A 115,343-nucleotide genomic window follows, 5' to 3' on the forward strand; every position below is an offset into this window, starting at 1 on the left:
CGGGCCAGTCGGGTCACCGTGGCGGCGGCATCCATCCACGAGCGGCATTCCGCGCATTCGCCGAGATGCCGCTCCACGACGTGCCGCTCGGCCGGATCATCCTCGCCGTCCAGCCACGCCGAGAGCGCCTCCCGGTACTGTTCGCACCCCACACTCATATTGTCGGTCCCCGGCTCCGTCGAGTTCCCGTGAAGCGTCGAGTTTCCGCCGCGGACGCCGCTGCGCCGTCAAGACGCCGCTGCCAACACGGATGAGGACGCCCTTTCCATGGTGATGCCGCAACCCTAACCGGGGGCCCGGCAGGTTAACCTTCCCCTATGCCTGCGACCGGGTCCGAGGACGACGAGATCACCCGCTGGGCGTTGGCCGCGAAGGCCGGCGACCGGACCGCGGCTGGTGCTTTCATCCGGGCCACCCAGCGCGACGTGCACCGATTCGTCAGTCACCTGGCCGGGCCGCAGGAGGCGGAGGATCTGACCCAGGAGACCTATCTGCGGGCGATGCGGGCGCTGCCCCGGTTCGCGGCCCGGTCGTCCGCGCGGACGTGGCTGTTGGCGATCGCGCGACGGGTCGCGGCGGATCACATCCGCGCGCTGGTCCGTCGTCCACGCACCACCGAGCTTTCCGACTGGCAGGGCACCGTAGACGCGACCGGGGCCGGGTTCGAGGAGGGCGTCCTGCTCGACCAGTTGTTGCGTACGTTGCCCCGGGACCGGCGTGAGGCGTTTGTCGCCACCCAGGTGGCGGGGCTGAGTTACGCCGAGGCGGCGCTGGTCTGCGACTGTCCGGTGGGCACCATCCGGTCGCGGGTGGCGAGGGCGCGGGCGGACCTGGTCGTCGCGATGCGGGAGCAGGGCGGCCCGGAGGGCCGGCTCCGGGTGATCAGCTGACCCGACGGCCGTCGGCGTAGCCGGGGACGGGTGTGGTGTCGGCGCGGACCCGTACCGGCTCCCATCGAAGATCAACGAAATCGCTCCGCAACAACATTTCGCTTCGGCGGTAACACTCCGCGCAGAGACTCGGCGTCCCACGGTTCTTTCGACAGGGGGACGTATGAGCCACCACACGCAACCCGTGAACCATTCCGCGCGACCCGCCCTCGACCGGCGTGGGTTCCTGCGCGCCGTCGGCGCCAGCGGTGGTGCCGGCGCGATGCTCGCCACCATGGGCGCGCTCGGACTCGCGCCGACCGCCGCGTCCGCCGCACCCGCGTTCCGCGCACCGGCGCGATCCGACTTCACCCTGAGCGGCCGGTCCGGTGCCCGGGTGGTCATCCTCGGCGGCGGTGTCGCCGGCCTCGCCACCGCGTACGAACTGGGCAAGGCGGGATACGACTGCACGATCCTGGAGGCGCGCGCGGTCGCCGGCGGGCGGAACCTGACCATCCGGGGCGGCAGCGTCGAGACCGACCTGGACGGGCGGACGCAGAAGGCGAAGTTCTCCGACGGGACCTACTTCAACGCCGGCCCCGGCCGGTTGGCACAGTGGATGGTCACCCTGGACTACTGCCGCGAGCTGGGGGTGCCGATCGAGGTCTTCACCAACGCCAACGCCGACGCCCGGATCTACAACGAGTCCACCGGCATGACCTCCGCCCAGCGCTACCGCACCGCCAGGGCGGACGTGTACGGCTACGTCTCCGAACTGCTCGCCAAGGCGACCGACCAGGGCGCGTTGGATGCCCGGCTCACCGCCGAGGACAAACAGCGCCTGCTGTCGTTCCTGCAGAGCTTCGGGGCGATCGGTGGACGTACCAACGGTTGGGCGTACACCGGGACGAACCGGCGGGGGTACGCCGCCTACCCGGGGGCCGGCAACGACGCGGGCACCCCGCTCGGTGCCCCGCCGCCGCTGTCGGACGTCTTCGCCAGCAACGTCGGGCGCTACTTCTCCTTCGAGCTCGGCTATGACCAGGCGATGCTGATGTTCCAGCCGGTCGACGGGATGGACGCGATCCCGCGCGCCCTGACCCGGGCGGTCGGCGGCCATCGGGTGCGCCTCGGGGCGGAGGTCACCGGCGTGACCAACCTGGGCGGTGAGGTCGAGGTGACCTACCGGCAGGGCCGGCACGAGAGGTCGATCCGGGCCGACTACTGCGTGGCCACGCTGCCGCCGCAGCTGATGGCCCGGGTGCCGCACAATCTCGGTACCAACGTGACCGCCGCGTTGAGCGGCTTCCCGGCCACCGCCTCCGGGAAGATCGGACTGGAGTACCGCAGCCGTTGGTGGGAGACGGACGAGCGGATCTACGGCGGCATCACCGAGACCGATCTCGACCTCGCCCACATCTGGTACCCGTCGTACGGCTTCCACGGTAGGCGGGGTCTGATCGTCGGTTACTACAACACCGGCGCGAACGCCCGTACGTACAGCGCGCTCACGCCGGCCGGGCGGGAGGCGCGGGCGGTCGCCCAGGGGGTGAAGATCCACGGGGAGAAGTACCGGACCGAGTTGGCCACCTCCTTCTCCCATGCCTGGGACCGGACGCGTTACCTGGAGGGGGCCTGGACCTCGCCACCGCACGGCACGGCCGGGTACAACCTGCTGTTGCAGCCGGCGGGGCGGGTCTATTTCGCCGGTGACTGGCTGAGTCACGAGACCGCCTGGCAGCACGGTGCGTTTGTCTCCGCCCGGTCGGTGGTGACCGCGCTGCACCAGCGGGTGATGTCGAGCTGAGCGCGATCGCCACGGACGCTCCGGGACGGGGCGTCGGGGTGGTGCGGGGCCGGGCTCAGGAGAGCCGCTGCCGGGCCCGCTCCAGGTGGGCTCCCATCGCGGCGTACGCGGCATCGGGGTCACCGGCGACGACCGCGGCGGCGATGTCCCGGTGTTCGGCGACCGTCGCGCTCCCCAACGGGGTGCTGTAACGGCGCCGGAACAGGTGCAGGTGACAGTGCGTACGGGCGAAGGCGTTCAGCAGGTGCTGGTTGCCGGCGAGTTCGGCGATCAGCCGGTGGAACCGGTCGTCGTGTCCGGCGAGGTCCTGGTAGTCGGCGTAGCTGTCGCCGTCCGGTAGTTCACCGACCGAGTCGATCTCGGCCCGGAGCCGGACCACGCCGGCGTCGTCGCGGTGCCGCGCGGCGCGGGCGGCGGCCCAGGGCTCGATCAGGGTGCGGAACTCGAACAGGTCGTCGATCTCGGCGAGTGTGAGGATCGGGGTGACCGAATACCCGCGTAGCGGCTCCTTGCGTGCCAGGCCCTCGGACTCCAGCCGGACCAGGGTCTCGCGGATCGGGGTGGACGAGACCCGCAGGTCGCGGGCCAGCTGGTCGATGCTCAACCGGCCCTGCGGGGGAATCACGTGGTCCATGATGAGCCGCTTGATCGCCTGGTAGACGTCCTCGGTCAGGGTCTGTCGTGCGGGCAGCGGGGCGAGCGTGCCTGGTCCGGCCGGTTTTCCGGTGGCGCCGACCGGAGTGCTGACCATCGATGTCTCCCGCCTGGGCGATGAAACTCGTCGATGACGAGGATAGCCGAGCGGCGTCGTCACATCACGGACGGTCGATCAAATGTCCGGTAGTGCACGACGAGTTTGTCGAACGGTACGGTGCCTCGGTGGCCCGTACACAACTCACCGCCGAGTTGGTGGTTGACGGTCGTGTTCCGCGCGCGTTGGCGCTGTCGCCGGACGGCCGGTGGGTCGCCTACGTGGTCGCCCCGGTCGGCCGGGCTGGTGATCACCCCGTCAGCGAACTCTGGGTCGCCGCCACCGACGGGACCGGGTCGCCGCGTCGATTGACTTCGGGTGAGGCGCACGATTCGGCGCCGAGGTGGGCCGCGGATTCGCTGCTGGTCTACTTTCTCTCCGACCGGGTCGAGCGTGGCACGGCGCAGTTGCACCGGGTCGGCCTGGTCGACGGTGTCGTGGAGGCGGTCACGTCCTGGTCCGGCGGGGTGTCGGGGCACCTCCCGTTGGCCGATCCCAACCTGGTCGTCGTGATCGCGGCCGACGAACCGTCCGCCGAGGACGAACGTCGGGACAGGGAGCGCGACGACGCTCGGGTGTGGGGCGAACGCGTACGCCCGGACCGGTTGCGGCTGCTGGACGTACGGCGCCGGGAGGTCCGGACACCGGACGCGTTCGGCGATCGGCATGTCGTCGAGGTGACCCAGCGGCCCGACGGTGCAACGCTGGCGGTCCTCACCTGGTCGACCCCCGAGGTGGACCCGGGCCTGGTCGAGCCCGGTCTCCACCTGCTCGACCCGGACAGCGGCATGACGCGGGACCTCGGCCCGGCCGCGGCGGACGCGTTCTCGCTGGTCTGGTGGTCCGCCGACGACGGCTGGCACCTGGCGTATGTCGCGAAGACTCCGCCGGTTCTGGTGGGCGGACACGCGGTTCTCGATGTCGCCGTACCGGTGGGCGGGCCGGTGGGCGAGCACCGTAACCTGACCGCCGGCACGACCAGCTGCCCGAGCGACCTGGTCCAGGTCGACACCGGTCCGCCGCTGGCGCTGGTCGCCGACGGGCTCGATACCGCGATCCACCGGCTCGACCCGGTCGGGCCCAACTTCGTCGAGGTGTCCCGAGTCCATGGTCTCGCGACGTCGTTGACCGCGAACCGGCACGGTGACGTCGTCGCGGCGGTGGTCAGTACGTCCTACGAGCCGGGAAATGTACGGGCCGGTCCCGTCTGCGGGCCGCTGACGAGGCTGACCGACGTCAGGCCCGAACTCCGCGACATCCAATGGGGTGCCCAGGAACGCTTGTCGTACGAGGCGTCCGACGGGCTGGCCCTCGACGGCCTGCTGATCCTGCCGGCCGGCCGGTCCCGTGGGGACGGGCCCTTCCCACTGGTGACACTGGTGCACGGCGGCCCGTACGACCGGCATGCCGACCGGCTCGAACTGGGCTGGTTCCCGTCCGGTCAATGGCTGGCGACCGCGGGCTACGCGGTGTTCCTGCCGAACCCGCGCGGCGGCAAAGGGCACGGCCACGACTTCGCGGTGTCCGTCGCCGGTGCGGTCGGCCTCGGTGAGTGGACCGACATCTGCGCCGGCATCGAACTGCTCGTCGCCGACGGCGTCGCCGACCCCGACCGGCTCGGTATCGGCGGCTGGAGCCACGGCGGGTTCATGGCCGCATGGGCGGTCGGGCAGACCGACCGGTTCAGGGCCGCCGTGATGGGAGCCGGGATCAGCGACTGGGGAATGCTCGCCGCCACCGGGGAGGAGGGACCGTTCGAGTCCGCCCTCGGCGGCAGCAGCGGCTGGGAAGGAACAGGTCCACACCGCCACGACCGGCTCAGCCCGATCTCGTACGCCTCCAGGGTCCGTACGCCGGTGCTGATCCTGCACGGCGAGAACGACACGAACGTTCCGGTGTCACAGGCGGAGTTCTTCCACCGTGCGCTACGCAGGTTCGGAGTCGAGCACGGGTACGTCGTGTATCCCCGGGAGAACCACCGGATCCGCGAACGCAACCACCAACTCGACGTGCTCCGCCGCACCCGCGCCTGGTTCGACCGGTGGCTCGGATGACCCCGACGTCCGACCGCAGCCCCGCCTTGAACACGGCCTAGTTGTACTGATCGGGGACGTCGCCCGGTCCGTCTTGGCCGGCGAGCTCTTCGGGCGCGATGAGCGGTCGTGCACGGCCTCACCCGCGAGGTACCGGTCGACCCAGCGCTTCACGGTTGGCCAGGAGACCTGGAAACGGGCGGCGACCTCGCTGACCGGCGAGCCCTCGTCGACGACGGTGGCTTCGAGCTGCTGTGCGCGGTCGATCTCGGCGCCATGGCTGCTGCTGTCAGTGGGAACGAGGTCGAAGTGGGCGCGGTTCTTGACGGTCTTGAGGTCGGTGTTCTTGAGGAACAGCACGGTGGTGATGGGTTGTTTCGGCGTCACGGAGGGTTTGGGTAGTGACCCGGGAGGCGAGCAGGAACGCGGCGAGCACGAGTCCGAGGGCTGCGGCGATGAAGGGGGCGCGGATCCCCAGGCTGCGTCCGAGCAAGCCGCCGGTGAGGGCTCCGAGGGGGACGACACCCAGGACGACCAGGCGGTAGGCGGCGGTGACGCGGCCGAGGAGTTCGTCGGGTACTGCTGCTTGGCGCAGGGTGCTGACGACGATCTGGTTCAGCGAGGTGGCAATGGCAGCGCAGAACATGCCGGCAAGGGCGAGGGGTGTGTTGTGACCCAGGCCGAGGATGGCGTAGCTGGCGGCGGGGGCGAGGGCGGCGAGCCAGGTGATGGGGCCGCCGCCGATGCGGGGCACGAAGTGTTCGGCGAGCAGCGAGCCGGCGATCGCACCGGCGGCGGGAACGGCGATGAACAGGCCGTAATGCGCCACGGGCATTTGGTACGGGCCGGTAATCAGCAGAACGAGCAACCCGCCGGTGGCCGCGCCGAAGAAGTTGATCGCCGCCGAGATGAACGCGACTCGGCGCAGCAGATCGTGGCGCCAGAAGTGCGCCCATCCGGAGCGGATGTCCTGGGTGATGGTGGTCGGGGTCGAGCGGCGGCGCTCCTGTTCCTCGCTGGTGGGGCGCAGCGCGGGCAGCAGCAGAGCTGCCAGGCCGGCGAGGGCGAACGCGGCCGCGCCGGTGTAGAAGGCCGCTGATGCTGCCAGCGCGAACAACGCCGCGCCGGCAGGCGGACCGATGAAGGTGTTGATGACGGACTGGGTCGCGAACAACCGGCCGTTGGCGCGCTCGAGTTGCTTGCGTGGCAGGAGACGGGGCGGGATGGTCAGGGCGGCGTTGTCGACCATCGTCTCGGCGCAACCGGCTAGGAACACTGCGGCGTAGAGCAGTGCGACGTGGCGCCATCCGTTCGCCAAGGCCACGGCGAGCAGCGCGAACCCGGCCGCGCGCAGCCAGTTGCCAGCGGTAAGTAGCCGACGTCTGTCTACCCGGTCGGCCATCACGCCGGCCGGGAGGGTTGCGACCAGCCAGGGCAGGAACTGCACCACCGTCATGCCCGCCACCACGAGCGGGTCACGGGTCAGCGTCGCGACGAGCAACGGCGCCGCAGCCTGCAGCAGCCCGTCGGCGAGGTTTGAGGACGCTTGGGACGCCCACAGGGCAGTGAACGATCTGCGTGGGGCGGCGGCAGGCACGATCAGTCTCCTGGCGGTGTTCTCACGGGTGATTGGCTGATTGGGAATGAGCATGCCAGTAGCCCGTCTCACGTGCAACAATGCTTTTGACCATGAGAGGAGCTGATGGTGAGGTTCGGCCACGTCGCGGGCGACCGCATGCTCGACCTGGTGAACACTGTTGACTGGCGCCTCGGCGGGTGCGAACGCATTGAGAACCTGAAGACCTTCTCCGACGTCGTCGACTGGTGCATCGAGTCCGACCTGATCACCGGAGACGAGGCCGTGGCTCTGCGCGACCTCGCCGGCCAGGACGACGCCCGGGCCGAGCGGGAACGGCAACAAGTCATCGAAGCGCGCGAGAGGGCCTACGCAGCTCTCTTTGAGGACGACCCCGAAGCCGCCGCAGACCTCGCGGACATGTACCGGGCGGCCATCGCCGCAGCCGACCTGGTCCGCATCGGCGACCGCTGGCTCTGGCGAGACCGGGAAACCGACCTCCGCTTGCCCCGCAATCGCATCGTCCGCGGGCTCGTGGCTCTCACCCAGCGCGACGACCTCGACCGCCTCCACCAGTGCGAAGACGTCAAGTGCGGCTGGGTTTATCTCGACACATCACCGCGGCGGAACCGCCGCTGGTGCAACACGAAGGACTGTGGCGACCGCAACCGCGCCCGCGCCTACTACGCCCGACAGAAGGCGAAAAGCCGCCGGCCCTGATTTATTCACCGCCTGTGATCGTGGGCTCGCGACGCCCAGACTCAATCAACGTCCCCGGTCGGTACACCTAGTCGAAGGCGGGTAGGTGGCGTTCCCTGGCCCGGTCCAGGTGTTCCCGCATCGCCGCCTCCGCCTCGTCCGGCGCGTGCGCCACGATCGCGTCGGCGATCCGCTGGTGCTCCGTGCTGGTGGTGCCGGTCTGCGCGTACGGGAAGTAGCGGCGGTGCAGGTGCAGGTGGGCGTGGAGCCGGGCGATCCCGTCCGAGAGCAGCGGGTTGCCGGCGGCGCCCGCGATCAGGTCATGAAACCGGGCGTCGAGTGTGGTGAACGCGGCGTGCCAGCGCCAGCCCTCCGGGTCGCCCTCGTCGGTGCCGACCGTGGTGGCGGCCTCGGTGCTGATCTGGGTCCGGAGTTCGTCGCTGGCACGTTCGGCGGCCCAGCGGGCGGCGGCGGTCTCCAGCAGTGACCGCATCTCGAACATGTGGGTGAATTCGGCCCGGGTCAGCAGCGGGCTCACGGTGTAGCCGACCAGTGGGCGTTTGCGTACCAGCCCGTCGGCCTCCAGGCGGGCCAGTGCCTCACGGATCGGGGTGGGGCTGACCGCCAGGTCGCGGGCGAGCGCGTCGATGTTGATCCGGTCGCCGGGGCTGAGTGTGTGTTCGAGTACGAGCACCTTGAGCGTCTCGTACACGTCTTCGCCGAGGGTGGACCGGCGTAGCGGACGGACCGGCTGCTGGTTGACCATCCGTCTCCTTCTGAGGGTTGCCGCCGTGCTCCTCGAACACGCCTTGATAACGACGTCATGTTTCTTCGAGGTTAAGCCTTGACGCCGGCAAGAGTGATCGACTAAACATCCATGATACATCCTATAGGATCGACGATATGCGGGAAAGGTGCGGTCATGAATCGGAGCCCGTTGATTCGGCTCGGCGCCGCGGCTGCCATCCTGGCGCTGGGCACGCTGGCCACCGCCGGATGCACCAAGAAGAGTGACAACGAGGCGGCCGGCGCGACCACGCGGGCGGCCGACCAGGTGAAGATCGCCCTTGTGCCGGGCGGTGCGCACCCGTACTTCCAGCCGTGGAAGGACGCGGCCACGAAGGCCAAGGCCGACCTCGGCCTGGCCGACGTCACGTTCAACGAGACCTCCGGCTGGGACCAGACCAAGCAGAACGACGTTCTCAAGGCGCTGGCGGCGCAGGGCTACAACGCCTTCGGCATTTTCGGGGTCGCCCCGGAGAACATCAACTCCACCTTCGAGGACCTCAAGGGCCAGGGCTTCCCCGTCGCCTCCCTCGCCTCGTGCCCGGCCGGTGACGTCAACAAGGCGGACTTCTGCCTCTCCACCGACGTCGAACTCGCCGCGTACAAGGCCGGTCAGGCCGCCGTCGAGGCAATGGGCGGCCAGGGCAACCTGGTCCACCTCACCGGCAACAAGGTGGACTCCAACACCCAGCGCCGGATCGCCGGGGTGCAGAAGGCGGTGGACGAGACCGGCGGCAAGGTCAAGCTGCTGCAGACCGTGACCGACGTGGACAAGGACCTGCAGAGCGCGCAGAAGGCCGTCGCCGACCTGCTCGCCGCGAAGGGCACCCAGATCCAGGGGATCGTCAACACCGCGTACAACCCGGCAGTCGCCGCCGCCGAGGGGGTCAAGCAGGCCAAGCTCCCGATCAAGGTGATCGCGATCGACGACGACCAGACCATCCTCGCCGGCATCCGGGACGGCTCGGTCGCCGGCACCGTCCTGCAGAACCCGGTCGGGCAGGCGTCCGTCGGGTCGTACGCGCTGACCAAGCTCGCCGGTGGCTGCACGGTCACCAAGCCCGGCGTGGTCATCGACTCGGGCTCCTTCGTGGTCACCAAGGCCAACGTCGACAACTACGAGACCGACCGGCAGGCCAAGACCGACGAGCTCAAGAAGGCCTTCGACGGCCAGTACCTGAGCTGCCAGTAGTCGCGCCCGGCCGGTCAGCGGCTCCCCGCTGACCGGCCCACGGCCGACCGCACCCCCTCGTACCGCGCCATCCCGTCAAGGAGCCTCGTTGCCCGCGATCACCCACGCCGAGGCGTACCTCGTCGACCTGGAGGTCGAGACCGTACGCACCGACGCCGTCCAGTCGTTCCTGAAACAGGAGACCGTCTTCGTCGAGATCCGGACGGACGACGGCGGGACCGGCACCGGTTACGCGTACACGATCGGCACCGGTGGGACCGCGGTGCTCGCGCTGCTGCGCGACTACCTCGTGCCCCGACTGGTCGGCGCCGATCCCCGCCGGGTCGAGGCGGTCTGGCGCGACCTCTTCGCCGCCACCCGGGCCACCACCGTCGGCGCGATCACCTCGCTCGCCCTGGCCGCGGTCGACACCGCGCTCTGGGACTGGCGGTGCCGCGACGCCGACCAGCCACTCTGGGTGCTCGCCGGTGGCGCCAAGCAACGCATCCCGCTCTACGACACCGAGGGCGGCTGGCTGCACCTGAGCACCGACGAACTGATCGCCGGTGCCAAGGCCAGCCAGGCCGCCGGCTGGCCCGGGGCGAAGCTGAAGATCGGCCGCTCCCCGGTCCAGGACGCCGAACGGCTCGCCGCGGTACGCGCCGAGGTCGGACCCGACTTCGACCTGATGCTCGACGCCAACCAGTCCCTCACCTCGGCCGAGGCGATCAGGCGGGCCCGGCTGCTCGAACCCTCCGACCCATACTGGTTCGAGGAACCGATGCCCGCCGACGACGTGTCCGGGCACGTGGCACTGGCCTCGGCCACGTCGATCCCGGTCGCGGTGGGCGAGTCGATGTACTCGATCGCCCAGTTCCGCGACTACCTGCACCGGGGAGCGGCCGGCATCGTCCAGGTCGACGTGGCCCGCATCGGCGGCATCACCCCGTGGCTGAAGGTCGCCCACCTCGCCGAGGCGTACAACGTGACGGTCTGCCCGCACTTCCTGATGGAACTGCACGTCAGCCTCTGCTGCGCCGTACCGAACAGCGGCTACCTGGAACACATCCCGCAACTACGCGCGATCACCAGGAACGAGATCGAGGTGGTCGACGGGCACGCGCTGCCACCGACCGCCGCCGGCCTCGGCATCGACTGGGACCGCGACGCGATCGACAACCGGAGAGTCCAGTGAGTGATCAGACCACCACGGTCACACCGGAGGCGCCACCGGCGGCCGAGCCTCCGGCGCCCCGTAAGCCGCCGGGCATCCCACTCTGGGCCAACCCCCGCCTCGGGCTGGTGGTCCTGCTGATCGGGCTGGTCGTGCTCTTCAGCACGCTGCGGCCGGCGTTCCTCAACACCGCGCTGACCCTGGTGCCGCTCCAGGCCGACATCAGCGTGTACGCGGTGGTCGGCCTGGCCCAGCTCATGGTCCTCTCGCTCGGGCACATGAACATGGCGGTCGGGCGGATGGCGGCGATGAGCGCCTTCGCGATGGGACTGGCGTACGACCGGCTCGACGTACCACTGCCGGTCGGGCTGGTGATCGGGCTCGCCGTCGGCACCCTGCTCGGCGCGCTGGCCGGACTGATCATCTCGCGTACCGGGGTGAACTCCTTCGTGGTCACCCTCGCCCTGGACTTCGCCATGATCGGCCTGATCACGATCCTCTACACCCGGTTCACCGACGGGGTCGCCTTCAGCGGCCAACCGACGAGCATGACCGCGCTGCGCAACGACACCTTCGCCGACTACTGCATCGGCAACGTGTGCGGGCCGAACGTGCCACTGGTCGTACCGTTCGCGCTGGTCGCGGCGCTCGCGGTCGGGCTGCTGTTCCGCTACGCCCGGCTCGGTCGGGAAATCCTGATGACCGGCGACAACGCCCGCGCGGCCGAACTCTCCGGCATCCCCACCGGCACCCGGGTGGTGCAGGCGCACGCGCTCTCCGGCCTGCTCGCCGGTCTGGCCGGCTTCCTGCTCGCCGCGAACAACGGCGCCTTCTCCGCGAGCATCGGCGAGCAGTTCCTGCTCCCGTCGTTCCTCGGTCCGGTACTTGGCGGCACACTGCTCGCCGGCGGCGCGGTCAGCATCCTGGGCACGGTCCTCGGCGCCACCCTCACCCAGGTCATCTACAAGGGACTGAACCTGCTGCAGTTCCAACTCGACCAGCTCAAGCTCTACATCGGGCTGGTGCTGCTGGTCGCACTCTCGCTGGACCGGGTGCGTCACGTACTCGCCGAACGCAGGGGGGCGCAGGCATGACCAAGCTGCTGACCGCACGGGTCGAGCCGGCCGGACGGCTCCGGTCGTTGACCCGGCGCCCCGAGTTCACCCTCGTCCTGGTCGCGCTCGCCGGGTTCGTCGCGCTCGCCATCGCCACCAACGGCAACCTGCTCTCCGCCGGCACCCTCGGCGCGTTCTTCCGGTTCCTCGCCGTACCGATCGTCATCGGCCTGGCCCAGATGGTGGTCCTCGCGATCGGCCAGATGAACCTGTCCGTCGGCGCGCTCACCGGCTTCTGCGCCATGGTCGCCGCCTGGGCGATGCTGGAAGCCGGACTACCGGCCCCGCTCGCCATCGGGGTCGCGCTCCTGGTCGGCCTGGTCGCCGGGGTGACCAACGGCCTGCTGGTGGTCTTCACCCGGATCAACGGCTTCATCGTCACCCTGGCGACCATGACCATCATCGAAGGGCTCCGGTACGGGGTGAACGGCCCCGACACCTTCCAGGGCTACTCCCCGGGGCTGCGCGAGTTCGGCCGCGCCTCGCTGCTCGGCCTACCGGTGGTGTTCCTGGTCGCGCTCGCGGTGGCCGCCCTGGTCGCCTTCTTCTTCGCCCGTACGGTCACCGGTCGGCAACTGCTCGCCAGCGGCGGCAGCCCGTTCGCCGCCCGCCTCTCCGGCATCTCCAACGACCGGTCGATCGTGATCGCGCACGCCCTCTCCGGGCTGCTCGCCGGGGTCGCCGCGGTGATCACCGTGGCCTCCTCCGGATCGGTCAACTCCAGCATCGGCGACGACCTGCTGCTGCCCAGCTTCGCCGCGCCGATCATCGGCGGGGTGGCGCTCACCGGCGGTGCGGTCAGCGTCGCCGGCACCTGCCTGGCAGCGTTCATCGTCCGGCTGGTGGACGTGCTCCAGGCCCAGTTCGACATCAACCGGCGCTGGATCGACCTGATCGTCGGCGCGGTCGTCCTCGGTGCGGTGCTGCTCGGCACCGCCCGGCAGAAGCTGTTGCGGAGGTCGTCGTGATACTCACGGCCGAGGGCCTGGTCAAGACGTTCCCGGGGGTACGCGCGCTGGACGGCGCCACCCTGCGGCTGGCGGCGGGGAGCGTACACGCGCTGCTCGGCGAGAACGGTGCCGGCAAGAGCACCATGGTCAAGCTGCTGACCGGGGTGTACCGCCCGGACGGCGGGCGGATCGTGCTCGACGGGAAGGAACTGCACCTGACCGGGCCGCTGGACGCCCAGCGGGCCGGAATCGGGGTGGTGCACCAGGAACGGAACCTGATCCCCGCCTTCTCCATCGCGGAGAACATCGTGCTGCACCACCTGCCCCGTCGCCTCGGCGTGGTGGACCGCAACCGGATGCGGGCCGAGGCACGCCGCTGCCTGGACCTGCTCGACCTGGACCTGGACCCGGACACCCCGGTCGCCGACCTCTCCGTCGCCCATGGCCAACTGGTCGAGATCGCCAAGGCGCTCAGCCTGGACAGCAAGGTGCTGCTGCTCGACGAGCCGACCGCCTCACTCACCGGCGACGAAGCGGACCGGCTCTACGCCATCGTCCGCAAACTGACGACCGACGGTGGGCGCGCCGTGGTGCTGGTCAGCCACAAGTTGGAGGAAGTGTTCGCGATCGCCGACACGGTGACCGTGTTGCGCGACGGGCACAGTGTGGCCGAGGCGGAACCGCTGGAGTCGTACAGCCAGGGCCAGGTGGTGGACCTGATGGTCGGCCGGGCGTACGCGTCGGTGACGCTCGCCGCCCGCGAGGTCGACCCGCAGACCCGGCCGGCGTTGCGGCTGGACCGGGTCAGCACCGCCGGTGGGCACCGGGACGTGTCCCTCACCGTCCGCCCCGGCGAGATCCTCGGCCTGTACGGGCTGGTCGGCGCGGGCCGCAGCGAACTGGCGAAGGCGCTGCTCGGACTGGACCGGATCACCGGCGGCACGGTCGAGGTGCAGGGCCAGCCGGTGCGGATCCGTACCGTCGGGGAGGCCCTGCGCCGCTACAAGATCGGGTACGTCACGGAGAACCGCAAGGAGGAAGGGGTCTTCCTCGACCAGCCGATCACCCGCAACATCGGGGTGACCATCTGGCGGCGGATCGCCCGCGCCGGGCTCGTCACCGAACGGGCCGAGCGGACCGTGGTGGCCGACTACACCGAGCGGCTCGGCATCCGGGCCGCGTCCCCGCGACAGCTCGCCGGCCAGCTCTCCGGCGGCAACCAGCAGAAGGTCAGTCTCGCCAAGTGGCTCGCCGCGCAGTGCGAGATCCTGATCGTGGACGAACCCACGGTCGGCATCGACGTACGGACCAAGGCCGCGTTCCACGAGCTGATCGCCGAACTCGCCGGTGCCGGAATGGCCCTGCTGCTGATCTCCTCCGACCTTCCCGAGATCGTGACACTGGCGGACCGGGTAGCGGTGATGAACGATTTCACCGTTCGTGGTGAACTCGCCAACGACCACGACTACGGCCGGATGAGTCAGGCGATCATCCGGATGATCCACGCTGGACCGGACCCGGAGCAGACGGGCGCCGGCCCGGACCGGCCCGATGCAGCAGGGGAGCCAGCCGCGTGAACCCAATCGAACGGAACCGACTCGGTACGACCGACGTCGAGGTGACCCGACTCGGTCTCGGCCTCGCCCCGCTCGGTGGCCTCTACCGGGCGGTCGGCGCCGCGCAGGCGTCCGCCACCCTGGAACGGGCCTGGGAGCTGGGGTTCCGCTACTTCGACACGGCACCGCTCTACGGCGCCGGGCTCTCCGAACGGCGGGCCGGATCGGTGCTCGCCGGCAAGCCCCGGGACGAGTTCACCCTCTCCACCAAGGTCGGGCGGCTGCTCGTACCGGGGCGGGAGGCGCCGCGCGGTGGCCGGCACCGCGAACCCGACCCGGAGCCGGTCGACCACAACGACGAGATCTGGGCCGAGCCGGTCGACCTCACCCCCGCCTGGGACTTCAGTGCCGACGGCACCCGCCGGTCGTACGCGGAGAGCCTGGACCGGCTCGGCCTGGACCGGGCCGACGTGCTGCACGTCCACGACCCCGACGACCACTACGCCGACGCGCTCGCCGGCGCCCTGCCGGCCCTGGTCGAACTGCGTGGGCAGGGCCGGATCGGCGCGGTCTCGGTCGGCATGAACCAGGCCGAGATGCTCGCCGACTTCGTCCGTACGGGCGACGTCGACGCGGTGCTGCTCGCCGGCCGGTACACCCTGCTGGACCAGTCCGGCCTGGCCGAGCTGCTGCCGCTCTGCGCCAGGGAACGCGTCTCGGTGATCGCCGGTGGGGTCTACAACTCGGGCCTGCTCGCCGATCCGAAGCCCGGCGCCACGTACGACTACCTGCCGGCGCCGGCCGAACTGCTGGACCGGGCCCGCGCCATCCAGGATGTCTGCGCCAAGCACGGGGTGCCGCTGCGGGCCGCCGCGATCCAGTTCCCGCTCGGCCACCCGGCGGTGGCCAGCGTCGTGGTCGGTGCCCGCTCGGCGGACGAGGTGACCGACGCCGCCGAGATGTTCGCCCATCCGATCCCGGGTCAGCTCTGGCGGGACCTGAAGGACGCGGGACTGCTGCCCGAGGAGGTGCCGACCCCGTGATCGTCGACTCCCACCAGCACCTCTGGACCGCCGACTACGCCTGGCTCGCCGACCCGGCGCTGACCCGGATCCGCCGCGACTACGGCGTCGACGACCTGCGGCGCAACCTGCGCGATGCCGGTGTGGACCGGACCGTGCTGGTCGAGGCGGCCCGGGGCGAGGCCGCCGAGACGACCGAGTTCCTGGCCACCGCCGCCGGCACCGAGGAGATCGCCGGGGTGGTCGGCTGGGCCTCCCTCACCGACCCGGCGCTCGCCGACACCCTGGCTGGGCACCGGGCCGGCACCGGCGGGCACCTGCTCGTCGGCATCCGCGACCAGGTGCAGGGCCAGCCCGACGACGACTACCTGGACCGGCCCGAGGTGCGGGCCGGACTCCGTACGATCGCCGCCGCCGGCCTGGTCAACGAGCTGGTGGTACGGGTCGAGCAGCTACCGGCGGTGGCGCGGGCCGCCGCTGCCCTGCCGGCGGGCCGGTTCGTCCTCGACCACCTCGGCAAGCCACGGATCGCGGCCGGCACCGCCGGCCTGGAACAGTGGCGGACCCTGGTGGCGCCGGTCGCCGCCCAACCGAACGTGGTGTCGAAGCTCTCCGGCCTGGTAACCGAGGCCGACCCGGGCGGTTGGACGGTCGAGGACCTGCGCCCGTTCGTGACGAGCGCGGTCGAACTGTTCGGCCCGGACCGGCTCATGTTCGGCTCGGACTGGCCGGTCTGCGAACTCGCCGCCACCTACCGGCAGGTACGGGACGCGTTGGAGCAGATCCTCGGCGGCGTTCCGGAGGCCATCTTCGCCACCACGGCGATCAGCACCTACAAGTTGGAGATCGAATGAAGTACATGCGGGTGGGTCCGGTCGGCGCGGAGCGCCCGGTGGCCCACACGGACGGTCGCCACTTCGACCTGTCCGGCATCACGGGGGACATCGACGGGGCGTTCCTGGCGGCGGGCGGGGTGTCCGACGTCGCCGGGCTGCCGGAGATCGACATCACCGGACTGCGGATCGGCGCCCCGATCGCCCGTCCGGGTGTGGTGCTCTGTGTGGGACTGAACTACGCCGCGCACGCCGCCGAGTCCGGGGCCGCGAAGCCGGAGTGGCCGGTCGTCTTCTACAAGGCGCCGAACACCGTCGTCGGCCCGTACGACGACGTGCTGGTGCCGCGCGGGTCGACCAGGACCGACTGGGAGGTGGAGCTGGCCGTGGTGATCGGCCGTACCGCCCGTTACCTGGCCTCGCCGCAGGAGGCACTGGCGCACATCGCCGGGTACGCCCTCGCCAACGACGTCTCCGAGCGCGACTTCCAGCTCGCCGTCTCCGGTGGACAGTGGTCCAAGGGCAAGTCCTGCGAGACGTTCAACCCGCTCGGCCCGTACCTGGTCACCCCGGACGAGCTGGGCGACCCGGGGCGGCTCGGCCTGCGCTCGTGGGTCAACGGCGAGGTACGGCAGGACTCGAACACCGCCGACATGATCTTCGACGTGGCGTACCTGGTCTGGCACCTGTCCCAGTACACCGTGCTGGACCCGGGCGACCTGATCAGCACCGGCACTCCCGAGGGCGTGGCGCTCTCCGGGCGGTTCCCGTACCTGTCCGCCGGTGACGTGGTCGAGGTCGAGATCGACGGCCTCGGACGGCAGCGCTCGGTCGTCAAGGACGCGGCATGATCATCACCGGGGTTGAGACGTACGACATCCGCTTCCCGACCTCCCGCGAGCTCGACGGCTCGGACGCGATGAACCCCGATCCCGACTACTCCGCCGCGTACGTGGTGCTGCGTACCGACAGCGGGATCGACGGCCACGGTTTCACCTTCACCATCGGCCGGGGCAACGAGGTGTGCCGAGCCGCCATCGACGCGCTCGCGCCGTTCATCGTCGGCCAACCCGTGGACGACCTCGGCGAGTTCGCCAAGCGGCTCACCCACGACTCGCAACTGCGCTGGCTCGGCCCGGAGAAGGGCGTGATCCACCTCGCCACGGCCGCGGTGATCAACGCCGCCTGGGACCTCGCCGGCAAGGTGGCCGGCAAACCGGTCTGGCGGCTGCTCGCCGAGATGAGCCCGGAACAGCTCGTCGACCTGGTCGACTGGCGGTACCTCACCGACGCGCTCACCCCGGACGAGGCGCTGGAGATCCTCCGGGCCGCGCTGCCCGGGCGGGCCGACCGGATCGCCGAACTCGAACGGCGCGGCTACCCCGCATACACCACCTCGCCCGGCTGGCTCGGCTACGACGACGCGAAGCTCACCCGGCTCGCCAAGCAGGCGGTCGCCGACGGCTACCGGCAGATCAAGCTGAAGGTCGGTGGCGACCGCGCCGACGACCTGCGCCGGCTCGCCCTGGCCCGGCAGGTCGTCGGACCGGACATCCGGATCGCGGTCGACGCGAACCAGCGCTGGGGCGTCGCCGAGGCGATCGACTGGATGACCGCGCTCGCCCCGTACGCCCCGTGGTGGATCGAGGAGCCGACCAGCCCGGACGACGTGCTCGGGCACGCCGCGATCCGGCGCGGGCTGGCCCACGTCACACCGGACGGGGGACCGATCCGGGTCGCCACCGGCGAACACGTACAGAACCGGATCGTCTTCAAACAACTGCTCCAGGCCGACGCGGTCGACTTCGTCCAGATCGACTCGTGCCGGGTCGCCGGGGTCAACGAGAACATCGCGATCCTGCTGCTCGCCGCGAAGTTCGGCCGGCCGGTCTGCCCGCACGCCGGGGGAGTGGGCCTCTGCGAACTGGTCCAGCACCTGTCCATGTTCGACTACGTCGCGGTCTCCGGCTCGCTCGACGACCGGGTGATCGAGTACGTCGACCACCTGCACGAGCACTTCGTCGACCCGGTGGTGATCGTGGACGGGGCGTACCGCGCGCCGAGCCTGCCCGGCTTCTCCGCGCAGATGCACCCGGACACGTTGGCCCGGTACCGCTACCCGGACGGGCCCGCGTGGTCCTGATCCACGTCGAACTCGACACCGGCGAGAGCTTCCCGATCCCGGAAGCCGATGGCTTCGGTGGACCGATCGCCGTGCTGGAGGCGCTCCGGCGACTGCTCACCGGCCCCACCGAACCGGCCCGCGCACCGTTGGCCCTCGTCGCCGGTGCCGTCGCCGGGGTCGCCGGCCCCGGGCTGGCCCGGTGCGCCGCGATCGGGATCTCCCCGCTCTCCGGCGCGGTGGCCGAAACGCGGGCCGAAGGACCGTACGCGGCCGGACTCCGGGCCGCCGGGGTCACCGGGGTGATGCTGTACGGCCGGGCCGCCGAACCGGTATGTGTGGTCATCGAGGCGGGCCGGGCCCGGCTGGAGCCGGCCGGGGCGGTCTGGGGTCAGGAGACCGGCGCGGCGACCGATGCCCTGCTCGCCAGGTACGGCGACGGGGCGGCGGTGGCGGTGATCGGCCCGGCGGGCGAGCACGGCGTCCGGTACGCCTCGATCGTCACCTGCCGGGACCATCCGCTGCCCCGTCTCGGCCTCGGCGCGGTGCTCGGGGCAAAGAACGTCAAGGCGGTGGTCTGCGTACCCGGCCCGGAACCGGTGCCGGTCGCCGACCCGGGAACGCTGGACCGGCTCGCCCGGTGGTACGCGGGCGCCGTGCCCGGCAACTCGCACTGCGTCAAGGTGTACGCCGGAGCCGGGCTGCACCAGGAGGCGCTGGCGATGCTCGGGCCGAACCTCGGTATCGCCGACCCGTGGGCGCTGCACGCCCGCTGCCTCCAACTCGGACTGGACCCGGTGTCGCTCGGCGGCACACTGGCGGCGGCGGGGGTGCCGGCGGCGGACGTACCGGCGGTGGTCGAAAGGATCGCCGCCGGTGGCGACCCATTGGGCGAAGGAGCCGCCCGCGTCGCCCCGAAGACGGCGATGACCAGCAAGGGCGTCGAGTTGCCGCCGTTCGACCCACGGGTCCAACCGAACCTCGGCCTCGGCTACGCGGTCGCCCCGATCGGGCCGCGCTACGACATCGTCGAACACGACCTGGACTTCGACCCGGAGGAAGGGCTGCCGCACAGTTATCCCGAGCTGCGCCTGCTCGGCGCGACCGTGCCACGCCCCCGTAACGAGCTGGACGTCACCCGGACGGCGCAGCTACTGCGCCTCTGGAGCGGCCTGGACGCCCTCGGCGTCTGCGCGTTCGCCGCGACACCGACCCGGCCACTCACCCTCGGGCTGGTCGAGGAGCTGGTCGAGGCGGTCACCGGGGAACGGCCGGACGTGCTGGCGCTCGGCGCGCGACGGCTGCGACTGCAACGCGAGATCAACCATCGGCTCGGCATCGGGCTGGACGCGGACACCCTGCCCGACCGGTTCTTCACCGAACCGGTCGCCCTCGGCCGGTACGCCGGAGCCGTCCTCGACCGGGCCGCCTTCACCGAGGCGGTCGCCGAACTGCACCGGCAACTGGGATTCACCGAGTTCGCCTGACCGGGCTCGGCCGACGTACGGAAGAGAGGTAGTGGCAGTGGGCGAGTTCGACGGGCTGGTGGCGGTGGTGACCGGCGGTGGGTCGGGAATCGGCAAGGCGTGCGTGGAGGCGTTCGTGGCCGGCGGGGCGCGGGTCGGCGTACTCGACCTCAACCCCGGTGAGCAGGGCGGTGCGACCCTCGGCCAGGTCGCCGACGTCGCCGACGCCGGATCCCTGGACCGGGCGATGGCGGCGGTCGCCGACGCGTTCGGCGGCATCGACATCCTGGTCAACAACGCGGGAACCAGTGCGGTCGGCACGGTCGAGGCGAACGATGACGCCGAGTGGCAGCGGGTGCTCGACGTCAACGTGATCGGCATCGTACGGACCACCCGGGCCGGGCTGCCCTACCTGCGCCGCAGCGCGCACGGGGCGATCGTCAACACCTCCTCGATCGCGGCGACCGCCGGAATCGTCCAGCGGGCGCTCTACTCCGCGTCGAAGGGGGCGGTGCACGCGCTCACCCTGGCGATGGCCGCCGACCTGGTGACCGAGGGAATCCGGGTCAACTGTGTGGCGCCGGGCACGGTGGACACGCCGTGGGTCGGTCGGCTGCTGGCCAGGGCGGACGACCCGGCGGGGGAGAAGGAGCGGCTCGCCGCCCGGCAGCCCACCGGCCGACTGGTCCGCGCGGAGGAGGTGGCCGGGGCGGTCGCGTACCTGGCGAGCCCGCTCTCCGGTGCCACCACCGGCACCTCGCTCGCCGTCGACGGCGGCATGTCCGGTCTCCGCCTCCCCCGCTCCAAGTAGAAGGAAGGGCCCCTTGTTATCGCTTTCTGTATAGGAAGGGGCCCTTCCTAACGCCCACGGCGCAGGCGGCGGCAGGCGGCGGCGGCAGGCGGCGGCGGTGACGCGGGCGGGCGTGGGCGGCGGCGGGCGTGGGCGGCGGGCGGCGGGTGGGGCGCTGCGTGGGTAGCCTGTCGGCACAGCGAGCGGGGGTGGGCGTGGTGAGCCGACGAGGTCTGCAGGTCGTGTTGGCGATTCTGGCCACGGTGTCGGTCGTCTCGGGCCTGTGGGGCATGGTGGCCGGGCCCACCGGGTTGCCGGGCGTCGGAGCCGTCCACCCCACAGTGGACAGCGAGTACCGGTTTGCCAACGCGTTCTGGTTCGCGGCCGGAATCGCCGTCTGGTGGGCCGTACCCCGGGTGCAACGCGCCACGGGTCTCCTCCGTGCCGTACTCGGTGTGGTGATCGTCGGCGGGCTGGCCCGACTGCTCGGCATCGCCGTGTCCGGCTGGCCGCACCCGGTGTTTCTCGGCGCGCTCGGGATCGAGCTGGTGGTCGTACCCATGGTGCTGCTCTGGCAGGCCAGGGTGGCCGAGGTCGCGTCCTGACACGATGACCTGCGGTGGACGCCGGACCGCGGGCATCGGCGCTCGCCCCGATCATGAGGCTGTGGCCGGTGCTGCCGATCGAGGTCACCGGGGACGGCCGGGGTTGTCGAACGGGCGAGGACGGACGCCGACCGACGCCGACCGACGCCGGGGGCTAGCCGGCGGCGACCACGTACGGGAACTGGGCGCTGCGGGTGTCGGCGAACTGCTCCGGGGAGAGTCCCGAGGTGGTGGCCGTGTTCAGGGCGAGGGAGAACATCGTCTCGGGCGCGTTGTCGGCGAGCGTACGGCCGTTGAAACCGAGAAAGCCGAAGCTGGCGGTGGTGCCGAGGCGGTACGGCAGCAGGTCCGGCAGCAGCCGGTCGGCGACCGCCCGGCCGTACGCGGCGGGGTCGTCCGCGGTGCCGTTGGCGGCGACCACCCCTGCGACGAGTTGTGCGATCTGTTCGCCGTCGATGGTTATGTCGGTGTCGGGATGGCCCGTGTTCGCGTCGCTGGCCCACTCGCTGTCGACGGGCCGGAAGATCGGCCAGACCATCGGGTGCCCCTCCCGGTTGATCTGCCGCCAGCCGCCCGCGTCGGTGGCGAGCTTGGTGGCGATCCACGTGCAGATGTCGCGGTCGGTGCCGAGCAGGGGATCGTTGTCGGGGACCTCGATCACGATCGAGTGGATGGTGGTGCCGGCGAAGCTGTTCTTCGCCTTCTTCGCCTGCCATCCGGAAAAGTCGAGCTTGGCGCCGTTCCTGACCGCGGCGTCGATCGCCTCGAGTTGTTTCAGGTCGATGTAGAACGGGTCGTTCGCCTTGCCGGCCCAGACCCGCACCCCGTTCGCACCGGAGATCGGCTCGTGGGTGCGGCCTTCGGCGATCATGTCGCCGGTGGCCGAGTCGTCGCTGGCGTCCGGTCCGGTCAGGGCGTGCAGGGTGAGCGCCTGGTCGCCGTTGGCGTCCATCTCGGTGAAGGCGAGCCGGTAGGTCAGTTCCTCCACCGGCGAGCCGTCGAGATGGATCTTGATTTCGTACCGTCCCTCCGGGTGGAAGCCGGGCTTGCCGTCTCTGCCGTACGCGGAACTGTTCACGTTCATGACGAAGACGGTTCCGGTGTCGCCGCGGAAGACGAACTGGTCGGTCAGGTCCAGCCGGCTGTCCTCCCGGGCGAGTGGGGAGTCGAGGTGATGCGACACGGGGCGCCTCCTGCTGTGGCAACTGCCTGCGTCCCTATGTTTACTACCTGATTCACCCGGTTTCGGGAGTTTTGCCAGATCGTCGCCCGCAGCGGGCCGCGCGACGGAGGGGCGCGGCCCACCCAGACCGGCGGCCCGGCCGGGACCGGCGCCTCAGTCGCGGGCGGTGAAGGTCAGTTCGGTGTACTCCGCGACCGGACTGAAGCCGAGCCGGTGGTAGAGGCCGACCGCCGGGGCGTTCTCCGCCTTGACGTTCAGCGCGACCCGGTCGACGGTGGCCAGCAGACGTCGGCAGAGCGCCGAGACCACCATCGTGGCGAGCCCACCGCCCCGGGCCCGTGGGTGGGTGGCGACGTTGCCGAGCGCGGCGACCCGGTAGCTCGGCGACCAGACGTGCACCCCGGCGACCGCGAGCAGCTCACCGCCGCGCCGGAGACCGAGGTACGGCCCGTTCGCGACCATGCCCGGCGCGAACGAATGCGCCGGGTAGGCGAGTTCGTAGAAGGCGCCCAGTTCGGGCAGGTCGGCGGTGGTCAGCTCGACCGTCTCGAGCGCCCCGGCCGGGATGTCCGACCGGTCGGCGCGGACCAGCCGGGTTGGGTCGGTCAGCGCCATCTTCAGGTGTGGGCCGTTCGACTCGGCCTCGTACGCCGGCTCGAGCGCGTGCTCCAGGCCGGGGGAGAGGTGGGCGTAGAACCGCCGTGGCAGCAGCGGCAGCAGTTCGGTGAGCAGCCCGGCCAGCGGCTCCGACCGGTCCGGGGTGTCCAGGGCGAGCAGGATGGGCAGGCCGGCGCCGTGGTAGAGCAGCGCGAGCGCGTCGCCGCGCCGATACCAACTGGTGTACGGCCAGAACCGGTCGTCGAGGTCGCCCAGCTCGTACGCCCGCAGGTCCGGCGTACGACATAGCAGGTCGGCCAGTTCGGTGCGGTCGTGCACACTCTCCAACGGCATCCGAAGATGATCACACAGCCCTGGTCGGCGCTACCTCAGCAGCACCGGGCCGGCGTCGATCGGCACCCGGAACAGCAGGTACGGCCGTTGCCGACGATCCACCCCGCCCTGGTAGTCCGGCTGCCGGTGCAACTGGTTGGCGGTGAAGTAGAGGTGCCCGTCGGTGGCGACCGACATGGTGTCCGGCCAGAGCATGCGTGGATCGTGGGCGACCGTCTCCAGGTGCCCGTCCGGGTGCCGGCGCAGGATCGCGTTGTGCTCGTACGCGGTGAGGTAGATCCGTCCCGCGTCGTCGCTCTCCAGCCCGTCGCCGGCGCTGCCCCGGTCGCCCTCGTCGACCACCGTCGCGGCGACCTGGGCGTCGTCGAGGTTCCGGTCGACCAGGGCGTCGACCGAGACGCTGTGCAGCCGGCGGGAGGCGAGCGGGCAGTAGTAGAGCCGGCTGCCGTCGGCCGAGATGGCAATTCCGTCCGAGCCCATGTCGACCGGCGCCGGCGGACCGTCGGCCGGGCGTTTCATGAACTCACGCCCCTCCACCAGGGGACGGAAGTCGGAAAGGGGCTCGGCCTTGGTGGAGGGGTGGTTGCGCAGGCGGCGCCACGCCTCACCACTGGCCAGGTCGACCACGATGATGGCGTTCTCCCCGCTGGATGCGGCGGAGTCGGTGATGAAGGCGGTGCCGGCGGGGCCGCGCCGCAGGTCGAACCGGACGTCGTTGAGGTAGGTGGTGGGCAGCGCCACGTCGGCGGGGAAGACGATCCGCTGGGCGACCTTGTTCGTGTCCAGGTCGACCCGGACGAGTTTCGGACCTCCGGGCCGGGTGGGTTGGAGCATGGGGCTGCCGGTGTCGAGCACCCAGAGGCGGTCCGCCGGGTCGACCACGATGCTCTGCACCGAGACGAACGCCTCCGGATCGTCGTCCCCGGAGGGGCTGTTCCACGCCTGGTCCGGGTAGGGGTGGGTCTCCCCGTTCCGGACCTCCGCGACGGTGGCGGTGACCTGGTCGCCCCACTTGGGGAAGTTGACGAAGATCCGGCCGGTGTGCGAGACGCTCACTCCGGTCGGCATCGGGCCGGTGAAGGTCGCCACCACCTCCAGGTCGCCCATGGGCTCGTCGCTGGCCAACCGGTCGCTCATCTCCCGTACCCCCTTGCCGTGACCACCGTGGTCCGGGCCGATACTTCCCATATCTGTCCGGAAGTAACCGTTCGGGCGGCAAACGGGGTGCGCGGGGGTCAGCTCTTCGTGGCCGCCTGGCGGTCGTCGCCGTGGCTGTCGCCGAGCACGACCGCGTTACGCAGCGCCTCGGTGAGTCGGCTGGGCGCGGCGTCGGCGTCCGGCTCCTGACCGGGTACGTCGGCGGCACCGGCCGCCCGGGTGAACCGGATCCAGTGACAGGAAGCTTGCCGTACGTCGTGCGCATACCCTCGGCGAGTGCCTCGTAGATCGCCGCGATGTCCGGTACGACGATCAGGCAGCTGCCGTACGACTGCTCGGGGTCGAAGCCGGGGATACCGAAGAAGTGCAGGTTGAGGTCTTCTCCCCGGCGCAGTGCCAGGTACGAATTCGGGCTCAGTTGCCGGTAGGTCTGTGCGAAGCCGAGGGCGCGGTAGAACGTGCTGATCTCGTCGATGTCCGCACAGGGCAGCAGGGGGATCGTCACTTAGTTGGCCATGCTCACATCCTGTCGGATGTTAGGAAGGGCCCCTTCCTCTACCGATAACGATAAGAAGGGGCCCTTCCTTACATCCGGGGGGGCCGCGGGCCGGCGGCGGGGCTGATGTGACCGCCGGCCCGCGGTCTTACCGGCGGGACGTCCAGGTGGAGGACGTCCCGGGGTTCCTGGTTAGAGTCCGGCGGCGTGCGCGGCGGCGGTGCCACCGACCACGGGCAGGACGATGTTGCTGCTCTTCAGGGCGACCTCGATGTTGGCCCGGGTCTGGTCGGCCTGGCTGGAGTACTGCGAGTAGCTGCCGACGATGATGACGCCGATCCGGTGGCCCGGCTCGAAGACGTAGTCCTCGGGCAGCAGGGGGAAGGAGTAGTTGTACGCCTCGCCCGGCACCAGCGGCACCGCAATCCGGATCGACTGCCGGTTCTGGGCGTCCATGATGCCCTTGGTGACCAGTTCGAGGTCGGAGGTCGCCACCCGCTTCTGGGTCTGCTTGTAGCAGCCGTCGTCGGTCGGGCTGGTCTCACCCCAGCAGTCAGAGGTCTCGAGGGTGATGATGCCCTCGCCGGAGGCCCGGTGGTTGACCCGCTCGGCGGTGCCGTAGTCGACCAGGATGGCACCGAGGTTGGTGTCGGTCTGGTCGGCCGTGGCCCGCAGCTGCACGACCGGCGTACCGGAGATGTGCAGCGGCGCGGTGAGCGGAGCGGAGAGGAACGCGAGCCGGTTCGGCTGCACGGTGTCCGGGTTGAGGATCATCGTGTTCTGGCTCTGGGTCGGGTTGTCCTGGAACGCGCCGTTGACCGGCTTCGCGGTCGGGACCAGACCAAGGCCACCGGCACCGGTCGTGCCGGGCTGGAGTAAGATCTCGGTCTCGGCCTTGCCCGGCACCGGCCAGTCGGCGTACGTCTCCCAGACGTCGGCGGAACGCTCCAGGTCGACCCGGGGCTCCTCCATGATGCCGTTCTGCACGCCCTGGAGCCAGAAGTCGAACCAGCGGTGCAGGGTGTTCACCCAGACGGCGCGGCGGGAGTCGAACGGGTCGACGTGTCCCTCCTGGGAGAGCCACAGCTTGCGCGGCACGTTGTTCTCGGCGAGCGCGTACCAGAACTTGCTGAAGTGGTCCGGCCGTACGTTGTCGTCGTTGAGGCCGTGGTACAGCAGCACGCTCGCGGTCATGTTCGGGACCTTCTTGACGTAGCTGCGCTCGTTCCAGAAGGAGGTGTAGTCGCCGGTCTCGTCACCGTCGGCGGCGGCCATCGCGTCCCGGGTCGGCTTGCAGTAGTCCCGCCGCTCCGGGTTGGTCACCGTGTTCGCCAGCGACGCCACGTAGCTGTTGCCCCGGGTGATGACCCCGTTGCTGCGCACGTAGTCGTAGTACTCGGTCGGGCCGCTGATCGGCACGATGGTGGTCAGGCCCTTGACCCCGGTCACGGCGGTCGACATGGCCAGCGAGCCGTCGTACGACTTGCCGATCATGCCGGTCTTGCCGTTGTGCCAGTCCGCCTTGACGACCTGACCGGCGGCGTTGCGGGCGGTGGCCCGGCCGTTGAGCCAGTTGATCGCCTGCTTGGCGCTGAGGTTGTCCTCGTTGGCGTTGGTGGTCGGGCAGCCGGTCGAGTTGTTGGTGCCGACCATGTCGAGCAGGATCACCGCGTAGCCGCGTGGCACGAAGTAGTTGTCGTAGAAGAGCGGCCACTTGTCGAGCAGGCCGTCGCCGTCCAGGTCAGCCTTGCACTCGGACTCGTTGCCACGGCAGACGGTCGAGTAATAGGGGCTGGCGTCCATGACGACCGGCACCTTGAGGCCATTCGCGGTGGCCTTGGGGCGCATCACGTCGAACGCGATGATGTCCCGGAGGCCGTCCTTGTCGCTGTCGAATGTGGAGTCGATGAAGAGGCGTTCCCGGATGGCGTCCGCGTAGCCGAAGACCGGCTGCGTCACACCGTCCTGTACGACGATCGCGGGAGTGTCGATGGCGAGTGCCTGTGGCGCCGCCCCGACGACGGCGAGCGCGGCCACGGGGAGCACGGCGATACCCGCGCGCCACAGCCTGCTGATGCGACCCATGCAGTTCTCCTTTTAGGTCAGAAGCGTGCGTAGGTTAGGCGGCGGCCCGCGCGGTTGGCCATCTTCACCTGTAGGAATTTGTTCGTGCACCGTTCGACCGGGGGACACCGTGGTTCGTCTCGGGGACACCCGGACGGCATTGCGACGGGTGATGAACGCCATAGGTGATCTTTTCCGACAGATGTTCAGCGGGCTGATCGGCTCGTTCGTGGCAGGGTGTTGATCTGCCCGGACAGAGGGCGCGCATCTAGTCACGCAGGGAGTCATCGTGGTCCATCCCGACCTGCAGGCCGAGGAATTAGACCACGATGCTGGAAATACTGCCATTCCCGGCCAATATGGCCCCGGTGCTCCGGTCCGGCGGGTCCTTCCCGCGCAGCCCGCCGGACCGGCCGCCGACTGGCGACCGCTGCGGATCGCGATGATCGGTCAGAAGGGCATGCCGGCCACCTACGGTGGGATCGAGCGGCACGTGGAGGAGCTGGCCAGCCGCCTGGCCGACTTCGGCCACGAGGTGACCGTCTACTGTCGGCAGAGTTACGGCAGCATGCCACTGGACCAGTACCGGGGCGTACGCCTGCGCCAGGTCCGTACGGTCGCGAGCAAGCACCTCGACGCCATCGTGCACGCCGCCACCTCAACCGCGGCGGCGATGACCGAGCGGCCGGACATCGTGCACTACCACGGACTCGGGCCGGGCCTGGTCGCCCCGCTGCCCCGCTGGCTGTCCCGTTCCCGGGTGGTGCTGACCGTGCACGGCCTGGACAACCAGCGGGACAAGTGGGGGGTCGGCGCGAGGGCCGTGCTCGGCAGCGCCCACTGGCTCAGCGGGTACGTCCCGCACCAGCGGGTCGCCGTGTCGCGGGGGCTCGCCGCCCACTACGAGACCCGGTTCGGTCGTCCGACGAGCTACATCCCGAACGGTGTGAACCCGGCCAAGCCGCTGCCGGCCCGACAGATCGAGGCCCGGTTCGGGCTGGCCCCCGGTGGCTACCTGTTGCTGGTCGGCCGGCTGGTCCCGGAGAAAGCCGCCGACCTGCTGATTCGTGCGTTCCGTCGGACCGACACCCGGATGCGCCTGGCGATCGTCGGCGGGTCGTCGTTCACCGACGACTTCGTGGCCCGGCTGCGCCGTGAGGCCGAGGGCGACGAGCGGATCGTCTTCACCGGCTTCGCCTACGGCGACCTGCTCGCCGAGTTGTACGCGAACGCCGCCGGGTTCGTGCAGCCCTCCCGGTTGGAAGGGCTGCCGTTGACCCTGTTGGAGGCGGCCGCGTACGGGCTGCCGGTGGTGGCGAGCGACATCGCGCCGCACGTCGAGGTGCTGGAGTCCGACGCACCGGGACGGCGACTGTTCCGCGATGGCGACGAGGAGGACCTGGTACGGGCCCTGGGTGTGCTGCTCGCTGAGCCGGCGGTCGAGCGGGCCGGCGCTGAGACGCTGCGTGAGCGGGTGACCGGGATGTACAGCTGGGACATCGCCGCCCGGGAACTGGAACGGCTCTACCTCGACCTGGTCCCGGCCCCCGGCCGGCGGGCCAGGGCACGACTCGCCGCCCGGGCCGCCGTCAACGGTTGACCGCACCTCGCCCGCGTCACCGTCACCGTCACCGTCACCGGTTGACCGTAGTTCGCGTGCGACCAGGAACGCCGCCGTCGGGCCAGGTTCTGTTTCGCGGATCATGAAGGTCGCTCCTCGGAGCCGTGCCCGCCGCGCGCCGGATCCGGGACGTTGTCGCGATTGACTACCGTGGCGCCGGGACGGTCAAGAGAGGTGTCGATCGTGGCGGAGCGGACAGGTGACGACGAACCCGCCGGGCCGGCGGAGCCGGAACCGAGGCGTGGCGGCGACGGTGGAGGTCGTACCCGATCGGTTGGCGCCATGCTCGGCGCCGCGCTCATCGCGCTCGCCTCGGTCGCGACCTGGTACATCGACGATCGGGCCGCGTCATTGGACGCGGAGCAGGAGGCGCGGGAGCGGGCCGCGTTCGCCGAGGTCTGCAACGATCCCGTCCAGGCCGCCGCGCTCGTCATCAACATCCCGTCGCTCGCCAGCACCTGTCCGACGGGCCTGCGTCACCTGCTGTCGATATCGGCGGACGAGGTCGAGCCGGGACCGGAACTCCTGGACGCCTATCTGGACCGGCTCTTCACACTGCTGGAGGCGCGGATTCCGAGTGACGTCACGCCGTACCTTCAAGCGCTGCACCGCGACGGCGTCTACAGCACCGCCCTCAACGAGCTGCACCGCAACGCCCGGCGGTGCGACGTGCTCCTGCCGACCGGCACTCCGCCACCGGCGGCACCCAGCCCGACCGGGAACTTCTGGGACGACTGGCAGCGGATCGAGGTCGCGCCGCAACCCCGGTCGATACGAGCGACCGAGGAGCCGGACGGGCACGTCGTCATCATGGCCCGGGTGGTCGACACGACGCCGGCCTGCCTGACCCAGCCCACCCTCGAGTCGGCCCCGCCGCCCAGGTACGTCGGCACCACGGCGCTGACCCTGTCGTTCAGTACCGGCACCGGTCCGAGCGGCGAACGGGTGTGGCTGCTCGACCGCCTCGACGCCTGCCCGGTCCGACCGGACCCGCTGGCCGCGGAACCAGTGGTCAGCACGTACTCACTGACCCGGCGCCGGTCGATCCGGGACGACGTCACCGACTCCCTCTTCCGCTACGCCGGCAGCACCTGTGCCGCGGCAACCCCCTCAACCGGCGACTGAGCGGGGTTCATGATTCGCAGGACAGAATCTAGCCCCGGTTCGGATAGCGGCAGGCCGAGCTGGCCGCCGCGCCACGCTGCTCCGGCGCCAGCGTCACCGCAACGGATTCGCCCGGGTACGCCGGGTGCACCCGGCGTGCCTCGACCACGCCGGTCGGGCTGTCGCCACCGAGGCACGCGGCGGCCACCAGGATCACCGGCTCGTGAGCGGCGCCCGGGGCGTCGAATCGGACTCTCGCCCCGTCTGCCGGGTGCCGTACGTCGGCCAGCGCCAGCTGTCGCCAGGCCCCCGGTTGTCGTGCGGCCGGACCAGCGTCGGCCGGACCAGTGTCGGTCGAGGCGGCGTCGGTCGGACCAGCGTCGGTCGGACCAGCGTCGGTCGAGGCGGCGCCGGTCGAGGCGGTGAAGCCGACGATGTCCAGGTCCGTGCCGCTGGCGTGCAGGTTGATCACGCCATCTGCCGCGGTGACCGCGAACCTCACGGCGGTGGGCGCCGGCCGTCCGTTCGGGCAGTCGGACGCCGACTGGGTACGGGGTGGGTTGCCGTGGATGACGGCGGACGAGACCACCCCACCGTCGGCGGTCTTGAACCACCGGACGTCCGGGGTACCGCCGGTGTTGTCGTACACCTTCTCGCCGACGCAGAAGCCGGTGAATCCGACCGTGCAGTGTGGCGGGATCGTGGTGACCAGTGCGTCGTCCCGGGACGCCCCGCGGCGTACGTGCGCGCCGCCGCCGTAGGTGACACCGGTGAAGGCGGCGTCGGGCGGCACACCGGGGCAGTTCGGCGCGGCGGAGGCCGGCGGGTGCGGCTTGATTTCGTCCGGGGGCGGCGAGGTGGCGGCCAAAACCGTCATCACCGCCGCGACCAGCGCTGTCACCGCCCCGACCGCGCCGACCGTGGTCCTGCGCCACCGCCACCGGGCGGCGCCCCTGCGGATCGCACCGGCCCGCCCGGTCGCCGCCGCGTCGGCGGTCGGCGGTGGTTCGGCGATGTGCGGTGGGCCGGTCGCCGGTGCGTCGACGATTGCCGCCGCGCCGGCATCCTGACGGGTGGCCGCCTCACCCGTCGGGGCTGTCCGGGCGGCCGTGTCGGACCAGCGTCGCTGCCACGCGGCGGGGTCGCCGTGGCACGCGCCGACGTACGCGAGCACCACCTCCAGGGTCGGCAACCTTGTCCCGCCGGCCGCCTCGGAGAGCGTCGTGGCGCTGTACCCGGCCGATCTGGCGAGCACCCGGTACGTCGGGTTGCCCGCCTCGGCGCGCAGCTTGCGGAGTTCGTACGCGAATTCCTGTAGTGGACCGGCGGTGGGATCGACCGGTCGCTCCTGACGGGCCACGTGGTTTCTCGCCCCCAAGGTGTTTCCTGGCAGCTCCTCGTCCCATGGTCGCCGATGTCGGTAGCCGTGCCCCCACCGGTGTCGGATTCTTGCCATACGCGTGGACTTGACCGGAATTGATTGACCGGAGCCGTCGATCTTTCCGGTCAACCGGACCAGCGCCTAGCAATGAGTACGAGGGCAGGTCCGACAGTTCGCCGAAGCGACCCGTGGACCCGCGGCCGTTCATCCGACCGGCGCCGTCGGCCCTCGAACGCGGTCGGTGGAGTGAGTGGAGGAACCATGATGAGGACACGGATGATCGCCATGGTCGGGGCACTGGCCGGCTCGATCGGACTGCTGGGGCTGACCGGGGCGCCCGCGCTGGCCACCGGGTCGGCCCGGGACTGTGTGGTCGATCTCGACCACGCGACGATGACCTGCGCCGCTACCGAGGCGCAGGCGCGACATCAGGGTGGTGTCACGCCCGCCGCGCTCACCATCGCCCGGGTCTACGACGGGACGAACTACTCCGGCGCCTCGCTCGCCTTCGTTCAGTCGAGGGCGTGCACCCCGGCGTACGACAGCGAGTGGCAGTGGGACAACCTCGGCGTGACCAGCGGTGGGAACTGGAGCAACCGGATCAGCTCGGTACGCACCTACAACAAGTGTGACGTGAGGTTCTTCGACGGTGTCAACTTCGGCGGCGCCTCGTCGACCTGGATCGACGCCTCGGCGAACCTGGGCGCCGTCGGCAGCGGTTGGAGCAACCGGGCCAGCTCGGTCAAGTTCTCCTGATCCCGGCGCTGCGCCGCCCGGCAGCGTGACCGCCGGCGGGAGGGTGGATGAGTGCCCGCTCGCCCGCCGCTCCCCGCTGAAGGAAGGGTCCCTTGTTAACGCTATGCGTTAACAAGGGACCCTTCCTTCGCTCCCGGCCCGGGGTGGACGGTCCGGTGGCCCGGGGGGAGGATGGCCCGGTCGGCACAACGGCCCCTTCTGTCGCCCGGGCGAGCAGGGCTAGATTGAACCGATCTTCGTGCCGGGAGGACATCGGTTGGCCGCGCCCGGCAGCGGCCGGGGCAGCGTCGATTCGGCTTCAGTGGGACCAGTGGAACAACACACGCAGCAGTTGGTCGGCGCGGTACCGCCCCCGGGCGGCACTCCGGCCGGGGGCAGGGCCCCCACCGGGGGACTCGCCGCGCTCGGCGATTCAGCCGGCTCCCGCCTCCTCGCCGGTGGCGCGGCACTTGTCGTCACGGTCGTGGCGGTGGCCGCCGGGCTGTCGATGGCGGCCGGGGACCGTAAGGGTGTGGTGCTGCCGCTCGCCGCGGTCGCGGGCATCGCGGTGGCGGTCCTGGCACTGACCCGGTTCGCCGGGTACGTGCTGCTGATGCTCGCGGTCCGCTCCTGCGTCGACCTGTTCAAGCTCACCGGACCCAGCGCCGGCCAGGCCGGGTCGGCCGACACCGCACGGGCGGCCGACCCGTCCACCCTGCTCGCGGTGCTGTTCCTGCTCGCGGCCGGGCTCTGGCTGGCCGCCCAGTTGCGCCGACACGGGCGGCTGCGCGGCTCGCCCCTGAGCTGGGCGATGCTGCTGGTCGGCGTGACCAGCCTGATCAGTGCGCTCGGTGCGGCCCGACCGTCGAACAGCCTGCTGGAGGCATTGCGGATCCTCACCGTGGTGGTGATGTTCGTGGTGCTGGAACAGCTCATCCCGGACACCGTCGGCATCCGTCGGGTGCTGATCGCCTGCTACGCCTCGCTGGTGCTGGCGCTCGGTTACACGGTGGTCCTGTCGCTGCTCGGAAACCCGCCGGCCGAGGTGAAGGGCGACTTCACCCGGATCAGCGGTACGTTCAGCCAGTCGACCACGTTCGGCCGCTACCTCATGTTCATGGTGATCTTCGGGTTCGCGGTCTACCGGTTCCTGGGGCGACGGCTGAGGGTGGTGCTCGGCGTCCTGCTCGCCCTCTCCCTGCTCTTCCTCCTGCTCACCAACACCCGCAGCGCCCTGCTCGGCGCCGCGATCGGCCTGGTCGTGGTCGCGGTGCTGCATCGCAGCAAACGGATGCTGGTCACGCTCTGTCTGGTGGCGGTCGCGGGGGTGGCGCTGGTCCCCGCGGTCGGTGAGCGGTTCGCCCAACTCGCCAACTCCCGCGCCGTCGGCGGCGACCCGACCGGCAACACCCTCGCCTGGCGGCTCGGCTACTGGACCGAGATCGTCACCCTGGCCAATCGCAACCCGGTCACCGGCATCGGGCCGAACATGACCCAGCGCGAGACCGACGAGGCGAAGAAGCCGCACAACGATTTCCTGCGGGCGTACGTGGAAACCGGGCTGCTCGGTCTCGGGGCGTACCTGGCGATGCTGGTCGCCTTCCTCTACACCGCGCGGACCGCGCTGCGTCGGGCGCCCCCGGCCAGCTTCGAGCGGGGCGTCGCGGTCGGCTTCGCCGGCTGCGCCACCGCGTTCGTGGCGATCAGCGCCGCTTCCAACGTTATATCCAACGTGGTCACGCTCTGGTACTTCGTCGCCTTCGCCGCGGCGGCCAGTGCGATCGCCCGCCGGCCGGCGCCGAACCCGGTCGGCGAACCGCCACGAAGCACCACTGTCCCGGTTTGAGTGAACGACAGCATTGGGGAAACAAGCGTGGAGATCGTCGACTACCTGCGGGTCGCCCGGCGGCGGCTCTGGGTGCTCGTGGGGGTGCCGGTGCTCGCCACCGGTGCCGCGGCCGGCATCGTGCTGCTCGCACCGCAGCAGTACAGCGGCACCGCGTACGTGGCGGCCCCGGCGTTGGTCGGCGGTACGGCCGGCACCCAGTACTCCGGTACCCAGGCGGCGAACCAGTTCGTCGCGGCCTTCGGCGCGGCCGTCACCTCGCCCCGGGTCGTGGCCGACGTGGCCGGTGACACCGGGGTGGCGCCGGAGCGGCTGCGCGACGGGCTCGCCGTCACCCAGGTCGGTGCGAGCAGCCAACTGGAGGTGACGTACACCGCGAGCAAGCGGGGGACCGTCGCACCGGTGCTGACCGCGACCACGACCCGGGCACTGGCCTTCCTCTTCTCCTCCCAGGTGGGCATCGCCACCGGGGAGGTCGAGGCGGCGAACGCCGACGTCACCTCGGCGACCAAGGCGATCGGCGAGTGGGAGAAGACGAACAAGGTCTCCCAACCGGACCGGATCTACCAGGCGACGCTGAGTGAGCTGACCAGCCTGCGGCAGCAGCAGCTCTCCATGCAGGCGGTCGGCAACGGCCGGGGTGCCGACGCGGCGGCGGCGGCGATCGACACCGCCCAGAAGAAGCTCGACGAGCTGGGACCGAAGCTCCCCGACTACCAGGCCCTGCTCGCCCGGCGGGACGCGGCGACCAGCGCTCTCGCCCAGGCGCGGGAGGGGTTGCAGGCGGCCCGGGCCCAGACCCAGGCGGCCGATCCGGCCCAGGTGACCAGCATCGGCGCGGTGCGCGCGGTGAGCCGGCTGGCGGAGCTGGTCCGGACCGCGCTGCCGGTGGCCGGTGCCGGGTTGCTGCTGGGAGTGCTGCTGGTGGGCGTACTCGAACTGTTCGCGCGTGGTCGTGCCGCCATCCGGCCGCCGGCCCAGCCGGTCACGGTACCGGCCGCGATCGCGGCGCCGGAGTTCGCGGCGCAGGCCGGTTCGTCGGCGGTCGCCGCACCGTCGGTCGAGGCGGTGGCGGGCCCGGCCGGGACCGTGCCCGCGGCCCGGCAGTGACCGCCCGGCACCGGGACGCCGGGTGAGCGGCGAGCCTGGCGGCCGGCCGCCGGCCACATCGGAGACCGGCGACCAACAGGTACGCGGAATGGCCCGTGGCGGTGTGCTGAACCTGGCCGGCGCGGTGCTGAGTCAGGCCGCGCTCTTCCTGGTCATGCTGCTGCTGGCGCGCGTGCTGGGGGTCCGCGAGGTCGGTCGGTACGCCCAGGTCTACGCGGTGTTGTCGCTGCTCGGACTCCTTTCGCTTTCCGGGTTCCGGGCCGGGTTGACCCGGTTCGTGGCGGTGCACCTCGCCGACGACGATCCGGCCGCGATCCGGGGCACGATCCGGCTCGGGCTGGTCATCTCGGCGGCGGCGTCCACCGTGATCGCGTTCGGGCTTGCTGTCGGCGCACCGTGGCTGGCCAGGGCGCTGCACGATCCGCAGCTCACCGGAGGGCTGCGGTTGGTCGCGCTGGCCCTGCCGGCGGCCACCGTCTGCGAGGCGGCGCTCGCCGCCACCCGGGGTTGGCGCAGGCAGCGGGCGTACGCCCTGATCGGGCAGGTGTACGAGCCGGTGACCCGGTTGCTGCTCACCGCGTTGGCGCTGTTCGTCGGTGCCGGTCTCACCGGCGCGTTCTGGGCGCTGGTGGTGGCGAGTTGGAGCGCGGCCGGGCTCGCCCTCGTCGCACTCGCCCGGATGCTGGGCCGGGTGCCGGCGGCGCGGCCGGTGTACCGGCCCGGCGAGCTGTTCCGGTTCTCCACGGTGAGCTGGGTTTCGTCGATCTCCTCGACCGGGTTGATCTGGGTGGACGCGCTGCTGCTCGGCTTCTTCGACTACGGGGCCGACAAGATCGGCGTCTATCACGTGGCGACCCGGCTGGTCACGGTCGCGGTGTTCGTGCTGGCGCCGATCAACGCGTCGTTCGGCCCCTACCTGGCGCATCTCTACCACCAGGAGCGGTGGGACGAGGTACGCCGGATCTACGCGGTCGCGACCGGCTGGGTGGTACGACTCTCGCTGCCGGCGTTCGTGGCGCTGCTGGTCTTCCCGGAACAGCTACTGCGCCTGATCGGCGGGCCCGGCCTGGCCGGTGGCGCGGCGGTGACGATCGTGCTGGCGCTCGGGCAGCTGGTCAACGCGGCGACCGGGCCGTGCGGAACGCTGCTGAACATGTCCGGCCGGGTCTCGGTCAACATGTTCGACAACCTTGCCGCGCTGCTGCTCAACATCCTGCTCAACCTCTGGCTCATCCCGGCGCACGGAATCCTCGGCGCGGCGGTCGCCTGGGCGATCTCGCTCGCCGTGGTGAACGTGGCCCGGGTCTGGCAGGTCCGGGTGCTGGTGCGGGCGGTGCCGGTCACCGTTGGCATGGTGAAGGGGCTCGGTGCGGCGCTGCTCGCGTTGGCCGCCGGATTCGGTGTGCGGTCGCTGGTGCCGGGTTGGGGGGCGCAGCTCGTGCTCGGCCTGGTCACGATCGTCGTGGTCTACCTGGGCGCGGTGCTCGCCCTGGGACTCAGTCGGGAGGACGTGATGGTGTTGCGGTCGGTGACCCGCCGGGGTGCCCGGCGTTCCGCCGGGGGTGCGGGTCGGGGCGACGCTACGAGCGTTGGCGCGGGCCGGAGCGCGGCGGCGACCGACCACACCGGTGCCGGAGTCGGCTCGTGAGCGGCGTCGGTCGACGGCTGGTCACCGACCAGTTGCGCCGGGGTGTCCGGGCCGCGCGGGCGTGGGGACGGGCGGGTCGCCCCGGACCGGCCGGCCCGCTTCCCGATTTCCTGGTCATCGGTGGGCAGCGTTGCGGCACGACGTCGCTCTACCACTACCTTGCGGCACACCCGGGGGTACGGGTGGCGACCGGCAAGGAGTTGCAGTTCTTCAGCCTGCACCACGGTCGGGGTACGCGCTGGTACCGGGGCCACTTCCCGCGCCTCGCCCCGGATGAGCGCACCTTCGAGGCGAGTCCCTACTACCTGTTCCATCCGAGCGTGCCGGCCCGGGTGGCGGCGACCCTGCCCGAGGCCCGGTTCGTGGCGCTGTTGCGTGACCCGGTGCAGCGGGCGTACTCGCACTACCTGCACACCCGTTCGTACGGCGCCGAGCCGCTCTCCTTCGCGGACGCGCTCGACGCGGAGGAGGAGCGGCTGGACCGCGCGTTACGCGACGGGCCGGACACACGGGCCGCCCATCGGGCGTTGCGCAACCACTCGTACGCGGCCCGTGGCCGTTACGCCGAGCAGTTGGAGCGTTGGTTCGGGCAGATCCCCCGGGAGCGGATCCACGTGGCCCGCAACGAGGACCTGAGCCGTGACCCGGCGGGCACGTACGCCGGGATCCTGCGTTTCCTCGACCTGCCGGCGTTCACCCCGGAGGCGTTCGCCCGGCACACCCGCCGGGTTGACAGTGGGCCGTCGCAGCTCACCCCGGAGCTGCGGGACCGGCTGGCGGCGTACTTCGCGCCGCACAACGCCCGCCTCGACGAACTGCTCGGCTGGTCCGAACCGTGGGGGCGCGACGGCTGAGTCCGACGTCTTCGCGCCCACGCACGCTGACACTTTGGGTACAACCGACGTTCACCGTTTCCTTGAAGAAGCAAGGAAAAATCGATGAGTGCGTCCCGCGCCCGGTGACATCGTGTACGCGTATCGGAAGCCAAAGCCGCCGTCCCGGCGCCGCTTCAGCTTCCGGTTCGGCCTCCAGCATCCCGTCCTACGCCTGACCCCATGGTCACATCGTGACGGCGACGGCAACGACTGGATCTCGGTGCTGCCGGTGCCGTACGGCGTTCTCGAAACGCGTTTGAACCCGCACAACGTAGTGCTGATCCCGGTAGTCGACTGCGTCTCCTACAAGGAAGCGGTGCCCTCGGACACGCTCGATGTGATCTGCCGCGTCCTGGACGGCGAACACCCGCGCTATCCGTGGATCAGGCCCGACACCGACGGTGAAGAGCAGCGCACCGACAACGCGTACCCCACCGTTCGCGAGGCCCTCCAGCAGGCACACTGACTGGCCGAGACCCTGCTGGACAGTGCGGACAGCTGGTGCGGGCACAGTAACCTCGACCCGGCCGCGCGCCGATCCGTCCTTGTGCACCTTTGGCGGTCAGGGCTCTCCGGCGGCTCGCCCTCGGTGAACCCGACGGCAACGAACTACGCCACGTTTGCCTAGTGCTTCAGCGGGTCAGCGCTGGCTGCCCTAGGTGTACTGGCCGGGGACGTTGGTTGAGAACCATGCCCGGGCGCTCTCTGTCGTCGGCGACTGCGACGGAGCTGCGGGGTCGAGGTCTACGAGGCCAACCGCTCACCTGAGTTGTGACCTGATCTTGCGAGTGCGACCACGCCGTCTGACTGGTTGATCTCCGACCACACCGCATCGAGGGAGAGGCCGAGGACGTCGGCGATCGCGGCGATGGTCGGGAAGGCGGGGGTGGCTACGCGACCGGACTCGATCTTCCGAAGAGTCTCCGGCGAAACACCCGCGTCCAGCGCGGTACCGAGCATCGAACGCGTCCCCCTCGCTCGACGCAGGAGGGCGCCGAGGCGCTGTCCGCGCTCGACCTCTTCGGGAGTGAGCGGCAACCTGACCATGGCTCCGATTCTAGTACCGGGATAATATGGCCGGGATACTTATTGGCCGTACGAGTAAGGCGTCGCATGATCGAGATCCTGGACCCCACCGAACTGCCCCGAGCGCGGGACGCAGGCGCCCTGGTCGCTGCCATATTGCAGGCCCTGAAGAGCCGCAGCACGGTCGGTACGAACCTGCTGGACATCGACCGGTGGGCCCAGGCCATGATCACCGAGGCTGGAGCGAAGTCCTGCTACGTCGACTACGAGCCATCCTTCGGACGTGGGCCGTTCGGCCACTACATCTGCACGTCGATCAACGACGCCGTGCTCCACGGGCTGCCACACGACTACACGCTTGCCGACGGCGACCTGGTGTCACTCGACCTCGCCGTCTCCAACGGCGGAGTCGTCGCCGACTCCGCCATCAGCTTCATCGTGGGCGACTCGAAGCCCCCGGAGAGCGTCGCGATGATCAGCGCGACCGAGCGGGCACTGAGCGCAGGGATAGCCGCGGCCGGACCGGGGGCCCGCATCGGTGACATCTCCCATGCCATCGGCACGGTCCTCAGCGAGGCGGGATATTCGATCAACACCGAGTTCGGCGGTCATGGCGTCGGATCGACGATGCACCAGGACCCGCACGTACCGAACACAGGGCGGCCCGGTCGGGGATACAGGCTGCGCCCTGGGCTACTGCTGGCATTGGAGCCATGGATCATGGCGGACACCGCCAAGCTCGTCACCGATGCCGATGGCTGGACACTCCGAAGTGCGACAGGCTGCCGGACCGCGCACAGTGAGCACACGATCGCCATCACCAACGACGGAGCCGAAGTCCTGACCTTGCCGAGGTAGGCGTCGAAGTGGCGGAGGAGGTTCCCGGCATCGTCGGCGTCCGCGACAGCAAGGACGTGTCGGGGTCGGTACTCACCTTCGGCCCCGACGCGTGGCGAGCCTTCGTCAGCCCCGGTACGTCGAACGCCCCTGGCGTGGCGCCGCGGGCACCGACCTCGCCCGACTCGTGCCGTACCGTGGCCGTGACCACGGAGTCGCCCTGATACGAGTCGACCTCGGTCAGGAGCCGGTACGGTGCAGCCGGAATGTTCTGCGGATGCCTGCGAAGATCGGCCGTCATCAGCAGTTCCGACCGCTTGAGCACGATCAGGCCGGCGGCCTCCAGAGCCTCCGCCGCCTCCGCCGGTTCGGTGGTGGGCACGGTCAGCCATGTGACGCTGTCCTCGCCAGCGACCAGTTCGGCAAGCGTGGTGAGCGATGCGAGGTCCTCGCCTGCGTCGAGCGCGACATACTCGACGTCGCGACCAGGCTGCATGCACCGCACCCGCAGTCCGCCGCCGACGTCCTCGGCGGCTGGCAGCGCGCGGGCCACGCCCCAGCCGCGCTGCCAGCGGATGATCAAGTCTCGCCGGTCGCTCACCCGCCCAGTAGATCATCTGCGTCCGACCGAACGTCATCTCCGTTCGCCGCCCTCAGCGGCGGGCGGCCACGTCGACGATGTCGGCGATCGCTTCGAACGGGTTGTACTGGCCGATCTCCTTGGCCATGATCCCGGCCTGGGAACGGTAGCCCGGGTCGTGCAGCACCGTCTGCACCGCGGCACGCAGCTCGGTCACCTCCGGCATGCTGGTGCGCAGGTTGACGCCGGTGCCGCTCCACTCGACGCGGGCGGCCACCTCCGGCTTGTCCTCGCTGGCACCGGCGACCACCAGCGGCACTCCGTAGTACAGGGCGGTCTGCACCCCGCCGTAACCGCCGTTGGTGACCAATGCGTCGGCGTGTGGCAGCAGCAGGTCGAACGGCACGAAGCCTGCCAGCCGCACGTTGTCCGGCACTTCGGCCAGGGCCCGGCGTACCAGGTCCGGCCCGTCCTCACGCGCGGTGGCGACCACCACGAGGAGGTCGAGGCCGGCGAGAGCACGCACCGTGGGGATGACCAGTTCATGCAGATCGGTGTTGGCGACGGTTCCCTGGGTGACGACCACCACCGGCCGGTCGGCCGACAGTTCGGGCCACCATGCCGGCTCCGCGTAGTCGCCGCTGGGGGCCGGAGGAAGCGTGCCGACAAACCGCAGATGCTCGGGAAGGTCGCCGCGTGGGTACTCGAAGCCGGGCACGGTGAGCTGCAGGTAGTGGTCCGTACGGCGGAAAGGCGCGTCGAAGAGGTAACCGGGCATCGTCACGCCCAACGACTCGAGCGTCGCTTCGCCGAATCTCTGCAACTCGGCAAAGACCTGGCGCACCTCAGCATTCGTCGCCCGGTTGCGGGCACGTGCCTCCTCACCCGGTGTGGGCAGGATACCGGCGCCGAACGCGGGCGTGTCCTCGCTCTGGATCAGCAGGGGGACAGAGCCCAGCGTCACGAGCGTCGGGCGTTCGTCCGGCGCCGCGGAGAGGCTGAGTACCGGTATCGACCAGAACCCGAGTTCACCGAGCACTACATCTGCGGGGAACTTCGCCAGCAGCGCCCGTAAGCCCCGCACCTGCGCGGGCAGATGGCCGAGGAAGAAGTTCTCGAAGTCGAACGACAACTGGGATGGTCCTGGTGGCAGCGTGGCCCGCACCGGGAAGAGAGCGTCCAACTTCCGGTCGTCGAGGTCGGCTTCCGGTGGCAGTGCCTGAAATCGCGCTCCGATCGCCAAAGCGCGCTCCTCGAACCGGGACCCGGTATACACGACCACCTCGTGCCCACGTCCAACCAGGTCCGCCGCGACCGTGAGGACCGGGCTCACGTGTCCCTGGAAAGGAGTCGCTCCAACTACTACCCTGGCCATCCGAGTCTCCTCATTGCGAGGTTGTAGCCCAACCCCGGCATGTTCAGAACGAAAGATCTGGCGCGACGTTCAAGCGTTCCGCCGTACGCCTTTGCCCGGTCAGCCGCGAGCCGCTTGTTCGTCCGCGACCTGGATGATCGTCTTGCCGGGCGTGCGGCGGTGGCGGGCGAACGCGGAGGCTGTTTCGGAAAGCGGTCGCACAGCGCCGACGATGGGGTTGAGCCGTCCGGCCCGGAGGCGCTCGGCGAGGTCGGTCAGCCGGGCGCGATCAGGTTCGACGACGAAGAAGATGGCCTGCCCGTCCTTGGGGCGCACGGTAGGTGGCGCGGCGACGGTGACGACGGTGCCGCCCGGGCGTACCAGTTCGGTCGACCGCTTGAGGATGTCGCCGCCGATGACGTCGAACACCACGTCCACCTCGCCGACGTGCCGCAAATCGTCGGCGTCGAGGTCGAGGAAGGTCTGCGCGCCGAGGCCGAGCGCGACATCACGGTCGTCGGCCCGGCCGGTGCCGATCACGCGGGCGCCCACCTCCCGCGCGAGTTGGACGGCGATCGAGCCGACGCCGCCCGCGGCGCCGTGCACGAGGACGGTCTGGCCGGTCGTGAGGTGGGCGTGGTCGAACAGTCCCTGCCATGCGGTCAGTCCGGAAATGGGCAGCGCGGCGGCCACGGTGTGGTCGATGTCGGCCGCGAGGGGGGCGAGGTTGCGAGCCTCCACCGCGGTGTATTCGGCCAGGGATCCGTCGCGGGCCCAGTCGGTCAGTCCGAACACCCGCTGGCCCACGGTGAGGCCGGTGGTTCCGTAGCCGAGTTCGGCCACAACCCCGGAGAGCTCGTGCCCCGGGATGGTGGGTGTCCGGTCGCGACCGGCGCGATCGGACCACGTTGCCGGCCAGTCGAGCTCCCCCGGAGTGAAGCCTGCGGCGTGCACGCGCACGATGACGTCGTTTTCCGCAGCGTGGGGGTAAGGCAGGTCGGTCAGGGTGAGCCCGCTGACACCCGCGTCACGGTCTCGTACGATGATCGCTCGCATGCGGGGTTCCCTTCCAGGAGAGTTCATGGGTAGGTGATTGCTGCATCGGGAAGCCCAGTATCGGTAGTCAGCTCGGCCAGGGCGCGCCGATGATGCGCTCGACCGTCGTCACGCGCTGGAAGCCGGGAATGAAGTGTTCGAGCAGGTCGGAGTTCACGGTGCCGTTCGTGGTTTCGGGACGGTTCTTCATTCCGTCGACGTGGGCTCGCAGAAACTCGTTCTTGAAGTCCCCTCGTGGATGGACGGCGAGGATTTCGTCCAGCTGATCGTGTTCCAGGCCGTCCAGACCGAAGCCGAGCACGTCGGTCAGGACACCGAGGTACATGGTCGCGATTTCCGGGGCCATCCGGTCGGGGATGCCCGGCGTGGTGTGCAGCGCGATCGCCGTCCAAACGGTCTCGGCGGCGGCCGTCGAGAAACCCCGATCCAGGAGGAACGCGCGCGCGTGGTCGGCGCCATCGACCTCGAAGCGCTGCTCGACGTCGGAAAAAGGAGTCAGTAGGCCGGCGTCGTGGAATATGGCCGCCAGATAGAGCAGCTCCGGGTCCGGCTTCACGCCGAGCTTGTGAGCGTGAATCAGGCTGAAGAAGAAGACCCGTCGGGAGTGGTGGTAGATGAGGGGGCTGGTCGTCTCCTGGATGCGCTTGGTCGCTTCGGCGACCGCCGCTGTCTCAGGAATCTCCAAACCCGCGATGCTCTCTGGCATGATCTCTGACCTTCCGGGAGGTGTGTGCGGACCGCGTGTCGACCTCCATGCTGCCCACCGATCGTCGTACGCCGCCGCCTCTGTTCGGCCAGGAATCACTTATATCCGGACGGGGCAAAATCAGTCCTGCTCCTCACCCGTGACCCGATGTCCCGCAGTCGGGTTCAGCGCGTATCCTGCGACTTCGCGTCGTCCGTCACGACCCGTTCCACGCGACACCTGGTGTCCGATTCATCGCATGAGTCGACGGACATCGGTTACCGCATGAGGATTTCGTGGGCCGGCCTTCGCAACGGCTTCGGCGTTTCTTGGAAAACCCGCTGTGCACGCGATCAGGCGAAGATCACGGAGAGTTTGTTTGCATGCATTAGTCGTAACGTGAGCAACCCCGCCCACGAGGATCCCTATCAGCTCTGTTTCGCGTGCTACCAATAAACGGTGTCCATGCCTCCTGTTTCGCCGACCCGACGGCGGTCGTTGCCGCCGGGATCCGGCCGCTCACCGCGCGGATCCGGCTCCGAAGGGACCGCAGTGGCGCACACGGACCCCCATCGCGTCGCGATCCTCGTTTACGACGGAGTGACGTTGCTGGACGTCGCCGGTCCCGCCGAGGTGTTCAAGGAGGCGAACCGGTTCGGTGCCGACTACCGGATCGTGCTGCTGTCGCCCACCGGTGCGGACGTCACGTGGAACCTCGGAGTCCGGATCGCGGTCGACGGCGCCGTCTCCTCGGAGCCGGCTTTCGACACGTTACTGGTGGCCGGGTCCGACCTCTATCCGCGCACCCGTGTCCCCGCCGACCTGGCGGAGGCCGCACGGATACCGGCGGCTGTGGCCGGCAGGGTCGCCTCGATCTGCACCGGGGCGTTCGTCCTCGCCGCCGCCGGCGTCCTCGACGGCAAGCGCGCGACCACGCACTGGCAGGTCGCGCACAAACTGGCCGCCGAGTATCCGACGTGCCGCGTCGAGCCCGACGCGATCTACGTTCGCGACGGCACCACGTACACGTCGGCAGGGGTGACGGCCGGTATCGATCTGGCGCTCGCTCTCGTCGAAGAGGACCACGGGCCCGACCTGGCGCGTGACGTCGCCCGCGCCCTGGTGGTGTACATGCAGCGTGCGGGCGGCCAGTCCCAGTTCTCGGCACCACTGCAGGGACCGCCGCCCCGCTCGCCGGCGCTCCGCAAAATCACCGACCTGGTGACGGCGAACCCCCGCGGGGACCACTCGCTCGGTGAACTCGCGAAACACCTCAACGTGAGCACCCGGCACCTCACCCGGCTTTTCCACGACGAGCTGTCCACGACACCGGCCCGCTACGTGGAGAACATCCGATTCGACATGGCCAGGGCACTGCTCGACCAAGGACACACCGCGACGCAGGCCGCGACCCTCGCCGGGTTCCCCAGCTACGAGAGCATGCGACGGGTTTTCGCCAGGAAACTGTCGATCAGCCCCGCCGCCTACCAACGCCGGTTCAGCACGGCCCGCCGCGCCAACGCGGGTTGATGCCCGAGGATCGTGCCTCGACGGATGGTCCTGCCCGACTTCGATGCGGCTCCTAACGGCGCGCCGGCCCGGCCACCGAGTAGGTGAGGTACGCGAACTGGCCGACCTGTTCCAGCCCGACCAGCCGAAGCCGGTCGGAGAGCAGTCGACGGGGCAGCAGCGGCTTTCCGGCGCCGAGGGTCACCGGCGCGACGCCGAGGATGATCTCGTCGAGCAGTCCGTGGTCGGCGAAGCCGCCGACCAGTTCGCCCCCGCCGACGAGCCACACGTTCTTCCCGCCCGCCGCCTCCGTCATCGCCGCGTGCACCGGGCGTACGTCACCGCTGACGAAGGTGATGTTCGCGCCCGGAATCGGCGGCAGGTCGCGGTGGGTGAAGACCCAGCTCGGCCGGTCGCCGTAGTAGTCGTGCCACTTCTGCGGCTGGTCGAGCAGCTTCTCGTGTTCGAGCACCCACTCGTACGTGGTCGAGCCCATGGCGAACGCCCCCACCTCAGCGAAGAAGGGTGCGAAGCGGTCCTCTCCGCGCGAGTCAGCCTGGAACAGCCACTCGAGTGAGTTGTCCGGGTCCGCGATGAACCCGTCGACGCTGGTCGCGGTGTAGTACTGCGTCTTCGGCATGCGGGCATCGTGACATGGGGTACCGACGGATCCGTGCCGCCGGTCCGATACCACGTCCGACATCCATCCTGGTCTGTTTCCGAGGGTCGGGGTTCCGTCACGTACGAGCTGCAACTGGGCCCACCCCCCACGCGTCTATCCGTTGTAACGCTCGACGGAGCCGGTCCCACCGGACGGCTCCGGGTCGAACTCACCGCGTGCGTGCGGAACATCGACGCACGCGGCACCGGATGACAGAACGCCACGAACGTCCACGGGGGACTGGTGCGTACTTCTGCGGAATCCGGGGCGGACGCCTGTGTCGGCGACGCCCTGGAACAGGAACACGGCGGCGTAGCGCTGCCCGGACATGTCGTCGTACTGATCGTGGCCCTCTCCGCCGCAGTGGTGGCGCAGGGTGGCTACTACCCGGCCGGGCGGATCCTCGTCACGGTGCTGGTGGCGGTGGCGCTCGTGGCGGCGCTCCGGCTGCGCCCGAGGGTCGAGGTCGACGCCCGGATGGTGGCGCTGGCCTGTGCGGCACTGGCCGGTTGGGTCCTGGTCCGGGCGGTCATCGCGGACGCCTACGAGGTCGCGTTCGGCGCGGTCGGCACGCTTGCCGGTGTGGCCGCGGTCGCGCTGATCCTGGCCCGGACCAGCGTCGGTGAGCGGATCCGCGGTGCCGAGGCGGTGATCGGCCTGGGCGTCCTGGTCTCGGTCACCGCGTGGGCCGGGGTCGCCTGGCGGTTGCCCCGGTTCGCGGTGCTGGTCGAGGGCCGGCTGTGGCGCGGCGCCTCCACCCTCACCTACCCGAACGCGGCGGCGGCGCTGCTCGTCCCGTTGGCGCTGCTGGCGCTCGCGTTGCTGCTGACCCGGCCCCGGTCGCTGCCGCTCGCCCTGGCCGGCTACCTGCTGCTGGTCGGCACCGGGGCGACCCTGAGCCGGGCCGGGCTGATCGCGCTCCTGGCCGGGCTCATGGTGCTGGCGGCGACCGCCGGCCTCTGGTCGACCATCTCCCGGGCCGGTCCGTTACTGCTGGGCGCGGGCATCGCCGTCGTCGCGGTCGTACCGTCGACCCCGGGCACCGCGCAACCACAGCCGGCGCTGGCCGCGATCGGCCTGGTGAGCGGGGCGCTCATCGTGACCGGTTCGGTCCTGCTGCCGACCCGGGTACGCGGCGGCGCGATGGTCGGGGCGCTGCTGCTCGGCGCCATCGCGCTCGCCAGCCAGTGGGGTTCGGACCCGCTACGGGCGGTCCTGGCCAGCCGGGGCAACCTCGACTCGCCCGGGCGCAGCGGCGCCGCCACCGCCGCCCTCGAACTCGTCGGCGCCAACCCGTTGATCGGCACCGGGATCGGGCAGGCCCGGTTCCTCTGGGTGACGCCGAACGGCAACGGTGCGCTGGCGCTGTACGCCCACAACGAGTACCTGCAACTGCTCGTCGATCTGGGTCTGATCGGCGCACTGCTGCTGATGGCGCTGTTCGCGACGATGGCGGTCGCCATCCGGCGCGGTGGCGCACACCAACGTCGGGCCGGTATCCGGGCCGGCGTCTTCGCCGCGCTGACGGCGTTCGCCGTACACAGCGGTTTCGACTTCCTGTGGCACATCGCGGTCCTGCCGTTGCTCGGGGCGCTGCTCGTCGGGCTCGCCGCGCCCGCCATCAGGGGGAATCCCTCCAGTTCAACCACGAAGGAGAAAGCATGAAGTTCTCTCGGTTCCGAGCGTCGACGCTCGCGCTGCTCGCCATCGCGGCGGGCGCCGTGCTGGCGTTCGCCCTGCCGGCGGGTGCCGCAGTCAGTGTGCAGTCGGAGTCGCCCTCGGTGGCGGTGCTGAACCTCGGTGGCAAGGCCCGGCTCGACGCGAACGGCGCGGTGGTGTTCGCGCCGGTCAAGGTCGCCTGCACGCCCGGTTCGTACACCACTGTTTCGGTGGAGGTGACCCAGGCGGTCGGCAACGGCATCGCCAAGGGCGAGAAGACGCTCGACATCCGGACGTGCACCGGTGACGAGCAGAAGCTGAACGTGGCCGTCACCCCGGACCAGCGGCCGTTCCGCAAGGGCGTCGCGTTCGGTTCGGCCACCTTGCAGGTCTGCGACAACCGGGGCTGCAAGACCGTGTACGACGAGCACAACATCGAGATCGTCAAGTAACGACGACGGTCCGGTGGAGAGCCGGGCTCCGGAACCGACCGCAACGGTTCCGGGGCCCGGCCGTTTCCGGGCCGGCGCGATCAACGCAGGCTGGCGAGAATCTTGTCCACCGGCTGGTCGGCGCGGAGCAGCAGCGGGGTGTCGGTGACCGTGGTGCCGCCGCCACCGGCCGCCCGCAGCGGGGCGCCCACCGCACCGCTGAGCCCGCCCGGCGCCGCCGGAACGGTCACCGGCGTGTTCGAGGCCGACCAGAGCACCAGTGTGCTCGCCCCGCCCCGGACGAACGCCACCCCGTTCAACCGGCCGGCGACCGAGGCGGGCAACGGGGTCACCGTGGCGTCCCGGGCCGCCTCGGCGAGGCTCGCCATCATCCGACCGGCCTCCCGTTCGGTGCCGTCCGGGTCGAGCAGCCCGTACCGGACCTCACTGCCGGCGGCGTTGTTCGGGTTGTACGCCAGCGGCAGCCAACTGATTTCGCCGATCCCACCCGCCACCAGCAGGGTGACGGTCTTGACCATCTCGGCCGCCCGGCTGGCCGGGTCACCGTCGGCGTCGCGCCAGAACTGGCCGACCTCCCACGCCTGGATCGGCACCCCGGCCGGGGTCTTGGTCCTGAGGTAGTCCAGCAGCGGCGCCACCCCGTTGAAGTGCTCGTAGAAGTGCAACTGCCGGACGTCGACGGTCCGGTCCGCCAACAGGGACTCGGTCGCGGCGAGGAAACGCAGGCTGCGGCTGTTGACGTCGGTGCCGAGCGCCTTGCGAAGCTGCGCCTCCGTGGTCACCGTCGGGATCTGCTGCCCACGGGTGCCGATCCGCCGCTGGAAGTACGCCTGGTAGGCGGCGATCGCATCCGGCACCCGACCGGCCTGGAGCAGCCGGTCGGCCACACCCATGCCGTACGCGACGCTGCTGATGCCGGAGTCAACCACCAACGCCTTCGGGTCGGTCGCGCGGATCGTCTCGGCGGCGGCCTTGACCAGCCGTACGTAGTCCTCGGGACTGCCGGCCCAGTAGCTCGGCGCGTTGACCTCGTTCTCGATCGCGTACTCACGCACCCCGTACGGGGCGTAGCGGCTCACCACCGAGCCGACGAACCGCTGGTACGCGGCGAGGTCGGCCGGCATCGCCGACTCGGTCTTGTTCGCGGTGCCCCGGGTGTACTTCGCGGTGCCCCCGGTCGCCCAGCACACCCCGGTACGGATCTTCAGGTGCAGGGTGATGCCGAGGTCCCGGCTGCGGGTGGCGATCTGGTCCAGCGCGGCCCAGTCCGCCTGCCCCGGGTTCGGTTCGATCTCGCACCAGGAGATCTCCTCGTACGTCGCCGAACCACCGATCTTCGCCAGGTACGGGGCGAACTGCTGGTAGCGCGACCAGTCCCAGTGCGCGCCGAACGGGTTGCCGACCCGGTCCACGGTCCCGCCCGGTCCGGCGTCGCCGGGTGCGGGCGTACCGGACGGGATGCCGGCGCTCGGCGGTGCCGGCGGCGGATCGTCACCGTCGGCGGTGCAGCCGGCGGTGACGAGCAACGCGGCGGCGAGTACGGCCGAGGCGACCCGCAGTCGCCGGCCGCCCCTCACCGGTATCCCAGGGCGCGCAGGGTCGGACCGGAGAAGATCCAGACCAGCAGGCGGAGGAACGGGTCCAGTTCGCGCCGGTAGGTGCCGACCCGGGAGCCGTAGATCGGCTCGCTGACCCCGCCGGCGGCCCGTCGCTTCTCCGCCTCGGTGGTGTACTTCTGGGCCACGTCGTGCTGCTTGCTGTCGTAGTCGAGGATGCCGTCCTCCCACGGCTCGCCGAGGAACTCGAACAGGCCCCGCATCGCCTTCTCCGGTTCGGTCACGGTCTGCTCGTAACGCAGCTCGTAGTAGCGGTCCGCGGGCAGGGTGGCGCCGACCGCCCGGGCGGTACGGATGTAGCGCGGCCACTTCACCACGCACTTCACCGCCGACCAGTAGCCGAACCGCTTGCGGTGCGACACCACCACGTCCCGGCCGTCCCGGATCAGGTGCACGATCTGGGCGTCCGGGAAGACCTCGGTGACGAAGTCGAGCGACATCGCGTACAGCGGGGTCTTGTCGGCCCAGCGGGTCTTGCCCCGGGTGGCGGCGTAGTCGGCGTGGACACCGCCGAAGAACTCGCGGATCCGGCGGAGCCAGTCCTCGCGGGGGAAGCCGAACCGGGCCAGCCGTTCCCAGTCCCGGCCCACGATCCGTTGCAGGTCGGGCAGGAACCGGGTCTCCGGGCCGCAGCTGATGCTGGAGTGCGAGTCGAGCACCAGGCGCAGCATCGTGGTGCCCGAGCGTTGGCACCCGACGAGGAAGATCGGTGCGGTACGGCGTTCGGGTTCGGGTTCAGCCACGGTCGGCCGCCTTCTGCTCGGAGGGTTCGTCCGCCGCGACGCGGGCGAGCCGGTCGGCCAGCTCGTCGCAGCGGGACCGGACCCGGGGGTCGATCGACAACGCCGGTCGGGCCGCCCCGGCCGGCCCGGCGCCGTGCGACTCGCGCGGGGCGATGTGCGCGTGCAGCCGAGGGTGGTAGGGGAAGTCGAGGAAGTCGCAGAGGCGGCGGATCTGCGCGGCCGGCTCGGCGACCAGGGTGTCGTACCGGCAGAGCAGCACGTCGTCGCGCCGGTCCAGGCCGAGCCGGAAGAAGAGCGAGTTGCGTACGTACCAGAAGAGCGCGGCGCCGCTGTGCGGGTCCAACCGCTGCGGGGAGTGGGAGCGAACCAGCTCGACCGTGGCGTCGTCGAGCCGCTGCCCCTGCCACCGAGCGCCGATGCTGCCGTCGGCGATCGCGCGCAGCGCCCGCAGGTTGGCGTCGCCGAACTTGGCGACCTCCGACCGGGCCCGGTCGTCGACGTCCCGGTAGACCCAGAGTGCCCGCCCCGGGACAAGCCCCGGCAGGGCCAGCAACTCGTCCACCCGGTGACTTTCGCAGAGCGGCTTGACCAGGACGTACGCGTGTCGACTGCGGAGCACCGTGGCGGTGAGTACGTCGTCCGGGCGGAGCTGGAAGCGGTGGAACAGGGTGCTGTCGTTCTCGTTGCGTACCTCGACCGCAGGGGCCGAGTCCAGCCCCCGGACCAGCATGTTCGTGCCCGAGCGTTGCAGCCCGACCAGGTAGACCGGCATGGCCGAGCCGGGTGTCCGACCGGCCCGCCGCCGCCAGCGCCACTTCGCCAGCGCGGTGCCGATCCGGTCGACCGGATTGAGCCGGTCCTCCTCGATCAGCCGCCCGATTCCCTCGGTACGGGCCCAGCGCAGATGCCGCCTGACCCGCCGGGCGGTGTACGCGAACGCGGAGAGTTCGTCGTCGGCTGCCACGGTCCTCCTCGCTCGGGGCACCAGCGCTGCCCTGCGGAAAGCGGGGTACGGCCGGCGGCGGAGCCAGGTTATCGGGAGATCATGGCGGGTCGCCAGGCTGCGGGCCGTACGGGCACATAAAGATCATCCGTTCAGGCACATGACAGGGGTGCACTGGACTGGCCGACCCGCCCTGCATACGGTGAGCCCTGGTCGGAGCAGGCAGGCGCCGATCTCCATCTCCGGGCCGGGTTCGCCCGATCGACGTGAGCGGGCCGATTCGATGCGCGTGCTGCATGTGAACAAGTTCCTCTACCGCCGTGGCGGTGCCGAGGGCTACCTGCTCGACCTCGCGGCACTACAGGAGGCGTCCGGCGACACCGTCGCCTTCTTCGGCATGACGCACCCGGAGAACGAGTCGCCGCTGCCGTACGCCGCCCACTTCCCGACCGAGGTCGAGTTGGAGCCGGCGCCGAGCGGGCTGCGCCCCCGGGCGGTGGCGGCCGGTCGGATGCTCTGGTCGCCGACGAGCCGACGCGGGCTGGCCCGGGTGATCGACGACTTCCGACCGGACGTGCTGCACCTGCACAACATCTACCACCAGCTCTCCCCGTCCGTGCTCGCGGCGGCCCGGTCGGCTGGCGTACCGTGCGTGCTCACCATGCACGACTACAAACTCGCCTGCCCGAGCTACCAGCTCCTCGACCAGGGTCGCCCCTGCCAGGCGTGCGTCACCGGCGGCCCGTTGCAGGCCGCCCGGCGCCGGTGCAAGGACGGTTCCTTCTCCCGCAGCGCGCTGCTCGCGGTCGAGTCCTGGCTGCACCGGGAGTTGGCCGCGTACGACCCGGTGCAGGTCTTCGTCAGCCCGAGCGCGTTCCTGGCCGATGTGATGCGTCGCGCCGGGGTCTTCCCGGACCGGTTGCGGGTGGTGAACCACTTCGTCGACCTGACCGGGGTGACGGCCAAGACCGAACCCGGTGGCGGCGTCGTCTTCGCCGGCCGGCTGGCCCCGGAGAAGGGCGTCGACGTGCTGGTCGAGGCGGTGGCCGCGCTGCCGGACGGGGTCGCCGTCGACATCGCCGGTGACGGCCCGGCCCGGCCGGCGCTGGAGGCGCTCGCCGCCCGGCGGGTCCCCGGCCGGATCCGCTTCCACGGCCGGCTCGACAAGTCGCGGCTGCACGACCTGGTCCGGTCGGCGGCGGTGGTGGCGGTGCCGTCACGCTGGCACGAGAACCAGCCGATGGCGGTGCTGGAGGCGTTCGCCTGCGGCGTGCCGGTGGTCGCCACCGACCTGGGTGGCCTGCCCGAGCTGATCGCCCCCGGGGTGGACGGCGAGATCGTCCCCGCCGACCAGGCCGGGCCGCTCGCCGAGGCGCTGCGCGCGCTCCTGGCCGACCCGGCCCGGGCACACCGGATGGGCCAGGCGGGGCGGGCGAAGGTGGCCCGGGACTTCGCCCCGGAGCTGCACCTGAGCCGGATCCGCGAGCTGTACGCCCAGGCCGCCACGGCGGTGCCGGGGCGACGGCGGGGAGCACCGGTGACCGTCGGTGGGGGAGCGGCCCGGTGAGCACGGCCCGGGTGCTCTATCTCGCCGGCAGTGGTCGCAGCGGCAGCACCCTGGTCACCACGGTGCTGGGCCAGCTACCGGGGTTCCTCGCCGCGGGCGAACTGCGTTACCTGTGGCGGCGCGGCATCGTGGAGAACCGTCCCTGCGGCTGTGGCGCGCCGATCGTCGACTGTCCGTTGTGGAGCCGCGTGCTGGCCGACCTGCCGGAGGCGGAACCGGCCGCGATCGCGGGTCGGCTGGCCACGCGACTGCGGCTGCGCGGACTGCCCGCGCTGTTGCGCCGGCACCGCCGGGGCCGGCCACCGGTCCCCGGTCACCCGGACGACACCCACCTGGCCCGGCTCTACGCCTCGATCGCCGAGCACGCGTTTGCTCAGGACGGCCGCCCCGGCGTCATCGTCGACTCGTCCAAGCTGCCCCCGTACGGGGCCCTGATCGGCAGCCTGCCCGGTGTCGACCTGTACGTCCTGCACGTGGTCCGCGACCCGCGCGCCACCGCCTTCTCCTGGCGCCGTCGGCGGGCCCTCGACGGGGGCGCCGACGACCGGTTGATGAGCCGTCCACCGGTGTGGAAGGCCGCACTGCTCTGGCTGGTCTGGAACACCGCGACCGTACGACTCTGGGGCGCGGGGAACCGGCCCGGCGGTGCCCCGGACCGGTATCTCCGGGTGCGGTACGAGGACTTCGTCGCCGACCCCGCCGCCATCACCGCCCGGATCGTCCGCTTCGTCGGTGCGACCCCGGGCGAGCTGCCCTTCCCGAGCCCGGACACGGTCCGACTGGCCCCCACCCACTCGGTGGCCGGCAACCCGTCGCGCCACCGGACCGGGTTGGTCGGCGTGGTCGCCGACACCGAGTGGGTCACCGGGCTCCCGGCGCGCGGGTACGCCGTGGTGACGGCACTGACCGGGCCGGTCCTGCGCCGGTTCGGTTACCCACTGCGCCGACCGGCCACCGTGGCCGCCGATAGCGTGTCGACCGGTGATCCCGGGTCGACCGTCGTCCCCTCGTCACCCGTCGCCGGGCAGGAAGGCTGAACGATGCTCTCACTGGTGGTGGGTACCGGCCGGTGCGGTTCGACCCTGGTCCAGGAACTGCTCTCCCGGCACCCGGCGGTCGGTTTCGTCTCCGGGCTCGACGACAAGCTCTCCCGGCTGAACCCGAAGGGCCGGTTCAACGGCGCGCTCTACCGCCGTTCGGCGCCGCGTCCGGTGGGGATGACGTCGCTGCGGCACAGCCGCCGGCTGCTGGAACGGGGCCGGCTGCGGGTGGCGCCGTCGGAGGCGTACCACCTGCTCGACCGGCAGGTGCTCGCTGGTTTCTCCCGGCCGTGCCGGGACCTGCTCGCCGAGGACCTGACCCCGTTCGTGGCCCGGCGGCTGCGTGCCTTCTTCGACGAGCGGATCGCCCGGCAGGGCTGTGAACAACTGCTCCAGCATGTCACCGGGTGGCCGCGTACCGGGCTGCTGCACGCCGCGTACCCCGACCTGCGGGTGGTGAACGTGGTCCGCGACGGCCGCGCGGTGGCCAACTCCTGGCTCCAGATGGGCTGGTGGGACGGGTGGCGCGGGCCGGACAACTGGATCTATGGTCCGCTCCCGGCCGACCTGCGGGAGGAGTGGGCCGAGTCCGGCCGTTCCTTCCAGGTGCTCGCCGCGCTGGGCTGGAAGATGCTGATGGGGGCGTTCGTCGACGCCCGGTTGCGCCACCCGGCGGAGCAGTGGCTCGACGTACGGTACGAGGACCTGGTCGCGCAGCCGCGTGAGCAGGTTGCCCGGATGCTCGACTTCCTCGGGCTGGACTGGTCGCCGGCCTTCGAGAAGGGCTTCGCCCGGTACGACTTCCCACCGGGGCGAGCCGCCGCGTACCGCGACGAACTCACCCCGGTCCAGCTCGGCGCGATGGAGCGGGTGTTGGAGAAGTCGTTGGCCGAGTGGGGTTACGCCATCTCGTAGTGCCTCGGCCCGATCTACTCGGGTGTGTTGCCAGTGTCGCCGCCGACCTTGAACGGTGTGGTGACCCCCTCGTACATCAGGTGGGCGACGAGCCCCTGACTTGCGTGGGGGAGGTTGTGGCAGTGGTCCATCCAGATGCCCGGGTTGTCGGCCAGGAAGGCGATCTCGTACGTCTCGCCGTTGCCGACGTTGAGCGAGTCCACCCACCACGGACTGCCGGTGGCCGGTACCCCGTTCCGGCTGAGCACCACCGCATGGTGACCGTGCAGGTGCATCGGATGGACCTCACCGCTGTTGTTGGAGATACGCATCCGCACCACGTCACCGTCGGCGACGACGAACATCGGTACGTCCGGATAGAGGTGGCCGTTGACGGTCCAGAACAATCCGGGGCGCCCGTCGAGGAAACCGGGGCGGCGCCCGATGTCGTACCGGAACCGCCGATCGGCTTTGTCCGGGTCGAAGCCCAGGGGTGCGCTCGCGCCGTAGCCGAGCGGGTCGAGCGTCTGCGTGGTGCGGGCGACCGGCGGCGCGTCGTACGACGTCGAACCGAGCACGACGGCGGCCGAACCGCTGACGCTGACCCGTACGGGTGAACCGTCCTGCGGCATGGTCACCTCAAGATCGGCCCGTCCTCCGGCGGTGACCGGCACCGCCATGTCGCTGACCGGGGTGGGCGCGTTCAGGTCTGTGCCGTCGATCGCGAGCAGCCGGAACGGCGCGCCGGCGACGCGCACCGACACCTGGCCGTTCTCGGTGTTGATGACCCGTACGCGGGTCCGTTGACCGGGCCGCGCCTCCACCCGCGTCTCGCTGTCGCGGCCGTTGATCGTGGCCGTTCCGCCGTAGAGGTGCATCAGTGCTACCACGTCGACCACGTCGGCGGGCGGCGATGCAGGCGTGACCACCAGGGCGCCGAGCAGACCTTTGCGGACCTGTTCGTCGGAGAGTTGGTGCGAGTGGTACCAGAACGTGCCGACCTGGTCGACCACGAATCGGTAGGTGAACTCCTGGCCGGTCCCGACCGCGTCCTGGGTCACGCCGGCAACGCCGTCATCGGCGTTGGGTACGTCCAGACCGTGCCAGTGCAGGGTGATGCCGCCCGGCACCGACTCGTTGACCAGCCGCACCTGTACCAGCTGCCCCACCTTGGCCGTGATGACCGGGCCGGGTGACTGGTCGTTGAGCGTGTATCCGTCGATGGTCCGGCCGGAGGCCAACCGGATGCTTGCCTGACGAGCGGTCAGTGTGACCGTGACGTCGGCGGGGCGGTCACGGTCGGCGGTCAGCGAGGTGACGCTGCGCGTACCCGTCGCGTGAGTACCGTGTCCGGCCATGTCGTGTCCGCTGTGCGCCGTCGGGTCACCAGCCGGGTGGCCCTGGTCCGCGTACCCCATGTCCATCACGGAGTACGTGGAAGCCAGCCGGCTGTCCTGCCAGAACCAGATCACCGGTCCGAGGAGGGCGGCGGTTGCGGCGCACGCGGCGGCGAGGCGTAGACGCCTGCCGCCGCGGCGACCATCACTCATCCGAGGTACCGGTCAGGCCGTGGCGGCGACATCCGCGGCCGCCGGCCCGGCGGCCCGGCTCGCGGCCGGCTCCGTGGTCACCTTACGGGCGAGTCGCGCGGCGACAACAGCCGCGCTGAACAGCAGCAGCGCGTTGAGGCCGTGCAGTGCGCCCAGCGCGGTCACGGCGTGGCCGAAGACGCCCAGCAGGATCTGTACGACCACGAGCGCCAGGACCACGCCCGCCCACTTCACCGCTCCCGGCACCTTCGCGAAGAAGGACGAGACCAGCAGGAGCAGCGCGATCAGCGGTACCAGCATCTGGCCGTTGATGCCGTGGATCGCGAAGCCGATGACCTCGGGGTACGACGAGCCGTGGCTCTCCATTTCCGCCTTGTCGAGCACACCGCCGCCGTCGATCCACTTGGTCAGCCCGAACATGGCGACCGCGATCGCTGTGGCCTGTACGACCACCTCCACCGCCATGGCATAGGCCAGGACTTTGTAGACAGCCTTCATCATTTACCCACCAGTTCACTCGACAGTTGTCGCACAGTTTCTGCGCGTGACCGGATAACCCGTATCCGGATGGCCGTTGAGTTCGCAGCCCACGACGGGCCGGCGCCTACTCGTTGCCGGGCAGGAGCATGCCGAAGTCTTTCCAATTAGTCAAGATCCAGGAATGTCGCTGCCGATTGCAGGATGACCACCGGGTTGCTGCAAAGCAGAGACTCCGTGATTCGATTCCAAGTGGTAGCCCGATCCGCTCCAAGTGGTAGCCCGATCCGCTCCAAGTGGTAGCCCGATCCGCTCCAAGTGGTAGCCCGATCCGCTCCAAGTGGTAGCTCAATCCGCTCCAAGTGGTAGCCCGATCCACGTACCGGCGGCGGCGGTCGGCGTGCTGCCCCCGTGGTGAACCCTCCTGCTGCCCGTGCGATGCCTGTCCTACCAGGTCACCCTGGGGATGCTCGCCGACGAGAGTTGGCATGCGCAAGCGCCCTACGTCGCCGGGCGGCGGGTCGGACCGCTCCGTACGTTGTGCCTACCACCTGGCCCGGCCTACCAATCAGACTCGGACGATCCACCCGACGACGACGTGGCCCAAAATTGACGGTGTCCCCGATTGGACATGACAGGGACATCGTTATGTGGAGGTACCCACCATCCCCGCACCACGTGGCGGCCCGCCCGGCGGGCATTCGATGAGATGTGAAATTCAATTCGTGTCGGGTTCTGACGGAGGATCGGCCCATGATGTCAGTGCGGGCCGGTGTCGAAGCGCCGGATGGCCAGCGGCATGAAAACCACCACCAGCAGCACGGACCAGCCGATGGTCGCCGCGACCGGATGCGCGATCGGCCAGGCGGGGTCGACCGAGCTGGCCGTGGCCGCCTGGTTGCCGAAGAGCTGCCGGCAGGCGCCGGCGGCGGCGCTCACCGGGTTCCAGTCGGCGACCGTACGCAGCACCGTGGGCATGCCCGAGGTCGGCACGAAGACGTTCGAGATCATCGTGACCGGCATGATGAGTGGGCCGAGTTTGGCCGCCGTCTGCACGTTCCGGAACACCGTGCCGAGGAAGATGCCGACCCAGGAGACCGCGAACTGGAGCAGCATCAGCAGCCCGAAGGCGCCGAGTGCGGAGCCGGTGCCGGTCTGCACCCGCCAGCCGACGAGCAGCCCGGCACCGGCCATGACCAGCAGGGTCACCCCGTTGACCAGCAGGTCGGCGCCGGTCTGTCCGAGCAGGATCGAGGAACGCGAGGCGGGCATGGAGCGGAACCGGTCCATCACCCCCCGGTCGCTGTCACTCGCGATGGTGATCATCGCGGTGACCAGCGTGGTCACCGTCGACATCACGAACAGGCCGGGCATCAGATAGGCCCGGTAGTTGCCCCCGTCGCCGATCGGGATGGCGCTGCCGAAGACGTATCCGAAGAGCACCACGGCGGCCAGCGGGAAGACGAGCGTACCGATGATCTGGCCCGGGGCTTGCTTGAGCTGGAGCAGGTTGCGGTACCCGATGGTCAGGATGTCGCCGATCCGCCAGCGCAGGCGGGTGAGGCCGTGGCTGTCCGGTACGCCGGTGCTGATCGTGGTCATCCGACGGTCTCCTTGCGGGTGGTGGCGGTGCGCTGCGGGGCGGTCGACGCGGCGGGTTCCGCCTTGGCGGTGAGCCGCAGGAAGACCTCGTCCAGGGTGGGGCGGCGTACGGCGACGTCCTCCGGGTCCACGCCGGCCTGGTCCAGCAGGCGCACCACCGCGGGCAGGGTCAGGGTGTCGGCACCGATCGGCACGCTGAGCAGCCGCCGGTCGGAGTCGATGTCCGGCTCGGCCCCGGCCAGCCGGGCCAGGATCGGTGCGGTGGAGTCCAGTTCGGCCGGGGTACGGACGACGACGTCGATCCGGCCGCCGAGTTCGGCCTTGAGCGCGTCCGGGCTGCCCGAGGTGACCACCCGACCGTTGTCGATCACCGCGATGTGCTGTGCCAGCTGGTCCGCCTCGTCGAGGTACTGGGTGGTGAGCAGGACCGTCATGCCGTCGACGACGAGTTCGCGGATGGTTCGCCAGATCTCGTTGCGGCTGCGCGGGTCGAGTCCGGTGGTGGGTTCGTCCAGGAAGAGCACGGCGGGGGAGACGATCAAACTGGAGATCAGGTCGAGTCGTCGGCGCATGCCGCCGGAGTAGGTCCGGACCAGCCGGTCGGCGGCGTGCCCGAGGTCGAACCGGTGGAGCAGGTCGTCGGCGCGACGTTTGGCGGTCCGTCCGGTGAGGTGGAAGAGGCGGCCGAAGATCTGGAGGTTCTCCCGGCCGGTCAGTCCCTCGTCGAGGGCGGCGTACTGCCCGGCGAGACCGATCCGGTGACGTACCTTGACCGCCTCCCGGACCACGTCGTGACCGGCGACGAGGGCGCGGCCGGCGTCCGGCCGGGTCAGCGTGGCGAAGATCCGGATCGCGGTGCTCTTGCCGGCGCCGTTCGGGCCGAGCAGTCCGTAGACGGTGCCGGCGGGGATGGTCAGGTCGAGGCCGGCGAGGGCCTGGGTGTTGCCGAACCGCTTCCGCAGTCCCTCCGCGACGACGACCGCGTCGCCGGTTGCGTGTCCCACCAGACCTCCTACTGAGTACGCCGTACGCGGTTAATGTCTTGCACGCTAGCTAACCGGGTACGCTGTACGCAAGTAAATGTACGAATGAATGCCGGCCCGGTCGGCGGGTACGTCAGCCGGCAGGGCGACCACGGAAGGTACGGCGGGTGAGATCGAGCGGCGGCATCAGCGACGAGCACTCCGAATCCACAGGGGAGCACGAGCCCGCCCTGCCCGCGGCGGTACGGGTGAGCCTGCCCGCCCCGACCTCCTCGCGCGGACCCGCGCCCACGTACAGCCGGGCGCAGGTGGCCGCCGCCGCGATCAGGATCGCCGACGAGCAGGGCATCGAGGCGGTCTCCATGCGCAAGGTCGCCGCCGCGCTCGGCACCGGACCGATGAGCCTCTACCGCTACGTCGACAACAAGGAAGCCCTCTGCGAGCTGATGCTCGACCACATGTTCGGCGAGACCGAGCTGCCCGAGCCGACCGGCGACTGGCGGGTCGACCTGGCCGAGGTGGCCCGGAGCCTGCGCCGGTCCCAGCTACGTCACCCGTGGCTGGCCCGGATCGCCGCCGGCCGTCCGGCGATGGGCCCGAACATGCTCGAGATCTTCGAGTACGGGATGTCCGTCCTGGACCGTCTCGGCCTGGACATCGCCGACATGCTGGAGATCTTCTCCCTGGTCAGTAGCTGGGTCGGCGGCTTCGTGCAGGAGGAGGTGGCGGAACTGGCCGCCCGCCGGGATCGGGGCATGGACGAGCGGGAGTGGCGGCGCGGCATGGCCCGGCACCTGGAGACGCTGACCGGCGGCGGCGACTATCCGTACCTCGCCCGGGTCATGCGGGCCGGCGCGGACCGGGACTTCGACACCCGGTTCGAACGCGGCCTCGACCGCATCATCGCCGGCATCGGGGCGACCCTTCCACCGACGGCCGACTAATCAGCCGGGCAGGAGACGGACCTCCGTCACCCGGTCGCCGACGGTGGCCGAGGCGAGCGGACCGGAACCGGGTGTGTTACCCATAGGGCTGGTGAACGGGGCATGACGTGGCCCCGAACGCCGGTGCGGATAGATCCTGGCTTAACCTATAGGGAACATACGATTTACCTGCCCTGGGGAGGGAACGCGGATGGCGAAGCTTCGAGGTGCCCGGCGTGGTGCGGCACTGGCCATGGGGGCGGTGCTGACGGTCACCGGACTGGTCGGCTGCGCGAAGGAGGACACCGGCAGCACCACCGCCGACGGTGTCAAGGTCGTAGCGTCCGGCAAGCTCACCACCTGCACCCACCTGCCGTACTCGCCGTTCCAGTCGAAGGACGCCAGCGGCAAGGTCGTCGGGTTCGACGTCGACATCGTCGACCTCGCGGCGAAGAAGCTCGGTCTCACCCAGACGATCGTCGACACCCCGTTCGAGGGCATCAAGTCCGGGGCCGACCTCAACGCCGGCAAGTGTGACGTCGCCGCCGCCGGCATGACCATCACCGACGAGCGCAAGAAGGTGCTCGACTTCTCCGACCCGTACTTCGACGCCACCCAGGCCCTGACGGTGTCGGTCGGCAAGTCGTACAAGACCCTCGCCGACCTGGCCGGCAAGCGGGTCGGCGTGCAGGGCGCGACCACCGGCGAGGACTACGTCAAGCAGCAGGTCCAGACGCAGGGGCTCAAGATCGAGGTGGTCTCCTACAAGGACCTCGCCGCCGCGCAGCAGGCGCTGGCCACCGGCCAGATCGAGGCCGCCGTCGGCGACCTGCCGGTCTGGAACGAGTACGTCAAGGCCAACCCCGGCAAGGTCGTGGTCGCGGGCGGTTTCAACACCGGCGAGCAGTACGGCCTCGCGGTGAAGAAGGGCAACGCCAAGTTGCTGGAGACGATCAACAAGGCGCTCGCCGAGGCGCGGGCCGACGGCAGCTATGACAAGATCTACGCGCAGTGGATCGGCGCGAAGCCGGCGGTCTGACCAGGTCCGCGTGACATACATCGCCCGGGGCGCCACCCCGTGCGAGCTGGGGGAGGCATGGCAGATCCGCAGATGTTGACGACCGGGGCCGCGACTCGACCGGCCCCGGTCCCGCCGACCCCTCGGCGCCGGCTCGGCCGCCGTCAGCGACAGCGGCTGGGCCGGCTCGCCGGCTACCTGGTCTTCGCCCTCGTACTGCTCACCGTGGTGGCGGCGGCCGACTGGGGGCGCCTCGCCGACGCGTTCTTCCGGCTGGACGTCGCCTCGAGCATGTTCCCCGAGGCGATCACGGTCGCGCTGCGCAACACCATCGTCTACACGCTGTTGGCATTCGCCTTCGGGCTCGTATTCGGCCTGCTACTGGCGTTGATGCGGCTCTCGTCCGTCGGGCCGTACCGCTGGTTCGCCACCGGATACATCGAGCTCTTTCGCGGGCTCCCCTCGCTGCTCGTGCTCTTCATGGTCGGCTACGGGGTGCCGCTGGCCTTCCCGGAGCGGGAGATCCCCGGCGGGGTGTACGGCGCGGTCACCGTCGGGCTCGGGGTGACCGCCGCCGCGTACATGGCGGAGACGATCCGGGCCGGCATCCAGGCGGTGCCGAAGGGACAGCTCGAGGCGGCCCGGACGCTCGGCATGTCGCACACCCGCGCCATGGTCTCGATCGTGCTGCCGCAGGCGTTCCGGATCGTCATCCCACCGCTGACCAACGAGATCATCCTGCTCACCAAGGACACCTCGCTGGCGTACGTCCTCGGCGTCACCGCGACCACCATCGAGTTGACGAAGTTCGCCGGTGACGCCCTCAACACCAAAGTCAACCCGACCCCGCTCGTGGTGGCCGGCCTGCTCTACCTGGCGATCACCCTGCCGCTGTCCCAACTGGTCCGGTGGCTGGAACGCCGGGCCGCGAAGGAAAGGTGACCGGCGGTGCCAGCCATCGAGATCCGCGACCTACGTAAGTCGTTCGGCAAACTGGAGGTCCTGCGCGGGATCGACCTGTCGGTGGAGACCGGCGAGGTCGTCTGCGTGATCGGGCCGTCCGGCTCCGGCAAGTCCACCCTGCTGCGCTGCGTCAACCTGCTGGAGGAGCCGTCCAGCGGGTCGGTGCACGTCGACGGGGTGGAGGTCACCGACCCGGACTGCGACATCGACGCCGTACGCCGCCGGATCGGCATGGTCTTCCAGCAGTTCAACCTCTTCGGCCACCTTCGCGTACGGGAGAACCTGACCATCGCCCAGCGCCGGGTGCTCGGCCGGAGTCGGGCCGAGGCGAACCGGATCGCGGCGGAGAACCTCGACCGGGTCGGTCTCGCCGAGAAGGCCGACGCCTACCCGGCGCAGCTCTCCGGTGGGCAGCAGCAGCGGGTGGCGATCGCCCGCGCGCTGGCCATGGAGCCGAGGCTGATGCTCTTCGACGAGCCGACCAGCGCGCTCGACCCGGAGCTGGTCGGCGAGGTGCTCGCGGTGATGCGCTCGCTCGCCGCCGAGGGCATGACCATGCTGGTGGTCACCCACGAGATGAGCTTCGCCCGCGAGGTCGCGTCCCGGGTGGTCTTCATGGACGGCGGCACGGTGGTCGAGTCCGGCCCTCCGGAGGAGGTCTTCGGCGCGCCACGGGAGGCCCGCACGCGGGAGTTCCTGCACCGGGTGCTCGAACCGACCCGGGTGAGCGAAGCCGAGATCGGTGTCCACGAACGGTCAGGCGCGCAGCCGTAGGTAGAGCAGTGCTCCGGTGGCCAGGACCAGCGGCCAGAGCAGGTACCACCCGGTCATCACCAGCAGCGCGGTGACCGCCACCAGCGCGCAGAGCGCGTACCGGTGGGCTCGGCTGCCCCGGGGCAGCAGGCGGAGCGCGGCGGCGGTGCCCAACGCGTACACCAGGACGAAGCAGCCGGTGGTGAGCAGCACCAGCGGCTTCGGCCCGATCCCGGCGGCGACCGCGACCGCCATCGCCAGCCCGGCCAGCGTCGAGACCAGCAGCAGGCTGCGCCGGGGCACCTCGCCCGCGCTGCTGCCCCGGTCCAGCCAGGTCGGCAGCGCGCCGTCACGTCCGAGCGCCGCCCCGAGCTTCGCCGCCCCGGCGAAGTACGCGTTCATCGTGCCGAGGGTGAGCAGCAGCGCGGCGACGGCCGCCAGCAGGTGCACCTCGCCACCGACGCCGAGCGCGAGCAGTTCGGCGAGCGGCGCCTCACTGCTGCCCGCGGCCGGGCCGAGCACCAGCACCGTGGCGGCGGCGACGCCGAGGTAGAGCACCCCGACCACGACCACCGCGATGGTCGCCGCCCGGGGCAGGTCCCGCTTCGGGCGGCGGAAATCCGCGGCCAGGTGGGTGATCGCCTCCCAACCGGCGAAGCTCCAGACGAGCAGCGCCGCCGCCGGCCCGACCGCGAACCAGCCGTGCGGTGTGAACGGCTCCAGGTTCTCCCACCGCACGTGCGGCATGGCCGCGACCACCGCGGTCAGCAGGAGCACCACCAGGCCGGCGGCGAGCACCAGTTGCAGCCGACCGGAGACCCGCAGCCCGAACGCGTTCGTCACGGTCACGACCAGGATCAGGAGTGCCCCGGTCACCGCCGTGGTGGTCTCACCGCCGCCGACCGCGACCGCGACGTAGTCACCGGCGAAGAGCGCGGCGGCGGGCGCACCCGCCGGGACGGCGAAGTAGAAGCACCAACCGACGATGGCCGCCGCCCGCGACCCGAAGGCGTTCCGGACGTACGTGGAGACCCCGCCGGCGTCGGGGTAGCGCGCGCCGAGGGCGGCGAAGGTGGCGGCCAGCGGTGCGGAGAGCACGACCAGGGCGAGCCAGGCGAGCAGTGAGGCCGGTCCGGCCGCCTCCGCCGCCAGCGCGGGTAGGGCGATCACACCGGTGCCGAGCACCGCCCCGACGTAGAGCGCGGTGCCCTGGGCGACGGTCAGCCGACCGCCGGAACGTACGGCGGGGTTGTTTTCGATCATTGAGTCGGTCACGGCTCCAACCTGCTGCATCCCCGGTCGGGCGACCAGTGGCAGGAATGCCGTTCTGCGGTACGTTCCTGCCATGAGTGCGCCGCACGTCGTCGCCGTCGCCGTCACCGACGCCATCCCGGTCTTCGAGTTCGCCGTGCCCTGCGAGGTCTTCGGCATCGACCGCTCCGACCTGGTCGACCCCTGGTACGAGCTGCGTCTCTGCGCAGCCGAGCCGGGCCCGCTGCGCACCACGCTCGGCCTGCGCATCGACACCCCGTACGGCCTCGACGAGTTGGCCGAGGCGGACACCGTGGTCGTGGCGGCCTGCAACCGGCGGGTGCAACTGCACCCACCCGCGCCGCTGCTGGACGCGTTGCGCCACGCCCGTGCCCGGGGTGCCCGGATCGTCTCGATCTGTAGCGGCGCCTACCTGCTCGCCTACGCCGGCATGCTCGACGGCCGTCGGGCCACCACGCACTGGATGAACGCGGTCGACTTCGCGCATCGCTTCCCGGGTGTGAAGGTCGACCCGGACGTGCTCTACACCGACGACGGCGACCTGTTCACCTCCGCCGGCACCGGTGCCGCCATCGACCTCTGCCTGCACCTGCTCCGCCTCGACCACGGCACCGCCGTCGCCAACGAGGTGGCCCGCCGGATGGTGGTGCCACCACAGCGCGACGGAGGTCAGGCCCAGTACGCCCGCCCGCTCACCCGGGGCGAACCGCACTCCGACCTGGCTCCGGTGCTCGACTGGGCGCGGGAGCACCTGGACCGGCCGCTGACCGTGGCGGAGTTGGCGCGGCAGGCGCACCTGAGCCCGCGTACGTTCGCCCGCCGGTTCCGCGACACCCTCGGCACCAGCCCGCTACAGTGGCTGGTCGAACAGCGGGTACGGGTCGCCCAGGAGTTGCTGGAGACGACCGACGAACCGGTCGAGCGGATCGCCCACCGGGCCGGCTTCGGCAACCCGGTCAGCCTGCGTCGGCACTTCCGTCGGGTCACCAGCGTGTCACCGCAGACGTACCGGCACGTCTTCCGTCGAGCGGGCGCTCCCTGAAACTGTGGTCAGTTCGCTCGTACGCAGAACTCGTTGCCGTCGGGGTCGGCCAGCACGACGGCGCCGTCCGCACCGACCTCGAGCCGAGTGGCCCCGAGGGAGACCAGCCGGTCGACCTCCGCCTGCTGGTCACCACCGACCGGGGCGAGGTCGAAGCGCTGCCGGTTCCACACTTCTTTCGGGGCCACGGGCGGGCCTCCCCACGCGACCTTTGTGCCGCCGTGCGGTGACTGGATCGCGGTCTCCTGGTCCTGGTCCCACACCAGCGGCCAGCCCAGCGCCTCGCTCCAGAAGAGGCCGACCTCTCGGGTGCCGTCGCAGGCGAGCTCGCCGAGCAGGCCGCACCCGGCGAGGAAGGCGTTGCCCGGCTCGATCACGCAGAACTCGTTGCCCTCGGGGTCTGCCAGGACGATGTGCTCCTCCTCGGGAAGCTGCCCGACGTCGAGGTGGGCGGCGCCGAGCCCGAGTGCCGTCGCCACCGTGTGCTGCTGCTCGGCGTGGTCAGCGCTGGTCAGGTGAAGGTGCACGCGGTTGAGCCCCACCTTTTCCGTACGGCTCGGGACGAACCGGAGGCTGAGCTGGTTTTCCTCGCCGGGCAGGAGTGCGCCACCGGCGTTCTCCACGACCTCCCGGCCGAGCATGCCGGCCCAGAACCGCGCCAGGAGAGCCGCGTCGTGCGCATCGAAGGTCACTGTCAGCGGTCGCGAGTGCATCACCGCACAGTAGACACAGGTCAGCAGGACAACAAGGCGCCCAGCCGCGCCGTACGGGTGCGGCTACAGGTCGAGGCGGGACACCACCGCTCGGGTCGTGGGCTGCACATACTCGGTCAGCCTGAACTGGCGACGATCGTCGGTGGTGTGGACGTTGACCGCGATGGTGCTGTCGTCGGCGAACCGGAGGACGAAGACCGGATCGAGATCGCAGAGGAAGGCGATCTCCTCCACGTCCTGCTCACGGACCCGGGCGACGGCGTCCCAGTCGGTGTCGTCGCTGCCGACCATCACCGAGACCTCGATGCTGCCGAGCCGGGTCGACGGGTTCGCCCACCAGTCCAGCCATCCGGACGCCTCGAATCGATCCATGGCCATAGCATCCCACCGTGCCGGGAACACCCTGCCCGGGCGGTGACGTTCCCCTGGAACTCACGGCTCTCACGGGCGGTAGGTTCAGCAGCTCCTGGGCCAAATGAGGTGTTCTGCTTCACGGGCCCGTTTTCGGGTCACAGCAAAGGCTCCGTCGTAGTCTGGTGCCGAGGCGGTTGCGGCCGAGAATCAACCTCCCTTTGCGACAGTGCACTGTCGCCACTGACCCATCATCGGGTCGAAGGCAGCCCTTCCTGAGGCTGTTCACGTGCAGCGAAAGCAAAGGAAACCCGTGGAGCAAAACGAGATGGGCCGGCGGAGTCTGCTTGCCGGTGGGCTGGCTGCGATCGCGACCACCGCTGTCGCCAGTCCCGCGTTCGCCGAACCGACCAGTGCGGCACCGACCGCCGGGACCCAGACCACCAGCGAGAGGCTGAAGGGCTACACCTACCCGCTCAGCGCCCGTGGCGTGGCGAACCTGGCGGCGGCACCCCCGTGGCACTACGTGGGCGACATCGTCGGCGTCGAATTCTGGACCTCCCCGCAGGCCGCCAACGCCTCGCTGCCCACCGGACTGAGCCCCGACCCGACATCCGCGGGCCATGGTTACGCCCTCTTCATCGACTGGCAGTTCTCCGGCGACCACGAGGAATACCTCGACCCGGTACGCAGCCAGTACGGCGAGTTCCTGGTTCTGATGGACGCGGTGTGGCAGGGTACGCCGGTCGCCTGGTGCCCGTTCATCTACGTCGACAACGACGCGGCCCTGGCCAGGGGCTGGGTGCAGGGCTTCCCGAAGAAGATGGGCGAGATCCACCAGACCCGGGCGTTCGCGGTGAACAGCCAGGCCGCGCCGATCGTCGGTGCCGGCGGGAAGTTCGCCGCCAGCATGTCGGCGTCCGGGCGCCGGCTGGCCGAGGCGAAGGTCAGGCTGGAGCAGCCCTCTGCGACGATCCCCGCGCTGGGGCGTCCCATCGTGAACCTCCGGCATTTCCCCCGCCTGACCGCCGGTCAGCAGGACCACCCCGCCGTCCACGAACTCACCATGTCGATCCTGGACACCCCTCAGGTGGCGAACACCTGGTCGGGCAGCGGGGAACTCAGCTTCCTGCCTTCCCCCAGCGAGGAGCTGGCCGACCTGGCGCCGCAGCGCACCGGCGCGGGCTTCCGTGGCTCGCTCTCCTACACCGTCACCGACCTGCGCATCCTGTCCTGAAATAGCACACGGCGCCCGGGTGGGGTGGAGTCTGTCGACTGTTCCACCTCACCCGGAGGTCCGGCCAGGGTCTAGCTGTCCGGCAGGGCGGCGCGGTCGGCGGCGTCCCGGCCGGACTCCCAGCCCTCGCGGCTGTCGACCCGGCTGCCCCGGGCGCGGACCGTACGCGGGAAGATCCGGTTCATGGTTTCGCGGACCTGCTCGTCCCTGGAGGCGAGCACCGGCAACAGGTCGGCCGGGTCGGTCACCGTCGAGGTCGAGCTGTCACTGGTCGCCTCCTCCAGCGCCGCCTGCGCGGCGGTGGCGAGCCGTTCGCCGATGCGTACCGAGAAGGCCACCAGGAAGGACTGGCGGAAGGTCTTCAGCCTGGCCCGGCCGGCCTTGCCGCCGGGCGGTTCGGTCCGGGCCATCGCCCGGTGCGCCTGCACCAGCAGCGATGTGTAGAGCAGGTCCACCGCGTCGATGTCGGCGTCGAAGCCGAACACGGTGCTGAACGCGAGTTCCGGTGACCAGACCGTGTGGCAGCGGTTGGCCCGGGCGACGGCGTCGAGCAGGGAGGCCTTCTCACCCTCGTACGGGTGGTCGACACCGATCCGCCGCGCGAACGGCACCACGGTCGCCGTCTCACCGCCACGGGCGATCAGCAGCGCCTCGTCCAGGCTGTGCCGGGTGACGAGTTCCTGCGCCTTGGCGGTGTACGCCTCCGCCTCGGCCGGGAAGGTGGTCGACTCGGCCTTGGCCAGCAGGGCGCGTACCCGGTCGAGCAGCCGCGTGTCGACCCGGGACGAGCCGCCGGCCGGACGGCTGGCCGCGGCGACGGGGGTGCCCGGCGGCGGGACGAGCACCTCGACCGGTGGCAGCTCGGCGAGGGTGGTGAGCAGGCTCAGCACCACGTCGAGTACGGCCACCCGGTCGATCCGCCAGCGCCGGGCGACCTCGTCCAGGTACGTCGCGTCGTCGTTCCACCAGACCCGGGCCCCGAGCGCGTCGGCCTGGGCCAGCCACCGCTGGTCGACCGTGGCCCGGGGAAACCGCCGCAGGTGCGCGGCGATGGCGTCGGTGAGCAGTTCGTCCTGCTGGGGCTGCCCCCGGCGGGCGACCACCCGGTGCAGTTCGGCCGGCTGCCAGCCCTTGCCGGACAGACGGGCCACGGCTTCGTGTACGGCGGCGACCAGCGCCGGGTCGACCTCCGCCGCCGGCGCGACGGTCAGCGCGTCCAACCCTGGTTCGTAACCGACCGCACCGGTCACTACCGCCCTGATCCGTTCCCGCACTGAGGTCACCAGCACAAGGCTACGGATCTCGATCCGGGCGTGCGCCGCGGTGCCACTACCAGTGGCGGCAGACACCGGGACGGAGCGTGATCGGCTCTGCGAGCAGCGCCACCCGGCCGGCGGGGAGGGCGACCAAGGACTGCCCTCCCTGCCGGTCTGTCCCGCTCAGGCCTTCGCGGCCAGGTGCGGGTAGAGCGTGGGGATGTCCGCCGCGAGTGCGTTCTTCACCGTGTGGGTGAAGTCGTCGGCGAGCACCTCGTGCTGGCCGGCCTCGACCGCGTCGATCACCATTCGTGCGACGTCGGCGGGGTCGGTCTTCAGGTCGGTCTCCGCCGCCCGCTCGGCTGCCATGTCGGTGTCGATCCAGCCCGCGTAGACGCCGGTGACACCGACGCCCTTCGGGTGCAGCTGCTGCCGCAACGAGTTGGTCGCCGACCATCCTGCCGCCTTCGACGCCGCGTACGCCCCGAACGCCGCGTACCAGGAGAGCGCCGACTGGATGTTGACCAGGTGGCCGCCGTTGGCGACGAGCCGAGGGCTGAGTGCCTGGGTGACCTGGAGCGGTCCGAAGAAGTTGATCTCGATCTCGCGGCGGATCTCGGCCAGGTCTCCGTCCAGGAGGTCGGCCGCGAGGGTGACGCCGGCGTTGTTGATCAGCAGGTTGACGTCCGGGGCCTGTGCGGCGGCGGCCTCGATCGAGGCCGGGTCGGTCAGTTCGAGGTGCAGCGGGACCACCTTCGGGTTGGTGGTGACCGTCTTCGGGTCGCGGGCGGTGGCGTAGACCTTGGCCGCACCTCGCGCGAGCGCCTCGTTGACGAGCGCCTTGCCGAGACCGCGGTTGCCCCCGGTCACGAACACCACGGAGTCCTTGATCTTCATGTCTGCCTTCCGGTCGGGTGGTGGACCGCCCCACCGCCGTACTCGGACGTGCGGGTGGGCCCACCCAGCTTCTTTAGCTGAGAAGCGTAATCTATTTGACCGAGAAGGACGGCTTTTTGGATGTTGAGTGTAATCTAAATCTCAGGTGGGGTGGGCGGCTAGCTCAGACCGGCCATCCAGCCCTCCACGTCCGCGGCGGTACGCGGCAGCGCGGCGGAGAGGTTCCGGCTGCCGGTCGCCGTGATCAGCAGATCCTCCTCGATCCGCATGCCCAGACCACGCAGCTCAGCCGGGACCAGCTCGTCGTTCGGCTGGAAGTACAGCCCCGGCTCGACGGTCAGGGTCATGCCGGCCCGCAACTCGCCGTCGGCGTACCGGGCCGGGGTGGCGCGGGCACAGTCGTGCACGTCCAGCCCGAGCATGTGACCCGAACCGCAGAGCGTCCACCGCCGGTAGAGCTGCCGCTGCGGGTCGAGCGCCTCCTCCAGCGAACAGCGCAAAAGCCCCATCTCCACCAGGCCGGTGGCGAAGACCGCCATCGCCGCCCAGTGGTAGTCACGGAACGACGCACCCGGGCGCAGCGCCGCGATGGCCGCGTCGTTCGCCGCGCGTACGAGCTCGTAGACATCGCGCTGGACCGGAGTGAACCGGCCGTTTACCGGCAGCACCCGGGTGATGTCGGCGGTGTAGCGGGTGCCGACCTCCACCCCCGCGTCGAGCAGCAGCAACTGCCCGGGACGGACCTGGCCGGTGTTCTCCTTCCAGTGCAGGACCGCCGCGTGCCAACCCGCTGCCACGATCGAGTGGTAACCGACCTCCTCGCCCTCGGTCCGGGCGCGCCGCCAGAAGGTTCCCTCCAACCACCGCTCACCACCGGGGCCGCCCGCCTCCGGCAGCGCCCGTACGACGTCCTCGAAACCACGGACGGTGACGTCCACCGCATGCTGGAGCTGGGCGACCTCCCACTCGTCCTTGATCAGGCGCAGGTCCGCCAGCGCCACCGCGAGATCGGCGTCGGCGGCCGGATCGGTCACCGGGACCAGCGCGTCGAGGTGCGGGTCGACGCCGCGCAGCAGCCGGGGCCGCCGGGCACCGCGCAGTACGTCAGGCAGCTCCGCCAGCGGGCGGCAGCGCAGGTCCAGCGCCCGGCCCAGGCTCACCAGATCGGCGCGCGGACCGTTCCAGACCACCCCGGCGGTCCGGTCCGCCCAGTACGCGCTGCTCCCCAGCCGGGGCGGCTCGTCGGTGAAGAGGGTCGCCTCGCCGTCCGGATCCAGCACCAGCGTCCCGCCGCGCGACCCGTCCCCGGTCAACCACGTGTAGTCGGCACCGGGACGGAACCGGTAGAACTGGTCGTTGCTGCGCACCGGTGCCGTGCCGGCCGGCACCACCAGGTGCTCACCGGGAAACATGCCGTGCAGCCGGGTCCGGCGCTTCGCCGCCCAGACCGCCACCTCCGGGTGGACCTCGACCGGCGCCTCCGGCTCACTCCAGCCGTCGGCCATGAACTCGGCCAGGGCGGGCGGAATGGCCAGGTCGTGACTGCCGGTGTCGAGCGTCTCGGACACGGGTCCCCTCCTCAGTGTTGCGAACGGTAGTTGCCGGTGAGCCGGCCCAGCTTCAGCGCCAGGTGCAGGCAGAGCCGTTCGTTGCCGTCCTTCAGATCGGTCTCGGCGAGCTGCTCGACCCGCTGCAGCCGGTAGTAGAGGGTGGTCCGGTGCAACCGGAGTTGCTCGGCGGTGGCGTGCGCGTTGCCGGCCAGGTCCAGGTACGCCTCCAGCGTCTCCAGCAGCACATGGTTGGCGTCGTCGCGGAGCAGGCGTTCCAGCCCCGGATGCACCCCGGCCACGTCGAGATGCTGGTTGTCCAAACGGGACAGCACCCGGTAGATGCCCAGGGTCGCCCAGGAGACCACCCGGCCCAGTGCGGGTAGCTGTACGCCGACCCGCGCCGACTGCGCCGCCTCCTCGTACGAGCCGACGGCGTCGACCAGCCCCGGTCGCGAACCACCGATGCCGATCACCGTACGGGTGACCGAGCCGAGCCCCCGGGTCGCGTGCTGCAACGCCTCGTCCAGATGCCGGGCGACCGCCTCCGGTGCGGGCCGCCCGGCGACCCGGCCACCGCAGAGCAGCAGCACGCCGTGGTCGTGTCGCACCAGGTGCAGCGCCTCGCGGATGCCGAGCCAGCGGCGGGTGGTGACCAACGCCTGTTCCAGGGCGATCCGGGCCACCTCGTCGGGCACCTGACCACGTTGGACGACGAGTTGGGCGACCAACGCGGTGGCGGTGCCGTCGCCGACGATCACGCCTTCCTCGAGCAACGTACGGACCGCGTGCCGGCGCGCCTCCAGGCTCTCCACCAGCAGGGTACGGGCGGCCTCGGTCTCCCGTTGCGAGGCCAGCTCGCCGAGCAGGTTCTCCCGGTAGAGCGCCAGCGACAGGTCGGACATCACGCTGGTGGCGGTCTCGATGTCGGCGTCGGTCATCCCCTCGTCGGCGTCGATGAACCAGACGAACCCGAGCAGCAGATCGTCGTGGCGGATCGGCACGCAGACCCGGGGCAGCAGATCGAGGTCGGCGCAGGCCGGGGTGCGTACCGGCTCCCGGGCCTTCATGATGCCGACGTTGCGGAACCAGGCGATCACCTCCGGGGTGGTCTGCCGCCGCAGGATCGAGGCACGTCGTACGTCGTCCAGCACACCGGTGTGCTCGCTGTACACCACCACCCGCTGACGCCGGTCCTCGATCAGCGCCGGCCGGCCGACGCGGGCGGCGACGGCATCGACGATGCGTTGCAGCTCAGCCTGCATGTCATCCCCTGGTCGTCCGTGAATGCCACAGAAGGCAGGTGCTCCGGGAATCCGACCGGAGCCGTTGGACCGCCAGGCCCTACCTTCGCGTTGATATTGGTCCGAGCGCAAGGGCTCGTTACCAACTCCAGACCGAAGCCGTGCCCACCTACCGGCAGAAGTCGGGGCGAACCACCGACAGAAGTGACTGCCGGGCGGGGCGCTGTTCCGGCAACTGTCCGAAGACTCGCCGTAACCGCCGTACCTACGGTTGCCCGAAGAACGGGGGAGGAGGCGACATGCCGGACAGGTACGACGTGGTGGTGATCGGAGCCGGAATCATCGGCGCCGCCTGCGCATACGCCTGTGCCCGCCGGGGGCTGTCGGTGGCCGTACTCGAACGCGGTGGACTGCTCGGTGGCGCCACCGGCTCGGGTGAGGGCAACCTGCTGGTCTCGGACAAATCGCCCGGCCCCGAACTGGACCTGGCGTTGCGCAGCCTCCGACTCTGGCAACAACTCGGTGCCGAACTCCCCGACCGGTACGGCGATTTCGAACTGGAACCGAAGGGCGGGCTGATGGTGGCCCGCACCGGCAGCGGTCTCGCCGCGCTGCACGAGTTCGCGGCTGGACAGGGCGCCGCCGGTGTCACCGTCGAACCGCTCGACCCGGCCGGGTTGCGCGATGTCGAACCAGAGCTCACCGACGGGCTCGCCGGCGGCGTGTACTACCCGCAGGACATGCAGCTCATGCCGGCACGGGCGGCCGTCGTCCTGCTCGCCGCGGCCCGGGGCGCGGGAGCGAGCGTACGGCTGCGTACCGAGGTCACCTCGGTCCGACGGGACGCCGCCGGGCGGGTCACCGGTGTCGGTACGGCGAACGGGGTGATCGGCGCCGGACATGTGGTGAACGCGGCCGGTGCCTGGGCCGGCGACGTCGCCGGGTTGGCCGAAGTCGCCGTGCCGGTCACCCCCAGACGCGGCTTTGTCCTGGTCACCGAACCGGTCCCGCCGCTGGTACGGCACAAGGTCTACGTCGCCGACTATCTCGAGAACGTGGCCAGCGGTGATGCCGACCTCCAGTCCTCCGCCGTGGTGGAGGGGACACCGAGCGGCACCATCCTGATCGGCGCCACCCGTGAACTCGTCGGCTTCGACCCCACCCCCAATCCCGAGGCGGTACGGCGACTGGCGTACGGCGCGATCTCGCTCTTCCCGGCGCTCGCCGGGATCCGGGCGATGCGGTTCTACCACGGCTTCCGGCCGTTCTCGCCGGACCACCTGCCGGTGATCGGCGCGGACCCCCGGGCACCCGGCCTGGTCCACGCGCACGGGCACGAGGGCGCCGGGATCGGGCTGGCCCCGATCACCGGTGAGCTGGTCGCCCAGCTTGTCCTCGGCGAGCATCCGGAGCTGGACCTGCGCCCGTTCAGTCCGGTCCGGTTCATGACCGACGAGGAGGAACACGTCGATGCAGCCGCTTGACCAGTCGCCGCGACGCAGCGGTTTCCAGGTCACCGTGGACGGTGCCCGGGTCGCCGCCCGACCCGGGCAGACCATCGCGGCGGTGCTGCTCGCCGCCGGTCAGCGAGCCGTCCGGCGGACCCGGTTCGAGGGACGCCCGCGGGGCGTCTTCTGCGGGATCGGCATGTGTTTCGACTGCCTCGTGGTCTGCAACGGTGAGTCGGGCGTGCGGTCCTGCCTGCGGCCGGTCGCTCCGGGCGACGTCATCGAAACCGGCGCCGACCGCCCGGCGGCGGAGGCCGACCATGCCTGACCACCCGACCGTCGTCGTGGTCGGTGCCGGACCGGCCGGGCTCGCCGCCGCGCTCGCCGCCGCCGACCACGGTGCCGAGGTGACCGTGGTCGACCTGGGCGCTCTCCCCGGCGGGCAGTACCTGCGCCAGCCGGCGGTCGCCGGGCTGCCGCCCGCGCGGCACGGCGCCGCCGCCGTTCGACTACTGCACCGCACCCGTGACCATCCCCGGATCGTCTTCCTCCTCGGCCATCAGGTCTGGCAGGTCACGGCCGAACCGGGCAGCGGCCCCGGGCGCCCCGTCCTGACGCTGCGACTGGAGGGCCCGGCCGGACCGGTGACGCTGCGTCCCGCCGCGCTGGTGCTGGCGCCCGGCGGCCACGACCGGGTGGTCCCCTTCCCCGGCTGGGACCTGCCCGGCGTGGTCACCGCGGGTGCCGCCCAGGCCCTCGCCAAAGGGCAGGGGGTGCTGGTCGGGCGTCGGGTCCTGGTCGCCGGGACCGGCCCGTTCCTGCTCACCGTCGCCGACGGGCTCGCCGCCGCCGGTGCCGAGGTGGCCGGGGTGGTGGAGGCGTCCCGGCTGCACCGCTGGGCAGGGCAGCTCGGCGCGATCGCCAGCGCACCCGGCAAGCTCGGCGAAGCGTTTCGCTACCTGGGCAACCTGCGCCGCCGCCGGATCCCGATCTGGTCCGGCGAGGCGGTCACCCAGGTCGAGCCGGACGGCGACGGGCTCCGCGCGACGCTGCGCCGGGTGGACGCCGGGTGGCGGCCCGGACCGGTGACCCGGACCGTGACGGTGGACGCGCTCTGCGTCGGCCACGGCTTCACCCCCTCGGTGGAGTTGGCCGTGGCGGTCGGCTGTGCCGTACGGACCGATCCGGCCGACGGCAGCCTCGTGGTCGACGTCGACGAATCCCAGGCGAGCACCGTGCCCGGGGTCTTCGTGGCCGGCGAGGCGACCGGGGTGGGTGGCGCCGACCTCGCCCGCCACGAGGGGACCCTGGCCGGACTCGCCGCGCTGCACCGGACCGGCCGCCTCGACACCGCCGCGTTCCACCGTGCCGCGGTCGGACTGCGCCGCCGGATCGCCAGCCAGCGCCGGTTCGCCACCGCGATGCACCGGGTCTACCCGGTGCCGGACGGCTGGACCCACTGGCTGCGGCCGGAGACGGTGCTCTGCCGGTGCGAGGAGGTGACGGTCGGGCGGACCCGGTCCGACATCGTCGCGTACGGAATCGACGACCTGCGCGCCCTGAAGCTGGTCACCCGGATCGGCATGGGCCGCTGCCAGGGCCGGATGTGTGGGCGGGCCGCGGCCTGCCTGCTGGGGCAGGTGAGTGGGCGGGCGCAACCGCTGGCCACCTTCGCCAACCGCCAACTAGTCATGCCGGTGCCACTACGCACCGTCGCCGAGGAAGGAACACCCCAGTGACAGCTCTCAAACCGTGGCAGGGCGTCGTGGTCGCCATCCCCACGCCGTTCCGCGAGGACCTCTCCATCGACTTCGACCGGCTGCAGGAACACGTGCGCTGGCTCGCCGACGAGGGCTGCCATGGTGTCACACCGTGCGGTTCGCTGGGGGAGTACCAGAACCTCAGCGACGACGAACGCGCCGACGTGGTGCGGGCGACCGTCGAAGCGGCCCCGGCCGGGTTCGCCGTGGTCCCGGGGGTCGGCGGGTACGGCAGCCGCCAGTCCCGCCGCTGGGCCGAGCACGCCGCGCGGGTCGGCGCGCAGGCCGTACTGGCGTTGCCGCCGAACACGTACGCGGCCCGGGACAGCGAGGTGGTCGCGCACTTCCGTGAGGTCGCCTCGGCGGGACTGCCGGTGGTCGCGTACAACAACCCGTTCGACACCAAGGTCGACCTGACTCCCGAGCTGCTCGCCACCATCGCCGAGACCGACGGAGTGGTGGCGGTCAAGGAGTTCAGCGGCGACGTACGGCGGCTGCACCGGATCCTCGACCTCAGCCCCCACCTCGACGTGCTGGCCGGCGCCGACGACGTCCTGCTGGAACTGGTGGTCTGCGGCGCGAAGGGGTGGATCGCCGGCTTCCCGAACGCCCTGCCGAGGCTCTCCGTCCAGCTCTACGAACTCGCCCGGGCGCAGGACCTCGCCGCCGCGCTGCCGCTCTACGCCGCGCTGCACCCGATCTTCGGCTGGGACAGTCGGCCGGTCTTCGTACAGGCGATCAAGCTCGGGATGGAACTCGCCGGCCGGTACGGCGGCCCGTGCCGCCCGCCGCGCGGCCCGCTCGCCCCGGAGACCGAGGCCCAGGTACGCAAGGACATGGCCCGTGCGCTCGCCGCGGTCGTTGTCGCCGGGGGCCCGGATGCGTAGCCGGATGGTGTTGCACGCGGTCGACTCGCACACCGAGGGAATGCCGACCCGGGTCATCACCGGTGGCGTCGGGGTGCTGCCCGGGGAGACCATGTTCGAGCGCAAGCGCCTCTTCGAGCAGGACCGGGACGGGCTGCGCCGGTTGCTGATGTTCGAGCCGCGCGGTCACTCGGCGATGTCGGGCGCGATCCTGCAACCGCCGACCCGACCGGACGCCGACTTCGGGGTGCTGTTCATCGAGGTCTCCGGCCTGCTGCCGATGTGCGGGCACGGCACCATCGGGGTGGCCACGGTGCTCGTCGAGACCGGCATGGTGCCGGTGGTGGAGCCGGTGACCACCGTACGGCTGGACACGCCGGCCGGGCTGGTCACCGTCGACGTGGCGGTCAGCGACGGCCGCGCCACCGGGGTCACCATCCGGAACGTGCCGTCCTTCCTGCTCGCCGCCGACCAGGAGGTCCAGGTCGGCGACGGGATCGGTACGGTCCGCTACGACATGGCCTTCGGCGGAAACTTCTACGCCATCGTGCAGGCCGAGTCGCTCGGCCTGCCGGTGGAACCGGCGACGGTGCCGGAGCTGATCCGCCGGGGCTTGAAGATCATGGCGGCGATCGAGGAGCAGGCGCCGCCGGTGCACCCCACCAACCCGGGCATCGACGACTGTCGGCACGCCCAGATCGTCCAGCCCGGCCGCGACGGCGCGGACGCGCGCAACGCCGTGGTGATCCACCCCGGGTGGGTGGACCGTTCGCCGTGCGGCACCGGTACGTCGGCCCGGATGGCCCAGCTGCACGCCCGTGGCCTGCTCGCCCTCGATTCCGACTTCGTCAACGAGTCCCCGGTCGGCACCCGGTTCACCGGTCGCCTGATCGGTACGACCACCGTCGGCGACCTGCCCGCCGTCCTCCCCACGGTGACCGGCCGCGCCTGGATCACCGGCACTGCCCAGTACCTGCTCGACCCCGACGACCCCTTCCCCGAAGGCTTCCTGCTGTGAGGTAAGGAAGGGCCCCCTGTTATCGCTTTCCGTTGTACAAGGGGCCCTTCCTAACCTTCCGGACCGTCCAGTGATCAGTCAGGTGTCGGAAGCCGTCGGTTGACCTGCCGACATCTGCACGGTGACCGGCAAGTAGCGAGGCTTCTACATTCGTTGCGCGGCGCGGACCCTTCGGGGGCGCCCGGCCACCTCGGCGCCTCCCGCGTCGAATCCCCGCGACGAAGGGCCACTAGATGCACCTTCAGTTCAAGAAAAGAACGGCACGGCGCTCCATAATGGTCGCCGCGGTCGCGTCCGCGCTGGTCGTCTCCGTGGCGACCGGCCCGGCGTCAGCCGCCCCCGCGAACCCCCAGGGTGGAAACGGTCCGTTCCAGGTGCTGGACCCGCAGCACTGGCAGAACCCGGACACGATGACCTGGGACGACTACAAGGCCGTCCCGAACAAGAACTGGGCCGACCCGAACGTGCGCGGCTCGGAACGGAACTTCAAGATCGCGCTGGTCACGCTCGACTACGTCGACCAGCCGTTCGTGGTAACCCAGCGGGCCCGTTCGACGGTCTTCGGCAACCCGCAGGCGTCCGCGCAGAACATCCCGCGCGACCAGGTCCCGCAGTTCTACCAGGACTTCCTGAACAAGCCGAACGACCTGAACAAGGGCCACACCCTGCACGAGTACTGGATGCAGGACTCGAACGGCCGGTACGGCGTGGACCTGTCCGGCTTCGGCCCGTACCAGATGCCGGCGAAGTCGTACCAGTACGGCATCACCAACGACATGAACCCGGGCATGTGTCCCGGTGGCGAGACCTGCAACCGGAACATCCGTACCGACGGGTTGGGCGCCTGGCGCGCGGCCGTCGGTGACGAGGTCGCGGACTCCTTCGAACTGGTCTTCATCCTCGGCGCCGGTCAGGACGAGTCGTCGACCTGGCAGGAGTTCGGCCAGATGATGTTCCAGACCAAGGAGGACGTGCCGGACGCGTGGGGCCCGCCGGACCCGGCGATGCCGAACTACGCGCGCACCCGGTACGTCGAGTGGACCTCCTGGAAGTCGGCGGCGACGATCTGGCCGAACGCCGGTGGCGGCTCCTCCACCCAGGCGGAGAGCTCCGGCATGGGCGTGTACGCGCACGAGCTGACGCACCTGCTCAGCATCGGTGACAACTACAACAACCCGTACGGCACTCCGCTGCGCCGGGCGTACACCGGTATCTGGAGCATGATGTCGCGCGGGTCGTTCAACGGCCCCGGTGGTCCGCACACCCGTTGGCAGATCCCGCCGGTGAACGGTGGCTCGATGGGCTCGCTGCACACGGTGCGGGACAAGCTGAAGATCGGTCTGCTCGGTGAGGAGCACGCGCTGCGGCTCTCCCGTGAGGCGCTCTCCTCCTCGGGCCTGGTGGTCGCCGAGATCAAGGCGCGTGCCGTCGACGCCGGCCCGAAGGGTCTGACCGGTGTCAACATCGCGCTGAACAAGGATCTCGCGCCGGCCTGCAACACCAGCACCGACCCGCTCTGCGACGGTGGCAGCTTCAACAACTACACCGTCGAGGTCGTGGACCGGATGGGTGCGGACTCGTTCACCCCGGACAGCGGCGTGCTGATCAGCAAGACCAAGAACGCGGACAGCGCGCCGTTCCAGTGGGTCGTCGATGCCAACCCGCAGGACATCGACATGATCGACTTCTACCAGCCGAACGGCACCCCGCAGAAGATCACCATGGGTGACTACCGGCAGCTCTCGGACGCGCTGTTCCACGCCGGCACCAACTCCGGCAGCGAGTACGAGTACGTCGACGAGGCCAACCGGCTGCGTTTCTTCGTGCTCGACATCAAGCGGAACGCGGACGGCATCCTGTCGTACACGGTCGCGATCCAGTCGCTGGACGGGACCGGCGGGCCCAGCGCCCGCGGTGTCGCGCTCGGCAAGGGCGAGGTGACCGGCGCCGGTGCGCCGACCAAGAAGGGCGTCACCTGCTCGTTCGACCTGAGCAACACCGGCACCTACTCCGCCGGCGGCCAGCAGCACCCGGAGGACGTGAGCGCGTACCTCAAGTCCGATGTCTACCGGCTCTCCACCGAGGTCGCCGGTAAGGGCTGGCGGTCCGACCTGCCGAACGCACTCGCCACCGCGCAGTTCGGCAAGTCCACCACGGTCAAGGTCTCGGTCGCCGCCACCAGCGACGCCGCCGCGACCGGGTTCGTCAAGCTGACCGCCACGTCGGTGAGTGACCCGAGCAAGACCGTCACCAAGCAGTGCCGGGTCGAGAAGTCCTGACCGATCGTCGAGACTGATCACCGGAACTGATCACCGGACAGGCCGTCGGGTCGGGGTTCGCCGATCCCGACCCGACGACCTGTCCGGCCCGGTCGTCACCGACCGGGCACCACCGCCGGCCTCCGGGCGACGGCGAAGACATGGACCACGAGGAGTTGACGATGCGGAGACCGACCAACGGGTACGCCCGCCGGGCGGTCCTGGCACCGCTGCTCGGCGCCCTGCTCGCCGGTGTCGGCCTGACCGGGTGCGCGGACGAGCCCGAGGCGACGTCGGCGATGACGGTCCGGGTGCTGGTACGCGACATCAACATCCGGGAAGAGGGCGTCGACTGCGCCGGCACCGGTCCGTACCTGTTCATCCACAACCGGGCCGCGTACCGGATCCTCGACGGCGACGGCAAGACGCTGACCGACGGCAAACTGCCTCCCGGCACCTCCGTGCGTACCTTCCAGGAGGATCTCGAAGTGGCGCGTATCCCCACCTACTGCGAGTTCGCCATCCCGGTCTCGGTGCCCGCACGGGACCGTTACCGACTGGTGGTCGACGACCGCGCCCCGATCGACCTCACCGCCAACAACGACGAGGGTCCGGCGCTGGTCGCCGTGGTGCCGTCGTGAGGCGCCCCGGTCCCGCCCACGCGTCTCGGCTCGCGGCGGTGCTGGTCACGGTGGCGGTCGCGCTCGGCGCCTGCTCCGCGGGCGCGCCCGAGTCCGCCGAGAAGCCCCCCGCCCCGGTCTCGGCCGGTGGCGCCGACACCCTGCCCGGTCCGGTGCCGAGTGCGCTGCCGCTGCGGCCCGCCCCGACGGACTCACCCGGCGCGCCCGCCTTCACCGGCACCCTGACCGACGGCACCCCGCTCACCGCCGCCAACCTCTGGGCCGACCGCCCGGTGGTGCTGCTCTTCCTCAGCTCCTGGTGCACCATCTGCGCCGATCGACAGGACGCGCTCAGTGATCTCGCCCGTAGCTACCGGGACCGGGTGGTCTTCGTCGGCGTGGCGAGCGAGGACGAACCCGCCGACCTGGACGCGTACCTGCGGGACCACCGGGTCGAGTTCCCGGTGGTCTTCGACCGCGACCAGACGATCTGGCAGTCGTACGCGGTCCGGGAACCACCCGCTGTCGCCATCGTGGCGAAGGGCGGTGCCCTGCTCCGTGGCTGGCCGGGTGGGATCGACGCGGCGGCGCTCGACGCCCGCCTCCGCGAACTGGTGATCGCCGGCTGACCCCGCCGGTAAGGGTGTCCCCGTCGGCCCCGACGCGCCGGCCGACGGGAGCGTTGTCGCGGGTGCGGACGCGTCAGCCGACGGGACCGTTGTCGTAGGGGAGAGGATCGCGGTGGAGTTGACTGGTTGTGACCAGGGCATGGACCCGCAGACCGGGGAGCCGGTCGGGGCGGCGGTGGCGCACACGACGGCCGAGCGGGTACACCGGATCGGGTGGGCTGCGGCCGAGGCGGCCGGCCGGCTCGCGGCCCTGCCCCTGACCGAGCGGGCCGGACTGCTGCGCGCCGTCGGTGCCGCGTTGGAGGAGGCCCGCGACGAACTGGTGGCGCTCGCCGACCGGGAGACCGGCCTCGGCCCGGTGCGGCTCGGCGGTGAACTGACCCGGACCCGGGTCCAGTTGGAGTTCTTCGCCGACGCGGTCGAGGAGGGCGGGCTGCTGGAGGCGGTGGTCGACCCGGCCGACCCGGCGGCGCTGCCGGCACCTCGACCGGACCTGCGGCGGATGCTGGTGCCGCTCGGACCGGTGGCGGTCTTCGCCGCCAGCAACTTCCCGTTCGCGTTCTCCGTCGCCGGGGGCGACACCGCGAGCGCGCTCGCCGCCGGCTGCCCGGTCGTGGTCAAGGCCCACCCGGGGCACCCGGGGCTCTCCGCACGGACGGCCGAGATCGTGGGCGCGGCGCTGGCCGGTGCCGGTGCCCCGGACGGGTCGTTCGCGGTGCTGTACGGCACGGAAGCGGGCCGGGCACTGGTCACCCACCCGGCGATCAAGGCGGTCGGCTTCACCGGGTCGGAGGCCGGCGGCAAAGCTCTGCTCGACCTCGCGAACACCCGACCCGACCCGATCCCGTTCTACGGCGAACTCGGCTCGCTGAACCCGACCGTGGTGACCCCGGCCGCGATCGCCGCCCGTGGGGCCGAGATCGCCGCCGGCTTCGTCGCCTCCTTCACCCTGGGAGCCGGCCAGTTCTGCACCAAACCCGGGCTGCTCTTCCTGCCGGTGGGGCACGACCTGACCCCGGCGCTGGTCGACGCGGTCCGGGCCGTGCCGGTCGGACCGCTGCTCAACGCCCGGATCCGGGACGGCTACACGGAGATCTCCGCCGCCCTGGCCGGGGTGGCCGGCGTACGGAACCTCACGCCCGTGGAGCAGCCGGAGCGGGAGCGGGCCGGGTACCGCGTGCCGGCGCGGCTGTTCGCGGTCTCCGTACCCGATCTGCTGGCCCGGCCCGGGGAGTTGCTGGCGGAATGCTTCGGCCCGGCGGCGCTGGTGGTGGAGTACGCCGACGCGGCGGAGCTGGTCGCGGCCCTGTCGATCCTGCCCGGCACGTTGACCGCGAGCGTGCACGCCGACGTCCCCACCGACGAGGCGTTCGCCGCCCAGTTGATCGAACTCTGCGTGGCGCGGGCCGGACGGGTGATCTGGAACGGCTGGCCGACCGGGGTGGCCGTCACCTGGGCCATGCAGCACGGCGGCCCGTGGCCGGCGACGACCGGCTCGCTGCACACCTCGGTCGGGCAGACCGCCGCCCGGCGGTTCCTCCGGCCGGTCGCCTACCAGGGTGTTCCGCAGGAGCTCCTGCCACCGGCGCTGCGCGACGGCAACCCGCTCGGCATCGTCCGCCGCCTCGACGGCGTACTCGGCGTCGACGGCCTGATGTACGTCGACGGGCCGGTAACGGGGTGACCCGGTAGGACACCCCTGACTAGGGTGGGTCCGACGGGCCGGGCGTGACGACGGCGACGGGGCCGGGCGTGACGACGGTGACGGATGGCCGGGACGACGGGCCGGCCGGACGGGGGAGGACCGATGACGGACGACAACGGACTGGTCGAGGTGACCTCACACGACGAGCTGCGCGAGCTGCTCGGCGAGCCGCTGCGACGGGTGGCGGAGAAGGCCCGCCGGTCCCTGCACGACTACGACCGGCAGTGGCTCGCCGCGTCGCCGTTCTGCCTGATGGCGACGGCCGGTGCGGACGGCAGTTGCGATGTCTCGCCCAAGGGCGACCCGGCCGGCTTCACCCTGGTCCTGGACGACCGGACGATCGTGATCCCGGACCGGCCGGGCAACCGGCGCGCCGACGGTTTCCACAACATGCTCGACAACCCGCACGTCGGTCTGGTCTACCTGATTCCCGGTCGGGGCGACACGTTGCGGATCAACGGCCGGGCCCGGCTGGTCCGTGACGCCCCGTTCTTCCCCCGGCTCGCGGTCAAGGGACGGGTGCCGACCCTGGCCCTGTTGGTGGAGATCGACGAGGTCTTCTACCACTGCTCGAAGGCGTTCCTCCGGTCCGACCTGTGGCAGCCGGAGAAGTGGCAGCCGGAGGCGGTGCCGTCCCGGGCCCGGATCGCCAAGGCGGTCGAACAGCCCGACGAAGCGATCGAGGAGTTGGAACGCTACTACGGCCCGACGTACGCCGACCGGCTCTACGGCTGATCGGCGGTCGCGCCGCCCGCCCGCGCGTCACGGCAGCGGTCGTAGGGTCACCGAGGGTTGGTAGATCCGGTACTCGCCGAACTCGATCGTGCGGGCGGTGACGCCCCGGTCCCGCAGCAGGTTCCGGAAGGCCAGGTTGGCCGGTTCGTGCAGGGTGAAGACAAACGCGGGCCGGTCGGCGGTGTTCACCTGGCGGGGATAGGCGGGGTAGCGGTCCTGGCCGGGGCGGAGGCTGTCGCCGAGTACGGCACAGAGCACCCGTTCCCGGCTGTTGAAGATCAGCCGGTTGCAGGTCCAGTAGTCGGCGTAGACGTGTCGGATCCCCGCCCGGCGCAGCACGGTGGCGAGTTGCTGGGACTGCCGCTCCTCGGCCCGGATGGTCGGTACCTCGGTGATCAGGTCGACCGTGGTGTAGACCATCGTCCCCAGCAGAGTCGCCACCACCCCACCCGCCACCACCCCACCGGCCCGCGCCACCACCCCCCTGCGGTTAGGAAGGGCCCCTTGTACAACAGAATCCGATAACAAGGGGCCCTTCCTTACCCGGCGGGCGGCTAGCCAGAGGGGCCAGAGGACGGCGGGCAGGGAGAGCTGGAGGATCGACAGGTAGCGGGCGCTGGCCAGGGGCGCGCTGGCGGCGAGTGAACTGCGGGCGTACCCGGCCAGGGTCAGCGCGGCGCCGACGAGCAGGGCGAGCTGGGCCACGTACCGCATCCGGCGGGCGATCGGCGACGAGTCGGCGGCGTGCCGGCCGGGCCCGGCGTCGGTCGGAGCTGGCCCGGGGCGGGTGGGGGAGGGGCGGCGCAGGCCCGCCACCGCCAGCGCCGCCGCGATCAGCAGGAGTACGGGGTAGAGCGCGCCCCAGGCCATCTGCCAGCCGGTGCAGTACGTCGACAGGCAGATTCCGGTGGCGAGCGGGATGCCGACCAGCACACTGCCGTGCAGTTGGTCGACGGCCGAGGTCTGCCCGCCCTCGCCCGCACTGACCTGGGACAGTACGGAGAGTGAGTCCTGCCCCGGTGGCGCGGTCAGGTTGTCCACGATCAGCGGCAGTACGCCGAGGACGAAGCCACCGATCAGCAGCAGCCCCGCCCAACCGAACAGCTCCCGGGCGCAACCGACCAGCAGCACGATCGCGGCCACCGCCAGGTACGGCAGGATCAGCCAGTCGTCCCAGACACAGAGCCCGGTGAGGAGACCGAACGCCCCGAAGCAGAGCCAGCGGCGGCGGCTGATCCGGTGCTCGCCGAGGGCGAGCGCGATGAGTAGCAACAGGGCGACCGCGGGTTTGACCTCGGGGCGTCCGCCGACCGCGGTCATCTGGTCCCGTACGACCCGTTCCGAGCCGAGCGCGAGGAACCCGACGACCAGGGTGGCGAGCCACGGGGAGTAGAGCCGGCGGGTGAGCCGGTACATCAGGTAGACGAAGGCCGCGTAGAGCAGGAGCAGGGGGAGCCGGAGCAGTACCCAGTTCGGCTCGAAGGCGGCGAAGAGTGGTGCGGCGAGGTACGACTCCACGACGCCCATGTAGTGCTGGCCGTAGAGGAAGATCGGCCATCGCCGGCCGGTGGCGATATGTGCCGCCGCGAGCCCGAAGGTCGCCTCGTCACTGTTGGAGCCGGGGACGGTGAGCAGGAGCAGGACCAGTCGGTAACCGATCCCGACGAGTCCGAGCACGAGCGCCACCAGGCCCGGTGGATCGAGCCGTCGGCGCCGCCTACCGGTCTGTTCCGCTGCCAATGACACGACCAACGCCCCCGTCGTCGTCCCGCAGGCAGTGTCGCACGACTAAACAGGCGAAAGTGGTTCATCTTGGCAAAGAGGGCACTCGACGAAGATTTTTGATCATCAGGAGCCGGCACTCCCGTGGCCGCCGGGGGCGGTCTGTGGCAGGGTGTCAGGCGTGTCGCTCGTACCCGCCCGAACGTCGGCAGTAGCCCGCCGCCCGCACCGTGCGGCCCGGGTCGAGGACGCCGTTCACGAGCTCCTCGCACGCCGACTCCGGCAGCGGGGTTGGCCGCCCACCATCGTCGCGTACGCCGGCTACGGTGGTCCAGGTTGGGTCCGGGTGATGGGACGAATGCTGCTCACCCGGGTCGATCCGCGTGAGCCCCGGCGGGCGGAGAAGGTACGCGGCTGGCGCAGCTTCGTCACCCTGCCGGTGAAGGACGCCCCGGTGCTGATCGAAGCGGGCGGCGGCCGGCACGAGGCGCGTACCGACCGGAGCGGATTCATCGACGCCGTCATCGAGGCTGACCTGCCCCCGGGCTGGGGCACGGCCAGGATGACCAGCCCCGGCGCGGAACCGGTCGAGGCGCCGGTGCGCGTGGTCGACCCGGAGGCCCGGTTCGGCATCCTCTCCGACATCGACGACACGGTCATGGTCACCGCCCTGCCCCGGCCCATGCTCGCCGCCTGGAACACCTTCGTCCTCGACGAGCACGCCCGGATGGCCGTGCCCGGCATGGCGGTGCTCTACGAGCGGCTGGTCACCGCCCACCCCGGCGCTCCGGTCTTCTACCTCTCCACCGGCGCCTGGAACGTGGCCCCGACCCTGACCCGGTTTCTCTCCCGGCACCTCTACCCGGCCGGCCCGCTGTTGCTCACCCAGTGGGGGCCGACCGTCGACCGTTGGTTCCGCAGCGGTCGGGAGCACAAGCGGGCCACGCTCGCCCAGTTGGCCCGCGAGTTCCCGAAGGTCCGCTGGCTGCTGGTCGGTGACGACGGCCAGCACGACCAGGAGATCTACGCCGAGTTCGCCGCCGCCCACCCGGAGAACGTCGCCGCGGTGGCGATCCGCCGGCTCTCGCCGACCCAGTCGGTGCTCGCCGGTGGTCTGCCCGGACACCACAACGGCGACCCGCGCGCCTCCGGCCTGGCGGGTCAGCCCTGGCTCTACGCACCGGACGGCGCCGGCCTCTGGCGCCTGCTGCGCGACACCGAACTGACCGAGGGCGCGGCGGGCCCGCCGTGACGGGGGCGGACGGGGCGAACCGTCCGCGCTATCACGATCGAGCCGGCCGCATGTTCCGGTTGTCGAGCTACTACCAGACGGCCCGGTCGAGCCAGGACCGGACGCGGTCAGCGGTCTCCCGCCAGCCGGGCTCGAGCAGCATGCTGTGCGAGCGGTCATGGAGGAACAGGTAGTCGGAGCCGAAGTACGCCGCGCTGCGCCGTACGACCTCGGCCGGGACGACGATGTCGTGTTCGGCACCGACCATCAACGACGGACCCCCGATCCGGGTGCGTTCGAGGCTCAGCGCCCCGCCCGACGCGACCTCCCAGAGCGCGGTCGGCGACTCGTCGGGCATCAAGGCGTAGTAGTGGCGCGCCTCGTCCTCCGGCAGTCCCTCGAAGAACCACTCGCGCGCCATCTCGTAGGGCATCGGCGGATATGGCCTCGTCAGGTCGATCGGCAGTTGCATCACCTCGTTGCCGACCTCCTTGCAGGCGATCGGCGCGATCAGCACCTGGGCCACGACCGGGTGATCCTCGGCGTACTTCTGTACGGCCATCGCGCCCATGCTGTGCGCCATCAGTACGGGGGTCTGCCCGACGTGTGAGACGACAATCTTCAGTTCCTCGGTCACGTCCTGGATGGAACGCCGCACGAATTCTTCCTCGGGCAGGGCGCGTGAACCGTTGTGGTTGAACCAGCTGAACGAATAGCAGTGCCGGCCGGTGGCTGCGAAATAAGGCAGGAATTTGTCCCAGACCCAACTGCCGTGGCTTCCGCCGTGCACCATGACGATCGGCGGTGCGATTGGCTCGCCGACCGGTGCGGCGTGTTCCACGAAAACGCCGTCGACTTGCAGCTTTTCGATCTCCATCACATCTCCACAGGTGGTGGGCCGGGTGCGGGAGTTCCTCGGATCCATCCCGCCCCGAAAGTCTGTAACCGTTGACACCGGTTTCATGGCGTGCCGAATATAGTGGTTACATGATCGCAGCAGCAACCGGGCTGGTACTCCGTACGCCGGATGGCACCCCGTACCTCTTCGACCCCGGCACGCTCTGCCTGGACCTGCTCACTGCCGGGGGGCCCGGCGTGCTGGCCCGCTACGACGTGCTGCACGAACCGAGCGACCTGGCCAACTGGCTCTCCCTCTCCCGCCTCCGGCTCGACCCCGCCGACGTCCGGGTCACCTCCGACGATGTCCAGACGGCGCGTCGGCTCCGGGATGCGCTCTGGCAGCTCACCCGCGCCTGCGCGCGCGGTGAGACGCGGCGGGCCGAAGATCTGGACGAGGTCAACCGGGCGGCCCTGCCCGCACCGCTCGTGCCGCAGATCACCCCGACGGCCACGCGCGGTTGGCAACTGCCGGCCGACGGCGCCCAGGCGCTGTCCACCATCGCCCGGGACGCCGTCGAATTGTTCACCGGCCCGCACGCCGACCGGATCCGGGAATGCTCCGCCCCCGACTGTTACCTCATTTTCGTGGACGTTTCGCGGTCGCTACGCCGCCGGTGGTGCGCGATGGAGGCCTGCGGAAATCGGCACAAGGTCCGGGCGCTGCGCGCCCGCCGCAATGCGAACGAGGCGCCGATGGACACGTCACCCGATTCGGCCCGCTGACCATCGGATAGGCAAAGCCAGGAAACCCCGAACAAGCGTAAGCGAGATTATCGGGTACGCCCGTCGCCGGCCCGCTCCGCGACCACCTCCAGGTACGCCGACGGGATGCGTACGGTGCCGTCCGTCGCCACGTTCCACTGCCGCGCCAACTCGACCAGGTCGGCGTGGAGCGGTCCACCGTGGCCCGCGCCGAGTGCCTCGAACGCCTTCAACGTCGGCCCGTAGTTCTCCCGGAAGAAGTCGGCGAACTGTTCGGGTGTGGCGAACCGGAAGACGAACTCGCGGCGGGTCGCCCGTACGTTGGTAACCGCCGTCCCGAACAGTTCGTCGAGCCGCTGTTCGGTGCCCCACTCGGCCGGCGCGCGCAGCCCCTTCGGCGGCGGTACGTGCCGGCCGACCGCGCGGAACAGGTCACCGATGAAGCCGTCCGGCGTCCAGCAGGCGAGCCCGATCGTGCCGCCCGGCCGGCACACGCGTACCAGTTCCGCCGCCGCCTGCTCCTGGTCGGGCGCGAACATCACGCCGACGACGGAGAGGACGGCGTCGAACGCCCCGTTCGGATACCCGATCCGTTCGGCGTCCCCCACCACGAACTCCACGGTCAGCCCTTCGGCAGCCGCCCGGTGTTCCCCGCGTGCCAGCAGTTCCGGCACGTAGTCGAGGCCGGTCACCAGGCAGCCGCAGCGGGCCGCCGCGAGGGCGGCGTTGCCGCTGCCGGTGGCGATGTCGAGGACCCGCGCACCGGCCGGCAGGTCGGCCGAGGCCACGAGCAGTTCGGAGATCGGATAGATGCGCGCGGCGACCGCGTGGTAGTCCCCGCTGGCCCAGGTCTTCTGCTGACGGGCCTTGATCGCGCTGAGGTCGAGCATGGTGGTCATGGTGTCCCCTCTGTTGGTGTCTGGCGGGGACGTTAGGCGCGGGCCCGCCGGTCACGAATGGGGAGAACTCCCTATTCTGGCGGCACCAGCCCCAGGCGCCGGGCCGCTGCGGCCGCCCGGCCCCGGGTGGTCACGTCGAGCTTGCCGAGGACCGCCGACACGTGGTGGTCGACCGTCTTGGCGGAAAGTGAGAGGCGCAGCGCGATCTCGGAGTTGCTCAGCCCGTCGGCGAGCAGCGCCACCACCTCCAGTTGGCGCGGGGTCAGGCCGGACGCGTTGGCGCCGGCTGCCGCCCGTGGACCGCGCGGCACCCCGGCGACGCCCCGCTCGCGCAGCACCGCGCGCAGCCGCCGGGCCGCGGCGTTCGCCCCGAGCCGGGCCAGGGCAGCCAACGCCTCGGCGGCAGCCGCCGGGCCGCCGTGGGAGAGCGCTTCGATCCTCGGGTACGCGCAACCCCGCCGCTGGAACTCCGCCGCCGCGCCGGCCCAGTCGCCCCGGATCAACATCAGGTACGGCGCCGCCGTCCAGTCCGGTACGTCGACCGGCTCACCGGCCCGCCACAGCCAGAAGCCCAGCTCGCCGACGGACCACGGCAGCCCCGCCTCGCGTACCAGGGCGAAGCTGTCGCGTACGGCGTCGGCGGTTTGTCGCGGCTCGCCGGCGAGCCAGTGGTGCTCGGCCAGCGCCGCCGAGGTGGGCGCGAGGTACTGGATTTCGTCGGCCCGGCCGGCCAGGGCGGCGGCCAGCTCCAGGACGGCGAGTGCCTCCGGTTCCCCGCGGCGCGACCGCAGACAGCCCAGCACGGCGAGCGCCGGCACCAGGCTGACTCCGGGTTTGTCGATCCCGACGAGCGCCTGCTCGGCGTCGGCCCGCGCGGCGGCCCAGTCGCCCTGGACCAGCCGGATCCGGGCCCGGTACCCCAGCAGGTGCCGGGCGTACCCGTCCAGGTTCCGGGTTGTCGTGAAGCGCAGCGCCCGGTCGAGCGCGTCCGTGGCGAGGACGAAGTCCCACCCGTCGGCGGCGAAGGTGCCGAGGTTGACCAGCGCCCGCGCCGCGTGGTCGTCGAGCCCGGCGGTCGCGGCCAGGGTGTGCGCCCGGTCCAGTTGCGCGGCACCGGCGGTCTCGCCGCGTTGCAGCCGCGCGGACCCCACGTTGACGAGTGCGTGTGCCTGAGTTTCGACATCGCCCAGTTCCCCGGCGAGGGTGAGCGCGCGCTCGCCCCACTCGATCGCCTCGGTCTCCTCGTTGGCGAGCATGTGCAACTGCGACACGTTGCTGTACGCCATCGCCAGCTCCCGACCCGGCGGCACCCGCTCCAGTACGTCGACCGCCTGCCGGGCGACGCTCCGCGCCTCGCCGGTCCGCCCGGTCCACCAGGCGAGCCGGGACACCCAGCGCAGGTTGTCGCCGATCCGCAGGGCGTCGCCGCCGTCCTCGCGCAGCGTCAGCGCCTCGCGGCGTGCGTCGAGGGCCGCCTCGCCGAGTCCGGCCAGGTAGGCCGCGAACGAGTATGACTCCAGCAGTTCCGCCCGCCGCGCGGGAAGCAGGCCGACCGAGCGGGGCAGCGCGGTGGCGTAGTGGTCGGCGGCCTGCCGGTACGCCCGTACCGCCGTGGCCCGTTGCGCCGCCACCGGGACCCAGCGCAGTACGGCCGCCGCGTCGTCCGCGTGGTGGGCGTGGTGCACCAGGCGGGCGGGGTCGACACCGGGTCGGCGGGCGAGGGTGGCCAGCACCGTCGCGTGCAGGGCGGCCCGGCGTGCCGGCGACAGCGACCGCTCCATCGCCCGGCGCAGCAGCTCGTGCCGGAACGCCACCTGGTCTCCGGCCGCGACCAGCACCCCGCGCGCCAGGCACTCCTCGACCGCTGTCGTGGCACAGGACTCCAGCAGCGCCGGCTCGGCCCCGGAGGGCACCACCGAGACCAGTGCCGCTACCTCACGCGCCGGTACGGAGACCGTGGCGAGGCGACCGAGGACCAGGTCGGTGACGGTTGCCGGCACCTCCGTACCGGTTGCCCCGAGCACCTCCGTGACCAGCAGGGGGTTGCCCCCGGTCACCTCGTAGATCTCGTTCGCCGACCGGTCGCTGTGCCGGGCGAGGTGGCCGATCGCGGTGATGGTCAGCGGGGCGAGCGGCAGCCTCCGGGTCACCGTACGCGGCAGGGCGGCGAGCACCCGGCGCAGTGGGTGCAGCGGCCCGACCTCGTCTTCGCGGTAGGTGAGGATCAGCAGCGCGCGGCACCGGGACAGCCGTCGCCCCAGGAACCCGAGCAGGTCCAGCGTCGCCCCGTCGGCCCAGTGCAGGTCCTCGATCACCACCACCGGGCGTCGGCGCTGCCGGGGGCCGTCGAGCAGGTCGAGGAAGGCGTCGAAGACGGTGTCGGGTCGCTGCTCGGCGTCGACCCCGGCGAGCCGTTCGGCGAGTGCCCCGCCGACCTGGCGGGCGATGTCGTGCAGTGGTCCCAGCGCGCGTGGGGTCAGCAGCGGGTCACACTGTCCCCAGACCAGCCACGCGCGGGCCGTGACCCGGTTCGCGAAGACGTCGACGAGCGTGGACTTGCCGGCCCCCGCCTCGCCGGAGACGATCGCGATCCGCCCCTCGGTCGCGCTGGCGACCAGCAGTTTGTCCAGCTCGTCCAGCGCGCCGGCCCGTTCCTGCACGTCCATCGTGGTCCAGCCTGTCACGGTCGCCCGGCGCCGGACGCCAGCCGATCGGGTACGCCGTGCCAGCTCCGCCGACTGGCAACTACGCTGCTCGGGGCGGTGTGCGTTGGGAGGGATCGGGATCATGCGTCTGCACGTGGGGTGCGCGATGTGGACCCACAAGTCGTGGCAGGGGCGCGTCTCGGTGCACCCGCTTCCCGCCCAGGAGCGCCTGCGGTACTACGCAGCCTGGTGCGACGCGGTCGAGGGGAACACCACGTTCTATGCGACCCCGACCAGGGAGACCGTGATGTCGTGGGCGCAGCAGACCGATCCCGACTTCCGGTTTGTGCTGAAACTTCCCAAATCCATCACGCATGAACGCCGTCTTGCCGACGTCGACGAGCCGCTCCGGGTTTTCCTGGACGCGATCGAGCCACTCGGACCACGGGCCCATGCCCTCTGGATCCAGTTGCCGGGATCGTTCGCTCCCGCTGACGTCTCCGTACTCGCCCGCTTCCTGCGCCGGCTCCCGACCTCCCACCGGTACGCCGTCGAGGTCCGTCACCCCGCGTTCTTCGACGAGCCGCGCTCGGCGTCGCTGCTCGAAGGGGTGCTCAACGGCGTGGGCGCCGAATGGATCCCGTTCGACACCACCGCGTTCTTCCGTACCCCGCCGACCAGCGACGCGGAACGGGAGGCGTGGACCAAGAAGCCGAGGATGCCGCGCCGGTCGATCGGATTGACCGATCAGCCGATCGTCCGTTACCTCGGCCGGGACGCCCACGAGCAGACGATCGAGGGCTGGCAGCACTGGGTCGAGGTGACCGCCGGGTGGCTGCGCGAGGGCCGCTCGCCGACCATGTTCGTGCACACCCCGGACAACGCCGACGCGCCCATGCTCGCCCGCCGCTTCCACGACGAGGTACGGGCCCGCGTTCCCGAACTCGAGGCGCTGCCCGAGCCGTTACCGGTCGAGCCGCTGACCCTTTTCTGACCACTCCCAGCAGGTTGCCCGAACGTCCTGACTCCGACCGCATCACGATCGTATCGGTCGCCCGGACAGAGATCCTGCAACCCGTCGGGGTGCGTCACGACCGCCCGTTTCCGCGGCCCACGGCGCTAGCATCGGGTTCCATGATCGTATGGATCAATGGCACCCACGGTGCGGGCAAGACGACGACCAGTGCACTCGTGCAGCAACTGATCCCGGATTCACGGGTGTTCGACGCCGAGAAGGTCGGCGAGACACTCATGGACATCACACCAGGGCTGCCCGCGACGGACAACTTCCAGCACTGGCCGCCGTGGCGGCAGCTCGTCGTCGAGACCGCCCGCAGCGTGCTCGACTACACCGGCGGCGTGCTGGTGATGCCCATGACTGTCCTGGTCGAGCAGTACTGGCGCGAGATCAGCGTGGGCCTCGCCCAACATGCCATCCCGGTGAGGCACTTCGTCCTCCACGCCGACCAAGACACCCTCCGCAGGCGTATCGAGGGGGAACACCCCATCCCCTCACCGTTCCGCCTCAAATACCTCGATCCGTACGCGGAGGCGGCCCGCACATGGCTACACGGCGAGGCCGAGGTCGTCGACACCACACACCTCACGCCCGCCCAGGCCGCCCTACAGATCGCAGCGGCCGTCAGGAGTCGAGCCATCTGATCTGGTGGTGACGGCCCGGTTGGAGGAACTGCCAGCCGTTCCATTGCGCATGACGGCCCTTCGGCCGGGGTCGTCACGTCGTGGCCTCTACCCCTTCCCATGCGCTGAGGTAGTTTTTGATCGCCTGACGGTTGCGCTGCAGAACGTCGATGCGTCGCTCGATCCTGGCGAGTTGACGTCGCAGTCCGTCCAGGTCCTTCACGGTTGGACAATGGCGGCTACCCGGACGTTCCGTCTCAGCCTCCAGGCACGGCAGAACCTCACGGATCATCTCTGTCGTCAGGCCGGCTTCGAGCAGCTCGCGGATCTGCAGCACACGGTCAATGGCCGGCTCCCCGTACGTCCGATACCCGTTGCTCGACCGGAACGGGTGCAGGATGCCGACCTGCTCGTAGTAGCGCAGCAGTCGGGGGGCAACTCCCGTCCTCGCCGCCAGGTCCCCGATCTTCATCAACCCCCACCTGCCCTTTTGTCATTCGGGACGACGGCCCCGTCTCCGCTTGACCTTGACATTAATGGCAAATTCGGGTTTTCCCAGTCCGTGCCAGCATCGGCGCGGCGAAGCTCCGGTGCCGTCGACCGTCGTCTCTGGCAGCGGAGCTTCGTACGTTGCGAGTGTCGCTATCGGGTCAGATGCTGAATCCGCCGTCGATGGTCAACAGTGAGCCCGTAATGAACGCGGCCTTATCGCTGGCGAAGAAGGTGACCGCCTTTGCGATGTCGTCGGTGGTGCCGAAGCGCCCGAGGGGCGTCATGGCCACCTGAGCGGCTGCGTTCGGCCCGTCCGCCGGGTTCATGTCCGTGTCGACCGCCCCGGGCTGCACGACATTGACGGTGATGCCGCGCGGGCCAAAGTCGCGCGCCCATCCGCGACCGAGCTGGTCGATCGCTGCCTTACTCGCCGCGTATTCGGCAACGCCAGGGCTGGGAATGCGGTGGGCGACAATGCTTCCCACCAAGATGACGCGCCCACCATCAGGCAGGTACCGCGATGCGGAACGCGTGGTGACGATGGTGCCCAATACGTTCGTGGCCATCATCTGCTGAACCCCGTCGAGAAGCTTCAGGTCCAACTGGTCGACTGTGCCCATAACGGCGACTCCAGCAGAATTCACCAGCACGTCGATCTGGCCGCCCAGGAACTCGGCAGCCTGCTCGACTGCGGTAGACGCCTCGTGGGGAACGGACTGGTCCGCCTGCACAGCAAACGCCTTCGCGCCAAGAGCAGCCAAGTCGGCGACAACCTCTTCCGCCTGCTCGCGCGACTTCCGGTAGGTGATTACCACGTTTGCACCTTCACGTGCCAGTTCACGGGCAATCCCGGCACCGATACCCCGCGATCCTCCGGTCACGAGCGCAGTGCGTCCTGTCAGGGCTTGGGACACGACGATCTCCTTAGTTCAGCTGACTTCACTTACTCAGCCGAAGCTAAAGATTGACATTAGTGTCAGGGTCAACCCCGACAGCTGTGATGCCCGTCATTCGACGTTCGGCACTCGCCCCTGCCCGCCTTTGGGCATGTGCTCAGCGGCTCGACGTCGCGCTTCGGGCGTCCGTCACACCACGGTTGGCGAGGGCGTCGGCGCGTTCGTTGCCGGGGTCGCCGTTGTGCCCCTTGACCCAGAGCCACTCCACCTGGTGCTCCTTGACCGCCTGTTCCAGCCGCTGCCACAGGTCGGCGTTCTTGACCGGCTGCTTCGCCGACGTCTGCCAGCCGTTGCGCTTCCAGTTCGCCATCCAACTCGTGATGCCGCTGCGGACGTACGTGCTGTCGGTGTGCAGGCGTACGACCACCGGGCGGGTGAGACTTTCCAGGGCCTGGATGGCGGCCATCAGCTCCATGCGGTTGTTGGTGGTCGGCGTCGACTCGCCGCCGTACAGCTCCCGCTCGTGCTCGCCGTAGCGCAACACGGCACCCCAGCCGCCCGGCCCGGGGTTACCGCTGCACGCGCCGTCGGTGTAGATGGTCACGACCTTCTCGGCCGGCTGGTCCGTCATGCCGGCAATCTACCGGTCCGGCCGACCCGGGCCTCCGACCCGCCACGCCGACCGTTGCGCCCGCCGCCGTGCCGGTGGGCGCCGGCTCCCGCTCGGTGGTCACGGGCGCGCGTTCGTCGTTCCGGTCGAGCAGGCGCATGACCGGGGTCGCGGCGATCCCGTGCAGCACCACCGAGACGATCACCACCAGGGCGACCGTCGCCCAGACCAGGTCGAGCTGCGGGATGTCGGCGTGCCCGGTGGCGTACGCGAGGTAGTAGAACGAGCCGACGCCCCGGATGCCGAAGAACGCGATCACCCAGTGCTCGGCGGGACGCCCCGGCGCCCCGCGCAGCGACAGCCAGCCGACGACCGGCCGGATCACGAAGACCAGGGCCAGCCCGGCCAGGGCGGCGGGCCAGGTCAGCGGGGCGAGCAGCCCGTCGACCACGGCGCCGCCGAGGAAGAGCAGCAGCAGTACGGTGAGCAGCCGTTCGATCTGCTCGGCGAAGTTGTGCAGCACCCCGTGGAACTCGTGGGTCCGTTCCGCCGCCCGGATCGCCCGCGCGGCGAAGAAGACGGCGAGGAAGCCGTACCCGCCGATCACCTCGATCAGCCCGTACGCGAGGAAGGTGGCGGCGATGGCGACGAACCCCTCGGCGTGCCGGGCGAGTCGCAGGTTGGACGGGGCGCGGAAGAAGAGCTTGCCGAGCAGCCAGCCGACGAGCAGCCCGCCCCCGATCCCGACGCCGATCTTGTAGGCGACGTCGACGGTGAGCCATCGGGTGAGCCAGTCGACCGGGCCGAGGCTGGTGGCGACGCCCGTGGTGGCGATGGCCATCGCGGCGTACACGAAGGGGAAGGCGAGCCCGTCGTTGAGACCGGCCTCCGAGGTGAGCGCGAACCGCACCTCGTCCTCGTTGTCCTCGACGTCGGTCGGTTCACCCACCTGTACGTCGGCGGCGAGCACCGGATCGGTCGGCGCCAGCGCGGCGGCGAGCAGCAGCGCGGCGGCCGGCACCAGTCCCGCCCACCACCAGCCGAGCAGGGCTACGCCGGCGATGCAGAGCGGCATGCCGATCGCCAGCAGCCGCCAGGTCGAGGACCAGCGTCGCCAGCCGACCCGTCGGTCGATCTTCAGCCCGGCGCCCATCAGGGCGACGATCACACCGATCTCGGTGAGGTGGGTGGTCAACTGCGGGTGGGCGAGGGGATCGGGGCTCGGCAGCCCGGTCGGCAGCAGGAAGACCAGCATGCCGAGCCCGAGGAAGGCGATCGGCATGGAGAGCGGCCGGTGTTCCAGCATCCGGGGCAGGACACCGGCGAGCAGCGCGCCGAGCCCGACCAGTGTGAACGCCACATCGACCGGCTCCACGCCACCACCCTCTCCTGGCCGCCCCGGATCGGGCAGGTGGTGGCAACCCTTTCCCAGTCTCGGGCTCGCCCACGCCTGTTCGGACCGGAGAGCGTGAATCGGAGGGACTCTTCCAGTTCTGTGGACGAGGCGTGGGACCGCACCACGTACGGAAGGATTTCGACCATGGCAAAGACCTGGCTGGTCACCGGCAGCTCACGCGGTCTCGGGTGGGAACTGGGGCGGGCGGTGCTCGCCATCGGCGACAACCTCGTCGCCACCGCACGCCGGCCCGAGCAACTGGACGAACTCGTACGCGACCACGGCGACCGGGCCCGCGCCGTCGCGCTCGACGTGACCGACCCGGCCGCCGCCCGTGCCGCCGTCCAGGTCGCGCTCGACGCGTTCGGCGGGCTGGACGTGGTGGCGAACAACGCCGGCTACGCCAACAGCGGCCCGATCGAGGAGACCTCGGACGAGGACTTCCGCGAACAGGTCGAAACCAATCTGTTCGGCGTCGTCAACGTCACCAGGGCGGCCCTGCCGGTGCTGCGCCGCCAGCGCTCCGGGCACCTCCTCCAGTTCTCCTCCATCGGCGGGCGGGTCGGCGGCACCCCCGGCCTGGCCGCGTACCAGACCGCGAAGTTCGGTGTCGAGGGGTTCTCCGAGGTGCTGAACAACGAGGTGCGGCCGCTCGGCATCAAGGTGACCATCATCGAGCCGGGGGCGTTCCGGACCGACTGGGGCGGCTCCTCGATGCGGGTCGCCGAGGTCGGCGCGGACTACGAGGAGACCGTCGGGCGGATCCACGCGTACCGCCGCGAGGTGGACGGGCAGCAGCCGGGCGACCCGGCGCGGGCGGCGCAGGTCATCGTCGGCATCGTCGGACTGCCCGACCCGCCGCTGCGTCTGCTGCTCGGCTCCGACGCGCTGCGACTGGCCGAGGAGTCGTCGCTGTCGCGGGCCCAGGAAGCCTCCCGCTGGGCCGAGGTCAGCCGCTCCACCGACTTCGACAGCCCGACCGAACTCGGTCAGTCGGCGATCGCCGCCCTGGTCACCCCGACCACCAGCTGACACCGCCCGGACCGACGCGCCCACCAGGACGGTGACGGCGCAGCGAGGTCGGTGGTGGCGGCAGGAGCCCGGTCAGCGGGTCGGACGGAGCCAGAGCACACCGAGCGGTGGGAGGCGGAGCGTCGCCGAGGCAGGCTGGCCGTGCCACGGCACCGGCTCGGCGCGTACCGAGCCGAGGTTGCCGACCCCGGAACCCCCGTACGTCTGGGCATCGGTGTTGACCACCTCCCGCCAGACGCCGGCCACCGGCATGCCGAGCCGGTACACCTCGTGCGGTACGGCGGAGAAGTTCGCCACGCAGACCAGCGGAGAGCCGTCGGCGGCGATCCGGATGAACGCGACCGTGTTGTTGCCGGCGTCGTTGCCGACGATCCAGCGGAACCCGTCCGGGGTGGTGTCCTGGCTCCACAGCGCCGGGTTGGCCCGGTAGTTCGCGTTCAGGTCCCGGACCAGCCGCTGCACCCCGGCCCGCGCCGGGTCGTGGCTCAGGTTCCAGTTCAGTCCCCGGTCCACGTTCCATTCCTGGTCGTCGGCGAGTTCGCTGCCCATGAAGAGCAGTTGCTTGCCCGGGTGGGCCCACATGTACGCCAGCAGCGCCCGGGTGTTGGCCAGCCGCTGCCAGGTGTCGCCGGGCATCTTGCCGGCGAGTGACCCCTTGCCGTGCACCACCTCGTCATGGCTGATCGGCAGCAGGTAGTTCTCACTCCACGCGTAGACCAGGGAGAAGGTCAGCTCGTTGTGGTGCCACTGCCGGTGGACCGGCTCCTTGCTCAGGTAGTTCAGGGTGTCGTGCATCCAGCCCATGTTCCACTTGAAGCCGAAACCGAGCCCGCCACCGTGGGTCGGCTGGGTCACGCCGGGCCAGGCGGTCGACTCCTCGGCGATCATCACCACCCCGGGGTGCTCCCGGTAGACGGTGGCGTTCGTCTCCTGGAGGAAACCGATCGCCTCCAGGTTCTCCCGGCCGCCGTACTGGTTCGGCAGCCACTGCCCGTCCTCGCGGGAGTAGTCCAGGTAGAGCATCGAGGCGACCGCGTCCACCCGCAGTCCGTCGACGTGGAACTCCTCGCACCAGTAGAGCGCGTTCGCGACCAGGAAGTTGCGTACCTCGCGACGGCCGAAGTCGAAGACGTACGTGCCCCAGTCCGGGTGCTCGCCGCGACGCGGGTCGGGGTGCTCGTAGAGGGGGGTGCCGTCGAACCGGGCCAGCGCCCACTCGTCCTTGGGGAAGTGCGCCGGAACCCAGTCGAGCAGGACGCCGATGCCGGCGGCGTGCAGTCGGTCGATCAGGTGGCGGAACTCGTCCGGCGTACCGAACCGGGAGGTCGGGGCGTAGTAGCCGGTGACCTGGTAGCCCCAGGAGCCGCCGAACGGGTGCTCGGCGACCGGCATGAACTCCACGTGGGTGAAGCCCAGGTCGACGACGTACGCGGTGAGCTGTTCGGCCAGCTCCCGGTAGCCGAGACCGGGCCGCCACGAGCCGAGGTGCACCTCGTACACGCTCATCGGCTCCTGGTGCGGGTGCCGCTGTGCCCGCTCGGCGAGCCAGTCGCCGTCGGACCACCGGTAACCGGACTGGTAGATCACCGAGGCGGTCCGGGGCGGGACCTCGGTGTGCGCGGCCATCGGGTCGGCCTTGTCCCGCCAGACCCCGTCCCGGCCCAGAATCCGGTACTTGTACGTCTGGCCGGGGCGGGCCTCCGGGACCACGATCTCCCAGACACCGCTGCTGCCCAGCGAGCGCATCGGCCAGCCCTCGTGGGCACCCCAGCCGGTGAACTCGCCGACCACCCGTACGCCCCGGGCGTTCGGGGCCCAGACGGCGAAGGAAACCCCGCCGTCGTCGCGAGGACGGGCGCCGAGTGCGGTCCAGAGCCGTTCGTGGCGGCCCTCGCCGATCAGGTGGAGGTCCATCTCGCCGAGGCTCGGCGGGAACCGGTACGGGTCGTCGAGGATCTTGCCGTCCACCTCGACCCGGTAGTCGAGCACGGTGCCGGGCACGGTCGCCTCGAAGACATCCTCGTCGTGGATCCGGCGGGTCGGGTGCCGGTCGTCGCCGACCAGGACGGTGACCTGCTGGGCGCCCCGGCGCCAGGTGCGGATCAGGGTCTGCCCGTCGCGCGGGTGCGCACCGAGGACGGCGTGCGGGTCGTACGCCACACCGGAGATCAACGAGTCCAGGGTTCCATCCATCAGCGGCGTCATCTCGTCGTCTCGGGGGCGGGGGCGGGGGCGGGCGCGGGTGCGCTCGGCGCGGTGGTCGGCGGTGTACCGGGGTGCCGCACGGTGAAGACGTGCGCGGGCTGGTGCGGGTCGAGGCCGACCACGTTGTGTTGGCCCCACTCGTACCGGGCGCCGCTCAGTTCGTCGTAGACAGTGAACCGGTCGGACCAGTCCAGCCCGAGCGCGGGCAGGTCGAGGCTGAGGTTGGCCCACTGGGCGTGGTAGGGGTCGAGCGAGCAGGCCACCAGCACGGTGTTGCCGGTCTGCGGGTCCCGTTTGGACCAGCAGAGCAGTTGTGGGTTGTCGCTGTGGTGGAACCGCAGGTTGCGCAGCCAGTGCAGCGCCGGGTTCCTCCGCCGTACGGCGTTGAGCCGGGCGATGAACGGGGCCAGGGACCGCCCCTGCGACTCGGCCGCCGTCCAGTCCCGGGGCCGCAGTTCGAACTTCTCGCTGTCCCGGTACTCCTCGCCGCCGGGCAGCGCCTCGTGTTCGAGGAGTTCGAAGCCGGCGTAGATGCCCCAGGAGGGGGAGAGGAGGCTGGCCAGCACCGTACGGATCTTGAAGATCGACGGTACGCCGTGCTGGAGCGGCTCGGGCAGGATGTCCGGGGTGTTGGGCCAGAAGTTCGGCCGCATGTAGTCCGCCGCCGCCAGCAGTTCGGCGCAGTACTCGCGCAGCTCGTCGGCGCTGTTGCGCCAGCTGAAGTAGGTGTACGACTGGGTGAACCCGATTTTGCCGAGGCCGTGCATGACGGCCGGCCGGGTGAACGCCTCGGCGAGGAAGAGCACGTCCGGGTCGAGGCGCTTGACCTCGCGGATCAGCCACTGCCAGAAGTCGAACGGCTTGGTGTGCGGGTTGTCCACCCGGAAGATCCGGATGCCCTGCCCGACCCAGTGGGTGACCACCCGCAGGATCTCGGCCCGGATTCCCTCCGGGTCCCGGTCGAAGTCGAGCGGGTAGATGTCCTGGTACTTCTTCGGTGGGTTCTCCGCGTACGCGATCGACCCGTCGGCGAGGGTGGTGAACCACTCCGGGTGTTCGGTCACCCAGGGGTGGTCCGGCGCGGCCTGAAGTGCCAGGTCCATCGCGACCTCGAGGCCGACCTCGTTGGCCGAGGCGACGAACCGGCGGAAGTCCTCGATGGTGCCGAGGTCGGGGTGGATGGCGTCGTGTCCGCCCTCGGCGGCGCCGATCGCCCAGGGCGAGCCGACGTCGTCGGCCGACGCGGTCAGGGAGTTGTTGCGGCCCTTGCGGTTGATCCGGCCGATCGGGTGGATCGGCGGCAGGTAGAGCACGTCGAAGCCCATCGCGGCGACGCCCGGCAGCCGGCTGGCGGCGCTGGCGAAGGTGCCGTGTTCGGCCGGTTTGCCCTCGGACGGCGGGGCGATCCCCTCGGAGCGGGGAAAGAACTCGTACCAGGCGGAGAAGAGGGCGCGTGGCCGGTCGGTCCAGATCGGATGGTCGTCGCTGCGGGTGACCAGGCGTCGTACCGGATGTTCCCAGAGCAGCTCGGCCAGGTCGAGGGCGGGGCGCAGCCGCAGGTGCAGCGGCAGTTCCGGGTCACGCAGCGCCGCCGCGGCGGCCTTCACGTCGCCTTGCGCGTCGGGCGGGACCAGCGCCGACGCCGCGTCCATCAACGCCGCCCCCTCGGCGAGGTCGTTGCCGAGTTCGGCCACGTCCTGCCCGGCGGCGGTCTTCTTGGTGACCGCGTCGCGCCAGGTCAGGTACGGGTCGTCGAACGCCTCGACGGCGTACGTCCAGGCGCCGACGGCGTCCGGCACGATGTTCGCGTACCACCGGTCGTCCCAGTCCGGGCGCATCCGGGTGAACGGTCGTGACACCCCGTCCGGGCCGGTCCAGACGACGTTGCAGCCGAGCGCCCGATGCCCCTCCCGGTAGGCCCGCGCGCTGACCGGCACCAGTTCGCCCACCACCGCCTTGGCGGGGTAGCGACCGCACGCCACCGCCGGGGTGATCTCTTCGATCGGAAACCGTCCCGTCACGGTTGCCAACCTACTGCCCCGGCCGCCCGGCCGCCCGGTTGAAATCCGATCGTCCGGTCGCACCGCAGCCCGGAGCGGTTTTCTTGATCAGGTGAGCGGGAGCACCGAGCGGTAGACCCCCATCGTCCGGTCGGCGATGGCGTCCCAGGAGAAGTGCTCGACCGCCCGGCTCCGTCCCGCCCGGCCGAACGCGGCCGTCCGGTCGGGGTCCGCGAGCAGGGTGTTGAGCGCCGCCGCCAGGTCGGCGACAAAGCGTTCGGGCGCCAGTGGGGTGCCGGTGCCGTCGTTGGCCTGTTCGATGCCGACGAGCAGACCGGTCTCCCCGTCCGTGACCACCTCGGGGATGCCCCCGGTGGCGGTGGCGACGACGGCGGTCTCGCAGGCCATCGCCTCCAGGTTGACGATCCCCATCGGCTCGTAGATCGACGGGCAGGCGAAGACCGTGGTGTGGCTCAACACCTGGATCACCTCGTGCTTGGGCAGCATCTCGGCCACCCAGACCACCCCGTCCCGGGTGGCGCGCAGTTCCGCCACCAACGACTCCACCTCGGCCGCGATCTCGGCCGTGTCCGGGGCACCGGCGAGCAGCACCAGTTGGGTCTCCGGCGGCAGCGACCGGGCCGCCCGGAGCAGGTACGGCAGGCCCTTCTGCCGGGTCACCCGACCGACGTACGTCACGCTGGGGCGGTCCGGGTCCACGCCGAGGCGGCGCAGTACGTCGGTGCCGGGGTCCGGGGCGTACTGCCGGGTGTCGATCCCGTTGTGGACCACCCGGACCCGTTCGGCCGGCACCTCCGGGTAGGCGGCGAGCAGGTCGCGTTTCATGCCGGCGGAGACCGCGATCACCGCGTCGGCGGCGCCCAGCGCGGTCCGTTCGCTCCAGGAGGAGAGGGCGTAGCCGCCGCCGAGCTGCTCGGCTTTCCACGGCCGCAGTGGCTCCAGGCTGTGCACCGTCACCACGTGCGGCACCCCGTGCAGCAGCTTGGCGACGTGGCCGGCGAGGTTGGCGTACCAGGTGTGGCTGTGCACCAGGTCGGTGCCGGCGCATCCGGCGGCCATGGCCAGGTCGACTCCCATGGTGCGCAGCGCCGGGTTGGCGCCGGCCAGCTCGACCGGCTCCGGGTACGCGGTCACCCCGGCGGGATCGTCTGGGCCGGTACGCGGCGAGCCGAAGCAGTGCACCCGCAGGTCGGCCAGGCGGCGCAGTTCCCGGGCGAGGTACTCCACGTGCACTCCGGCCCCGCCGTACACCTCGGGCGGGTACTCGCGGGTGAGCAGGTCGATCCGGAGTCGTCCGTCGTCGGGAGCGGTTTCGGCCACGTTCCGCACACTAGTCCAGCCTGTTGCCTCGTACGACTGGTGCGAACGGCCGGGTGTGGTTAGCGTCGGTACATGTCGCCGAAGGTCCTCGCCATCGTCCTGGCTGGCGGCGAGGGCAAGCGCCTGATGCCGCTCACCGCCGACCGGGCCAAGCCGGCCGTGCCGTTCGGCGGCATGTACCGAATGATCGACTTCGTCCTGTCCAACCTGGCCAACGGCGGCTACCTCAAGATCGTCGTGCTGACCCAGTACAAGTCGCACTCCCTCGACCGGCACGTCACCATGACCTGGCGGATGTCGAACCTGCTCGGCAACTACGTCGCCCCGGTCCCCGCCCAGCAGCGCCGTGGACCCTGGTGGTTCGCCGGCTCGGCGGACGCGATCTACCAGAGCTTCAACCTGATCAACGACGAGAAGCCGGACTACGTGATCGTGTTCGGCGCGGACCACATCTACCGGATGGACCCCCGGCAGATGGTGGCCGACCACATCGCCTCCGGAGCCGGCGTCACCGTCGCCGGGATCCGCCAGCCGCTGCACCAGGCCGACCAGTTCGGTGTGATCGAGGTGGGGCCCGACGGCCGCCGGATCCAGGCGTTCCGGGAGAAGCCCACCGACGCCCGGGGGCTGCCGGACTCGCCGGGGGAGATCTACGCCTCGATGGGCAACTACGTCTTCACCACGAAGGTGCTCTGCGAGGCGGTCGAGCGCGACGCGGCGGACAAGTCCAGCCGGCACGACATGGGCGGCAGCATCATCCCGATGCTCGTCGACCGGGGCGAGGCGAACGTCTACGACTTCCGCGACAACGAGGTGCCGGGCAGCACCGAGCGGGACCAGGGCTACTGGCGCGACGTCGGGACGCTCGACTCGTTCTACGAGGCGCACATGGACCTGATCGCCATCCACCCGATCTTCAACCTCTACAACTCGGCCTGGCCGATCTACACCGACCACCCGCCGTGGCCACCGGCCAAGTTCGTGCACGGCTGGCAGGAGCGGGTGGGACGCGCCGTGGGCTCGATGATCTCACCCGGGGTGATCGTCTCCGGGGCGCTGGTGGAGAACTCGGTGGTCTCGCCGAACGTCCGGGTCAACTCGTGGGCGCACGTCGAGGGTTCGGTGCTGATGGAGGGCGTGGACATCGGCCGGCACGCGGTGGTGCGCAACGCGATCCTGGACAAGTTCGTGGTGGTCCCCGAGGGGGCCGAGATCGGCGTGGACCTGGAGCGTGACCGGACCCGCTACACCGTCTCCGAGGCCGGGATCGTCGTCATCGGAAAGGGCCACCGGGTCGAGCCGTAAGGTCAGCTCATACACCCGGCGCCGCAGCACAGCAGGCTCCGCGCCAGAGCCAGGAGGAGAACACGCCGATGTCGGTCCACGCCCGCGCCGGTCAGCCCGCGTCACCCGCTGACCTGGTCGACGTACCGCACCTCGTCACCGCGTACTACACCGAGCATCCCGACCCGACCGACCCCGGTCAGCAGGTCGCGTTCGGCACGTCCGGGCACCGCGGGTCGAGCCTGAACACCGCGTTCAACGCCGACCACATCGCCGCGATCACGCAGGCCACCTGCGAATACCGGCGTGAACAGGGGGTCGACGGCCCGCTCTTCCTCGCCCGGGACACGCACGCGCTCTCCGAACCGGCGATGGTGACCGCGCTCGAGGTGCTGGCGGCGAACGGGGTGACCGTGCTGATCGACAGCCGGGACGGCTACACCCCGACCCCGGCGCTGTCACACGCGATCCTGACCCACAACCGGGGCCGTACCAGCGGCCTGGCCGACGGCATCGTGGTCACCCCGTCGCACAACCCGCCGACCGACGGCGGCTTCAAGTACAACCCCACCCACGGCGGGCCGGCGGACACCGACGCCACCCGGTGGATCCAGGACCGGGCCAACCAGCTCCTGACCGACGGGCTCGCCGGGGTCCAGCGGATCCCGTACGCGCGCGCCCGGACGGCGCAGACCACCGACCGGTACGACTTCCTCGGCGCGTACGTCGACGACCTGCCCTCGGTGGTCGACCTCGCGGCGGTCCGGGCGGCCGGGGTGCGGATCGGTGCCGACCCGCTCGGCGGGGCGAGCGTCGGCTACTGGGGGGAGATCGCCGAACGGCACAAGCTGGAGCTGACCGTGGTCAACCCGGCCGTCGACCCGACCTGGCGGTTCATGACGCTGGACTGGGACGGCAAGATCCGGATGGACTGTTCGTCCCCGTACGCGATGGCCTCGCTGATCGCCGCGCGGGCCGACTACCAGATCGCCACCGGTAACGACGCCGACGCCGACCGGCACGGCATCGTCACGCCGGACGCCGGACTGATGAACCCGAACCACTACCTGACCGTCGCCATCGCGCACCTGTTCCGGACCCGCTCGCAGTGGTCCCCGCAGGCCGCGATCGGCAAGACGCTGGTCTCCTCCTCGATGATCGACCGGGTCGCGGCCGACCTCGGGCGCACCCTGATCGAGGTGCCGGTGGGCTTCAAGTGGTTCGTCCCGGGGCTGCTGGACGGCTCGGTCGGGTTCGGCGGCGAGGAGAGCGCGGGCGCCTCATTCCTGCGCCACGACGGCTCGGTCTGGACCACCGACAAGGACGGCATCCTGCTCTGCCTGCTCGCCGCGGAGATCCAGGCGAGTACGGACCGGTCACCGAGCGAGCACTACGCCGATCTGGTGGCCCGGTTCGGCGAGCCGGCGTACGCCCGGATCGACGCCCCGGCCGACCGGGCGCAGAAGGCGGCGCTGAGCAAGCTGTCGCCGGAGCAGGTGACCGCGACCGAACTGGCCGGTGAGGCGATCACCGCGACGCTGACCAACGCGCCGGGCAACGGGGCGCCGATCGGCGGGTTGAAGGTCACCACCGAATCCGGCTGGTTCGCCGCCCGCCCGTCCGGCACCGAGGACGTCTACAAGATCTATGCCGAGTCGTTCCAGGGACCGGAGCACCTGACCCGGATCCAGGAGGAGGCCCGCGCCCTCGTCACCGAGGTCCTCGACAAAGCCTGACCACGCGAAAGGAAGGGCCCCTTGTTAACGCTGTGCGTTAACAAGGGGCCCTTCCTTTCGCTTTTAAGCGGCTGAATGTCCCAGCGGGTTGGTATAACGGTCGAGTCATTGTGAGGGGCGTGCGACGCGGCCCTGGACGACCTACCCGTTGGGGGACGGTTTCTTGAACTCAAGTGTGGATCTCGCAATTGAAACGTCCGGACTTGTGAAAATATTTGGCGCCAACCGGGCGGTCGACGGTGTTGATCTCGCCGTACCGGCCGGCACGGTCTACGGATTCCTCGGGCCGAACGGCGCGGGCAAGACCACCACCATCCGGATGCTCGCCACCCTGTTGCGCCCGGACGGCGGCGCGGGGCGGGTCTTCGGACACGACATCGTCCGCGAGGCCGACGCGGTGCGCGCCCGGGTCGGTCTGACCGGGCAGTACGCCTCGGTCGACGACGAGCTGACCGGTCGGGAGAACCTGCTGATGCTCGCCCGCCTGCTCGGCTTCGGCTGGGGCCCGGCGGGGCGGCGAGCTGACGAACTGCTCGCCGCGTTCGGGCTGACCGAGGCGGCCGGGCGGCTGGTCAAGACGTACTCCGGCGGGATGCGGCGTCGGCTGGACATCGCGGCGAGCATCGTGGTCACCCCGGACCTGCTCTTCCTGGACGAGCCGACAACCGGTCTCGACCCGCGCAGCCGCAACCAGGTCTGGGACATCGTCCGGGCGCTGGTCGCCTCCGGCACCACCGTGCTGCTCACCACGCAGTACCTGGAGGAGGCGGACCAGCTCGCCGACCGGATCGCGGTGATCGACCACGGGCGGGTGATCGCCGAGGGGACCAGTGGTGAGCTCAAGGCGTCGGTCGGGGCCGGCGCCGTACGGGTCAGACTGCGTGAGGCCGAGCAGCGGAGCGCCGCCGAGCTGGTGCTCACCGAGGCGCTCGGCGTGCCGGTGGTGCTGGAGGCGGACCCGCTCGCCCTCTCGGCCCGGGTCGCCGACCCGGCGCGGGTGGCGACCGCGCTCGCCGAGCTGACCCGGGCCGGGCTCGCGGTCACCGACTTCTCGCTCGGGCAGCCGAGCCTCGACGAGGTCTTTCTCGCCCTGACCGGCCACCGCGCCGAGGACGGCGCCCAGGAGAGCACCGAGGAGGTGGCGGCATGACCAGCACGACGACGATCGCCCGTCCGGTGGACGAGGACGCGCTGCGTGCGGTGCTCGCCACCCGGTCGCGCCCGCCCCGTCCGAGCGCGTTCTCCGCCTCGGTGACCTTCGGTTGGCGGGCCATGCGCAAGATCCGGCATGTGCCGGAACAGCTCTTCGACGTGACCATCTTCCCGGTGATGCTGACGCTGATCTTCACCTATCTGCTCGGCGGCGCGCTGGCCGGTTCACCCCGCGACTACCTGCAATACCTGCTGCCGGGCATCCTGCTCCAGACGGTTGTCATGATCACCATGTACACCGGGATGACGCTGAACAACGACATCACCAAGGGGATCTTCGACCGGTTCCGTACGCTGCCGATCTGGCGGCCGTCGGCGATCGTCGGCGCCCTGCTCGGCGACGCCCTCCGCTACGCCCTCGCCTCGGCCGTGGTCATCGGACTGGGGCTGCTCCTCGGCTTCCGTCCCGGCGGCGGGGCGATCGGCGTGCTGCTCGGGGTGCTCCTGGTGCTGCTCTTCTCGTTCAGCCTGACCTGGGTCTGGACCATGTTCGGCCTGCTGCTGCGGACGCAGAACTCGGTGCTGGGGGTGAGCATGCTGGTGCTCTTCCCGCTCACCTTCGGCAGCAACATCTTCGTCAACCCGAACACCATGCCGGGCTGGCTGGAGGCGGCGGTTCGGGCCAACCCGATCAGTCACGCGGCGACCGCGGTCCGCGGCCTGATGGCCGGTACGGCCACCGCCGGCCAGATCGGCGCGGTCCTGCTCGCCTGCCTGGTCCTGGTCGGGATCTTCGGCCCGGTCACCATGTACCTCTACCGCAACAAGCGGTAGGTCGGTCACTCCGAGGTTCTCGGCGGAATCGGCGGGGCACATGTGGGGATTATCCGGGGACTGGCAGTACGTGGATAAATGACGGATATCCCCGGACTGCTAGTACCTGGATGGTTCCGCCCGGCCGTCGCACAGTCGAGTCATGACTACGTCGACCCGGGCCGTACCCGGCCACTGGATCAACGGCGAGATCGTCGCCGGATCCCAGCAAGCCACCATTACCGTCACAAACCCAGCGAACGGTGACATCGTCGCGGAGGTGCCCGCCGGCTCCTCCGCCGATGTCGACCTCGCCGTCACCGCCGCGCGTGCCGCCTTCCCCGGGTGGGCCGCCACCTCTCCGGCACACCGCGCCGCCATCCTGAACCGCATCGGCGAGGGGCTACAGGCCCGGACCGAGGAGATCGCCACCACTCTCACCGCCGAGATGGGCTCGCCGATCAGCATGTCCCGTACCGCCCAGGTCGTCTTCCCGGTCGCGGTCGCACAGTCGTTCACCGCCCTCGCGGCCGACTTCGCCTGGACCGAGGAGGTCGGCACCTCACTGGTCGTACGCGAACCGATCGGCGTCGTCGGCGCGATCACGCCGTGGAACTTCCCGCTACAGCAGATCGTGTCCAAGCTCGCGCCCGCCCTGCTGGCGGGCAACACCATGGTCTTCAAGCCGTCCGAGGTGGCACCGCTGACCGCGCGGATCCTCGCCGAGGTGACCGCCGACGCGGGGCTGCCGCCGGGAGTCTTCAACGTCGTGTACGGCGAGGGCGCCGTCGTCGGTGAGGCGATCTCCGCCCACCCCGACATCGACATGGTGTCGTTCACCGGCTCCACCCGGGCCGGTCGGCGGATCTCCGCGGTCGCCGCGCAGACGGTCAAGCGGGTCACCCTCGAACTGGGCGGCAAGGGGGCGAACCTCATCCTCGACGGCGCCGATCTCGCCGACGCCGCCGAGAAGGGAGTGATGATGGCGTTCAGCAACGGTGGACAGGTCTGTGGGGCCTGGCCACGGATGCTGGTCCCGGCGGCCCGGCACGACGAGATCGTGCGGCTCGTGGTCGCCGCTGCCGCCGCGTACACCGTGGGTGACCCGACGGACGAGACCACCCGGATCGGTCCGATGGCCTCGGAGGAGCACCGGCAGAAGGTCGCCGGTTACATCGAGCGCGGCATCGCCGACGGCGCGACCCTGGTGTACGGCGGACCGGGGCGGCCGGAGGGTCTGGAGAAGGGCGCGTACGTTCGGCCGACGATCTTCGCCAACGTCGACCCGTACTCCGTGATCGCCCAGGAGGAGATCTTCGGCCCGGTGCTGACGATCATCCCGTACGCGGACGAGGACCAGGCCGTCGAGATCGCCAACAGCACCCAGTACGGTCTCACCTCCGGCGTCTTCGGTGAGGGCGAGCACGCGCTCGCGGTCGCCAGGCGGCTGCGTACCGGTCAGGTGGACGTCAACGGCGGCCAGTGGAACCCGTTCGCCCCGTTCGGTGGCTACAAGCAGTCCGGCAACGGCCGCGAGTTCGGCCGGATGGGTCTCGAGGAGTTCCTGGAAACCAAGTCCATCCAGCGCTGATCACCCTAACCTGCGCGAAAGGAAGGGCCCCTTATTAACGCTATGCGTTAATAAGGGGCCCTTCCTTTCGCTACGGGCGTGCGGGGGTGCTGCTGCCGAGAAGGTGGTTGAGCGACCGGGCGACGAGGTCGTCCCGGGCCGCCGGGGCCAGCCCTTCCAGGCCGAAGCCGAGGTAGACGGTGTCCGCGGTCACCACCGCGGAACCCTCCTCGAACGCCGACTGGCCGTGCGACCAGTCGTTCGAACCCGGCACCGAACCAGCCGGCGGGCCGGGAATCGTCCAGCCACCCAGGTCCGTCTCGAACGACGTCTCCGCGACGGTGACGCCGTCCTTGGTCACCTTGGTGTCGTCAACGAAGGCACCGAGGCCCTGGGTCGACCAGTCGGAGACGTACGAGATGGAGAGCTCGACCTGCTTGCCGGCGTACGCCGACAGGTCGACCGCCCACTCCTGCCAGCCACCGGAGGCACCGGTCGCGGCGTTCCACGTACCGGTGCTGCCGGTCGGCGAGCAGTCCGGACCGATGTAGTGGGCGAGCTGCGGGTGCAGTTCGTCCACCAGGCCCTCAGGACAGCTGGCACCGGTGCTGGTGCTGGTGTGACCGTTGGCGTCCGGCAACGTGGTCCAGTTGTCGGTGCCCACCTCGTGCGCCTCGACGAAGGCGAAGTCCCAGTCCGCCTCGATGTCGTGCGACATGAAGAAGCGCAGCTCGCCGCTGGTCGCGCCGGTCAGGTCGACGGTCCGGGTCAACCGCTTGTACGACACGTCCGCCTGTCCGCTGAACACGTACCACCCGCCGGTGCGCGGGTCGAACGGCGCACCGCCCGGCCGACCCCAGCCCGCCGCCGCCGAGCTTGCGAACTGCGGGAACTGGTCCGCCGGCAGGAAGCTCGACGTGGTCAGCAGCGAAGCGGTGTGGTCCTGGTTCGCGGCCGAACCCGGCGCGTTGAGCGTGCCGGTGAACCCGGAGAACGGACCGTCGTTGCCGGCGACCGGGTACGGGTTCCCGTCACCGTCCTGGCCGCCGCCACTGACGTACGTGTAGGCGCCCAGGTAGTACTGCTGGAAATCGTTGAGGATCGGCAGGCAGGCGCCGCCCGGCGCGGCACACTCCGGCGGGGCACCCGGCGCGTAGTAGTACGAACCGTTCGTCGACTGCGCGAAAAGCGCGTTCTTCCCGCTGACGAGTAGCTTGCCACCCTCGTTGAGATAGTCCCGAACGGCGAGTTCGGTGTCGAACGCGGCCTTCGCCGTGGTGCCGGCAACCTGTCCCGGCGCCCGCAGGATCACGTCGTCGCCGGTCTCCCACACCACCGCGTCGTAGTGCGACAGCACCCCGAGCGGGTGGGCCGCCTTCCGACCCCGGGTGTCGAAGTCGTAGACGTCGCTGGTCTTGCCGGCGGCGGTGAGCGCGGCGGTCACCTCGTCGGCGTACTTGGCGCTGGTGCCGGTCTGGACCGGGCTGAGCCCGGTGACGTCCTCGACCGCCAGCACCAGCACGTCCCCACCGATGTCGGTGCTCACCTGGTACGTGAAGTGCTCACTCGCGGTGGGACCACCACCCTTGGGTTTGGTGCCGGTGAACCAGACCTCGACCCGGTCACCCGGCTTGGTGCCGGTCACCGTGCCCCGTAGCTCGGCGTAGTAGTCGTCGTGGGTGTCGCCGTACCGCTCACCACCACGCCATTCCTTGACCTCGACCGACTTCGGGCGACCGCCGTTGACGACGTAGTGCATCTGGACGTTCTTCAGCGACCGGCGGGCGATGGTCGCCACCGGCTGCCGGGTGCCGTACGAGACGTCGAACTTGTCGATCTCGAAGTCCGGGGTGCTGCGACCGACCACCGAGACCGGGTTGTCCGGGGTGGCGGCGGACTTGCCCACGGCGAGTGCGAACGGGATGTTCTTCGCGACCTCGGCGGCGATCAGGTCCTCGTCGTCCGGGAAGTTGAAGCCGCTGGCGCAGTCCTCGGCCAGCCACTCGTCGTTCGGGTCCAAGTTCGAGGCGGTCTCGCAGGTGGTCATCTCGGGGGTGAAGCCGAGCGTGCCGTAGCGGACCGTGGCGTGTGTGTCGGTGTCGCCGTTGGTCGGGTACAGCTCGGCGGAGATGTCCGGGTCGTAGCCGGGGATCGCCGGGTTGGCGTCGTCACCGGCCAGCGTCTCGTAGATCACGTCGTCCGGGGTGGGGGTCTCCACCTGCCAGCCGACGCCGTAGAGCAGCAGCTCGGCGGCGGAGTGGTAGTTGATGTAGAACTCGAAGCCGACCCGGCGGAACAGCCCGTCGAGCGCCTTCGTCTCCGGCTCCGAGTTCGGGCCCGGCCCCCGGTAGGTCTCGCTGGACGGGTCGGCCGACGAGCCCTCGTTGTCGTAGCCCCACTTGTAGGAGAAGTTCCGGTTCAGGTCCACCCCGTCGCCGCTGGTGATCTGACCGTCGCCGTTGATGTCGCGCAGGTTCTTGCGCCACAGCCGGTTGTCCCCGGTGAAGGTGAAGTCGTACCCGTCCGGGTTCGACACCGGCAGGAACCACAGCTCGGTGGTGTCGACCAGCCGGGTGATCTCGGGGTCGGTGCCGTAGTTGTCGAGCACGTGGTGCATCAGCCGGCGGACCATCTCCGGAGTGATCCACTCACGGGCGTGCTGGGCGCCGCCGTAGAGCACGGCCGGGCGCTTGCCGTCCTCGATGTTCTTGGCGTTCTTGGTCACCTTGACCGCGAGGATCGGCTTGCCCTGGGTGGTCTTGCCGATCGTCTCGACCTTGGTCAGCGCGGGGAACCGGGCCGCGGTCGAGGTGATCTCGTCGCGGAGGCCGCCCGGCTCGCTGTAGGAGCGGTACGCCGACCAGCCCTTGGTCGACTGCTCGCGCAGCGCCCGGGAGGCCTCCTTGCCGCGTACCTTCTTGACCGACAGTTGCACACCCTTGGTGGCCAACTTGGCGGCCTGTTCCTTGGTGAGCACCACCTGCACGGCCGACTTGCCGGACTTGTCGACCTCGCCGAGCGCGTGGCCGACGTCGACACCATTATTTCGGAGCACGTCGATCTGTTTGGCGTCGGCCGAGCCGACGTACACCTCAAGGTTGCCGTGGCCACCGCCCGGCGCGGCCGGTGGTGCCGCGCTGACCGGTGTGGTCAGCACCATCACGCCGACCAATGTGAACACGCCGGCGATCGCCAGCCGTGTTTTGCGCATTGCGCCCCCTCGTTCGAAGGATCTCTACGCGCGAGCCTGCTGTGCCGGCTCAGACGTGTCAATGATTCGATCGGTTGTTGTACCCCGGCCTCCGTCGGGCGCTGACCGACCGCTCCGACCGGCCCGCCTGGCGTCAGCCGGCGTTGATGACGCACGCCTGCGGTGCCCCGTCGGTCTGCTCGGCGAGGATGTCCTCGTACACGCCGACCTTGTGGTTGATGAGGTCGAGGGAGTGGGTGAGCTGGGCGATCTGCTGCGTCACCCGCTCGCGGTGTTCGCGCATCAGGGTGAGTCGTTCGGCCTCGTTGCCGGCGCCGTGGCGGACCAGTTCGGTGTAGCGGCGGATGGTCGGCACGGGCATGCCGGAGGCGCGCAGGATGATGCAGACGTGCAGCCACTCCACGTCGTGTTCGGCGTAGACCCGGCGACCACCACTGTCGCGTCGTACGGGCTGGTCCAGGATGCCCTCGCGCTCGTAGAAGCGCAGGGCGTGCACGCTCAGGCCGGTGCGTTCGGCGACCTCTCCGATGCGCAGACCGGGGCTGGTTGTCGGGCTGTTCTCCACGACGGCCAGGGTACGGGCTTGACCTAGAGTCGACTCTAGCTCCTACCGTACGGGCCATGCGTTATCGATATCTCGGCGGTACCGGCATGGAGGTCAGCGTCCATTGCCTCGGCACGATGATGTTCGGCTCGGTCGGCAACGCCGATCATGACGACAGCATCCGGATCATCCACTCCGCCCTCGACCGGGGCATCAACTTCGTCGACACCGCCGACATGTACTCGGCCGGCGAGTCCGAGGAGATCGTCGGCAAGGCCCTGGCGGGTCGGCGGGACGAGGTGGTGCTCGCCACCAAGGTGCACTTCCCGATGGGGGAGGGGCGTAACCGGGGCGGCAATTCGCGGCGCTGGATTCTCCGGGAGGTCGAGGAGAGCCTGCGGCGGCTGCGCACCGACTGGATCGACCTCTACCAGGTGCACCGCCCCGACCACACGACCGACATCGAGGAGACTCTCTCGGTCCTGACCGACCTGGTGAGCCAGGGGAAGATCCGCGCCTTCGGCTGCTCGACCTTCCCGGCGGAGCAGATCGTCGAGGCGTACCACGTCTCCGAGCGGCGGTCGCTCGGCCGGTTCCGGACCGAACAGCCGCCGTACTCGATCCTGGCCCGGGGGATCGAGACGTCCGTCCTCCCGACCTGCCAGCGGTACGGGATGGGGGTGCTGGTGTGGTCCCCGCTCGCCTCCGGATTCCTCAGCGGCCGTTACCGCAAGGGTCAGCCGGTCGACCTCTCCACCGGCCGTCCGTCGATCACGCCGGCCCGGTTCGACCCGTCGATCCCACTCAACGCCACCAAGCTGGAGATTGTCGAACAGCTCGTCGAGGTCGCCGACGGCATCGGCGCCACGCTGCCCGAGTTGGCCATCGCCTTCACCGTGGCACACCCCGCCGTCACCTCGACGATCATCGGTCCCCGCACGATGGAGCAGTTGGACGCCGCGCTCAAGGGCGCGTCGCTCACCCTGGACGACGCCACCCTCGACCGGATCGACGAAATCGTCGCGCCCGGAACCAACGTCTACCCGCCCGACGGTGCCTGGCGCCCTTTGTCGCTCACCGACCCCGCCCAACGGCGCCGGCGTACGGCGTAGGCAAGGTCCTCCGTTCCGCACGGTGAACGCCCGTGACCGGCGCCGGGCAGGCTCGGCGGCGCCGGTCGCCGGTGGGGGTGAGGAACAGGGGTCAACCGCGGGAGTACGTCGCCGCCAAATGCCGCAGCACGTCTCCGTCGAGTCGCCGTACCTCGATCTCGTGCAGGCCCCGCGCGTGCAGTCGGTCGTAGAACCGCAGGGCCGGTTCGTTGTCGCGCAGCACCCACCATTCGAGCCGGGCGCAGCCGCGCCGTACGGCCAGGTCGGCGAGGTGCCCGAGCAGCGCCCGCCCGAGGCCACCGCCACGGTGTTCGGGGCAGATGTAGAGGTCCTCCAGGTGCAGGCCGGGCCGCCCCAGGATGGTGCTGTACGTGGGGTAGAACAGGGCGAACCCGGCCGGTTCCCCGTTGACCATCGCCACGACCGCCTCGGCGAGTGGTGGTTCCGTACCGAAGAGGCTCCTGGCCAGGTCCTCCGGCTCGGCGGTGACGGCTCCCGGGAACCGCTCCGCCTCGGCGAGTTCCACGATGAAGCGGTGCAGCAGGTCGACGTCGGCGGGGGTGGCCGGCCGGATGAGTGGGGCTGCGGGGGTCAGGGGCGTGGGGGCATGCACCCACGCATCGTGCCTAACCCGCGATCAGTACGAAGGATCGGACCCGGTCTCTGGGGGCGTAGACCATCGTCGCCAGCATCAACTCGTCCGCTCCGGGCCCGGTTGTCCGCCGCGTCGTCAGGCTGAGGCTGCCGGCGTACGGATCGAGGCGAAGGTGGTCGAGGTACGCACCTTGAAGCCCATCGACTCGTACAGTCGAATGGCGTTGATGTTGTGGCCGGCGACGTGCAGGAACGGCGTCTCGCCCCGGTGGCGGATGCCGGCCGCCACCGCTCTGACCAGTCGGTTTGCCAGTCCCTGACCTCGATGGGCCGGATCGGTGCAGACCGCGCTGATTTCGGTCAGGCCGGGCACCCGCATCCGCTCGCCGGCCATGGCCACCAGGGCGCCGTCGCGTCGGATCCCCAGGTAGGTCCCGAGTTCGACGGTGCGCGGGGCGAACGGTCCCGGGTCGGTGCGGGCGACCAGGTCCAGCATCTCCGGTACGTCGTCGGCGGTGAGCGTCACGGCCTCGGCGTCGTCGGCGGCGTCAACGGCGGCGTCGACGAGTTGCAACCCCTCGCCGTGCCACGACACCTCCCACCCGGTGGGGAGAACCAGGCCGACGCCC

Annotated in this window: 101 protein-coding genes and 2 pseudogenes (2 of these 103 only partly in view); 59 read left to right on the forward strand and 44 right to left on the reverse strand. The window is 70.6% G+C overall.

Annotated features, from left to right (window positions below):
* A protein-coding gene (locus BDK92_RS27680; RefSeq protein WP_170208701.1) for a zf-HC2 domain-containing protein crosses the window boundary here: on the reverse strand, window positions 1–152 show its 5' portion. Its footprint begins 610 nt before the window's first position; only the first 152 of its 762 coding nucleotides appear in the window; its start codon is at window positions 150–152; its stop codon lies off the left edge, out of view.
* Window positions 153–317: 165 nt separating this feature from the next.
* On the opposite strand from BDK92_RS27680, the gene BDK92_RS27685 reads away from it, so the two are divergent.
* Both BDK92_RS27685 and BDK92_RS27690 read left to right on the forward strand, forming a co-directional pair.
* Window positions 318–890, forward strand: a complete 573-nt coding sequence (locus tag BDK92_RS27685; protein ID WP_121159328.1) for a sigma-70 family RNA polymerase sigma factor — start codon at window positions 318–320, stop codon at window positions 888–890.
* Between the two features lie 184 nt (window positions 891–1,074).
* Window positions 1,075–2,676 carry a flavin monoamine oxidase family protein gene (locus BDK92_RS27690; protein WP_246017276.1) on the forward strand — a complete coding sequence of 534 codons (1,602 nt, stop codon included), beginning with the start codon at window positions 1,075–1,077 and terminating at the stop codon, window positions 2,674–2,676.
* 55 nt (window positions 2,677–2,731) lie between these two features.
* On the opposite strand, the gene BDK92_RS27695 is transcribed toward BDK92_RS27690, so the two are convergent.
* Window positions 2,732–3,427, reverse strand: a complete 696-nt coding sequence (locus tag BDK92_RS27695) for a GntR family transcriptional regulator (protein ID WP_121159330.1) — start codon at window positions 3,425–3,427, stop codon at window positions 2,732–2,734.
* A 128-nt stretch (window positions 3,428–3,555) separates the two neighbouring features.
* On the opposite strand from BDK92_RS27695, the gene BDK92_RS27700 reads away from it, so the two are divergent.
* Window positions 3,556–5,481, forward strand: a complete 1,926-nt coding sequence (locus tag BDK92_RS27700) for a S9 family peptidase (RefSeq protein ID WP_246017277.1) — start codon at window positions 3,556–3,558, stop codon at window positions 5,479–5,481.
* Between the two features lie 30 nt (window positions 5,482–5,511).
* Here BDK92_RS27700 and BDK92_RS27705 read toward each other — a convergent pair.
* A pseudogene (locus tag BDK92_RS27705) lies at window positions 5,512–5,727 on the reverse strand (helix-turn-helix domain-containing protein); the annotation flags it as partial.
* Window positions 5,728–5,749: 22 nt separating this feature from the next.
* Window positions 5,750–7,057 (reverse strand): MFS transporter, encoded by a 1,308-nt coding sequence (locus BDK92_RS27710; RefSeq protein WP_246017278.1) that lies wholly within the window; start codon window positions 7,055–7,057, stop codon window positions 5,750–5,752.
* Between the two features lie 105 nt (window positions 7,058–7,162).
* Between BDK92_RS27710 and BDK92_RS27715 the strand changes: the two genes are divergently transcribed.
* Window positions 7,163–7,756 (forward strand): CGNR zinc finger domain-containing protein, encoded by a 594-nt coding sequence (locus BDK92_RS27715; RefSeq protein WP_121159332.1) that lies wholly within the window; start codon window positions 7,163–7,165, stop codon window positions 7,754–7,756.
* 67 nt (window positions 7,757–7,823) lie between these two features.
* Here BDK92_RS27715 and BDK92_RS27720 read toward each other — a convergent pair whose 3' ends face one another.
* Window positions 7,824–8,501, reverse strand: a complete 678-nt coding sequence (locus BDK92_RS27720; protein ID WP_121159333.1) for a GntR family transcriptional regulator — start codon at window positions 8,499–8,501, stop codon at window positions 7,824–7,826.
* Window positions 8,502–8,657: 156 nt separating this feature from the next.
* Between BDK92_RS27720 and BDK92_RS27725 the strand changes: the two genes are divergently transcribed.
* From BDK92_RS27725 to BDK92_RS27780, 12 genes are all read left to right on the forward strand, one after another.
* Window positions 8,658–9,713 carry a sugar ABC transporter substrate-binding protein gene (locus BDK92_RS27725; protein ID WP_121159334.1) on the forward strand — a complete coding sequence of 352 codons (1,056 nt, stop codon included), beginning with the start codon at window positions 8,658–8,660 and terminating at the stop codon, window positions 9,711–9,713.
* A gap of 88 nt (window positions 9,714–9,801) precedes the next feature.
* Window positions 9,802–10,887, forward strand: coding sequence for a mandelate racemase/muconate lactonizing enzyme family protein (locus BDK92_RS27730; RefSeq protein WP_121159335.1), 1,086 nt, complete (start codon window positions 9,802–9,804; stop codon window positions 10,885–10,887).
* Window positions 10,884–11,960 (forward strand): ABC transporter permease, encoded by a 1,077-nt coding sequence (locus BDK92_RS27735; protein WP_121159336.1) that lies wholly within the window; start codon window positions 10,884–10,886, stop codon window positions 11,958–11,960. The genes BDK92_RS27730 and BDK92_RS27735 overlap by 4 nt, the downstream gene beginning before the upstream one ends.
* Window positions 11,957–12,949, forward strand: a complete 993-nt coding sequence (locus BDK92_RS27740) for an ABC transporter permease (RefSeq protein ID WP_121159337.1) — start codon at window positions 11,957–11,959, stop codon at window positions 12,947–12,949. The genes BDK92_RS27735 and BDK92_RS27740 overlap by 4 nt, the downstream gene beginning before the upstream one ends.
* On the forward strand, window positions 12,946–14,508 hold the full coding sequence (locus BDK92_RS27745) for a sugar ABC transporter ATP-binding protein (protein ID WP_121159338.1): 1,563 nt from the start codon (window positions 12,946–12,948) through the stop codon (window positions 14,506–14,508). The genes BDK92_RS27740 and BDK92_RS27745 overlap by 4 nt, the downstream gene beginning before the upstream one ends.
* On the forward strand, window positions 14,505–15,530 hold the full coding sequence (locus BDK92_RS27750; RefSeq protein WP_121159339.1) for an aldo/keto reductase: 1,026 nt from the start codon (window positions 14,505–14,507) through the stop codon (window positions 15,528–15,530). The genes BDK92_RS27745 and BDK92_RS27750 overlap by 4 nt, the downstream gene beginning before the upstream one ends.
* The gene (locus tag BDK92_RS27755) at window positions 15,527–16,363 is read left to right on the forward strand and encodes an amidohydrolase family protein (protein WP_121159340.1); all 837 of its coding nucleotides are present in this window, start codon (window positions 15,527–15,529) and stop codon (window positions 16,361–16,363) included. The genes BDK92_RS27750 and BDK92_RS27755 overlap by 4 nt, the downstream gene beginning before the upstream one ends.
* The gene (locus BDK92_RS27760) at window positions 16,360–17,193 is read left to right on the forward strand and encodes a fumarylacetoacetate hydrolase family protein (RefSeq protein ID WP_121159341.1); all 834 of its coding nucleotides are present in this window, start codon (window positions 16,360–16,362) and stop codon (window positions 17,191–17,193) included. The genes BDK92_RS27755 and BDK92_RS27760 overlap by 4 nt, the downstream gene beginning before the upstream one ends.
* A complete protein-coding gene (locus BDK92_RS27765) occupies window positions 17,190–18,485 on the forward strand; it encodes an L-fuconate dehydratase (protein WP_121159342.1) in 1,296 nt (431 codons plus the stop codon). The genes BDK92_RS27760 and BDK92_RS27765 overlap by 4 nt, the downstream gene beginning before the upstream one ends.
* Entirely contained in the window at window positions 18,476–19,951 is a 1,476-nt protein-coding gene (locus tag BDK92_RS27770) for an aldehyde ferredoxin oxidoreductase N-terminal domain-containing protein (RefSeq protein WP_121159343.1), read from the forward strand. The genes BDK92_RS27765 and BDK92_RS27770 overlap by 10 nt, the downstream gene beginning before the upstream one ends.
* A gap of 37 nt (window positions 19,952–19,988) precedes the next feature.
* Window positions 19,989–20,741: an SDR family NAD(P)-dependent oxidoreductase gene (locus BDK92_RS27775; protein WP_121159344.1), complete on the forward strand. Its 753-nt coding sequence runs from the start codon at window positions 19,989–19,991 to the stop codon at window positions 20,739–20,741.
* 197 nt (window positions 20,742–20,938) lie between these two features.
* Window positions 20,939–21,325, forward strand: coding sequence for a DUF4345 domain-containing protein (locus tag BDK92_RS27780; protein WP_170208702.1), 387 nt, complete (start codon window positions 20,939–20,941; stop codon window positions 21,323–21,325).
* Between the two features lie 154 nt (window positions 21,326–21,479).
* Here the strand turns inward: BDK92_RS27780 and BDK92_RS27785 are convergent, their stop codons facing one another.
* From BDK92_RS27785 to BDK92_RS27800, 4 genes are all read right to left on the reverse strand, one after another.
* Complete coding sequence (locus tag BDK92_RS27785) at window positions 21,480–22,508, reverse strand: DUF4331 family protein (protein WP_121159346.1); 1,029 nt, start codon at window positions 22,506–22,508, stop codon at window positions 21,480–21,482.
* 153 nt (window positions 22,509–22,661) lie between these two features.
* Entirely contained in the window at window positions 22,662–23,459 is a 798-nt protein-coding gene (locus BDK92_RS27790) for a GNAT family N-acetyltransferase (RefSeq protein ID WP_121159347.1), read from the reverse strand.
* Between the two features lie 30 nt (window positions 23,460–23,489).
* Window positions 23,490–24,596, reverse strand: coding sequence for an L-dopachrome tautomerase-related protein (locus BDK92_RS27795; protein ID WP_121162644.1), 1,107 nt, complete (start codon window positions 24,594–24,596; stop codon window positions 23,490–23,492).
* Between the two features lie 709 nt (window positions 24,597–25,305).
* A complete protein-coding gene (locus BDK92_RS27800; RefSeq protein WP_121159348.1) occupies window positions 25,306–27,198 on the reverse strand; it encodes a CocE/NonD family hydrolase in 1,893 nt (630 codons plus the stop codon).
* Between the two features lie 421 nt (window positions 27,199–27,619).
* Here BDK92_RS27800 and BDK92_RS27805 point away from each other — a divergent pair, with 421 nt between their 5' ends.
* Window positions 27,620–28,777, forward strand: a complete 1,158-nt coding sequence (locus tag BDK92_RS27805; RefSeq protein WP_121159349.1) for a glycosyltransferase family 4 protein — start codon at window positions 27,620–27,622, stop codon at window positions 28,775–28,777.
* Window positions 28,778–28,981: 204 nt separating this feature from the next.
* Complete coding sequence (locus tag BDK92_RS27810; protein WP_147457134.1) at window positions 28,982–29,923, forward strand: hypothetical protein; 942 nt, start codon at window positions 28,982–28,984, stop codon at window positions 29,921–29,923.
* A gap of 28 nt (window positions 29,924–29,951) precedes the next feature.
* On the opposite strand, the gene BDK92_RS40460 is transcribed toward BDK92_RS27810, so the two are convergent.
* A complete protein-coding gene (locus tag BDK92_RS40460) occupies window positions 29,952–31,280 on the reverse strand; it encodes a helix-turn-helix domain-containing protein (protein WP_246017279.1) in 1,329 nt (442 codons plus the stop codon).
* A 264-nt stretch (window positions 31,281–31,544) separates the two neighbouring features.
* Between BDK92_RS40460 and BDK92_RS27820 the strand changes: the two genes are divergently transcribed.
* The 6 genes from BDK92_RS27820 to BDK92_RS27845 all read left to right on the forward strand — a co-directional run bounded on the left by BDK92_RS27820 (window position 31,545) and on the right by BDK92_RS27845 (window position 37,963).
* Window positions 31,545–32,039: a peptidase inhibitor family I36 protein gene (locus BDK92_RS27820; protein WP_170208703.1), complete on the forward strand. Its 495-nt coding sequence runs from the start codon at window positions 31,545–31,547 to the stop codon at window positions 32,037–32,039.
* 310 nt (window positions 32,040–32,349) lie between these two features.
* Window positions 32,350–33,864 (forward strand): O-antigen ligase family protein, encoded by a 1,515-nt coding sequence (locus BDK92_RS27825; RefSeq protein ID WP_121159352.1) that lies wholly within the window; start codon window positions 32,350–32,352, stop codon window positions 33,862–33,864.
* Window positions 33,865–33,891: 27 nt separating this feature from the next.
* A complete protein-coding gene (locus BDK92_RS27830) occupies window positions 33,892–34,974 on the forward strand; it encodes a Wzz/FepE/Etk N-terminal domain-containing protein (protein ID WP_170208704.1) in 1,083 nt (360 codons plus the stop codon).
* Window positions 34,975–34,996: 22 nt separating this feature from the next.
* A complete protein-coding gene (locus tag BDK92_RS27835; protein ID WP_147457135.1) occupies window positions 34,997–36,622 on the forward strand; it encodes a flippase in 1,626 nt (541 codons plus the stop codon).
* Window positions 36,619–37,476 carry a sulfotransferase family protein gene (locus BDK92_RS27840; RefSeq protein ID WP_170208705.1) on the forward strand — a complete coding sequence of 286 codons (858 nt, stop codon included), beginning with the start codon at window positions 36,619–36,621 and terminating at the stop codon, window positions 37,474–37,476. The genes BDK92_RS27835 and BDK92_RS27840 overlap by 4 nt, the downstream gene beginning before the upstream one ends.
* A gap of 88 nt (window positions 37,477–37,564) precedes the next feature.
* Complete coding sequence (locus BDK92_RS27845) at window positions 37,565–37,963, forward strand: hypothetical protein (protein WP_121159355.1); 399 nt, start codon at window positions 37,565–37,567, stop codon at window positions 37,961–37,963.
* 278 nt (window positions 37,964–38,241) lie between these two features.
* Here the strand turns inward: BDK92_RS27845 and BDK92_RS27850 are convergent, their stop codons facing one another.
* The gene (locus BDK92_RS27850) at window positions 38,242–38,544 is read right to left on the reverse strand and encodes a helix-turn-helix transcriptional regulator (RefSeq protein ID WP_121159356.1); all 303 of its coding nucleotides are present in this window, start codon (window positions 38,542–38,544) and stop codon (window positions 38,242–38,244) included.
* 66 nt (window positions 38,545–38,610) lie between these two features.
* Here BDK92_RS27850 and map point away from each other — a divergent pair, with 66 nt between their 5' ends.
* Entirely contained in the window at window positions 38,611–39,381 is a 771-nt protein-coding gene (gene map, locus BDK92_RS27855) for a type I methionyl aminopeptidase (RefSeq protein ID WP_121159357.1), read from the forward strand.
* 2 nt (window positions 39,382–39,383) lie between these two features.
* Window positions 39,384–39,506 (forward strand): annotated as a pseudogene (locus BDK92_RS41265) (DUF397 domain-containing protein); the annotation flags it as partial.
* Between the two features lie 507 nt (window positions 39,507–40,013).
* Here the strand turns inward: BDK92_RS41265 and BDK92_RS27865 are convergent.
* From BDK92_RS27865 to BDK92_RS27875, 3 genes are all read right to left on the reverse strand, one after another.
* Window positions 40,014–41,183, reverse strand: a complete 1,170-nt coding sequence (locus BDK92_RS27865) for a glycosyltransferase (RefSeq protein WP_342775854.1) — start codon at window positions 41,181–41,183, stop codon at window positions 40,014–40,016.
* 231 nt (window positions 41,184–41,414) lie between these two features.
* The gene (locus BDK92_RS27870; protein ID WP_342775855.1) at window positions 41,415–42,377 is read right to left on the reverse strand and encodes an NADP-dependent oxidoreductase; all 963 of its coding nucleotides are present in this window, start codon (window positions 42,375–42,377) and stop codon (window positions 41,415–41,417) included.
* A 40-nt stretch (window positions 42,378–42,417) separates the two neighbouring features.
* Window positions 42,418–43,056: an HD domain-containing protein gene (locus BDK92_RS27875; protein WP_121159361.1), complete on the reverse strand. Its 639-nt coding sequence runs from the start codon at window positions 43,054–43,056 to the stop codon at window positions 42,418–42,420.
* Window positions 43,057–43,587: 531 nt separating this feature from the next.
* Here BDK92_RS27875 and BDK92_RS27880 point away from each other — a divergent pair.
* Entirely contained in the window at window positions 43,588–44,565 is a 978-nt protein-coding gene (locus BDK92_RS27880) for a GlxA family transcriptional regulator (protein WP_121159362.1), read from the forward strand.
* Window positions 44,566–44,617: 52 nt separating this feature from the next.
* Here the strand turns inward: BDK92_RS27880 and BDK92_RS27885 are convergent, their stop codons facing one another.
* The gene (locus tag BDK92_RS27885) at window positions 44,618–45,184 is read right to left on the reverse strand and encodes a dihydrofolate reductase family protein (RefSeq protein ID WP_121159363.1); all 567 of its coding nucleotides are present in this window, start codon (window positions 45,182–45,184) and stop codon (window positions 44,618–44,620) included.
* A 264-nt stretch (window positions 45,185–45,448) separates the two neighbouring features.
* Here BDK92_RS27885 and BDK92_RS27890 point away from each other — a divergent pair, with 264 nt between their 5' ends.
* Together BDK92_RS27890 and BDK92_RS27895 are read left to right on the forward strand one after the other, a co-directional pair.
* Window positions 45,449–46,870: an O-antigen ligase family protein gene (locus BDK92_RS27890; RefSeq protein WP_121159364.1), complete on the forward strand. Its 1,422-nt coding sequence runs from the start codon at window positions 45,449–45,451 to the stop codon at window positions 46,868–46,870.
* Window positions 46,867–47,316: a hypothetical protein gene (locus BDK92_RS27895; RefSeq protein ID WP_121159365.1), complete on the forward strand. Its 450-nt coding sequence runs from the start codon at window positions 46,867–46,869 to the stop codon at window positions 47,314–47,316. Before BDK92_RS27890 ends, BDK92_RS27895 begins: the two co-directional genes overlap by 4 nt.
* A gap of 80 nt (window positions 47,317–47,396) precedes the next feature.
* On the opposite strand, the gene BDK92_RS27900 is transcribed toward BDK92_RS27895, so the two are convergent.
* Genes BDK92_RS27900 through BDK92_RS27910 form a run of 3 tightly spaced genes read right to left on the reverse strand, consistent with a single transcriptional unit; the run spans window position 47,397 to window position 50,639 of the window.
* Complete coding sequence (locus BDK92_RS27900; protein ID WP_121159366.1) at window positions 47,397–48,893, reverse strand: hypothetical protein; 1,497 nt, start codon at window positions 48,891–48,893, stop codon at window positions 47,397–47,399.
* Window positions 48,890–49,675 carry a sulfotransferase family protein gene (locus BDK92_RS27905; RefSeq protein ID WP_121159367.1) on the reverse strand — a complete coding sequence of 262 codons (786 nt, stop codon included), beginning with the start codon at window positions 49,673–49,675 and terminating at the stop codon, window positions 48,890–48,892. Before BDK92_RS27905 ends, BDK92_RS27900 begins: the two co-directional genes overlap by 4 nt.
* Window positions 49,668–50,639, reverse strand: coding sequence for a sulfotransferase family protein (locus BDK92_RS27910; protein WP_170208706.1), 972 nt, complete (start codon window positions 50,637–50,639; stop codon window positions 49,668–49,670). Before BDK92_RS27910 ends, BDK92_RS27905 begins: the two co-directional genes overlap by 8 nt.
* Before the next feature lie 262 nt (window positions 50,640–50,901).
* On the opposite strand from BDK92_RS27910, the gene BDK92_RS27915 reads away from it, so the two are divergent.
* The 3 genes from BDK92_RS27915 to BDK92_RS27925 are packed head-to-tail and all read left to right on the forward strand — an operon-like array spanning window position 50,902 to window position 54,140.
* Window positions 50,902–52,185 carry a glycosyltransferase gene (locus BDK92_RS27915; RefSeq protein WP_170208707.1) on the forward strand — a complete coding sequence of 428 codons (1,284 nt, stop codon included), beginning with the start codon at window positions 50,902–50,904 and terminating at the stop codon, window positions 52,183–52,185.
* Complete coding sequence (locus BDK92_RS27920; protein ID WP_121159370.1) at window positions 52,182–53,222, forward strand: sulfotransferase family protein; 1,041 nt, start codon at window positions 52,182–52,184, stop codon at window positions 53,220–53,222. The genes BDK92_RS27915 and BDK92_RS27920 overlap by 4 nt, the downstream gene beginning before the upstream one ends.
* A gap of 3 nt (window positions 53,223–53,225) precedes the next feature.
* The gene (locus tag BDK92_RS27925) at window positions 53,226–54,140 is read left to right on the forward strand and encodes a sulfotransferase family protein (protein ID WP_121159371.1); all 915 of its coding nucleotides are present in this window, start codon (window positions 53,226–53,228) and stop codon (window positions 54,138–54,140) included.
* A gap of 14 nt (window positions 54,141–54,154) precedes the next feature.
* Here the strand turns inward: BDK92_RS27925 and BDK92_RS27930 are convergent, their stop codons facing one another.
* The 4 genes from BDK92_RS27930 to BDK92_RS27945 form a co-directional block, all read right to left on the reverse strand.
* Complete coding sequence (locus tag BDK92_RS27930; RefSeq protein ID WP_121159372.1) at window positions 54,155–55,669, reverse strand: multicopper oxidase family protein; 1,515 nt, start codon at window positions 55,667–55,669, stop codon at window positions 54,155–54,157.
* A 12-nt stretch (window positions 55,670–55,681) separates the two neighbouring features.
* Window positions 55,682–56,167: a hypothetical protein gene (locus BDK92_RS27935; RefSeq protein ID WP_121162646.1), complete on the reverse strand. Its 486-nt coding sequence runs from the start codon at window positions 56,165–56,167 to the stop codon at window positions 55,682–55,684.
* A 738-nt stretch (window positions 56,168–56,905) separates the two neighbouring features.
* Window positions 56,906–57,748, reverse strand: coding sequence for an ABC transporter permease (locus tag BDK92_RS27940; RefSeq protein ID WP_121159373.1), 843 nt, complete (start codon window positions 57,746–57,748; stop codon window positions 56,906–56,908).
* Window positions 57,745–58,752: an ATP-binding cassette domain-containing protein gene (locus BDK92_RS27945; protein ID WP_121159374.1), complete on the reverse strand. Its 1,008-nt coding sequence runs from the start codon at window positions 58,750–58,752 to the stop codon at window positions 57,745–57,747. The genes BDK92_RS27940 and BDK92_RS27945 overlap by 4 nt, the downstream gene beginning before the upstream one ends.
* A 146-nt stretch (window positions 58,753–58,898) precedes the next feature.
* Here BDK92_RS27945 and BDK92_RS27950 point away from each other — a divergent pair, with 146 nt between their 5' ends.
* From BDK92_RS27950 to BDK92_RS27965, 4 genes are all read left to right on the forward strand, one after another.
* Window positions 58,899–59,675 (forward strand): TetR/AcrR family transcriptional regulator, encoded by a 777-nt coding sequence (locus BDK92_RS27950; RefSeq protein ID WP_211349387.1) that lies wholly within the window; start codon window positions 58,899–58,901, stop codon window positions 59,673–59,675.
* Window positions 59,676–59,865: 190 nt separating this feature from the next.
* On the forward strand, window positions 59,866–60,693 hold the full coding sequence (locus BDK92_RS27955) for a transporter substrate-binding domain-containing protein (RefSeq protein ID WP_121159375.1): 828 nt from the start codon (window positions 59,866–59,868) through the stop codon (window positions 60,691–60,693).
* Between the two features lie 57 nt (window positions 60,694–60,750).
* On the forward strand, window positions 60,751–61,614 hold the full coding sequence (locus BDK92_RS27960) for an amino acid ABC transporter permease (RefSeq protein WP_246017281.1): 864 nt from the start codon (window positions 60,751–60,753) through the stop codon (window positions 61,612–61,614).
* Between the two features lie 6 nt (window positions 61,615–61,620).
* A complete protein-coding gene (locus BDK92_RS27965) occupies window positions 61,621–62,409 on the forward strand; it encodes an amino acid ABC transporter ATP-binding protein (protein WP_121159377.1) in 789 nt (262 codons plus the stop codon).
* Here the strand turns inward: BDK92_RS27965 and BDK92_RS27970 are convergent.
* Complete coding sequence (locus BDK92_RS27970) at window positions 62,392–63,648, reverse strand: APC family permease (RefSeq protein WP_211349675.1); 1,257 nt, start codon at window positions 63,646–63,648, stop codon at window positions 62,392–62,394. The genes BDK92_RS27965 and BDK92_RS27970 overlap by 18 nt on opposite strands.
* Before the next feature lie 85 nt (window positions 63,649–63,733).
* Between BDK92_RS27970 and BDK92_RS27975 the strand changes: the two genes are divergently transcribed.
* The gene (locus BDK92_RS27975) at window positions 63,734–64,702 is read left to right on the forward strand and encodes a helix-turn-helix domain-containing protein (RefSeq protein WP_121159379.1); all 969 of its coding nucleotides are present in this window, start codon (window positions 63,734–63,736) and stop codon (window positions 64,700–64,702) included.
* Window positions 64,703–64,710: 8 nt separating this feature from the next.
* Here the strand turns inward: BDK92_RS27975 and BDK92_RS27980 are convergent, their stop codons facing one another.
* Both BDK92_RS27980 and BDK92_RS27985 read right to left on the reverse strand, forming a co-directional pair.
* Entirely contained in the window at window positions 64,711–65,415 is a 705-nt protein-coding gene (locus BDK92_RS27980) for a VOC family protein (RefSeq protein WP_121159380.1), read from the reverse strand.
* Window positions 65,416–65,478: 63 nt separating this feature from the next.
* Window positions 65,479–65,787, reverse strand: a complete 309-nt coding sequence (locus BDK92_RS27985) for a hypothetical protein (RefSeq protein WP_121162648.1) — start codon at window positions 65,785–65,787, stop codon at window positions 65,479–65,481.
* A 292-nt stretch (window positions 65,788–66,079) separates the two neighbouring features.
* On the opposite strand from BDK92_RS27985, the gene BDK92_RS27990 reads away from it, so the two are divergent.
* Window positions 66,080–67,003: an acetoacetate decarboxylase family protein gene (locus BDK92_RS27990; RefSeq protein WP_211349388.1), complete on the forward strand. Its 924-nt coding sequence runs from the start codon at window positions 66,080–66,082 to the stop codon at window positions 67,001–67,003.
* A 71-nt stretch (window positions 67,004–67,074) separates the two neighbouring features.
* Here the strand turns inward: BDK92_RS27990 and BDK92_RS27995 are convergent, their stop codons facing one another.
* The 4 genes from BDK92_RS27995 to BDK92_RS28010 form a co-directional block, all read right to left on the reverse strand.
* Entirely contained in the window at window positions 67,075–68,286 is a 1,212-nt protein-coding gene (locus BDK92_RS27995; RefSeq protein ID WP_246017283.1) for a DUF2786 domain-containing protein, read from the reverse strand.
* A 156-nt stretch (window positions 68,287–68,442) separates the two neighbouring features.
* Window positions 68,443–69,156, reverse strand: a complete 714-nt coding sequence (locus BDK92_RS28000) for an SDR family oxidoreductase (RefSeq protein ID WP_121159381.1) — start codon at window positions 69,154–69,156, stop codon at window positions 68,443–68,445.
* 158 nt (window positions 69,157–69,314) lie between these two features.
* Entirely contained in the window at window positions 69,315–70,661 is a 1,347-nt protein-coding gene (locus tag BDK92_RS28005; protein WP_121162651.1) for an aminopeptidase P family protein, read from the reverse strand.
* A 74-nt stretch (window positions 70,662–70,735) separates the two neighbouring features.
* Window positions 70,736–71,968, reverse strand: coding sequence for a PucR family transcriptional regulator (locus BDK92_RS28010; protein WP_121159382.1), 1,233 nt, complete (start codon window positions 71,966–71,968; stop codon window positions 70,736–70,738).
* Between the two features lie 278 nt (window positions 71,969–72,246).
* On the opposite strand from BDK92_RS28010, the gene BDK92_RS28015 reads away from it, so the two are divergent.
* From BDK92_RS28015 to BDK92_RS28060, 10 genes are all read left to right on the forward strand, one after another.
* Window positions 72,247–73,431, forward strand: a complete 1,185-nt coding sequence (locus BDK92_RS28015; RefSeq protein WP_121159383.1) for an NAD(P)/FAD-dependent oxidoreductase — start codon at window positions 72,247–72,249, stop codon at window positions 73,429–73,431.
* Window positions 73,418–73,723 (forward strand): (2Fe-2S)-binding protein, encoded by a 306-nt coding sequence (locus tag BDK92_RS28020; RefSeq protein WP_121159384.1) that lies wholly within the window; start codon window positions 73,418–73,420, stop codon window positions 73,721–73,723. The genes BDK92_RS28015 and BDK92_RS28020 overlap by 14 nt, the downstream gene beginning before the upstream one ends.
* Window positions 73,716–75,134 (forward strand): FAD/NAD(P)-dependent oxidoreductase, encoded by a 1,419-nt coding sequence (locus BDK92_RS28025; RefSeq protein WP_121159385.1) that lies wholly within the window; start codon window positions 73,716–73,718, stop codon window positions 75,132–75,134. Before BDK92_RS28020 ends, BDK92_RS28025 begins: the two co-directional genes overlap by 8 nt.
* Window positions 75,131–76,042 (forward strand): dihydrodipicolinate synthase family protein, encoded by a 912-nt coding sequence (locus BDK92_RS28030; protein WP_121159386.1) that lies wholly within the window; start codon window positions 75,131–75,133, stop codon window positions 76,040–76,042. The genes BDK92_RS28025 and BDK92_RS28030 overlap by 4 nt, the downstream gene beginning before the upstream one ends.
* Window positions 76,035–77,039 (forward strand): proline racemase family protein, encoded by a 1,005-nt coding sequence (locus BDK92_RS28035; RefSeq protein ID WP_121159387.1) that lies wholly within the window; start codon window positions 76,035–76,037, stop codon window positions 77,037–77,039. Before BDK92_RS28030 ends, BDK92_RS28035 begins: the two co-directional genes overlap by 8 nt.
* Window positions 77,040–77,272: 233 nt before the next feature.
* Complete coding sequence (locus BDK92_RS28040) at window positions 77,273–79,318, forward strand: M6 family metalloprotease domain-containing protein (RefSeq protein WP_121159388.1); 2,046 nt, start codon at window positions 77,273–77,275, stop codon at window positions 79,316–79,318.
* Window positions 79,319–79,479: 161 nt separating this feature from the next.
* Complete coding sequence (locus tag BDK92_RS28045; RefSeq protein ID WP_147457136.1) at window positions 79,480–79,938, forward strand: hypothetical protein; 459 nt, start codon at window positions 79,480–79,482, stop codon at window positions 79,936–79,938.
* On the forward strand, window positions 79,935–80,546 hold the full coding sequence (locus tag BDK92_RS28050) for a TlpA family protein disulfide reductase (RefSeq protein WP_147457137.1): 612 nt from the start codon (window positions 79,935–79,937) through the stop codon (window positions 80,544–80,546). The genes BDK92_RS28045 and BDK92_RS28050 overlap by 4 nt, the downstream gene beginning before the upstream one ends.
* Before the next feature lie 112 nt (window positions 80,547–80,658).
* Window positions 80,659–82,230, forward strand: a complete 1,572-nt coding sequence (locus BDK92_RS28055) for an aldehyde dehydrogenase (NADP(+)) (RefSeq protein WP_246017285.1) — start codon at window positions 80,659–80,661, stop codon at window positions 82,228–82,230.
* A 123-nt stretch (window positions 82,231–82,353) separates the two neighbouring features.
* The gene (locus tag BDK92_RS28060) at window positions 82,354–82,986 is read left to right on the forward strand and encodes a pyridoxamine 5'-phosphate oxidase family protein (protein WP_121159392.1); all 633 of its coding nucleotides are present in this window, start codon (window positions 82,354–82,356) and stop codon (window positions 82,984–82,986) included.
* A 27-nt stretch (window positions 82,987–83,013) separates the two neighbouring features.
* Here BDK92_RS28060 and BDK92_RS28065 read toward each other — a convergent pair whose 3' ends face one another.
* Window positions 83,014–84,738: a hypothetical protein gene (locus tag BDK92_RS28065; RefSeq protein WP_121159393.1), complete on the reverse strand. Its 1,725-nt coding sequence runs from the start codon at window positions 84,736–84,738 to the stop codon at window positions 83,014–83,016.
* A 151-nt stretch (window positions 84,739–84,889) separates the two neighbouring features.
* On the opposite strand from BDK92_RS28065, the gene BDK92_RS28070 reads away from it, so the two are divergent.
* Window positions 84,890–85,960, forward strand: a complete 1,071-nt coding sequence (locus BDK92_RS28070) for an App1 family protein phosphatidate phosphatase (protein ID WP_211349389.1) — start codon at window positions 84,890–84,892, stop codon at window positions 85,958–85,960.
* A gap of 70 nt (window positions 85,961–86,030) precedes the next feature.
* Here BDK92_RS28070 and BDK92_RS28075 read toward each other — a convergent pair whose 3' ends face one another.
* Window positions 86,031–86,816, reverse strand: a complete 786-nt coding sequence (locus tag BDK92_RS28075; protein WP_121159395.1) for an alpha/beta hydrolase — start codon at window positions 86,814–86,816, stop codon at window positions 86,031–86,033.
* Window positions 86,817–86,926: 110 nt separating this feature from the next.
* Between BDK92_RS28075 and BDK92_RS28080 the strand changes: the two genes are divergently transcribed.
* Complete coding sequence (locus BDK92_RS28080) at window positions 86,927–87,562, forward strand: CGNR zinc finger domain-containing protein (RefSeq protein WP_121159396.1); 636 nt, start codon at window positions 86,927–86,929, stop codon at window positions 87,560–87,562.
* A gap of 47 nt (window positions 87,563–87,609) precedes the next feature.
* On the opposite strand, the gene BDK92_RS28085 is transcribed toward BDK92_RS28080, so the two are convergent.
* Both BDK92_RS28085 and BDK92_RS28090 read right to left on the reverse strand, forming a co-directional pair.
* Complete coding sequence (locus BDK92_RS28085) at window positions 87,610–88,440, reverse strand: class I SAM-dependent methyltransferase (RefSeq protein WP_121159397.1); 831 nt, start codon at window positions 88,438–88,440, stop codon at window positions 87,610–87,612.
* A gap of 71 nt (window positions 88,441–88,511) precedes the next feature.
* Window positions 88,512–91,106 (reverse strand): ATP-binding protein, encoded by a 2,595-nt coding sequence (locus tag BDK92_RS28090; protein ID WP_170208710.1) that lies wholly within the window; start codon window positions 91,104–91,106, stop codon window positions 88,512–88,514.
* Window positions 91,107–91,251: 145 nt separating this feature from the next.
* Between BDK92_RS28090 and BDK92_RS28095 the strand changes: the two genes are divergently transcribed.
* Both BDK92_RS28095 and BDK92_RS28100 read left to right on the forward strand, forming a co-directional pair.
* On the forward strand, window positions 91,252–92,079 hold the full coding sequence (locus BDK92_RS28095; RefSeq protein ID WP_211349677.1) for a DUF72 domain-containing protein: 828 nt from the start codon (window positions 91,252–91,254) through the stop codon (window positions 92,077–92,079).
* Window positions 92,080–92,219: 140 nt separating this feature from the next.
* On the forward strand, window positions 92,220–92,747 hold the full coding sequence (locus BDK92_RS28100; protein WP_121159400.1) for an AAA family ATPase: 528 nt from the start codon (window positions 92,220–92,222) through the stop codon (window positions 92,745–92,747).
* 73 nt (window positions 92,748–92,820) lie between these two features.
* Here BDK92_RS28100 and BDK92_RS28105 read toward each other — a convergent pair whose 3' ends face one another.
* The 4 genes from BDK92_RS28105 to BDK92_RS28120 all read right to left on the reverse strand — a co-directional run bounded on the left by BDK92_RS28105 (window position 92,821) and on the right by BDK92_RS28120 (window position 96,099).
* Window positions 92,821–93,198, reverse strand: a complete 378-nt coding sequence (locus tag BDK92_RS28105) for a MerR family transcriptional regulator (protein WP_121159401.1) — start codon at window positions 93,196–93,198, stop codon at window positions 92,821–92,823.
* Between the two features lie 178 nt (window positions 93,199–93,376).
* Window positions 93,377–94,132 (reverse strand): SDR family NAD(P)-dependent oxidoreductase, encoded by a 756-nt coding sequence (locus tag BDK92_RS28110; RefSeq protein ID WP_211349390.1) that lies wholly within the window; start codon window positions 94,130–94,132, stop codon window positions 93,377–93,379.
* Between the two features lie 139 nt (window positions 94,133–94,271).
* Window positions 94,272–94,745: a ribonuclease HI gene (gene rnhA / locus BDK92_RS28115; protein WP_121159403.1), complete on the reverse strand. Its 474-nt coding sequence runs from the start codon at window positions 94,743–94,745 to the stop codon at window positions 94,272–94,274.
* The gene (locus BDK92_RS28120; RefSeq protein WP_121159404.1) at window positions 94,684–96,099 is read right to left on the reverse strand and encodes a cation:proton antiporter; all 1,416 of its coding nucleotides are present in this window, start codon (window positions 96,097–96,099) and stop codon (window positions 94,684–94,686) included. The genes rnhA and BDK92_RS28120 overlap by 62 nt, the downstream gene beginning before the upstream one ends.
* 165 nt (window positions 96,100–96,264) lie before the next feature.
* On the opposite strand from BDK92_RS28120, the gene BDK92_RS28125 reads away from it, so the two are divergent.
* Window positions 96,265–97,152: an oxidoreductase gene (locus BDK92_RS28125; protein ID WP_121162652.1), complete on the forward strand. Its 888-nt coding sequence runs from the start codon at window positions 96,265–96,267 to the stop codon at window positions 97,150–97,152.
* A 72-nt stretch (window positions 97,153–97,224) separates the two neighbouring features.
* On the opposite strand, the gene glgB is transcribed toward BDK92_RS28125, so the two are convergent.
* The 3 genes from glgB to glgA all read right to left on the reverse strand — a co-directional run bounded on the left by glgB (window position 97,225) and on the right by glgA (window position 102,698).
* Window positions 97,225–99,333 carry a 1,4-alpha-glucan branching protein GlgB gene (gene glgB, locus BDK92_RS28130; protein ID WP_121162653.1) on the reverse strand — a complete coding sequence of 703 codons (2,109 nt, stop codon included), beginning with the start codon at window positions 99,331–99,333 and terminating at the stop codon, window positions 97,225–97,227.
* A gap of 20 nt (window positions 99,334–99,353) precedes the next feature.
* Window positions 99,354–101,378: an alpha-1,4-glucan--maltose-1-phosphate maltosyltransferase gene (locus tag BDK92_RS28135; protein WP_121159405.1), complete on the reverse strand. Its 2,025-nt coding sequence runs from the start codon at window positions 101,376–101,378 to the stop codon at window positions 99,354–99,356.
* An 87-nt stretch (window positions 101,379–101,465) separates the two neighbouring features.
* Window positions 101,466–102,698 (reverse strand): glycogen synthase, encoded by a 1,233-nt coding sequence (glgA, locus tag BDK92_RS28140; RefSeq protein ID WP_121162654.1) that lies wholly within the window; start codon window positions 102,696–102,698, stop codon window positions 101,466–101,468.
* Between the two features lie 72 nt (window positions 102,699–102,770).
* On the opposite strand from glgA, the gene glgC reads away from it, so the two are divergent.
* From glgC to BDK92_RS28165, 5 genes are all read left to right on the forward strand, one after another.
* Entirely contained in the window at window positions 102,771–104,003 is a 1,233-nt protein-coding gene (glgC, locus tag BDK92_RS28145; RefSeq protein WP_121159406.1) for a glucose-1-phosphate adenylyltransferase, read from the forward strand.
* A 68-nt stretch (window positions 104,004–104,071) separates the two neighbouring features.
* Entirely contained in the window at window positions 104,072–105,718 is a 1,647-nt protein-coding gene (pgm, locus tag BDK92_RS28150; RefSeq protein ID WP_121159407.1) for a phosphoglucomutase (alpha-D-glucose-1,6-bisphosphate-dependent), read from the forward strand.
* Between the two features lie 163 nt (window positions 105,719–105,881).
* A complete protein-coding gene (locus BDK92_RS28155; RefSeq protein WP_170208711.1) occupies window positions 105,882–106,868 on the forward strand; it encodes an ATP-binding cassette domain-containing protein in 987 nt (328 codons plus the stop codon).
* A complete protein-coding gene (locus BDK92_RS28160; RefSeq protein WP_121159409.1) occupies window positions 106,865–107,704 on the forward strand; it encodes an ABC transporter permease in 840 nt (279 codons plus the stop codon). The genes BDK92_RS28155 and BDK92_RS28160 overlap by 4 nt, the downstream gene beginning before the upstream one ends.
* A gap of 142 nt (window positions 107,705–107,846) precedes the next feature.
* Entirely contained in the window at window positions 107,847–109,274 is a 1,428-nt protein-coding gene (locus BDK92_RS28165; RefSeq protein ID WP_121159410.1) for an aldehyde dehydrogenase family protein, read from the forward strand.
* Window positions 109,275–109,344: 70 nt separating this feature from the next.
* Here the strand turns inward: BDK92_RS28165 and BDK92_RS28170 are convergent, their stop codons facing one another.
* Together BDK92_RS28170 and BDK92_RS28175 are read right to left on the reverse strand one after the other, a co-directional pair.
* Complete coding sequence (locus tag BDK92_RS28170) at window positions 109,345–112,464, reverse strand: M14 family metallopeptidase (protein ID WP_121159411.1); 3,120 nt, start codon at window positions 112,462–112,464, stop codon at window positions 109,345–109,347.
* Between the two features lie 133 nt (window positions 112,465–112,597).
* Window positions 112,598–113,029 carry a MerR family transcriptional regulator gene (locus BDK92_RS28175; protein WP_211349391.1) on the reverse strand — a complete coding sequence of 144 codons (432 nt, stop codon included), beginning with the start codon at window positions 113,027–113,029 and terminating at the stop codon, window positions 112,598–112,600.
* Between the two features lie 56 nt (window positions 113,030–113,085).
* Between BDK92_RS28175 and BDK92_RS28180 the strand changes: the two genes are divergently transcribed.
* Window positions 113,086–114,120 (forward strand): aldo/keto reductase, encoded by a 1,035-nt coding sequence (locus BDK92_RS28180; RefSeq protein WP_121159412.1) that lies wholly within the window; start codon window positions 113,086–113,088, stop codon window positions 114,118–114,120.
* Window positions 114,121–114,211: 91 nt separating this feature from the next.
* Here the strand turns inward: BDK92_RS28180 and BDK92_RS28185 are convergent, their stop codons facing one another.
* Both BDK92_RS28185 and BDK92_RS28190 read right to left on the reverse strand, forming a co-directional pair.
* Window positions 114,212–114,733: a GNAT family N-acetyltransferase gene (locus BDK92_RS28185; protein ID WP_211349392.1), complete on the reverse strand. Its 522-nt coding sequence runs from the start codon at window positions 114,731–114,733 to the stop codon at window positions 114,212–114,214.
* A gap of 117 nt (window positions 114,734–114,850) precedes the next feature.
* Window positions 114,851–115,343, reverse strand: partial view of a GNAT family N-acetyltransferase gene (locus tag BDK92_RS28190; protein ID WP_342775856.1) — the 3' portion only. Its footprint extends 203 nt past the window's final position; only the last 493 of its 696 coding nucleotides appear in the window; its start codon lies beyond the right edge, outside the window — the gene reads right to left on this strand; the stop codon is at window positions 114,851–114,853.

The organism is Micromonospora pisi (genome assembly GCF_003633685.1).
Classification (GTDB): domain Bacteria; phylum Actinomycetota; class Actinomycetes; order Mycobacteriales; family Micromonosporaceae; genus Micromonospora_G; species Micromonospora_G pisi.

What these genes read in the sequence shown, in the direction of transcription:
- BDK92_RS27685 (WP_121159328.1), top strand. Translation starts at nt 318, where the DNA reads ATGCCTGCGACCGGGTCCGAGGACGACGAGATCACCCGCTGGGCGTTG.
- BDK92_RS27695 (WP_121159330.1), bottom strand. Translation starts at nt 3,427, where the DNA reads ATGGTCAGCACTCCGGTCGGCGCCACCGGAAAACCGGCCGGACCAGGC.
- BDK92_RS27715 (WP_121159332.1), top strand. Translation starts at nt 7,163, where the DNA reads ATGGTGAGGTTCGGCCACGTCGCGGGCGACCGCATGCTCGACCTGGTG.
- BDK92_RS27720 (WP_121159333.1), bottom strand. Translation starts at nt 8,501, where the DNA reads ATGGTCAACCAGCAGCCGGTCCGTCCGCTACGCCGGTCCACCCTCGGC.
- BDK92_RS27725 (WP_121159334.1), top strand. Translation starts at nt 8,658, where the DNA reads ATGAATCGGAGCCCGTTGATTCGGCTCGGCGCCGCGGCTGCCATCCTG.
- BDK92_RS27740 (WP_121159337.1), top strand. Translation starts at nt 11,957, where the DNA reads ATGACCAAGCTGCTGACCGCACGGGTCGAGCCGGCCGGACGGCTCCGG.
- BDK92_RS27760 (WP_121159341.1), top strand. Translation starts at nt 16,360, where the DNA reads ATGAAGTACATGCGGGTGGGTCCGGTCGGCGCGGAGCGCCCGGTGGCC.
- BDK92_RS27765 (WP_121159342.1), top strand. Translation starts at nt 17,190, where the DNA reads ATGATCATCACCGGGGTTGAGACGTACGACATCCGCTTCCCGACCTCC.
- BDK92_RS27790 (WP_121159347.1), bottom strand. Translation starts at nt 23,459, where the DNA reads ATGCCGTTGGAGAGTGTGCACGACCGCACCGAACTGGCCGACCTGCTA.
- BDK92_RS27795 (WP_121162644.1), bottom strand. Translation starts at nt 24,596, where the DNA reads ATGAGCGACCGGTTGGCCAGCGACGAGCCCATGGGCGACCTGGAGGTG.
- BDK92_RS27800 (WP_121159348.1), bottom strand. Translation starts at nt 27,198, where the DNA reads ATGGGTCGCATCAGCAGGCTGTGGCGCGCGGGTATCGCCGTGCTCCCC.
- BDK92_RS27805 (WP_121159349.1), top strand. Translation starts at nt 27,620, where the DNA reads ATGATCGGTCAGAAGGGCATGCCGGCCACCTACGGTGGGATCGAGCGG.
- BDK92_RS27820 (WP_170208703.1), top strand. Translation starts at nt 31,545, where the DNA reads ATGATGAGGACACGGATGATCGCCATGGTCGGGGCACTGGCCGGCTCG.
- BDK92_RS27850 (WP_121159356.1), bottom strand. Translation starts at nt 38,544, where the DNA reads ATGGTCAGGTTGCCGCTCACTCCCGAAGAGGTCGAGCGCGGACAGCGC.
- map (WP_121159357.1), top strand. Translation starts at nt 38,611, where the DNA reads ATGATCGAGATCCTGGACCCCACCGAACTGCCCCGAGCGCGGGACGCA.
- BDK92_RS27870 (WP_342775855.1), bottom strand. Translation starts at nt 42,377, where the DNA reads ATGAACTCTCCTGGAAGGGAACCCCGCATGCGAGCGATCATCGTACGA.
- BDK92_RS27875 (WP_121159361.1), bottom strand. Translation starts at nt 43,056, where the DNA reads ATGCCAGAGAGCATCGCGGGTTTGGAGATTCCTGAGACAGCGGCGGTC.
- BDK92_RS27885 (WP_121159363.1), bottom strand. Translation starts at nt 45,184, where the DNA reads ATGCCGAAGACGCAGTACTACACCGCGACCAGCGTCGACGGGTTCATC.
- BDK92_RS27895 (WP_121159365.1), top strand. Translation starts at nt 46,867, where the DNA reads ATGAAGTTCTCTCGGTTCCGAGCGTCGACGCTCGCGCTGCTCGCCATC.
- BDK92_RS27915 (WP_170208707.1), top strand. Translation starts at nt 50,902, where the DNA reads ATGCGCGTGCTGCATGTGAACAAGTTCCTCTACCGCCGTGGCGGTGCC.
- BDK92_RS27925 (WP_121159371.1), top strand. Translation starts at nt 53,226, where the DNA reads ATGCTCTCACTGGTGGTGGGTACCGGCCGGTGCGGTTCGACCCTGGTC.
- BDK92_RS27930 (WP_121159372.1), bottom strand. Translation starts at nt 55,669, where the DNA reads ATGAGTGATGGTCGCCGCGGCGGCAGGCGTCTACGCCTCGCCGCCGCG.
- BDK92_RS27935 (WP_121162646.1), bottom strand. Translation starts at nt 56,167, where the DNA reads ATGAAGGCTGTCTACAAAGTCCTGGCCTATGCCATGGCGGTGGAGGTG.
- BDK92_RS27940 (WP_121159373.1), bottom strand. Translation starts at nt 57,748, where the DNA reads ATGACCACGATCAGCACCGGCGTACCGGACAGCCACGGCCTCACCCGC.
- BDK92_RS27955 (WP_121159375.1), top strand. Translation starts at nt 59,866, where the DNA reads ATGGCGAAGCTTCGAGGTGCCCGGCGTGGTGCGGCACTGGCCATGGGG.
- BDK92_RS27960 (WP_246017281.1), top strand. Translation starts at nt 60,751, where the DNA reads ATGGCAGATCCGCAGATGTTGACGACCGGGGCCGCGACTCGACCGGCC.
- BDK92_RS27975 (WP_121159379.1), top strand. Translation starts at nt 63,734, where the DNA reads ATGAGTGCGCCGCACGTCGTCGCCGTCGCCGTCACCGACGCCATCCCG.
- BDK92_RS27980 (WP_121159380.1), bottom strand. Translation starts at nt 65,415, where the DNA reads ATGCACTCGCGACCGCTGACAGTGACCTTCGATGCGCACGACGCGGCT.
- BDK92_RS27985 (WP_121162648.1), bottom strand. Translation starts at nt 65,787, where the DNA reads ATGGATCGATTCGAGGCGTCCGGATGGCTGGACTGGTGGGCGAACCCG.
- BDK92_RS28000 (WP_121159381.1), bottom strand. Translation starts at nt 69,156, where the DNA reads ATGAAGATCAAGGACTCCGTGGTGTTCGTGACCGGGGGCAACCGCGGT.
- BDK92_RS28005 (WP_121162651.1), bottom strand. Translation starts at nt 70,661, where the DNA reads ATGGCCGACGGCTGGAGTGAGCCGGAGGCGCCGGTCGAGGTCCACCCG.
- BDK92_RS28010 (WP_121159382.1), bottom strand. Translation starts at nt 71,968, where the DNA reads ATGCAGGCTGAGCTGCAACGCATCGTCGATGCCGTCGCCGCCCGCGTC.
- BDK92_RS28015 (WP_121159383.1), top strand. Translation starts at nt 72,247, where the DNA reads ATGCCGGACAGGTACGACGTGGTGGTGATCGGAGCCGGAATCATCGGC.
- BDK92_RS28020 (WP_121159384.1), top strand. Translation starts at nt 73,418, where the DNA reads ATGCAGCCGCTTGACCAGTCGCCGCGACGCAGCGGTTTCCAGGTCACC.
- BDK92_RS28025 (WP_121159385.1), top strand. Translation starts at nt 73,716, where the DNA reads ATGCCTGACCACCCGACCGTCGTCGTGGTCGGTGCCGGACCGGCCGGG.
- BDK92_RS28035 (WP_121159387.1), top strand. Translation starts at nt 76,035, where the DNA reads ATGCGTAGCCGGATGGTGTTGCACGCGGTCGACTCGCACACCGAGGGA.
- BDK92_RS28040 (WP_121159388.1), top strand. Translation starts at nt 77,273, where the DNA reads ATGCACCTTCAGTTCAAGAAAAGAACGGCACGGCGCTCCATAATGGTC.
- BDK92_RS28045 (WP_147457136.1), top strand. Translation starts at nt 79,480, where the DNA reads ATGCGGAGACCGACCAACGGGTACGCCCGCCGGGCGGTCCTGGCACCG.
- BDK92_RS28060 (WP_121159392.1), top strand. Translation starts at nt 82,354, where the DNA reads ATGACGGACGACAACGGACTGGTCGAGGTGACCTCACACGACGAGCTG.
- BDK92_RS28075 (WP_121159395.1), bottom strand. Translation starts at nt 86,816, where the DNA reads ATGGAGATCGAAAAGCTGCAAGTCGACGGCGTTTTCGTGGAACACGCC.
- BDK92_RS28080 (WP_121159396.1), top strand. Translation starts at nt 86,927, where the DNA reads ATGATCGCAGCAGCAACCGGGCTGGTACTCCGTACGCCGGATGGCACC.
- BDK92_RS28085 (WP_121159397.1), bottom strand. Translation starts at nt 88,440, where the DNA reads ATGACCACCATGCTCGACCTCAGCGCGATCAAGGCCCGTCAGCAGAAG.
- BDK92_RS28090 (WP_170208710.1), bottom strand. Translation starts at nt 91,106, where the DNA reads ATGGACGTGCAGGAACGGGCCGGCGCGCTGGACGAGCTGGACAAACTG.
- BDK92_RS28095 (WP_211349677.1), top strand. Translation starts at nt 91,252, where the DNA reads ATGTGGACCCACAAGTCGTGGCAGGGGCGCGTCTCGGTGCACCCGCTT.
- BDK92_RS28100 (WP_121159400.1), top strand. Translation starts at nt 92,220, where the DNA reads ATGATCGTATGGATCAATGGCACCCACGGTGCGGGCAAGACGACGACC.
- BDK92_RS28105 (WP_121159401.1), bottom strand. Translation starts at nt 93,198, where the DNA reads ATGAAGATCGGGGACCTGGCGGCGAGGACGGGAGTTGCCCCCCGACTG.
- rnhA (WP_121159403.1), bottom strand. Translation starts at nt 94,745, where the DNA reads ATGACGGACCAGCCGGCCGAGAAGGTCGTGACCATCTACACCGACGGC.
- BDK92_RS28125 (WP_121162652.1), top strand. Translation starts at nt 96,265, where the DNA reads ATGGCAAAGACCTGGCTGGTCACCGGCAGCTCACGCGGTCTCGGGTGG.
- glgC (WP_121159406.1), top strand. Translation starts at nt 102,771, where the DNA reads ATGTCGCCGAAGGTCCTCGCCATCGTCCTGGCTGGCGGCGAGGGCAAG.
- pgm (WP_121159407.1), top strand. Translation starts at nt 104,072, where the DNA reads ATGTCGGTCCACGCCCGCGCCGGTCAGCCCGCGTCACCCGCTGACCTG.
- BDK92_RS28160 (WP_121159409.1), top strand. Translation starts at nt 106,865, where the DNA reads ATGACCAGCACGACGACGATCGCCCGTCCGGTGGACGAGGACGCGCTG.
- BDK92_RS28165 (WP_121159410.1), top strand. Translation starts at nt 107,847, where the DNA reads ATGACTACGTCGACCCGGGCCGTACCCGGCCACTGGATCAACGGCGAG.
- BDK92_RS28170 (WP_121159411.1), bottom strand. Translation starts at nt 112,464, where the DNA reads ATGCGCAAAACACGGCTGGCGATCGCCGGCGTGTTCACATTGGTCGGC.
- BDK92_RS28180 (WP_121159412.1), top strand. Translation starts at nt 113,086, where the DNA reads ATGCGTTATCGATATCTCGGCGGTACCGGCATGGAGGTCAGCGTCCAT.